The sequence below is a fragment of the Rhodovulum sp. FJ3 genome, from assembly GCF_032918305.1.
Classification (GTDB): domain Bacteria; phylum Pseudomonadota; class Alphaproteobacteria; order Rhodobacterales; family Rhodobacteraceae; genus SAT37.
The window spans coordinates 55899-161206 of record NZ_JAWJUU010000006.1; the positions used below are offsets into that span (position 1 = coordinate 55899).

General features: G+C 61.2%; 105 protein-coding genes, 1 other RNA gene and 1 riboswitch (1 of these 107 only partly in view). Of the genes, 43 read left to right on the forward strand and 63 right to left on the reverse strand.

All coding sequences use genetic code 11. From position 1 onward, the window contains the following. On the forward strand, window positions 1–40 hold the 3' portion of the coding sequence (locus R1W00_RS15230) for a universal stress protein (RefSeq protein WP_317263624.1). Its footprint begins 800 nt before the window's first position; 40 of the gene's 840 nt are visible here — the last part of the coding sequence; the start codon falls outside the window, past its left edge; it ends in the stop codon at window positions 38–40. A 43-nt stretch (window positions 41–83) separates the two neighbouring features. Here the strand turns inward: R1W00_RS15230 and fnrL are convergent, their stop codons facing one another. Then, window positions 84–830 carry a transcriptional regulator FnrL gene (fnrL, locus tag R1W00_RS15235; RefSeq protein WP_317263625.1) on the reverse strand — a complete coding sequence of 249 codons (747 nt, stop codon included), beginning with the start codon at window positions 828–830 and terminating at the stop codon, window positions 84–86. Between the two features lie 67 nt (window positions 831–897). Between fnrL and hemN the strand changes: the two genes are divergently transcribed. Beyond that, entirely contained in the window at window positions 898–2253 is a 1356-nt protein-coding gene (hemN, locus tag R1W00_RS15240; RefSeq protein WP_317263626.1) for an oxygen-independent coproporphyrinogen III oxidase, read from the forward strand. Here hemN and R1W00_RS15245 read toward each other — a convergent pair whose 3' ends face one another. The 6 genes from R1W00_RS15245 to R1W00_RS15270 all read right to left on the reverse strand — a co-directional run bounded on the left by R1W00_RS15245 (window position 2254) and on the right by R1W00_RS15270 (window position 9964). Then, complete coding sequence (locus R1W00_RS15245; protein WP_317263627.1) at window positions 2254–3465, reverse strand: glycosyltransferase; 1212 nt, start codon at window positions 3463–3465, stop codon at window positions 2254–2256. A gap of 3 nt (window positions 3466–3468) precedes the next feature. Beyond that, a complete protein-coding gene (locus R1W00_RS15250) occupies window positions 3469–5076 on the reverse strand; it encodes an ABC transporter ATP-binding protein (protein ID WP_317263628.1) in 1608 nt (535 codons plus the stop codon). After that, window positions 5073–6179, reverse strand: coding sequence for an ABC transporter permease (locus R1W00_RS15255; protein ID WP_317263725.1), 1107 nt, complete (start codon window positions 6177–6179; stop codon window positions 5073–5075). Before R1W00_RS15255 ends, R1W00_RS15250 begins: the two co-directional genes overlap by 4 nt. 6 nt (window positions 6180–6185) lie before the next feature. Then, a complete protein-coding gene (locus R1W00_RS15260; protein ID WP_317263629.1) occupies window positions 6186–7340 on the reverse strand; it encodes a microcin C ABC transporter permease YejB in 1155 nt (384 codons plus the stop codon). A 21-nt stretch (window positions 7341–7361) separates the two neighbouring features. Beyond that, window positions 7362–9173 carry an extracellular solute-binding protein gene (locus R1W00_RS15265; RefSeq protein WP_317263726.1) on the reverse strand — a complete coding sequence of 604 codons (1812 nt, stop codon included), beginning with the start codon at window positions 9171–9173 and terminating at the stop codon, window positions 7362–7364. A gap of 266 nt (window positions 9174–9439) precedes the next feature. Next, window positions 9440–9964, reverse strand: coding sequence for a cytochrome c family protein (locus R1W00_RS15270; RefSeq protein WP_317263630.1), 525 nt, complete (start codon window positions 9962–9964; stop codon window positions 9440–9442). 116 nt (window positions 9965–10080) lie between these two features. Between R1W00_RS15270 and R1W00_RS15275 the strand changes: the two genes are divergently transcribed. Further along, window positions 10081–10914, forward strand: a complete 834-nt coding sequence (locus R1W00_RS15275; protein ID WP_317263631.1) for a prephenate dehydratase — start codon at window positions 10081–10083, stop codon at window positions 10912–10914. A gap of 12 nt (window positions 10915–10926) precedes the next feature. Here R1W00_RS15275 and R1W00_RS15280 read toward each other — a convergent pair whose 3' ends face one another. Then, window positions 10927–11376 carry an SRPBCC family protein gene (locus R1W00_RS15280; RefSeq protein WP_317263632.1) on the reverse strand — a complete coding sequence of 150 codons (450 nt, stop codon included), beginning with the start codon at window positions 11374–11376 and terminating at the stop codon, window positions 10927–10929. Between the two features lie 35 nt (window positions 11377–11411). Beyond that, entirely contained in the window at window positions 11412–12380 is a 969-nt protein-coding gene (gene nudC, locus R1W00_RS15285) for an NAD(+) diphosphatase (RefSeq protein WP_317263633.1), read from the reverse strand. A 217-nt stretch (window positions 12381–12597) separates the two neighbouring features. Between nudC and R1W00_RS15290 the strand changes: the two genes are divergently transcribed. The 6 genes from R1W00_RS15290 to recR all read left to right on the forward strand — a co-directional run bounded on the left by R1W00_RS15290 (window position 12598) and on the right by recR (window position 18136). Then, window positions 12598–14496 (forward strand): bifunctional 2',3'-cyclic-nucleotide 2'-phosphodiesterase/3'-nucleotidase, encoded by a 1899-nt coding sequence (locus R1W00_RS15290; protein WP_317263634.1) that lies wholly within the window; start codon window positions 12598–12600, stop codon window positions 14494–14496. A gap of 33 nt (window positions 14497–14529) precedes the next feature. After that, window positions 14530–15168, forward strand: a complete 639-nt coding sequence (locus tag R1W00_RS15295) for an HAD family phosphatase (protein ID WP_317263635.1) — start codon at window positions 14530–14532, stop codon at window positions 15166–15168. Between the two features lie 39 nt (window positions 15169–15207). Then, an RNA gene (gene ffs, locus R1W00_RS15300) (signal recognition particle sRNA small type) lies at window positions 15208–15306 on the forward strand. Between the two features lie 106 nt (window positions 15307–15412). Then, the gene (locus tag R1W00_RS15305) at window positions 15413–17170 is read left to right on the forward strand and encodes a DNA polymerase III subunit gamma/tau (protein WP_410901565.1); all 1758 of its coding nucleotides are present in this window, start codon (window positions 15413–15415) and stop codon (window positions 17168–17170) included. A gap of 14 nt (window positions 17171–17184) precedes the next feature. Continuing rightward, complete coding sequence (locus tag R1W00_RS15310; RefSeq protein ID WP_317263637.1) at window positions 17185–17529, forward strand: YbaB/EbfC family nucleoid-associated protein; 345 nt, start codon at window positions 17185–17187, stop codon at window positions 17527–17529. A gap of 7 nt (window positions 17530–17536) precedes the next feature. Next, on the forward strand, window positions 17537–18136 hold the full coding sequence (recR, locus tag R1W00_RS15315; RefSeq protein WP_317263638.1) for a recombination mediator RecR: 600 nt from the start codon (window positions 17537–17539) through the stop codon (window positions 18134–18136). Window positions 18137–18193: 57 nt separating this feature from the next. Here recR and R1W00_RS15320 read toward each other — a convergent pair whose 3' ends face one another. Beyond that, complete coding sequence (locus R1W00_RS15320) at window positions 18194–18949, reverse strand: DUF1013 domain-containing protein (RefSeq protein WP_317263639.1); 756 nt, start codon at window positions 18947–18949, stop codon at window positions 18194–18196. A 124-nt stretch (window positions 18950–19073) separates the two neighbouring features. Between R1W00_RS15320 and R1W00_RS15325 the strand changes: the two genes are divergently transcribed. Together R1W00_RS15325 and R1W00_RS15330 are read left to right on the forward strand one after the other, a co-directional pair. Continuing rightward, window positions 19074–19706 (forward strand): ribonuclease T2, encoded by a 633-nt coding sequence (locus R1W00_RS15325; protein ID WP_317263640.1) that lies wholly within the window; start codon window positions 19074–19076, stop codon window positions 19704–19706. Window positions 19707–19787: 81 nt separating this feature from the next. Continuing rightward, window positions 19788–19977, forward strand: a riboswitch (cobalamin riboswitch). Window positions 19978–20029: 52 nt separating this feature from the next. Next, window positions 20030–20710 carry an energy-coupling factor ABC transporter permease gene (locus tag R1W00_RS15330; RefSeq protein ID WP_317263641.1) on the forward strand — a complete coding sequence of 227 codons (681 nt, stop codon included), beginning with the start codon at window positions 20030–20032 and terminating at the stop codon, window positions 20708–20710. A 96-nt stretch (window positions 20711–20806) separates the two neighbouring features. Here the strand turns inward: R1W00_RS15330 and R1W00_RS15335 are convergent, their stop codons facing one another. The 4 genes from R1W00_RS15335 to R1W00_RS15350 all read right to left on the reverse strand — a co-directional run bounded on the left by R1W00_RS15335 (window position 20807) and on the right by R1W00_RS15350 (window position 24788). Beyond that, entirely contained in the window at window positions 20807–21793 is a 987-nt protein-coding gene (locus R1W00_RS15335) for an NAD(P)H-quinone oxidoreductase (RefSeq protein WP_317263642.1), read from the reverse strand. Next, window positions 21790–22497: a COQ9 family protein gene (locus tag R1W00_RS15340; protein WP_317263643.1), complete on the reverse strand. Its 708-nt coding sequence runs from the start codon at window positions 22495–22497 to the stop codon at window positions 21790–21792. The genes R1W00_RS15335 and R1W00_RS15340 overlap by 4 nt, the downstream gene beginning before the upstream one ends. A 185-nt stretch (window positions 22498–22682) precedes the next feature. Continuing rightward, window positions 22683–24332, reverse strand: a complete 1650-nt coding sequence (locus R1W00_RS15345; RefSeq protein ID WP_317263644.1) for a BCCT family transporter — start codon at window positions 24330–24332, stop codon at window positions 22683–22685. Between the two features lie 39 nt (window positions 24333–24371). After that, on the reverse strand, window positions 24372–24788 hold the full coding sequence (locus R1W00_RS15350; protein WP_317263645.1) for a universal stress protein: 417 nt from the start codon (window positions 24786–24788) through the stop codon (window positions 24372–24374). Between the two features lie 272 nt (window positions 24789–25060). On the opposite strand from R1W00_RS15350, the gene rpsU reads away from it, so the two are divergent. Beyond that, window positions 25061–25267, forward strand: a complete 207-nt coding sequence (gene rpsU / locus R1W00_RS15355; protein WP_008885097.1) for a 30S ribosomal protein S21 — start codon at window positions 25061–25063, stop codon at window positions 25265–25267. 103 nt (window positions 25268–25370) lie between these two features. Here the strand turns inward: rpsU and R1W00_RS15360 are convergent, their stop codons facing one another. Then, the gene (locus tag R1W00_RS15360) at window positions 25371–25832 is read right to left on the reverse strand and encodes an Lrp/AsnC family transcriptional regulator (protein ID WP_317263646.1); all 462 of its coding nucleotides are present in this window, start codon (window positions 25830–25832) and stop codon (window positions 25371–25373) included. A gap of 129 nt (window positions 25833–25961) precedes the next feature. On the opposite strand from R1W00_RS15360, the gene ald reads away from it, so the two are divergent. Continuing rightward, complete coding sequence (gene ald, locus R1W00_RS15365) at window positions 25962–27080, forward strand: alanine dehydrogenase (protein WP_317263647.1); 1119 nt, start codon at window positions 25962–25964, stop codon at window positions 27078–27080. 65 nt (window positions 27081–27145) lie between these two features. Next, complete coding sequence (locus R1W00_RS15370) at window positions 27146–27751, forward strand: sulfite oxidase heme-binding subunit YedZ (RefSeq protein WP_317263648.1); 606 nt, start codon at window positions 27146–27148, stop codon at window positions 27749–27751. Between the two features lie 48 nt (window positions 27752–27799). On the opposite strand, the gene mscL is transcribed toward R1W00_RS15370, so the two are convergent. The 7 genes from mscL to pyk all read right to left on the reverse strand — a co-directional run bounded on the left by mscL (window position 27800) and on the right by pyk (window position 35397). Then, complete coding sequence (mscL, locus tag R1W00_RS15375; protein ID WP_317263649.1) at window positions 27800–28240, reverse strand: large conductance mechanosensitive channel protein MscL; 441 nt, start codon at window positions 28238–28240, stop codon at window positions 27800–27802. A 166-nt stretch (window positions 28241–28406) separates the two neighbouring features. Beyond that, complete coding sequence (pheT, locus tag R1W00_RS15380) at window positions 28407–30806, reverse strand: phenylalanine--tRNA ligase subunit beta (protein ID WP_317263650.1); 2400 nt, start codon at window positions 30804–30806, stop codon at window positions 28407–28409. Between the two features lie 71 nt (window positions 30807–30877). After that, window positions 30878–31684, reverse strand: a complete 807-nt coding sequence (locus tag R1W00_RS15385; protein ID WP_317263651.1) for a polyhydroxybutyrate depolymerase — start codon at window positions 31682–31684, stop codon at window positions 30878–30880. Between the two features lie 99 nt (window positions 31685–31783). Continuing rightward, window positions 31784–32857, reverse strand: a complete 1074-nt coding sequence (pheS, locus tag R1W00_RS15390; RefSeq protein ID WP_317263652.1) for a phenylalanine--tRNA ligase subunit alpha — start codon at window positions 32855–32857, stop codon at window positions 31784–31786. Window positions 32858–33002: 145 nt separating this feature from the next. After that, a complete protein-coding gene (rplT, locus tag R1W00_RS15395) occupies window positions 33003–33365 on the reverse strand; it encodes a 50S ribosomal protein L20 (protein WP_317263653.1) in 363 nt (120 codons plus the stop codon). A gap of 12 nt (window positions 33366–33377) precedes the next feature. Further along, on the reverse strand, window positions 33378–33578 hold the full coding sequence (gene rpmI / locus R1W00_RS15400) for a 50S ribosomal protein L35 (RefSeq protein WP_317263654.1): 201 nt from the start codon (window positions 33576–33578) through the stop codon (window positions 33378–33380). A gap of 367 nt (window positions 33579–33945) precedes the next feature. Then, the gene (pyk, locus tag R1W00_RS15405; protein ID WP_317263655.1) at window positions 33946–35397 is read right to left on the reverse strand and encodes a pyruvate kinase; all 1452 of its coding nucleotides are present in this window, start codon (window positions 35395–35397) and stop codon (window positions 33946–33948) included. Between the two features lie 143 nt (window positions 35398–35540). Here pyk and R1W00_RS15410 point away from each other — a divergent pair, with 143 nt between their 5' ends. The 3 genes from R1W00_RS15410 to R1W00_RS15420 all read left to right on the forward strand — a co-directional run bounded on the left by R1W00_RS15410 (window position 35541) and on the right by R1W00_RS15420 (window position 37789). Beyond that, window positions 35541–36281: an N-formylglutamate amidohydrolase gene (locus tag R1W00_RS15410; RefSeq protein ID WP_317263656.1), complete on the forward strand. Its 741-nt coding sequence runs from the start codon at window positions 35541–35543 to the stop codon at window positions 36279–36281. A gap of 69 nt (window positions 36282–36350) precedes the next feature. Then, window positions 36351–36665 (forward strand): DUF1244 domain-containing protein, encoded by a 315-nt coding sequence (locus R1W00_RS15415; protein WP_317263657.1) that lies wholly within the window; start codon window positions 36351–36353, stop codon window positions 36663–36665. Between the two features lie 242 nt (window positions 36666–36907). Next, window positions 36908–37789 carry a hypothetical protein gene (locus tag R1W00_RS15420; protein ID WP_317263658.1) on the forward strand — a complete coding sequence of 294 codons (882 nt, stop codon included), beginning with the start codon at window positions 36908–36910 and terminating at the stop codon, window positions 37787–37789. 68 nt (window positions 37790–37857) lie between these two features. On the opposite strand, the gene R1W00_RS15425 is transcribed toward R1W00_RS15420, so the two are convergent. The 4 genes from R1W00_RS15425 to R1W00_RS15440 all read right to left on the reverse strand — a co-directional run bounded on the left by R1W00_RS15425 (window position 37858) and on the right by R1W00_RS15440 (window position 41492). Next, complete coding sequence (locus tag R1W00_RS15425; RefSeq protein WP_317263659.1) at window positions 37858–38718, reverse strand: D-amino-acid transaminase; 861 nt, start codon at window positions 38716–38718, stop codon at window positions 37858–37860. Between the two features lie 10 nt (window positions 38719–38728). Further along, window positions 38729–39694 (reverse strand): N-acetyl-D-Glu racemase DgcA, encoded by a 966-nt coding sequence (gene dgcA / locus R1W00_RS15430; protein ID WP_317263660.1) that lies wholly within the window; start codon window positions 39692–39694, stop codon window positions 38729–38731. A 9-nt stretch (window positions 39695–39703) separates the two neighbouring features. Continuing rightward, window positions 39704–40705 carry an N-acetyltransferase DgcN gene (gene dgcN, locus R1W00_RS15435; RefSeq protein WP_317263661.1) on the reverse strand — a complete coding sequence of 334 codons (1002 nt, stop codon included), beginning with the start codon at window positions 40703–40705 and terminating at the stop codon, window positions 39704–39706. A 169-nt stretch (window positions 40706–40874) separates the two neighbouring features. After that, window positions 40875–41492, reverse strand: a complete 618-nt coding sequence (locus tag R1W00_RS15440; RefSeq protein ID WP_317263662.1) for an isoprenylcysteine carboxylmethyltransferase family protein — start codon at window positions 41490–41492, stop codon at window positions 40875–40877. A gap of 182 nt (window positions 41493–41674) precedes the next feature. On the opposite strand from R1W00_RS15440, the gene R1W00_RS15445 reads away from it, so the two are divergent. The 3 genes from R1W00_RS15445 (at window position 41675) to R1W00_RS15455 (ending at window position 44328) form a co-directional block, all read left to right on the forward strand. Beyond that, window positions 41675–42631, forward strand: coding sequence for an L-malyl-CoA/beta-methylmalyl-CoA lyase (locus R1W00_RS15445; RefSeq protein WP_317263663.1), 957 nt, complete (start codon window positions 41675–41677; stop codon window positions 42629–42631). A 69-nt stretch (window positions 42632–42700) separates the two neighbouring features. After that, window positions 42701–43309, forward strand: a complete 609-nt coding sequence (locus R1W00_RS15450) for a hypothetical protein (protein WP_317263664.1) — start codon at window positions 42701–42703, stop codon at window positions 43307–43309. Between the two features lie 62 nt (window positions 43310–43371). Continuing rightward, window positions 43372–44328: an acetyl-CoA carboxylase carboxyltransferase subunit alpha gene (locus R1W00_RS15455; RefSeq protein ID WP_317263665.1), complete on the forward strand. Its 957-nt coding sequence runs from the start codon at window positions 43372–43374 to the stop codon at window positions 44326–44328. A 20-nt stretch (window positions 44329–44348) separates the two neighbouring features. On the opposite strand, the gene R1W00_RS15460 is transcribed toward R1W00_RS15455, so the two are convergent. Genes R1W00_RS15460 through R1W00_RS15475 form a run of 4 tightly spaced genes read right to left on the reverse strand, consistent with a single transcriptional unit; the run spans window position 44349 to window position 47265 of the window. Then, entirely contained in the window at window positions 44349–44951 is a 603-nt protein-coding gene (locus tag R1W00_RS15460) for an MSMEG_1061 family FMN-dependent PPOX-type flavoprotein (RefSeq protein ID WP_317263666.1), read from the reverse strand. A gap of 12 nt (window positions 44952–44963) precedes the next feature. Continuing rightward, window positions 44964–45689 carry a lysophospholipid acyltransferase family protein gene (locus tag R1W00_RS15465; RefSeq protein ID WP_317263667.1) on the reverse strand — a complete coding sequence of 242 codons (726 nt, stop codon included), beginning with the start codon at window positions 45687–45689 and terminating at the stop codon, window positions 44964–44966. Further along, entirely contained in the window at window positions 45689–46591 is a 903-nt protein-coding gene (locus tag R1W00_RS15470) for a cell division protein FtsX (RefSeq protein ID WP_317263668.1), read from the reverse strand. The genes R1W00_RS15465 and R1W00_RS15470 overlap by 1 nt, the downstream gene beginning before the upstream one ends. Then, a complete protein-coding gene (locus R1W00_RS15475; protein ID WP_317263669.1) occupies window positions 46588–47265 on the reverse strand; it encodes a cell division ATP-binding protein FtsE in 678 nt (225 codons plus the stop codon). Before R1W00_RS15475 ends, R1W00_RS15470 begins: the two co-directional genes overlap by 4 nt. 159 nt (window positions 47266–47424) lie before the next feature. On the opposite strand from R1W00_RS15475, the gene R1W00_RS15480 reads away from it, so the two are divergent. Next, the gene (locus R1W00_RS15480) at window positions 47425–48327 is read left to right on the forward strand and encodes a zinc-ribbon domain-containing protein (protein WP_317263670.1); all 903 of its coding nucleotides are present in this window, start codon (window positions 47425–47427) and stop codon (window positions 48325–48327) included. 3 nt (window positions 48328–48330) lie between these two features. Here the strand turns inward: R1W00_RS15480 and R1W00_RS15485 are convergent, their stop codons facing one another. The 4 genes from R1W00_RS15485 to argH all read right to left on the reverse strand — a co-directional run bounded on the left by R1W00_RS15485 (window position 48331) and on the right by argH (window position 54122). Beyond that, window positions 48331–50862 (reverse strand): TIGR02302 family protein, encoded by a 2532-nt coding sequence (locus R1W00_RS15485; protein WP_317263671.1) that lies wholly within the window; start codon window positions 50860–50862, stop codon window positions 48331–48333. Between the two features lie 36 nt (window positions 50863–50898). Then, entirely contained in the window at window positions 50899–52164 is a 1266-nt protein-coding gene (gene lysA / locus R1W00_RS15490; RefSeq protein WP_317263672.1) for a diaminopimelate decarboxylase, read from the reverse strand. A 110-nt stretch (window positions 52165–52274) separates the two neighbouring features. Then, the gene (locus R1W00_RS15495) at window positions 52275–52586 is read right to left on the reverse strand and encodes a DUF2834 domain-containing protein (RefSeq protein ID WP_317263673.1); all 312 of its coding nucleotides are present in this window, start codon (window positions 52584–52586) and stop codon (window positions 52275–52277) included. A gap of 144 nt (window positions 52587–52730) precedes the next feature. Further along, window positions 52731–54122 (reverse strand): argininosuccinate lyase, encoded by a 1392-nt coding sequence (gene argH / locus R1W00_RS15500; protein WP_317263674.1) that lies wholly within the window; start codon window positions 54120–54122, stop codon window positions 52731–52733. A 22-nt stretch (window positions 54123–54144) separates the two neighbouring features. On the opposite strand from argH, the gene R1W00_RS15505 reads away from it, so the two are divergent. Beyond that, window positions 54145–54717: a TlpA disulfide reductase family protein gene (locus R1W00_RS15505; protein ID WP_317263675.1), complete on the forward strand. Its 573-nt coding sequence runs from the start codon at window positions 54145–54147 to the stop codon at window positions 54715–54717. Here R1W00_RS15505 and ade read toward each other — a convergent pair. Continuing rightward, complete coding sequence (ade, locus tag R1W00_RS15510; protein WP_317263676.1) at window positions 54710–56404, reverse strand: adenine deaminase; 1695 nt, start codon at window positions 56402–56404, stop codon at window positions 54710–54712. The two genes, R1W00_RS15505 and ade, sit on opposite strands and share 8 nt — an antisense overlap. A 164-nt stretch (window positions 56405–56568) precedes the next feature. Here ade and R1W00_RS15515 point away from each other — a divergent pair, with 164 nt between their 5' ends. The 5 genes from R1W00_RS15515 to R1W00_RS15535 all read left to right on the forward strand — a co-directional run bounded on the left by R1W00_RS15515 (window position 56569) and on the right by R1W00_RS15535 (window position 61708). Next, on the forward strand, window positions 56569–57396 hold the full coding sequence (locus tag R1W00_RS15515) for an EAL domain-containing protein (protein WP_317263727.1): 828 nt from the start codon (window positions 56569–56571) through the stop codon (window positions 57394–57396). Between the two features lie 137 nt (window positions 57397–57533). Continuing rightward, on the forward strand, window positions 57534–58709 hold the full coding sequence (locus tag R1W00_RS15520) for an acetyl-CoA C-acetyltransferase (RefSeq protein WP_317263677.1): 1176 nt from the start codon (window positions 57534–57536) through the stop codon (window positions 58707–58709). A 146-nt stretch (window positions 58710–58855) separates the two neighbouring features. Continuing rightward, window positions 58856–59578, forward strand: a complete 723-nt coding sequence (gene phbB, locus R1W00_RS15525; RefSeq protein WP_317263678.1) for an acetoacetyl-CoA reductase — start codon at window positions 58856–58858, stop codon at window positions 59576–59578. A gap of 307 nt (window positions 59579–59885) precedes the next feature. Then, window positions 59886–60833: a transcriptional regulator GcvA gene (locus tag R1W00_RS15530; RefSeq protein WP_317263679.1), complete on the forward strand. Its 948-nt coding sequence runs from the start codon at window positions 59886–59888 to the stop codon at window positions 60831–60833. After that, window positions 60830–61708, forward strand: a complete 879-nt coding sequence (locus R1W00_RS15535) for a DMT family transporter (RefSeq protein ID WP_317263680.1) — start codon at window positions 60830–60832, stop codon at window positions 61706–61708. Before R1W00_RS15530 ends, R1W00_RS15535 begins: the two co-directional genes overlap by 4 nt. Here the strand turns inward: R1W00_RS15535 and R1W00_RS15540 are convergent. The 3 genes from R1W00_RS15540 to R1W00_RS15550 form a co-directional block, all read right to left on the reverse strand. Next, complete coding sequence (locus R1W00_RS15540; protein ID WP_317263681.1) at window positions 61699–61866, reverse strand: YdcH family protein; 168 nt, start codon at window positions 61864–61866, stop codon at window positions 61699–61701. The genes R1W00_RS15535 and R1W00_RS15540 overlap by 10 nt on opposite strands. Before the next feature lie 126 nt (window positions 61867–61992). Continuing rightward, the gene (locus R1W00_RS15545; protein ID WP_317263682.1) at window positions 61993–62754 is read right to left on the reverse strand and encodes a tRNA1(Val) (adenine(37)-N6)-methyltransferase; all 762 of its coding nucleotides are present in this window, start codon (window positions 62752–62754) and stop codon (window positions 61993–61995) included. Next, window positions 62751–62975, reverse strand: coding sequence for a DUF2007 domain-containing protein (locus R1W00_RS15550; RefSeq protein ID WP_317263683.1), 225 nt, complete (start codon window positions 62973–62975; stop codon window positions 62751–62753). Before R1W00_RS15550 ends, R1W00_RS15545 begins: the two co-directional genes overlap by 4 nt. A gap of 118 nt (window positions 62976–63093) precedes the next feature. Between R1W00_RS15550 and R1W00_RS15555 the strand changes: the two genes are divergently transcribed. After that, window positions 63094–64029: a polyprenyl synthetase family protein gene (locus R1W00_RS15555; protein WP_317263728.1), complete on the forward strand. Its 936-nt coding sequence runs from the start codon at window positions 63094–63096 to the stop codon at window positions 64027–64029. Here the strand turns inward: R1W00_RS15555 and R1W00_RS15560 are convergent. The 3 genes from R1W00_RS15560 to R1W00_RS15570 form a co-directional block, all read right to left on the reverse strand. Beyond that, complete coding sequence (locus R1W00_RS15560) at window positions 64026–64883, reverse strand: 4-(cytidine 5'-diphospho)-2-C-methyl-D-erythritol kinase (protein WP_317263684.1); 858 nt, start codon at window positions 64881–64883, stop codon at window positions 64026–64028. The genes R1W00_RS15555 and R1W00_RS15560 overlap by 4 nt on opposite strands. Next, on the reverse strand, window positions 64873–66597 hold the full coding sequence (locus R1W00_RS15565) for a tetratricopeptide repeat protein (protein WP_317263685.1): 1725 nt from the start codon (window positions 66595–66597) through the stop codon (window positions 64873–64875). The genes R1W00_RS15560 and R1W00_RS15565 overlap by 11 nt, the downstream gene beginning before the upstream one ends. A 95-nt stretch (window positions 66598–66692) precedes the next feature. Beyond that, on the reverse strand, window positions 66693–68348 hold the full coding sequence (locus tag R1W00_RS15570; protein WP_317263686.1) for an electron transfer flavoprotein-ubiquinone oxidoreductase: 1656 nt from the start codon (window positions 68346–68348) through the stop codon (window positions 66693–66695). Window positions 68349–68596: 248 nt separating this feature from the next. Between R1W00_RS15570 and greA the strand changes: the two genes are divergently transcribed. Together greA and R1W00_RS15580 are read left to right on the forward strand one after the other, a co-directional pair. Further along, window positions 68597–69067, forward strand: a complete 471-nt coding sequence (gene greA, locus R1W00_RS15575) for a transcription elongation factor GreA (protein ID WP_317263687.1) — start codon at window positions 68597–68599, stop codon at window positions 69065–69067. 25 nt (window positions 69068–69092) lie between these two features. Then, on the forward strand, window positions 69093–70118 hold the full coding sequence (locus tag R1W00_RS15580) for a hypothetical protein (RefSeq protein ID WP_317263688.1): 1026 nt from the start codon (window positions 69093–69095) through the stop codon (window positions 70116–70118). On the opposite strand, the gene R1W00_RS15585 is transcribed toward R1W00_RS15580, so the two are convergent. The 5 genes from R1W00_RS15585 to R1W00_RS15605 all read right to left on the reverse strand — a co-directional run bounded on the left by R1W00_RS15585 (window position 70119) and on the right by R1W00_RS15605 (window position 74212). Then, window positions 70119–70727: a hypothetical protein gene (locus tag R1W00_RS15585; RefSeq protein ID WP_317263689.1), complete on the reverse strand. Its 609-nt coding sequence runs from the start codon at window positions 70725–70727 to the stop codon at window positions 70119–70121. A gap of 56 nt (window positions 70728–70783) precedes the next feature. Continuing rightward, complete coding sequence (locus R1W00_RS15590; RefSeq protein ID WP_317263690.1) at window positions 70784–70918, reverse strand: aa3-type cytochrome c oxidase subunit IV; 135 nt, start codon at window positions 70916–70918, stop codon at window positions 70784–70786. Between the two features lie 65 nt (window positions 70919–70983). Then, the gene (locus R1W00_RS15595; protein ID WP_317263691.1) at window positions 70984–71448 is read right to left on the reverse strand and encodes a DUF6173 family protein; all 465 of its coding nucleotides are present in this window, start codon (window positions 71446–71448) and stop codon (window positions 70984–70986) included. After that, window positions 71445–72494 carry an MBL fold metallo-hydrolase gene (locus R1W00_RS15600; RefSeq protein WP_317263692.1) on the reverse strand — a complete coding sequence of 350 codons (1050 nt, stop codon included), beginning with the start codon at window positions 72492–72494 and terminating at the stop codon, window positions 71445–71447. The genes R1W00_RS15595 and R1W00_RS15600 overlap by 4 nt, the downstream gene beginning before the upstream one ends. Continuing rightward, window positions 72494–74212: an acyl-CoA dehydrogenase gene (locus R1W00_RS15605; RefSeq protein ID WP_317263693.1), complete on the reverse strand. Its 1719-nt coding sequence runs from the start codon at window positions 74210–74212 to the stop codon at window positions 72494–72496. Before R1W00_RS15605 ends, R1W00_RS15600 begins: the two co-directional genes overlap by 1 nt. A 114-nt stretch (window positions 74213–74326) precedes the next feature. Between R1W00_RS15605 and R1W00_RS15610 the strand changes: the two genes are divergently transcribed. After that, window positions 74327–75301, forward strand: coding sequence for an L-threonylcarbamoyladenylate synthase (locus R1W00_RS15610; RefSeq protein WP_317263694.1), 975 nt, complete (start codon window positions 74327–74329; stop codon window positions 75299–75301). Here R1W00_RS15610 and R1W00_RS15615 read toward each other — a convergent pair. Beyond that, the gene (locus R1W00_RS15615; protein ID WP_317263729.1) at window positions 75292–75849 is read right to left on the reverse strand and encodes a YqgE/AlgH family protein; all 558 of its coding nucleotides are present in this window, start codon (window positions 75847–75849) and stop codon (window positions 75292–75294) included. The two genes, R1W00_RS15610 and R1W00_RS15615, sit on opposite strands and share 10 nt — an antisense overlap. 134 nt (window positions 75850–75983) lie before the next feature. Between R1W00_RS15615 and R1W00_RS15620 the strand changes: the two genes are divergently transcribed. Next, window positions 75984–76805, forward strand: coding sequence for a protein-disulfide reductase DsbD domain-containing protein (locus R1W00_RS15620; protein WP_317263695.1), 822 nt, complete (start codon window positions 75984–75986; stop codon window positions 76803–76805). Here the strand turns inward: R1W00_RS15620 and R1W00_RS15625 are convergent. The 4 genes from R1W00_RS15625 to R1W00_RS15640 form a co-directional block, all read right to left on the reverse strand. After that, window positions 76802–80185, reverse strand: a complete 3384-nt coding sequence (locus tag R1W00_RS15625) for an efflux RND transporter permease subunit (protein ID WP_317263696.1) — start codon at window positions 80183–80185, stop codon at window positions 76802–76804. The two genes, R1W00_RS15620 and R1W00_RS15625, sit on opposite strands and share 4 nt — an antisense overlap. Before the next feature lie 3 nt (window positions 80186–80188). Continuing rightward, on the reverse strand, window positions 80189–81646 hold the full coding sequence (locus R1W00_RS15630) for an efflux RND transporter periplasmic adaptor subunit (RefSeq protein WP_317263697.1): 1458 nt from the start codon (window positions 81644–81646) through the stop codon (window positions 80189–80191). A 104-nt stretch (window positions 81647–81750) separates the two neighbouring features. Then, window positions 81751–82293, reverse strand: coding sequence for a molybdenum cofactor biosynthesis protein B (moaB, locus tag R1W00_RS15635; RefSeq protein WP_317263698.1), 543 nt, complete (start codon window positions 82291–82293; stop codon window positions 81751–81753). Beyond that, window positions 82290–83075, reverse strand: a complete 786-nt coding sequence (locus R1W00_RS15640; protein ID WP_317263699.1) for a uracil-DNA glycosylase — start codon at window positions 83073–83075, stop codon at window positions 82290–82292. Before R1W00_RS15640 ends, moaB begins: the two co-directional genes overlap by 4 nt. A gap of 125 nt (window positions 83076–83200) precedes the next feature. On the opposite strand from R1W00_RS15640, the gene R1W00_RS15645 reads away from it, so the two are divergent. From R1W00_RS15645 to R1W00_RS15665, 5 genes are all read left to right on the forward strand, one after another. After that, the gene (locus tag R1W00_RS15645) at window positions 83201–84154 is read left to right on the forward strand and encodes an aspartate carbamoyltransferase catalytic subunit (RefSeq protein WP_317263700.1); all 954 of its coding nucleotides are present in this window, start codon (window positions 83201–83203) and stop codon (window positions 84152–84154) included. Further along, window positions 84151–85422 (forward strand): dihydroorotase, encoded by a 1272-nt coding sequence (pyrC, locus tag R1W00_RS15650; RefSeq protein ID WP_317263701.1) that lies wholly within the window; start codon window positions 84151–84153, stop codon window positions 85420–85422. Before R1W00_RS15645 ends, pyrC begins: the two co-directional genes overlap by 4 nt. A gap of 4 nt (window positions 85423–85426) precedes the next feature. Continuing rightward, entirely contained in the window at window positions 85427–86038 is a 612-nt protein-coding gene (plsY, locus tag R1W00_RS15655) for a glycerol-3-phosphate 1-O-acyltransferase PlsY (protein ID WP_317263702.1), read from the forward strand. 71 nt (window positions 86039–86109) lie between these two features. Beyond that, entirely contained in the window at window positions 86110–86574 is a 465-nt protein-coding gene (locus tag R1W00_RS15660) for a hypothetical protein (RefSeq protein ID WP_317263703.1), read from the forward strand. A gap of 8 nt (window positions 86575–86582) precedes the next feature. Then, window positions 86583–87071, forward strand: a complete 489-nt coding sequence (locus R1W00_RS15665; RefSeq protein WP_317263704.1) for a hypothetical protein — start codon at window positions 86583–86585, stop codon at window positions 87069–87071. Here the strand turns inward: R1W00_RS15665 and R1W00_RS15670 are convergent. From R1W00_RS15670 to R1W00_RS15680, 3 genes are read right to left on the reverse strand one after another with little or no spacing between them, the layout of a single operon-like run. Beyond that, complete coding sequence (locus tag R1W00_RS15670) at window positions 87068–88438, reverse strand: glutamate--cysteine ligase (protein ID WP_317263705.1); 1371 nt, start codon at window positions 88436–88438, stop codon at window positions 87068–87070. The genes R1W00_RS15665 and R1W00_RS15670 overlap by 4 nt on opposite strands. A gap of 56 nt (window positions 88439–88494) precedes the next feature. Then, entirely contained in the window at window positions 88495–89016 is a 522-nt protein-coding gene (locus R1W00_RS15675) for a hypothetical protein (RefSeq protein ID WP_317263706.1), read from the reverse strand. Next, complete coding sequence (locus R1W00_RS15680; protein ID WP_317263707.1) at window positions 89013–89750, reverse strand: 16S rRNA (uracil(1498)-N(3))-methyltransferase; 738 nt, start codon at window positions 89748–89750, stop codon at window positions 89013–89015. Before R1W00_RS15680 ends, R1W00_RS15675 begins: the two co-directional genes overlap by 4 nt. Before the next feature lie 12 nt (window positions 89751–89762). On the opposite strand from R1W00_RS15680, the gene ubiA reads away from it, so the two are divergent. The 3 genes from ubiA to R1W00_RS15695 all read left to right on the forward strand — a co-directional run bounded on the left by ubiA (window position 89763) and on the right by R1W00_RS15695 (window position 93066). After that, window positions 89763–90728 (forward strand): 4-hydroxybenzoate octaprenyltransferase, encoded by a 966-nt coding sequence (gene ubiA, locus R1W00_RS15685; RefSeq protein WP_317263708.1) that lies wholly within the window; start codon window positions 89763–89765, stop codon window positions 90726–90728. A gap of 62 nt (window positions 90729–90790) precedes the next feature. Further along, window positions 90791–92743, forward strand: coding sequence for an OmpA family protein (locus tag R1W00_RS15690; protein WP_317263709.1), 1953 nt, complete (start codon window positions 90791–90793; stop codon window positions 92741–92743). Then, window positions 92740–93066, forward strand: coding sequence for a hypothetical protein (locus R1W00_RS15695; RefSeq protein ID WP_317263710.1), 327 nt, complete (start codon window positions 92740–92742; stop codon window positions 93064–93066). Before R1W00_RS15690 ends, R1W00_RS15695 begins: the two co-directional genes overlap by 4 nt. A gap of 2 nt (window positions 93067–93068) precedes the next feature. On the opposite strand, the gene R1W00_RS15700 is transcribed toward R1W00_RS15695, so the two are convergent. The 7 genes from R1W00_RS15700 to R1W00_RS15730 form a co-directional block, all read right to left on the reverse strand. After that, window positions 93069–93512, reverse strand: coding sequence for a molybdenum cofactor biosynthesis protein MoaE (locus R1W00_RS15700; protein WP_317263711.1), 444 nt, complete (start codon window positions 93510–93512; stop codon window positions 93069–93071). Further along, a complete protein-coding gene (moaD, locus tag R1W00_RS15705; RefSeq protein WP_317263712.1) occupies window positions 93513–93761 on the reverse strand; it encodes a molybdopterin converting factor subunit 1 in 249 nt (82 codons plus the stop codon). After that, complete coding sequence (pgsA, locus tag R1W00_RS15710; protein WP_317263713.1) at window positions 93754–94428, reverse strand: CDP-diacylglycerol--glycerol-3-phosphate 3-phosphatidyltransferase; 675 nt, start codon at window positions 94426–94428, stop codon at window positions 93754–93756. Before pgsA ends, moaD begins: the two co-directional genes overlap by 8 nt. Window positions 94429–94446: 18 nt before the next feature. Further along, on the reverse strand, window positions 94447–96327 hold the full coding sequence (gene uvrC, locus R1W00_RS15715; RefSeq protein ID WP_317263714.1) for an excinuclease ABC subunit UvrC: 1881 nt from the start codon (window positions 96325–96327) through the stop codon (window positions 94447–94449). Window positions 96328–96625: 298 nt separating this feature from the next. Then, window positions 96626–97417 (reverse strand): SDR family oxidoreductase, encoded by a 792-nt coding sequence (locus R1W00_RS15720; protein ID WP_317263715.1) that lies wholly within the window; start codon window positions 97415–97417, stop codon window positions 96626–96628. Between the two features lie 10 nt (window positions 97418–97427). After that, window positions 97428–98420: a calcium/sodium antiporter gene (locus tag R1W00_RS15725; RefSeq protein ID WP_317263716.1), complete on the reverse strand. Its 993-nt coding sequence runs from the start codon at window positions 98418–98420 to the stop codon at window positions 97428–97430. A gap of 181 nt (window positions 98421–98601) precedes the next feature. Then, on the reverse strand, window positions 98602–99402 hold the full coding sequence (locus tag R1W00_RS15730) for a S49 family peptidase (protein ID WP_317263717.1): 801 nt from the start codon (window positions 99400–99402) through the stop codon (window positions 98602–98604). Window positions 99403–99613: 211 nt separating this feature from the next. Here R1W00_RS15730 and R1W00_RS15735 point away from each other — a divergent pair, with 211 nt between their 5' ends. After that, entirely contained in the window at window positions 99614–100210 is a 597-nt protein-coding gene (locus tag R1W00_RS15735) for a CGNR zinc finger domain-containing protein (RefSeq protein ID WP_317263718.1), read from the forward strand. Here the strand turns inward: R1W00_RS15735 and R1W00_RS15740 are convergent. Further along, on the reverse strand, window positions 100207–100698 hold the full coding sequence (locus R1W00_RS15740; RefSeq protein WP_317263719.1) for an acyloxyacyl hydrolase: 492 nt from the start codon (window positions 100696–100698) through the stop codon (window positions 100207–100209). The two genes, R1W00_RS15735 and R1W00_RS15740, sit on opposite strands and share 4 nt — an antisense overlap. A 180-nt stretch (window positions 100699–100878) precedes the next feature. Beyond that, window positions 100879–104187 (reverse strand): bifunctional proline dehydrogenase/L-glutamate gamma-semialdehyde dehydrogenase PutA, encoded by a 3309-nt coding sequence (gene putA, locus R1W00_RS15745; protein ID WP_317263720.1) that lies wholly within the window; start codon window positions 104185–104187, stop codon window positions 100879–100881. Between the two features lie 103 nt (window positions 104188–104290). Between putA and R1W00_RS15750 the strand changes: the two genes are divergently transcribed. Beyond that, window positions 104291–104746, forward strand: coding sequence for an Lrp/AsnC family transcriptional regulator (locus R1W00_RS15750; protein ID WP_317263721.1), 456 nt, complete (start codon window positions 104291–104293; stop codon window positions 104744–104746). A 122-nt stretch (window positions 104747–104868) separates the two neighbouring features. Further along, window positions 104869–105222 carry a hypothetical protein gene (locus tag R1W00_RS15755; protein WP_317263722.1) on the forward strand — a complete coding sequence of 118 codons (354 nt, stop codon included), beginning with the start codon at window positions 104869–104871 and terminating at the stop codon, window positions 105220–105222. The last annotated feature ends 86 nt before the right edge of the window (window positions 105223–105308 follow it).

The window sequence follows — 105308 nt, forward strand, 5'->3', positions numbered from 1 at the left end:
GTTGGAAAACACGACGGTTCCGATCTTGATGGCGCACTGACGGCAATCATGGGTGGGCGCGTCTTCGCGCCCGCCGACACCCCTTAGGCCAGCATACCGCCGTCGGTGTCATCGCCCGTTTCATCCAACAATTGTTGCATGTCGGGGATGGTGATATGGCGCTTGCCCTCAAGCTGAATAACGCCATCGCGTTTCAGGGCGGAAATCTGACGGCTGACGGTTTCAAGCGTCAGGCCAAGGTAATCCGCCATCGCCTCACGCGTCAGGGGCAGGTCAAACACCACGCGTCCCGTCACCGACGACAGTTTCAACGTCGCATCGCGCCGCGCGATAATCGCCAACAGCGACGCAATCTTTTCACGCGCGGTTTTACGCCCCAAAAGCAGCATCCATTCCCGCGCCGCATCCAGTTCGTCCAATGTCATTTCCAAAAGACGCTGACCAATATGCGGGGTGTCCTGCATCATCTGCTCAAACGGCTTTTTTCGGAAACAACAGACCGTCAGACGGGTCGTCGCGACCACGTCATAGGCCGCCGAATCTCGCCCCGGACGCCCGACAAAATCGGACGGCAACAACAGGCCAACCATCTGTGTGCGGCCATCTTCCATCGTTTGGGACAGGGTCGCGATGCCTTCGACCACCGAAGCGACGAAATCCATCTTGTCACCTGACCAGACGACGGTCTGACCCGCGTCATAGGTGCGATAGTATTTCATCTCTTCGAGCAAGCGCAGCTCATCCCCCTCACAGCGCGCACAGACCGCGCGGTGGCGGATCGGGCAGTTTCCGCAATCTACATGGGCAAGGGCTTGGTCGTTCGCGGCCATGGCTGTCTTCGTCCGAAATTGATTTCGATCAAGGCTGATCTGTTATGTCATCGGTAACGCTACGCCAATGAGCACTGAATCGCAACTTGCCAAGTTCGGCCTTTTTGACGCGCGGGTCCCTCGTTACACGAGTTACCCGACCGCACCGCATTTTTCGTCAAGTGTCGGAAATTCCCAGTTTTCCAGCTGGATTCGCGCAATCCCCGAGGGGGCGCAGATATCCCTGTATCTGCACGTGCCCTTCTGCCGCAGGTTGTGCTGGTTCTGTGCCTGCCGAACCCAAGGGACGCAAACGGATTCGCCCGTGCGCGCCTATATCGACACGTTGTTGACGGAAATCGCGATGCTGGGCCGCACCTTGCCCAAGGGCGTGAGCCTGTCGCGGCTGCATTGGGGGGGCGGGACGCCGACCCTGTTGTCGCCCGACATGATCCGTGAGGTCGCACAGGCCGTGTTTGACGTGGCCCCACTTGCCCCGAACGCCGAATTCTCGGTCGAGATCGACCCCAACGAGGTCGATCAGGCGCGTATGGATGCGCTGGCCGAAATGGGCATGACCCGGGCCTCGATCGGGGTGCAGGACTTCGACCCCGAAATCCAGACCGTCATCGGCCGTATCCAGAGCTTTGAGACCACCAAGCGCGCGGTCGATATGATCCGCGATCATGGCATCCAGAGCCTGAACACAGATATCCTGTTCGGCCTGCCCCACCAGACCAAGGAACGCATCACCGAAAGCGTTCAGAAACTGCTGGCCCTGTCGCCGGACCGCGTGGCCCTTTATGGATATGCGCATGTGCCGTGGATGGCCAAGCGCCAACAGATGATCCCGTCCGACGCCCTGCCCACCCCACAGGAACGTCTGCGCCTGTTTGAAACCGCGCGGCGTCTGTTCCTGTGGGATGATTACACGGAAATCGGCATCGACCATTTCGCGCGCAAGGGTGACGGGTTGGACATCGCGGCACGCACCGGTCGTTTGCGCCGGAATTTCCAAGGCTACACCGACGACACGTCGGAGGTTCTGATCGGTCTGGGCGCGTCCGCCATTTCGCGTTTCCCCCAAGGGTTCGCACAGAACAACGCCGCCACCTCGGCCTATACCGGTCACATCCAGAAGGGCGAATTCGCCACCCATCGCGGCCATGCCTTTGCGGGTGAGGACCTGTTGCGCTCGCGCATGATTGAGGCGCTGATGTGCGATTTCCGCATTTCGCGCGACGAGATGTGCGACAGCTTTGGCAGAACGCCCGAGCAGATCACCGCGATGTTCAAACAGGTTGCCGATGAATTCGCCGGATACGTCAGCCTAGACAGCGGTGATTTCGTTATCCGCCCCGAGGGTCAGGCCCTGACGCGCATGATGGCGCGGGGGTTCGATGCCTATGACCTTTCCAAAGCAGGCCACAGTTCCGCCATCTGATCACGCCCCTGCGGTTTCCACAAACTCGATCAGCTTGGGCAGGCACACGGTGCGCAGATCATAGTTCTCTTTGATCAGCGCCCGTGCACCTGTGCGCAGGTGATCGAAATCGCGCGGATTGGCAAGGCCGTTGACCAAGGCCTCGGACCACGCGGGCACGTCAAAGAAATCGACCAACTGCCCCGTCTGGCCATCGTGGATCACCTCGGCCACGGGCGGCGTGTCCGATCCGACGATGTGGCACCCCGCACTCATCGCCTCCATCAACGACCACGACAGGACGAACGGATAGCTGAGATAGGCGTGCACGCGGCTGATCTGAAGCAGGCTGATGAAATCCGGATAGGACAGTTTGCCGGTGAAATGAACACGGTTCATGTCGAGCCCCCCGCCCACCTCGTTCAGCATATGTTGCTTCCAACTGACCCCGTCTGTGCGGGCGCTGCCATAGCTGACCCCGTCGCCACCGACGATCACCGCATGGGCGTTGGGACGGCGCGCCAGAACCTCGGGCAGGGCACGCATGAACGTGTGGTAGCCACGATAGGGTTCCAGATTGCGCCCGACATAGGTCAACACCTCATCGCCCGCGTTGAACACCTGCCCCGTCTTCAGGGTCAGGCGCGCGGCGAACTTCGGGCGGGCCAGATCGGTGTCGATCCCGTCATGCACCACATGGATACGGTCGCGGTATTCTGGAGGAAAGGTGCTGGCCTGCCATTTGGTCGGGGACAGGGCGGCATCGGATTGCTGAAGCGCCTGTAACAGATGCGCCTGACGGCTGATCAAGCCCACGCGACTGCCCAAAGTGTCCTGGCTGAACTCGGGGTCGAACCCCCAATCGCGCCCTTCGGTGCCGTAATAAAACTCGGCATAGGTCAACAGGCGCGCGCTTGGCCAGACCTCGCGCAGGAACAGGGTCTCGCCCCACCCCGGATGGCCGAAAATCACGTCAGGACTAAACCCGTGTTTGTCGCGCAGGGCCTGTGCCGCCCGCGCCGCCGAACCGCCCCGCGCGGCGTGTTTCATATAGGACGCACCGGGACCGGTCGGATTGATATCCTCATGCTGGTACCGCATGTGACGCATGGAAATCTGGCGGGTGTTGTCACTGCGGGTCAGGGCCATCACCTCATGCCCGCGTTGCTCCAGCGCCGGAGCGATGCGCAGGAATTGCCCCGGATAGTTCTGATGGACCAGCAGAATGCGCATGCCCTAACCCGCCATATCCCGCGCCCGCAGGTCCAGCGCGGCGGCCAGCAATTCCTGCGTATAGGGGTGGCTGGGCGTGTCAAACACCTGATCCGCGCTGCCCGCCTCAACGATGTCGCCATTACGCATGACGACGATCTTGTGGCTCATGGCGCGCACGACCTTGAGGTCGTGACTGATGAACAGATAGGCCAGCTTGTATTTCTGTTGCAGGGTGCGCAGCAGGTCAACGATCTGCACCTGAACCGTCATATCCAGAGCCGAGGTCGGCTCATCCAGAACCACCAGACGCGGACGCAGGATCATGGCGCGCGCGATGGCGATCCTCTGACGCTGTCCCCCCGAAAATTCGTGCGGATAGCGGTGCATCATCGCAGGGTCCAACCCCACCTCTTGCATGATCTCGGCGACCTCTTCGCGCACGGGACGGCCCGATTGCACACCATGCACGCCCAGACCTTCGGCGATGATCTGCTCGATGCTCATCCTCGGGCTGAGACTGCCATAGGGGTCCTGAAACACGATCTGCATATCACGGCGCAGCGGACGCAATTGACGCGGGCCAAGGCCCTGAATATCGCCCCCCGCAAAGGTGATCCCGCCTTGCGAGCCGATCAGGCGCATGATCGCAAGGGCAAGGGTGGTTTTGCCCGATCCGCTCTCGCCGACGATGCCAAGGGTTTCGCCCTCACGCACGGTCAGGGTGGCCTCGTTCACGGCCTTGACGTGACCCACGGTTTTGCGCAGGAACCCGCGCTGGATCGGAAACCAGATGCGCAGCTTGTCCGTGCTGACCATTTCGGTGGCGTCTGCCGGAACGGGCGTCGGGTTGCCGACGGATTCCGCATTCAACAACATCTGCGTATAGGGATGGCGCGGGTTCGCGAAAATCTTGGCGGTTTCGCCGGTTTCCACGATCTCGCCGTCCTTCATCACAACAACCCGATCCGCGATGCGCCGCACCACACCCAGATCGTGGGTGATGAACAGCAGGCTCATGTCTTCGGTCTGTTTCAGCTCGGCCAGCAGCTCGAGGATCTGCGCCTGAATGGTGACGTCCAACGCGGTGGTCGGTTCATCGGCAATCAACAGGTCGGGCCCGTTGGCAAGGGCCATGGCGATCATCACGCGCTGACGCTGACCACCGGACAATTGGTGGGGATAGGCGTTCAGGCGGCTTTCGGCGTCGCGGATGCCGACCTTTTCCAGCAGTTCGATGATGCGCGCGCGCACCGCATCGCCGCGCAGACCTTGGTGCAACTCGATGGATTCGCGCAGCTGCTTTTCCAGCGTGTGCAGCGGGTTCAGGGACGTCATCGGTTCCTGAAAGATAAAGCTGATGTCGTTTCCGCGCACCTTGCGCAACCGCGTCTCATCCGCGCCGACCATTTCCTGTCCGTCATAGGTGATCGAACCGGCAATCGTCGCGTTATCGCCGAGGAGCGCGACCGACGACAGCGCGGTCACGGATTTGCCCGATCCGCTCTCGCCCACGAGGGCCACGGTTTCCCCGCGTTTGACCTCGAACGACACGCCCTTGACCGCCAGATGATCCTGACCGTCCTGACGGAAACTGACCTTGAGATCGCGAACCTCTAACAGCGTGCTCATTGAAAGGTCTTCCTCGGGTCGAATGCGTCGCGCACACCTTCAAAGATGAACACCAACAGCGACAGCATGGTCGCAAAGGTGAAAAACGCGGTAAAGGCCAGCCACGGCGCCTGAAGGTTCTGCTTCGCCTGCAGGGTCATTTCCCCAAGGCTGGGCGCCGAGGACGGCAGGCCAAAGCCCAGATAATCAAGGCTGGCCAGACTGGCGATGGTGCCGGTGATGATAAAGGGCAGCATGGTCAGGGTCGCAACCATCGCGTTGGGCAACATATGGCGGAACATGATCGTCGCGTTGCCGACGCCCAGCGCCCGCGCCGCGCGCACATATTCGAAATTCCGCGCCCGCAGGAATTCGGCCCGCACAACGCCCACCAAAGCAGGCCAGCCAAACAGGATGGTCAACCCGACCAGCAACCAGAAACTGCGCCCCAAAATCGCGAACAGGATGATGATGATGTAAAGCTGTGGCGTCGACGTCCAGATTTCCAAAACCCTCTGGAACAACAGATCGGTCCAGCCCCCGAAATAGCCCTGAATGGCCCCCGCGATGACCCCGATGATCGTGGCAGAGACGGTGACGATCAACGTGAACACAATCGACAACCGGAACCCGTAGATGACACGCGCCAGCACATCGCGCGCCGTATCATCCGTGCCCAGCCAGTGTTCGGCGTCCGGCGCGGACGGGGCCGCCCCGTCGATGTCGTTCACGGTTTGATAGCTATAGGGAATCAGGGGCCAGATCACGCGACCCTTTTCGATCTCTTCGCCCGCAACAACCCCGTCCTCGGCATCCGCGATTATGCCTTCGGGATCGTCCCAACAATCCAACAATCCACCCGTCACAATCAGGCATTCGATCTCAATATCGCGATACACAGCCTCGGTCCGCAGATCGCCGCCGAATTGGGTTTCGGGATAGAAATTGTAGATCGGGAAATAGCTTTCGCCGCGGTATTGGACATAGATCGGTTTGTCATTGGCAAGGAATTCAGCGCACAGAGACAGGCCGAACAGAACGCCAAAGATGATCAGCGACCAATAGGCCCGACCGTTGCGGCGAAAGTTGCGCCAACGGCGTTTCGCGAGAGGGGACAGGGTCATCATGGCTTAGGTCCTCCGGCTCTCGAAATCGATGCGGGGATCGACAAAGACATACATCAGGTCCGACAGGATGCCGACCAGCAGGCCCATCAGGCCGAACACGTACAGCGTGCCGAACACCACGGGATAGTCGCGATCAACCGCCGCCTCAAACCCGAGACGTCCCAGCCCATCCAGCGAGAAGATAGTCTCGATAATGATCGAGGCACCAAAGAACACGCTAAAGAACACGCCCGGGAACCCCGCAATCACGATCAGCATCGCGTTGCGGAACACATGGCCATATAGGACCCGCCCCTCGGACAGACCCTTGGCGCGGGCGGTGATCACGTACTGCTTTTTGATCTCGTCCAGAAAGCTGTTCTTGGTCAGCAGGGTCAGCGTCGCAAAGCTTGAGATCGTTGTCGCGGTGACCGGCAGGGCGATGTGCCAGAAATAGTCGGCGATTTTGCCAATCGCGCTCAGCTCATCCCAATTGTCCGAGGTTAGACCCCGCAGCGGGAACCATTGGAAATAGGACCCGCCCGCGAACAACACCAACAAAAGGATCGCAAACAGAAACCCCGGAATGGCATAGGCCACGATGATCGCGCCCGACGTCCACGTGTCAAAGGACGAGCCATCGCGCACCGCCTTGCGAATGCCCAGAGGGATCGAAATCAGATAGGCCAACAGGGTCGACCACAGGCCCAGCGTGATCGACACCGGCATCTTTTCCAGAACCAGATCAACGACGGAGATTGAGCGGAAATAGCTCTCTCCGAAATCAAAGGCGAGGTAGTTCCCCATCAGGTTCACGAACCGTTTCAGGATCGGAATGTCCTCTTTGACACAAGAGGGATCGTCCAGATTGGGTTCGCCGACGTGATCGGGGCCACAGACGATACGGGCAAAGCCCATCTCGATCTCAAGCTGATCCAGAAATTCAGGCGGCAGGCCGCGCGCGCCGATATAGCGTTGGTCCAGATCGGCCCCTTGGTCCGCGCCGGCATCCCCGCCCCCAGAAATCCCTTGCAGCGAGTCGCCCTCGCCCTGAACACGGGCAATCACCTGTTCAATCGGGCCACCCGGCACGAATTGGGTCAGGGTAAAGTTGATCACCATGATCCCGATCAGGGTCGGGATGACCAACAGCAACCGCCGGAGGATATAGGCACCCATAACGCTTGGCCTGCTTTCTTATTATAAGGCGCCTTCGGCCTTGAGTTTTTCTGCCTTTTCCGCGTTGTACCACCAGAAATCCAGTTGGCCCAGCGAATAGGGCGGCAGGGTCTCGGGATGCTCGTACATGTCGAAATAGGCGACCGTATAGACCGGCTTGAACCACTGGGGCACCCAGAACAGTTCCGCGCGCAGCACACGGTCCAGAGCGTGAACCGCAATGTTCAACTGTTCCTGCGTCTTTGCACCTTTGACATGATCGATCAGGGCGTCAACGGCGGCGCTTTTGAGGCCCATTTTGTTAAAGACCGAACTGTCGGCGGTCTCAGAACCGAAATATTGCGCCAGACCACTGCCTGGGACAAAGGACATCGGGAATTGCTCGGTGATCATGTCGAAATCATAGGCGCGTTCGCGGTTGACCTGCTGGGCGCTGTCGACCTTTTCCAAGGACGCGTCGATGCCCGCACGGCGCATGTTTTCGACAAACGGGTTGATCACACGTTCAAACGTCTGGCTGTCGTTCATGATCGCGACCCGCAACAGATCGCCATTGGCGTTGCGCCGCATCCCGTCATCGCCTACGGTCCAGCCCGCCTCATCCAACAAGGCCGAGGCCGCGCGCAGGTTTCGGCGATCCAACTGCCGATCCGAGGACACCGGCGGCACAACCGCCTCATCCGTCAGGATCGTTTCCGGCAACAGCCCCTGTTCGACCAGCGGGCGCAGCAGTGCCAGTTCATCCGCGCCGGGGACACCTTCGGCCTTAAGGTAACTGTTGTCCCAAAAGGACGTCGTGCGTTGATAGAGGCCATAGAACAGAGTGTCGTTCGACCATTCAAAGTTGAACAGCAGCCCGATCGCCTGACGCACGCGGGGATCCTGAAACTGTTCGCGGCGCAGGTTGAAGATAAAGCTCTGTCCGGTCGAAATATCCCCGTCGGGCAACTCGGCCTTGACCACATGCCCCTTTTCTAAGGCCGGAAAGTCATAGCCCGTCGCCCATTGTTTCGACGAGGCCTCATTGCGGAAGGTGTAATCGCCCGCCTTGAACCCCTCAAACGCGGCGTTGTAATCGCCATAGTATTCAAGACGAATTTTATCAAAGTTGTTGCGCCCGATGTTGATCGGCACGTCCGCGCCCCAATAATCCGGATCGCGCTGATAGACGATGCGTTTGCCCACATCCATGTTGTCCAGAACATAGGGACCCGAACCGACAAAGGTCTCTAGCGTCGATTCCTCAAGGTCCCAGCCGTTCGTTTCAAAATCTGCCTTCGAGAACACGGGCAAGCCCCCGACGGCCTGCGGCAGATCGCGGGTCGGCTCTCCCGCCTTGAAGGTGAACTTGATCTTCTGCGGTCCCAGAACCTCAACCGTGTCGACCTGTTTGGACAGGACCGCACGGAAGCTGGGCAGGCCCTTGGTCAGGAAAGTCTCATAGGAAAACGCGACATCCTCGGCGGTCAGGGGGGTGCCGTCGGAAAACTTGGCCTCGGGGCGCAGGTTGAAAATGACCCAGCTGCGGTCCTCGGGGTACTCCATCGTCTCACACAGCAGGCAATAGGCCGCCGTCGCATCATCGGCGGTACTGGTCAGGACGGATTCAAAGAACACCGTCGCCAGACCCGCCGCACGCCCCTTGGTCGTATAGGGGTTCATGGAATCAAACCCGCCAAACGCAGACAGCGATATCTCACCACCCTTGGGCGCGTCGGGATTGACGTAATCAAGATGCGGGAAATCCGCCGGATAGGACAATTCGTCAAAGGTCGAAATGCCGTGGGATGTGATGACCGTTTCCTGTGCTTTGGCCTGTCCGGCCGCCCACATCAGGGCCGCAGCGGTCAAACCAATGGCCAATGTCACGCGCTTGGTCGCGCTGTGGTTGGCCTGCTTTGCGATTGCGACTGCACGCGCCTCGCCGGTGTTTCGCATCCCGATCCTCCCGGTGTTTGTTTTCCTCTCTAAAGCTATGGGGCGGATGGGGCATTATTCAAGACGATATTCCGTGAGAACCCCGCCAAACCAAAGGAAAAGGGCCACCCCGCATGGGATGGCCCCTGAATTCATCAAGCGTTCGCTGTGCTGCGTTGGCGTTAGCCGCCGATCGAGTCCAGATAGGCGATGACGTTTGCACGGTCTTCGATTTTGCCCAGACCCGAGAAGCCCATCGAGGTGCCCGGTGCGTAACCTTTGGGGTTTTCCAGGAACTCGTTCAGGGTTTCAGGCGTCCAAACTTCGGCAACTTCGGACAGAGCGCCCGAGTAACCATAGCCAGCAGCCGTGCCAACCGGACGGTTCACAACACCAAACAGGTGCGGACCAGTGCCGTTCGCGCCATCTTCTACCTTGTGGCAGGCTTTACATTTGTTGAAGACGCGCTCGCCCTTGCCAGCGTCCGCAGCGGCGAACACTTCGCCGAACGAGATTTCTTCAACCACTTCGGCAGGACCTTCCGAGCCAGCCGTTTCAATCACGTAACCAGCCGTATGTTCGCCGTCGCCGTGACCTGCGGGACCGGTGTGGTACAGGATTTCACCCGCCCAGTTCCCAAGCAAATACACCAGCAATGCGCCGCAAAAACCGCCGACGATCTTGGTAAGGGTCATTGTGTCGAACATGTCGCGATCCTATCTACTCCCGATTTCGCGGTTATCTACCCGCTTCCATCATCATAATGCAAGGTGTACTTACCGCGACCAGACGCCACTGGGCCAAGAAAAGTGTGAGGGAAAAGATGACTGGAAGAATCGCATTCCAAGGAGAACTGGGCGCCTATTCCCATCAGGCCTGTCGTCAGGCCCGCCCCGAGCATGAGGCCCTCCCCTGCAAGACATTTGAAGACGTGATCGAGGCCGTGCGCAGCGGCACCGCCGATCTGGGTATGTTGCCGGTCGAAAACTCGACCTACGGGCGGGTTGCCGACATCCATCACCTGCTTCCGGAATCGGGGCTGCACATCATCGACGAGGCCTTTGTTCGCGTACATATCAACCTCTTAGCGGTTCCGGGCACGCCCCTGCGCGACGTCAAAACCGCGATGAGTCACACGGTTCTTCTGGGTCAGTGCCGGTCGTTCCTGCGCGAACACGGTATTGCGCCGGTGACGGGCGCGGATACGGCGGGTTCGGCCCAGATCGTGGCACAGGACGGCGAACCGACGCAGGCGGCCCTTGCCTCTGAACTGGCTGGTGAAATCTATGGTCTGGACGTTCTGGCCCGCCACATCGAGGACCATGACAAAAACACCACACGGTTCCTGATCATGTCGCGCGAGGCCGACCTAAGTCGTCGTGGCGAGGGCAAGATGATGACGACCTTTGTCTTTAGCGTGCGCAATATTCCCGCCGCCCTCTACAAGGCGATGGGGGGATTCGCGACCAATGGCGTCAACATGACCAAGCTTGAGAGCTATATGGTCGACGGATCGTTCACCGCGACCCAGTTCTACGCCGACATCGAAGGGCACCCCGACGATCACAACGTCAAACTGGCCTTGGATGAACTGGATTATTTCACGTCGAACGTCAAACTGCTGGGCGTATATCCGACCAATCGGGTGCGCATCTGACCTGCGGCGGTCTTATCCGACAGTGCTGTGCAAATACTTGTGAAAGCCCTTTTTGAACCGACGGTTCAGACCGGCTTTTGCAAGGCGCAGGGATTGCAGGAACAACCGCGAAGACAGCGATGTTGGCTTGATCTCAACGTCCAGCGACACTCGGGTCTGGCGCGGTGACAGGGCCAACAGGTCCAATGTGACAATCGCGTCCAACCCCGACACCTGCGACGTCAAAACGAACCGTTCCGGCCGATCCAGCGCGGTGACCTCACTGATCATGTTGCGGGGTTTGCCGCGGAATTTGAACTTGCTTTTCCACTGCATCCCGACGCCCGGCGCGCTGAGGTTGTCCACCCGCACAGCGTCCAGACCCCGCCGCAGAACGGCGCGTTCAAAAGCATCGAAATCGACCAGAGCGTCATAGACCTGTTCGATCGGTGCCGAGATATCTTCGCGTGTCGAAAACTTCATCTTGCCTAAAGATGTGCCCTGTTCCCGTTGAAACGTCAATCAAGCTGATCGGCTAGCCATTTCTGCATCAAAAAATGCGCAATCGACCCTTTGCGCGACGGTTTTATCGTCGGATGTTCACCGGCAAAGACGCGCATCATCTCTTCGCGCGAAATCCAGAGGGCATCCTCGATCTCTTCGGGGTCGATGGTGATGTCCTTGCTGGTTGCCTGCCCGCGACAGCCCATCATAAGACTGCTGGGAAACGGCCACGGTTGCGATGCCAGGTAATCCACCGCGCCGACCTGAACGCCCGCCTCTTCAAAAACCTCGCGCCGGACGGCCGCCTCAATCGTCTCGCCGGGCTCAATGAAACCCGCCAGCAGGGAATACATCCCCTCGGGCCACCCGTGCGAACGGCCAAGCAGGACCGAATTCCCATGCGTGATCAACATGATCACAACGGGATCGGTGCGCGGGAAATGATGCGTGCCGCAGGCGGGACAGGTGCTTTGCCAACCGGCCATGGACAGGGCGGATTTCGCCCCACAGCGCGCACAGAACCCGTGGCTCTGGTGCCAGCCCAGAATGCCACGCGCCGTTGCGGCCAGTTCCGCGTCGCGCGGCGACAGACGCCCCATCGCGCCACGCAGCTCCACCAGCGCGAAATCGGCGGGAAAGTCGGGATGGATCTGTTCGCTGTGGTCCACGAAGGCCCCAAGAGTTTCGGGCGTCTCGGGCGGCTCCCAGTCGGAAATGTCGATGGCGAAATAGCCGGTCTCGGCGTCCTTGCGGCCCAAAAACACCGCGCGCTCTAGACGATCCACCACGGAAATGTGTTCCGGCCCCACCATGCCCAGCGCATCGCGACCCGCCCCCATCAGCATCGGCTTGCCCCGCCAAAGGACCAGAATTTGCGCCCGTCCGTTGTGCATCAACCGGTTCAGCGCGTCCTGATCCCCGCGCAGTTCCGCCGCACGATCCAAGCCCGATCCGCCAAAGGTCACCGTTTCCGCGTCTCGCATCGCGCTCTCTCCTCACACACAGACCGCTCCCGATCCGTTAATTTTTATTAACGTTAACAATACCGTTGCCGAAAAATGACGACGATCACAGAACCGTGAAATTAACCTTTGAATGGTTTCCCTCAGCCCCGTGCGCGGTCATTAATCGTGTTACATTACAAATATATTTTTCGACGTTTTTTATCGCCCCATTTGCCCGAGAGATTTGTTGCCCCCTTTGCACCGATTTTCAAGTCGCCCACACAAAAATGAAGCCCACCTGCGCATTTTAGAAACAACCGACCTGCACATGCATGTGCGCGGGTACGACTATTATGCCGACAAGCCGTCCCAGACCGTGGGCCTATCCCGCGCGGCCAGCCTGATAGGCGATCTGCGGGCGGGGGCGCGCAATTCGGTGTTGCTGGACAACGGGGATTTTCTGCAGGGCAATCCGTTGGGCGATTATCTGGCGTTTGAGGCGGATCAGGCCCCGCCCCATCCAATGATCGCAGCAATGAATATGCTGGGGTATGACGGCGGGACGCTGGGCAATCACGAATTCAACTATGGCCTGCCGTTTCTTGAGCAGAGCTTAGAGAGCGCGACCTTTCCCTTTGTTCTGGCCAATCTGGTGCGCGATCTGGGCGACACGCCCCTGACCGATACGCCCTATTGCCCGCCCATTGCGATGCTGGATCGCCAGATCACCGATGGCGCAGGCGAGGTGCACCCGATCCGCATCGGCATCATCGGATTCATCCCGCCCCAGATCATGCAGTGGGAACGTCGCCACCTAGAGGGCCATCTGCACACCCGCGATATCCTTGAGACCGCCGCCGCCTATGTGCCGCATATGCGCGCAAACGGGGCCGATGTGGTAATCGCCCTGTGTCACTCTGGCCTGTCAGAAACGGCCCCGCATCCGATGATGGAAAACGCAGCAATCCCGCTGGCCGCAATTGATGGGATCGACGCGGTTCTCTGCGGGCATCAGCATCTGACCTTTCCAGGCAGCGATTTCGCCCCCTGTTCTGTCGTTGACCCTGTCCGTGGCACGCTGCACGGCACGCCCGCCGTGATGGCGGGTTTTTGGGGATCGCATGTGGGTGTCATTGACCTGTCCCTGCGCCGCGACGACGCGGGCTGGCATGTGGCCGAGTTCGAGACCGCCGTCCACCCGATTTCCAAGCGCGAAACCGGCGGGAACTCAGTCGCCAGCGTGCCAGAGCAACCCGCCATCCTGTCCCTGATCGAGACACCCCACACACAAACCATCGAGTTTGTCCGCCAACCGGTTGGACATACCCAAACCCCGCTGCACAGCTACTTCGCGACGATCACGCCGGACCGGTCCGTGCGTTTGGCCGCGCTGGCCCAGAAATGGTACGTGGAAACCGCACTGGCCGGTGGGCCATTGGCGGATCGACCGGTTCTGGCCGCCGCATCGCCGTTCAAATGCGGCGGACGCGGGGGGCCGGATTACTATACCGACGTGCCCGCAGGTCCCCTGTCGATCCGGCATGTGGCGGACCTGTACCTCTACCCCAACACGATCCGCGCGATTGACATCACCGGCGCGGACCTGCGCGATTGGCTAGAGCGCAGCGCCAGCCTGTTCAACACGATCACGCGGGGGGGAACGGATCAACGCCTTCTGAATCCCAATTTCCCCAGCTATAATTTCGACCTGATTGAGGGGCTGACCTATCAGGTCGACATCAGCCAACCCAACAAGTTCACAGCGTTCGAGGGCCATCTTGAGCACCCCGAGGCGCGGCGCATCGTGGACCTGCGCCACGACGGACGCCCCGTTCAGGACAGCGACCGGTTCATCATCGCGACCAACAGCTATCGCGCGAACGGGGGCGGGAATTTCGCGGGCGCAAATGGGCGCGGTATCGTGTTTGAAGGCCCCGATACCAACCGCGACATCCTGATCCGCTACATCACCGAACACCCTGACATCACCCTGCCCGCCCCGCCTCCGTGGTCCTTTGCCCCCCTGCCGAACACCAGCGTGTTGTTCCAATCGGGCCCCAAGGCCGCCGCGCATCTGGATGATCTGGACCACCTGCGCGTCGATCACACCGGCGCGGGTAAGGACGGTTTCCACTGGTTCCGCCTCTATTTGTGACGCTATAGATCGGCGGAACCGACGGGGGACGCGATGTATAAGGCCGTGATTTTCGATATGGACGGGCTGCTCTTGGATACCGAGAGGGTCGCGTTGATGGCGGGTGCCGAGGCCTGTGCGGAAATGGGCTATGACCTGCCGCATGAGTTTTTCCTGTCACTGGTCGGAATTGATCAGATCACGGGCGAGCAACGCCTGCGCGAACGCCTTGGCGATTTTGACCGCGCGGAACTCGATCGCCGCTGGCAGGCCTCGTGCGAGCGCGCCTTTGCCGGTGGGATTTCCCTGCGCCCGCGTGTTGAGGAATTGTTGGACCTGCTGGACGGGATGAACGTCGCGCGCGCCATCGCCACGTCCAGCCACACCAAACGTGCGTGGGCGAAATTGGACGGGGCGGGTATCCGGCACCGGTTCGACATTCTGGTCGGATTTGACGATGTGACCGCGCCGAAACCGGCACCCGAACCCTATTTGCGGGCGGCAAACCTGCTGAACGTGCCCCCCGCCGATTGTTTGGTGTTTGAGGACAGCGACACAGGCGTGCGCGCCGCCCATGCCGCCGGTATGCGCGTGGTACAGGTGCCCGACATGGCCGCGCCGCAAACCGATCTGGCCCATCACGTGGCCGAGGACATCATGACCGGCGCGCGTCTGGCAGGGCTGATTCCCTAGGGTCTTGCGAATCCGGCACGCGGGGCCTATATCGGCCCTCGAGAGGTTGGCGCGGGCAGGCACCTCGCCAACCCGGTCAGGTCCGGAAGGAAGCAGCCGTAACGAGCCCCGCTTGGGTCGTTGTCCAGCCTCTCACCTCACCCCCCCTACATCTGTGGCACCTTCTTGCACGCGCCCGATGATTGCGGTGGACGTCCGCATGGCATCGCTTTACCTTTGCGCCAAGCATAGTGAACAGGCCCCCATGACCGACACCAACGACCAAGGCTATCAGGTACTCGCCCGCAAATACCGTCCGGCGACCTTTGTCGATCTGATCGGCCAAGAGGCCATGGTGCGCACTCTGAAAAACGCCTTTGCCGCCGACCGGATTGCGCAGGCGTTCATCATGACCGGTATCCGCGGGACCGGCAAAACCACCACCGCGCGGATTATTTCCAAGGGCATGAACTGTATCGGGCCGGATGGAAACGGCGGACCGACCACGGATCCCTGCGGTGTCTGCGAACACTGCGTCGCCATCGCCGAGGGCCGCCATGTCGATGTGATGGAAATGGACGCCGCATCGCGCACCGGTGTGGGCGACATCCGCGAAATCATCGACAGCGTCCATTACCGCGCCGCCAGTGCCCGCTATAAAATCTACATCATCGATGAGGTTCACATGCTGTCGACCAGCGCGTTCAACGCGCTGCTGAAGACGCTCGAAGAACCGCCCGCCCACGTCAAATTCATCTTTGCCACCACCGAAATCCGCAAGGTGCCGGTGACGGTTCTGTCGCGGTGCCAACGGTTCGATTTGCGCCGGATTGAGCCTGAGGTGATGATCGCCCACCTGCGCAAGATCGCGGGCCTTGAGGGTGCCGAGATCGCCACGGATGCGCTTGCCCTGATCACCCGCGCGGCCGAGGGATCGGTGCGTGACGCGATGAGCCTGCTGGATCAGGCGATTTCGCACGGGGCCGGTGAAACCACCGCCGAACAGGTGCGCGCGATGCTGGGTCTGGCGGATCGCGGTCGTGTTCTGGACCTTTATGACATGATCATGGCCGGTGACGCGGCGGGCGCGCTGTCCGAACTGTCCGCACAATATGCCGATGGGGCCGACCCGATGGCGGTGCTGCGCGATCTGGCCGAGATCACCCATTGGATCAGCGTAATCAAGATCACCCCCGAGGCCGCCGAGGACCCAACCGTATCGCCAGATGAACGTGCGCGCGGGTTGTCGATGGCGGAAAAGCTGCCGATGCGGGCGATGACGCGGATGTGGCAGATGCTGCTCAAGGCGCTCGAAGAGGTCGCGATGGCCCCGAACGCCATGATGGCCGCCGAAATGGCGATCATCCGTTTGACGCATATCTCGACCCTGCCTTCGCCCGAGGATTTGGTGCGCAAGCTACAGGACACCCCGCCCCCGCCGATGCCAAGCGGTCCCGGTGGCGGCGCCGGTGCGCCCATGGGCGGTGGCAGCGGCGTGACCCATGCGCCCACCATGCACAGCGCGCCCAGCGGTGGCGGCGGTGGCGCACCGATGGCGGCACTGGCCCAAGAAACGGTGGCCAGCCTTGCCCATTATCCGACCTTCGATAAGGTGGTCGAACTGATCCGCGCGCACCGCGATGTGAAATTGCTTGTCGAGGTGGAAACGACCCTGCGTCTGGTCAGCTATTCGCCCGGTCGCATCGAATTCGAACCGACCGCCGATGCGCCCCGCGATCTGGCGGCGCGTCTTGCCCAATGCCTGCAGACATGGACCGGCACCCGTTGGGGTGTGTCCGTGACCGGCTCGGGCGGGGGCACCACAATCGCCGAGGACCGAGACGCCGAACGTCTGGCGATGGAGGCCAAGGCACAGGAACATCCGTTGGTTCAGGCCGTACTGCTGGCCTTTCCATCGGCGAAAATCACCGACATCCGCACCCCCGAGGAACTGGCCAAGGCCGCAGCCGCCGAAGCCCTGCCCGAGGTGGACGACGAATGGGATCCTTTCGAGGACAGCTAATTTAGGAGAGACCGATGTTCAAAGGTTTGGGCGGTCTTGGCGACATGGCCAAGATGATGAAAGCCGCGCAGGAAATGCAAAGCAAAATGGGCCAGCTGCAGGACGATCTGGCGTCCCTCACCGTGACCGGTGAATCGGGCGCGGGTCTGGTGACCGCAACCGCTACCGCCAAGGGCGAACTGGTCGGCCTCAGCATCGACGAGAGCATCTTTGTGCCCTCGGAAAAAGAGGTGGCCGAGGACCTGATCCTTGCGGCGATCAAGGACGCGCAACAAAAAGCGGCCGAGAAAAGCCAAGAGGAAATGCAGAAACTGACCGAAGGTCTGGGTCTGCCGGCGGATATGAAACTGCCGTTCTGATCCGCACGTGTCACAGGCCACCAAAGACATTGAGGCGCTGATCACACAGATGGCCAAACTGCCGGGGCTGGGTCCCCGGTCGGCGCGACGTGCGGTTCTGCACCTGATCAAAAAGCGCACGGGCCAGATGGCGCCGCTTGCCGATCTGATGCATCAGGTCGCCCAGTCCGCGCGCGAATGTCTGAACTGTGGCAACATCGGCACCGCCGATATCTGTGACATCTGCAATGACGACCGCCGCGCCACAGGCGAATTGTGCGTGGTCGAGGACGTTTCGGACCTCTGGGCGATGGAACGCGGTCAGGCGTTTTCGGGACGCTATCACGTGCTGGGCGGGACCTTGTCCGCGCTGGACAGTGTGGGGCCCGAGGATCTGCGCATCCCGCAACTGGTTGACCGTATTGCCGCCGAACAGATCACCGAGGTCATTCTGGCCTTGAACGCCACGGTCGACGGGCAAACCACGGCCCATTACATCGCCGATCAACTGCATGACACGGGCGTTGCGGTGACGTCATTGGCCCAAGGGGTGCCCATCGGGGGCGAGCTTGATTACCTCGATGACGGCACGATTGGCGCGGCTCTCAAGGCACGGCGCAGGTTCTGAACAAACAAAAAAACCCGGCCAGTGGCCGGGTTTTTCGTAAGATAGGTAATCAGGCGATTACTTGTCGTCGTCTTCGTCATCATCACCCGAAGGCAGGTTGAAGAAGCTGTCCGCATCTTGGAACTGCTCGTCCGATTTTTCCTCTTCCTCGTCGGTGTTGCCCGACAAAGAGAAGGTTTCCAGACCCGAGATCGCGGTCGGCATTTTCGGCTCTGCTTCCATCTCCAGCGACTGTTCGGTCGACAGCAGCTTGCGACGCTCGTCATCGGTCATCGCGGCACCTTCGGCAGCGCGTTTCGCGGCGGCCTTTTGCACAGCTTTGTCCAGCTCGGTCTGCTTACACAGGCCCAGAGCAACCGGATCAATCGGCTGCATGTTGGCGATGTTCCAGTGGGTCCGCTCACGGATCGACTGAATCGTCGGCTTGGTGGTGCCGACCAGTTTCGCAATCTGACCGTCCGACAGTTCGGGGTGGAATTTCACCAGCCACAGGATCGAGTTCGGGCGGTCCTGACGCTTGGACAGCGGCGTGTAACGCGGGCCACGGCGTTTTTCCTCGCCCACGGCGGCGGGGTTGAACTTCAGCTTCAGCTTGCGCAGCGGATCGGCCTCGGCGCGGTCGATCTCGTCTTGGGTCAGCTGGTTGTTGGCAACCGGATCGAACCCGCGCACACCGGCGGCGACGTCGCCATCGGCAATGCCCTGCACCTCAAGCTCATGCAGGCCGCAGAAGTCAGCGACCTGTTTGAACGTCAGCGTCGTGTTGTCGACCAGCCATACCGCGGTCGCTTTGGCCATGATCGGTTTTTCCATGACACGCACTCCTTTGAATACTTCTCTCCCGTGCCGAGAAAACGGCTGTCCATCTGGACCTTATCCTCGTTTTCGGGGAGTTTGCAGGGTATATAGTCCCGTTCCGTTCCAGAGGAAAGAGAAAATGCGATTTCTGATTGCGCTGCTGTTGTCGGCAACCATGGCCCATGCTGACGGCGAACAGGCGGGTGATTTCGACTATTACGTCCTGTCGCTCAGCTGGTCCCCGACGTGGTGCGCCCTCGAAGGGGACGCGCGCAATTCACCGCAATGTGACGCAGAGGCGGATTTCGGCTGGGTCATGCACGGGCTGTGGCCGCAATACGCCGACGGGGGCTGGCCCGCCTATTGCCGGACAATCGAACGCGACCCGCCCCGCTGGCTGACCGAGGATATGGCGGACATCATGGGGACCAGTGGCCTTGCGTGGTATCAATGGAAAAAGCACGGCCGTTGCGCGGGCCTAAGCGCCGAGGACTATTACGACACCGCGCGCAAGGCCTTTGACGCCGTCACCCGCCCCGAGGTCTTTCGCAAACTCGACCGCGCCGTAAAACTGCCCGCATCCGTGGTGGAACAGGCGTTTTTGCAGGACAACCCGGCCCTATCGCCCGACATGGTCACCATCACCTGCAAGGCCGACCGCATCCAAGAGACGCGCATCTGCCTGTCCAAGGATCTGGATCCCGTGACCTGCGGGGCGGATGTGGTGCGCGACTGTAGGCTGGATGATGCGTTGTTTGATCCGATCCGGTGATCCAAAGGGCACAATGGCGACGCGATGGCGCTATCAGACTATGGGATGACGTTTCGGTATTTGACCGGCTATGCGGTTTCGCCTATCGATGGTGGAAATGGTTTCGCCATCTCGGCGGATGAAACGGGAACACGGTGCAACACCGCGGCTGCCCCCGCAACTGTAAGCGGAGAGCAAACCCCATAAAGCCACTGATGCCATCAGGCATTGGAAAGGCGGGGGGCGCGACGACCCGCAAGCCAGGAGACCGACCATTATCACCGGCCTTTGGGCCATAAAAACAAATATTCCCAGCACGGTGGGTGCTGGCAGGAGAGATCGAAATGCATATCGAACCCGGCGTTGTCGACGGCGCCAAGATCGCCCTTTCTTACGGTACCGCAGCAGGCGCTGCGACCTACGCAACCAAAGCAACCGGCGACAGCATCCGTCGCGACGGTGGCCTCGCAGCGCTGATTCTGCGCAGCGCCATCGCAACCGTTCTGGTGTTCTGCTTCTTCCAGGTCCTGCCGCACGCGCCCGTCGGCGTGTCCGAGGTCCACTTCATCCTCGGCTCGACCCTGCTTCTGCTGTTCGGTGCTGGTCCGGCTGCAATCGCTCTGGCCTCGGGTCTGGCTCTGCAAGGCCTGTTCTTTGCACCCTTCGACCTGCCCCAGTACGGCATGAACGTCACCACCCTGCTGGTGCCGCTGTTCGGCATCAACATGCTGGCCAAACGTATCATCCCCGCAGGCACCGCCTACACCGACATCACCTACGCTCAGGCACTGGCCCTGTCGACCGCATACCAAGGCGGCATCGTCGCTTGGGTTGCCTTCTGGGCCTTCTACGGCCAAGGCGTCAACGCAACGACTCTCGCCAGCGTCAGCAGCTTCGGCGCGGCTTACATGGCTGTTGTCCTGATTGAGCCGGTTGTCGATCTGGCTGTTCTGGCGGCTGCCAAGGCAAAACGCGGCGCAACCTCGGGTGCGGCCTTCACCGCCCGCCTGCACAAAGCGGCCTAAGACAGACGCGCACGGGGATCGTCAGATCCCCGCCGATCAAAAACAACAAAGCCTGCCCATTTGGGCAGGCTTTTCCTTTTGCGAACCGACGCACGATCAGATCTTTAGAACGATCTTGCCAATGTGCTGGCTGCTCTCCATATGCGCGTGGGCCTTGGCCGCATCTTCCAGCGCGTATTCGCTGTCCATCACCGGCGCCACCGTCCCCGCCTCAATCAACGGCCAAACCTTCGCGCGCAGCTCTTCGGCAATCGCCGCCTTGGCCGCATCCGACTGCGGGCGCAGGGTCGATCCCGTGATCGTCAGACGTTTCGCCATGACCAATGCGAAATTGATCTCGGCCTTGGGACCGGACAGGAACGCGATATGAACCATCCGCCCGTCGGGGGCCAAGGTCTTGACGTTCTTGGCGATGTAATCGCCGCCGACCATGTCCAAAATCACGTCCGCCCCGCCCTGTTCGCGCATGACAGCGACGAAATCCTCGTCTCGGTAATTGATCGCCCGCTCGGCGCCCAGTTCGGAGCAAATCCGGCACTTTTCCTCGCTACCGGCGGTGGTGAACACCCGCGCGCCGAAGGCTTTGGCCAGTTGGATTGCCGTGGTCCCGATCCCCGACGATCCCCCGTGGACCAAGAACCGTTCGCCCGCCTTTAGGCCGCCCCGCATGAACACGTTGGACCAGACCGTGAAAAACGTCTCGGGCAGACAGGCCGCCATGCGCAGATCCATCCCCCTGGGGATCGGCAGAGCATGCGCGGCGGGCGTCGCCACGTATTCGGCATAGCCCCCACCGGGCAACAACGCGCAGACCTGATCGCCGACCGACAGACCGCTGACGCCCTCGCCCACTGCGACGACCTCGCCCGCGCCTTCCAGCCCCGGCAGATCGGATGCGGTCGGGGGCGGATCATAGGCCCCCGCGCGCTGCAACGCATCGGGGCGGTTCACACCGGCATAGGCCAGCTTTAACACAACCTCACCCGCGCGCGGGCTGGGCACGGGACGTTCGGTCAGGCACAGCACATCCGGCCCGCCCGGTTTGGTGATTTCAACCGCGCGCATCATTTGGGGGGTGTTCATTTGCTCTCCTGATTGGCGGGGGTGGTAAAATGGCCGGGCATATCGGCGCGCGGTGTGCGGCTGGGCGCTTTGATCCGGTCAAGGATCATCTTGGGGCCCGCCAGAAACGGCCTGAACAAAGGATTGTTATTCACCTTGGCCTTGACGGTTTCAAACCGCATCACGTCCTCAATCCGGCGATCCAGAAAGGCCCATGTATTCGCGTGATCGGGGCTATCGTCGCCCATCCAGTAAAGGACACAGGACCCATACACACCCGACAGGGTCATCCGTTTCGTGTACCAGTTCACATCGTCCGAACTGTCGCCCAGCGCGGTCCAGATCTTATCCGCCGTGCCCCAGATCGCCTTGGACCCTTCGGCGGCGTTTTGGGGCAGCGCGAACAGGGTCACGGCGCGGCGCACGGCCTCTTTGTCGGGGATCGCCTCTAGGCGCAGACGTACGCCGAGGGCCACACGATCCCGAAACCGCATCTCGGACATGTCGGTGGCCTGCATCGCGGCAACCATCGCCTGATCGCCCACCTGATGCATATAGAGCGCCAGATCAAGCGCCCCGCGCGGGAACAGCGCACGCGCCTGTGCCTCGGACATATCGCAATCGGCGGCGGCGGCGGCAAAGGTTTCCGGCCCCCAGCCATCGAACGGCACATGCATCAGCGCGGCCTCTAGCATCCGGTCCTGTGGGGAGATGTGATCGCTCATCGCTTTGATCCTTTCGTTGGCGCGATATTGCCCCGACATGGGCGGGGGCGCAATCGCTGGGCCGCACGCAATTGCGTGGGCGTCACCAGAAAATATAGGGGATCAACGGGATAAGACGAGCCGCACGTCGTCGCATGCGGGCCATATGGCAAACGGGCCGCCCAAAGGACGGCCCGTTGCATTGGTTATTTTGCCTTACGTTCGGACAACAGCCCGCGCAGGATCGCATAGCACATCAACAGCAGCACCACCGTGAACGGCAGGCCGGTCGAGATGACCATGGATTGCAGCGACGACAGACCGCCCGCACTCAGCAGCAGGACAATCGCCACCGCGCCCTCAAACAGACACCAGAAGGCACGCTGGGGGATCGGCGCATCGACCTTGCCGCCCGCCGTGATCGTGTCGATCACAAGCGAACCGGAGTCCGACGAGGTCACAAAGAACACGATGACCAGAACAATACCGATCAGCGACGTGATCCCCGCCAGCGGCAGAACATCCAGCATCTTGAACAGTTTCAGTTCCAGCGATGCGTCCTGAGCCGCGGTGTAGCCATCGCTGACCACCTGATGCAGGGCGGTTCCGCCAAACACCGACATCCACAGCACACAGACCAGCGACGGGATCAGCAGAACGCAGATCACGAATTCACGCACGCTGCGACCACGGCTGACGCGGGCGATGAACATGCCCACGAACGGTGACCAGGAAATCCACCACGCCCAGTAGAACGATGTCCAGCCTTGGCTAAAGTTCACGTCCTCACGTCCAATCGGGTTGGACAGCGCAGGCAGGTATTCGACATAGGCCACAAGGCTGTCCCAGAAGAGCGAGATCAGGAACAGCGTCGGACCCGCGATCAGCACGAACAGCAACAGGACAAAGGCAAGGCCCATGTTGACTTCAGACAGGATTTTCACCCCGCCATCCAGACCGCGCATAACCGAAATCAGCGCAATCGCGGTGATGGCCGAAATCAGGATCACCTCGGTGGTCGAGTTCACCGGCACGCCGAACAGTTCGTTCAGACCGGCATTCGCCTGTGTCGCGCCAAAGCCCAGCGAGGTCGCCAGACCAAACAGCGTCGCAAACACCGCCAACGTGTCGATGATGTGACCAACCCAGCCCCAGACCGCATCGCCAAAGATCGGGTGGAAGGCCGAACGGATCGTCAGGGGCAGGCCCTTGTTATAGCTGAACAACGCCAGTGCCAGAGCAACAACCGCATAGATCGCCCACGGGTGCAGACCCCAGTGGAAAATCGTCGCTGCCATGCCCAGACGCATCGCGGCAGCCTCGTCGCCCGCAGCCGCACCCAGCGGAGCCCAGTCGGTGCGCATGCCGTTTTCAGCCGCCGTACCGCCCAGCGAGGACGAAAAGTGGCTCATCGGTTCGGACACGCCATAGAACATCAAGCCGATGCCCATACCGGCCGCGAACAGCATCGCGAACCAGCCGACATAGCCGTAATCCGGCTTGGCCTCGGCCCCGCCCAGACGCACGTTACCCAGAGGCGTCACGATCAGCAGCAGGCAGAAGATCACAAAGATGTTCGCCGCCCCAAGGAAGAACCAGTCAAACCCCTTGGTCACCGCGCCAAACAGCCACGAGAACACCGCACCCGCCTGATCCGGCAGGACCAGAGTGTAGAACACAAATGCCACAACAGCCGCGCCCGACACGGGGAACACGGGGTTGTGGATGTCGAACCCAAGCGGACCAACGCTTCCCTCAACGTTGTCCTGACCCAGTTCGTATTCGGTATCGATCAGATTGGCAGCCCCGTCCGGACTGGGGATCCCATCTGCCATATTATTATTTTCGTCGGCCATTACGGCCTCCTTTCTCCCATCTATTTCTTTGCAGAGGCCTTAGTCACGCACCAAAAAGACCGAAGCCTTGCTATGTGCGGCGACATGCGCCCCGTGACCCGCCCAGATGTAATCGCTCACACCTGGCAGGTGCGTTGCCATCACCACCAGATCGGCACCGACACCGTCGATCGTCTTATCCAGCGCGTGGTTCAACTCGACCGCAGGGTCGTTGACGATGACCGCCTCACTAACGGCAGCGATGCCATAGGCGGCCCCCTTGTCTGCGGCAAAGGCCGACAGTTTCTGGGCGAATTCATCAGGGCTATGCGCCACCGACGTGGGGGCGTCGCTGCTCACTCCGACAAAGCACAGAGCAGCGCCGTAGGTCTGGGCGAGGCTGGATGCGACACGCACCGCCTTGTCCATTTTCTCGGCATGGGCCAGATCGACTGGCACCAGTATTTTTGTAAACATGTTCCCTCCTGTTGCTCGTACGGGTTACATCCCACACAAGTTTCCGGGTTTCCGGTTGGACATTGCGGCGCTCTGGCCTGCAATGGGCGTCAGAATGTCGCAATATCTAAAAAAACTAGCGATGCTGACGTGGGACTGAGGTAACACATGCGGCGCAATTTGGCCAATTTACGCCCTTTACCGCGCCTGTAGACAAGTTGCCGAGGCTTTGCTATACGGCGGCTTCCTGCACTTTTACTGCAACTCCAAACTAGAAAGGTGGTGAAAACCACATGCAGGTTAGCGTTCGCGATAACAACGTCGATCAGGCCCTCCGCGCCCTGAAGAAAAAACTTCAGCGTGAGGGTGTTTTCCGTGAGATGAAACTCCGTCAGCATTTTGAAAAGCCGTCGGAAAAGAAAGCTCGTGAGAAAGCAGAAGCTGTCCGCCGCGCCCGTAAACTGGCCCGTAAAAAGGCTCAGCGCGAAGGTCTTCTCTAAGATCTGACAGGCGAACCGGGGTCCTTGGGCCCCAGTGCGACGACCCCCGCGGCCCGGCCCCGGGGGTTTGTTGTTTTTAGGGCACCGATTCTGTCAGCGCCGGTTAAATCGGTAGGGCCGTGGTTTTAAACACGGTTTTCAGGGCGAAACTGGAATGCATCTGCGCCACCCCCGGCAATCGGGTCAGGTATTGGCGGTGGATGCGAGCGAAATCCTCGCTATCGCGCGCGACGATCTTCAACAGGTAATCGAAACTGCCCGCCATCAGGTGACATTCCAACACATCGGGAATGCGTGCAACGGCGGTTTCAAACGCCTCAAGCACCTCATCGGCCTGACCGGACAGGGTGATTTCAACGAACACCGTGGTGGAGCGCCCGACCTGTCGCGCGTTCAGCAGGGCGACGTAATCGCGGATATAGCCGTCGGCCTCTAACCGCTGGACCCGCCGATGACAGGCCGATTGGGACAGGTGCACGCGCTCGGCCAGTTCGGCGTTCGACATGCGCCCGCGCCGTTGGAGGTTGTTCAGGATACGGATATCCATGTCGTCGAGATCAGCCATGATCGAAGATCCTTCGAAGGTTTCCGCCAAATTTAACACGATCTTCGGCCATGCGCCAGTTGCACGCATCAGATCGCACAGAAATTTCCGGTGATCGGCGTAGACTTGAGGCAGCTAAGGGAGGAACGCATGAAAATTGGATGTCCCAAAGAGATCAAGCCGCAGGAATTCCGCGTCGGCCTGACCCCGACCGCCGTGGCCGAACTGGTCGCCCATGGCCATAGTGTTGTGATCGAAACCGGTGCCGGTGCGGGCGCGGGGTTCGGCGATCCCGAATACCACGCCGCCGGTGCGACCCTTGTCGATACGGCCAAGGACGTGTTCGAACAGGCCGATATGATCGTCAAGGTCAAGGAACCCCAAGCGGTCGAGCGCGCGATGCTGCGCCCCGGTCAGCTGTTGTTCACCTATCTGCACCTTGCGCCCGACCCCGAGCAGACCCGCGATTTGCTGGCCAGTGGCGCAACCGCCATCGCCTATGAAACCGTGACGGATCGCACCGGTGCCCTGCCCCTGTTGGCACCTATGTCCGAGGTGGCTGGTCGTCTGGCTCCGCAGATGGGCGCGTGGACGTTGCAAAAGGCCAATGGCGGGCGCGGTGTGTTGCTGGGCGGTGTGCCCGGTGTTGCGCCAGCCAAGGTCGTGGTGATCGGTGGCGGGGTCGTCGGCACCAACGCCGCGCGTGTCGCCGCCGGGATGCGGGCCGAGGTGCATATCCTTGACCGGTCGCTGCCGCGTCTGCGCTATCTGGACGATGTGTTTGCCGGCCAGATGCGCACGCATTATGCCTCAACCGCCGTGACGGCAGAATTGGTCGCGCAGGCGGATATGGTCATCGGCGCGGTCCTGATCCCCGGTGCCGCGGCCCCGAAACTGGTCACCCGCGCGCAACTGGGCGACATGAAGCCCGGCGCGGCCATTGTCGATGTGGCGATTGACCAAGGTGGCTGTTTCGAGACCTCGCGCGCTACAACGCATCAGGACCCGATTTATGAGGTCGACGGCATCATGCATTATTGCGTCGCCAATATGCCCGGTGCCGTGGCGCGGACCTCAACGCTTGCGCTTGGGAATGCAACGCTGCCCTATGTGGTCGCGCTGGCCGATCAGGGGTGGCAGGCCGCGTGCCGCGCCGATCCGGGTTTGATGGCCGGTCTGAACGTCCATGACGGACGGCTGACCAATCTGGCGGTGGGTCAGGCGCTTGGCCTCGACGCGCTGGCACCGGAAAACGCAATCGCCGCATAAAGGGGCGACGGAAAATCCACGCTGGCCCGTATAACGATAACCAACCCAGATTGTGGATGTCCGTTATGTTGAAAAAATTAGATCCCTATTGGCTGTGGGCGGTGCTTGCCCTGCCCGCAGTCGGCTTTGTTTATCAGGCCCTGACCTCGACCAACCCGCGCATTTTGCACATTCTGGTGCATCCGACCGGTGAATTCGCAGCACGGTTCCTGATTGTGGCGATGATCGCGACGCCGATTTGTATGCTGCTGAAGACGTGGCGCGGGCCGCGGTGGTTGCGTAAGAACCGGCGCTATTTCGGGGTGGCCGCGTTTTTCTATGCGGCGTTTCACACGGTTCTCTACCTGATCGACCGCGCCGATATTGCCCGCATTCTGGAACAGGCGACGCATTTTGACATGCTGACCGGCTGGATTGCCTTTGCGATCTTTATCCCGCTAGCGGTGACCTCGGCGGACTATTTCGTGCGCAAGATGGGCACGGGATGGAAGGCGCTCCAACGCTGGACCTATGCCGCCGCCGTTCTGACGTTCCTGCATTGGGCGGCCCTGCATGGCTGGCGTGAGCCGCTCCCCGCGATCGTGCAGTTCTCTCCGCTGATCCTGCTCAGCATCTGGCGTATTTGGCACAACTACTCACGGCGCCGCGCGCGGGCCCAGGCCCACGCATAAACGCAAACGGGGGCCCCATGGCCCCCGTTTTCATTTTAATTGACCGGCTCAGGCCTGTTTGGCCAGCAGATCGCGGATTTCGGCCAGCAGATCCTCTTGGCTGGGTCCCTTGGGGGCCTCGGGTGCCGGAGCGGCCTCTTCTTCCTTTTTGGTGGCCGCGTCTTTGACCTTGTTCACATAGCGCACCAGCATGAACACAACAAAGGCGATGATCAGGAAGTTGATCACGGCCATCACGAACGAGCCATAGGCGAACACCGCCGCGCCGGCCTCGCGTGCTTCGGTCAAAGAGGCGTAATCGCCCTCGCCCTTCAGAACCACAAACAGGTTCGAGAAATCGATACCGCCAATGATCAGACCGATGATCGGATTGATCAGGTCATCCACCATGGATTTCACAATGGCCGTAAAGGCCGCACCAACGATAATACCAACCGCCATATCCATGACGTTGCCCTTGGCGATGAACGCCTTGAATTCCTTGAGCATGGTTGTCCCCTATGTTCCCAAGTTCCCTAAACCGGCAGGGTCCCAGTCCCGCCGGATGGCCCAACCTATCATGGGTGACGTTTACGTAAGCGGGGAAAATTCAGGGACGCGCACCACGAAAAAGGGCGGCTCGAGGACCGCCCGTTTCCGAATATGTTGGCATGGCTTAGCCGCGCAGGGTGCCGCCCGTGGCCTTGGTGACCTTTTGGACGATCTTTTCGGCAACCGCCTCAATGTCCTTTTCGGTCAGGGTCTTGTCCGTGGGTTGCAGACGCACCGAAATCGCCAGCGATTTCTTACCTTCGCCAAGGCTACCGCCGATGAATTCGTCGAACACGCGAACCTCTTCGATCAGGGCCTTATCGGCACCGGCGGCGGCGTTCACCACCGTCAGGGCCTCAACATCGGCGTCCAGCACAAAGGCAAAGTCACGTTCGACCGCCTGCAGATCGCTGATGACCATCGACCCGCGCGAGGTGGTTTTGTTGCGCGGCAGCGGCGGCTCTTGAAGGTAGACCGCAAAAGTGACGGCGGGGCCTTTGACGTCCATCTCCGCCAGAACCTTGGGGTGCACCTCACCAAAGACGGCCATGACCTTTTTCGGGCCAAGGCACATTTTGCCCGAACGACCGGGGTGCAGGTAATCGGGCGTGTCGCGCAGGATTTGCACCTTGGCGGGGGCACCGATAGCGGCCAGAACGGCCTCGGCGTCGGCCTTGGCGTCATAGACATCGACCGCGCGGCGCGCGCCATGCACGTCCTTGGGCCCCGAATGACCGACCAACAGACCGGCGGCGACCAGATGCTGTTCCTCGGGCTCGGCCCCGTGGAAGGCCGGACCGACCTCGAACAATGCCAGATCGGCGAACCCGCGTGCTTGGTTGCGCGCGGCGGCCTGCAACAGACCCGGCAACAGCGAGGGGCGCATATGGCTCATCTCGCTGGAGATCGGGTTTTCCAGCATCGTCGCGGCATCGCCACCGCCAAAAAGGGCCGCAGAGGCCTGATCGACGAAGGAATAAGTCACGCATTCATTATAGCCCAGCGCGGCAATCGTGCGGCGCGCGGTGCGCTCGCGTTGCTGCATCGGGGTCAGGATCGCGCGCGGCACACCGTCCTGCGCCCGTTTCAGGGGCTTGCCCTCCAGCTTGGTCAGGGACGCGATGCGCGCGACCTCTTCGACCAGATCGGCCTCACCCAGAATATCGGGACGCCACGACGGCACATGCGCCATATCCCCATCAAGGGTAAAGCCCAGCGCGCTCAGCGTTGCGCGCTGTTGCTCGGCGGGAATGTCCATCCCGACCAGCGACTGAACACGGTCGGTGTCCAGCTTGTACGCGCGCGAGAAATCGGGAACCGCGCCGGCGACAACAACCTCGGACGCCTCACCACCGCAGAGATCAAGGATCATGCGGGTTGCATGGTGCAGGCCGGTTTCGGTCCACGCGGCGTCGATGCCCCGTTCAAAACGATACCGCGCGTCCGAGTTGATTTTCAGCGCACGACCGGTGGTCGCGGTACGGATCGGGTCAAAGAACGCGGCCTCAAGGAACACGTTCACGGTTTCCTCGGTACAGCCGCTCTCAAGCCCGCCCATGATACCGGCAAGGCTCTCGACGCCATTGTCGTCGGAGATCGCGGTCATACCGGGTTCAAGCGTGTATTCCTTTTCATCCAGCGCAAGGAAGGTCTCGCCGCCCTGGGCCGCATGGACACGCAGACCGCCCGCAACCTTGTCCGCGTCGAACACGTGCAGGGGGCGGTTGCTGTCATAGGTAAAGAAGTTCGTGATATCGACCAGCGTCGAAATCGGGCGCAGACCAATCGCGTTCAACGCATCCTGCAGCCACTTGGGGCTGGGCCCGTTTTTCACACCACGGATCACGCGGCCATAGAACACGGGCGCGGCGCGCTCTTGGGTGTCGGCATCAATCGTGACCGAGATCGGACAGGGGAAGGTGCCAGGGATCGGGTCGGCGTCGCGGGCCTTGAGCGTTCCCAGACCACGCGCCGCCAGATCACGCGCCACACCGCGCACGCCCAGCGCATCGGGACGGTTCGGGGTGATGGCAATTTCGATCACCGGATCGACCTTGGCCGGATCGTGCTGGGCCAGCCAATCGGCAAAGCTCTGGCCCACTTCGCCCTCGGGCAGTTCGATGATGCCGTTATGTTCGTCCGACAGCTCCAGCTCTTTTTCGGACGCCATCATGCCAAAGGATTCAACGCCGCGGATTTTGCCGACCGAGATGGTGATATCCAGACCCGGAATATAGGTGCCGGGTTTCGCCAGAACGACGGTGATACCAGCTCGGGCGTTGGGGGCGCCACAGACGATCTGGGTCTCACCTTCGGCGGTTTGCACCTTGCACACACGCAGCTTGTCCGCGTCGGGATGCTGTTCGGCCTCGGCGATTTTGGCGATCTGGAAATCGCGCAGCTTTTCGGCCGGGTTTTCGACGCCCTCAACCTCAAGCCCCAGATCGGTCAGAGCATAGAGGATCTCGTCAAGCGAGGCGTCGGTGTCCAGGTGATCTTTCAGCCACGACAGGGTGAATTTCATAACGATCGGCCTTTGGTCAGTACAAATAGGTTGCCGCAGGCAATGGCAAAGATTTGCGCTGGACGCAAGGCTTAGGGGTAACTGAACGGCCTATTGAGCAGCTCATCCAACTGCCGCGCCACCCATCCGTGCGGGATGAAATGCCCGCCGGGGTGGATGTCCAGCGTCACCTTGCCGGTTTGACAGCTCTGCCATTCGGTCCGTTGAAACGTCAGGAAATCGACCTGTTGCCAGTCGGGCACGCGGGTGCCGGTGGTGCATCGGTATTCATCGCGCCACAGGGCCACCGGATAGGTCGTGTCGCCACCGGGGCCGAAGGGGAAATCCATCACCGTATCGGCGGTGCCGTGCACATGGCGCACCTCGCGCGGGGCTTGGCGACAGTGGCTTTCGCCAAACAGGGTGCCAGAAATCCCCAACAACGCGTCCACGTCATTGCCCGCCTCGCAGGCAAACCGCCACGCCATGGCCGAACCGAACGAGTATCCACCCACAAACACCGCGCCGTCCTGAATGGGGTAATGCTTGGCCACGTCCTCCAGAACCGCGCGGGCGAATTGAACATCGCGCGTGTTTCCGTCGTCCCAGAAAGACCAGCTATTGCGCAGACCATTGGGCGCGACCAACAACACCCCACGCCGCCGCGTCGCCCCCGCCACACGTCCATTGCGCGTGACATGCAGACCCGTGCGACCCCAACCGTGGAAATGCATCAAAACCGGCAGGGGACTATGCCCGTCCCAATCATCGGGCGGCAAGACGTGATAGGACCGGTCACCAATGGTACAGGGCGTTTCACCGGTACAGGCGTTTTCTGCCATCACCGTCGGAGCAGATAGGCCAAGGGCCAGCGCAAAGGAAATCAGAATCCGTTTCATGCGCAAACCATACCGCGCGCAAATTCACCTGTGCGTCACAAGGGTGTTAGCTGTGGCGAAATGAAAAGGGCGACCCGAAGGCCGCCCGTTTTAACCTGATTAGCGCGACAGACCCGCGTGCAATGTGGGGACGTCCAGCGCGGAAAAACCGTAGTGGCGCAGCCAGCGCAGGTCGCTGTCAAAGAAGGCGCGCAGGTCGGGGATGCCGTATTTCAGCATGGCAATCCGGTCGATCCCGACGCCAAAGGCAAACCCCTGGTACTCGTTGGGATCGATCCCACCGGCGGCCAGAACCTTGGGATGCACCATGCCCGAGCCGAGGATTTCCAGCCAGTCATCGCCTTCGCCCAGTTTCAGCGTGCCATTGTCCCAGCTACAGCGGATATCGACCTCGGCCGAGGGTTCGGTAAAGGGGAAGTGGCTTGCGCGGAAACGCAGCTCAACCTCGTCAATTTCGAAAAACGCGCGGCAGAATTCCTCAAGCACCCATTTCAGGTTCGCCATCGAGATGTCTTTGTCGATGGCAAGGCCCTCGACCTGATGGAACATCGGCGTGTGCGTCTGGTCATAGTCACAGCGATACACACGACCGGGCGCGATCACGCGGATCGGCGCGCCTTGGGCCTGCATCGCGCGGATTTGCACGGGCGAGGTATGGGTGCGCAGAACATGCGGCGGACGGTCGTCGCCCTCGGCGCGGTGCATAAAGAACGTGTCGTGTTCTTGGCGCGCGGGATGCTCGGGCGGGATGTTCAGGGCGTCAAAGTTGTACCAGTCGCTCTCGATCTGGGGACCCTCGGCCACGGCAAAGCCCATATCGGCGAAAATCGCAGTGACCTCTTCGGTCACTTGGCTGACGGGGTGGATCGTGCCCTGACGGCGCGGACGGACGGGCAGCGTCACGTCCAGCCATTCGCCGCGCAGACGTTCCTCAAGCGCGGCATCGGCAAGAGCGGCCTTTTTACCGGCAAGCGCGCTGTTGATCTCGTCCTTGAGCGCGTTCAGGGCGGGACCGGCGACCTGACGTTCCTCAGGGGTCATCTTGCCCAGCTCGCGCATCTTCAGGCTGATCTCGCCCTTTTTGCCGACGGCCTGCAGGCGCAGCTGTTCCAGCGCGCCTTCGTCGGCGGCGTTGGCGATGGCGTCGATGTATTTCTGCCTCAGGTCATCCATTGGGCGAGCTCCAATTTATCGTGCTGTGCTCTCTGCTATCACAGGGCAATCAGGATTCAAGCCGCGCGCGGGGCCCAGACAAAGAAAAACCGCGACACCGGTAACGGCGCCGCGGTTTGATCTGTGTGCCTAACGCGGCAATCGCTTAGGCCAGAGCGGCCTTGGCTTTGCTGACGATAGCGCCGAATGCGTCGGGTTCGTTAACAGCCAGATCGGCCAGAACCTTACGGTCAACTTCGATGCCAGCCAGCGACAGACCGTTGATGAAACGGCTGTAGGTCAGGGCTTCGTCGTGCAGACGTACAGCAGCGTTGATACGCTGGATCCACAGAGCGCGGAAGTTGCGCTTGCGCTGTTTACGGTCACGCGTTGCGTACTGGTTGGCCTTATCGACGGCCTGCGTTGCAGTGCGGAAGTTCCGGCTGCGGGCACCGTAGTAACCTTTAGCAGCTTTCAAAACTTTCTTGTGACGGGCGTGGGTGGTGGTACCGCCTTTTACTCGCGACATGGTTCAGCCTCCTTAGCGGTCGTACGGCATGTAGGATTTCACGATCTTCGCGTCGGGGGCCGACAGGGTCGTCGTGCCGCGCGCGTTGCGGAGGAACTTGTTCGTCCGCTTGATCATGCCGTGACGCTTGCCTGCTTGGGCTGCAACGACTTTGCCGCTGCCGGTCACTTTAAAGCGCTTTTTGGCGCTCGATTTCGTCTTCATCTTGGGCATTTCCGGCTCCTTAATTGGACGGTTAGGGCGCGACTCGGCATGCCACTGTGGGCCGGTCGTGCCAGTAGAGCGCGCCGTATAGGGCCGTTTCCCAAGCAAAGCAAGGGTATTTAGTTCAGAAACTGACCGAAAACGCGGACAAAAGCGTTCGGAACGTCCTGCATCGTGTATCCGACCGGACTGGAGGTCACCGCGAACACAATACAGCACCCAGACACCAGAATCATAAGGGCCGCCGTCCGTGGAGAGCGACCCTCTGAATAAGCGTTCAGGATGCTAGGGATGGCAAGGGCGCCCATGATGACACCCGCCACAAGGAAAAAATCCGGACCCATAACCCATACCCTATACTACCCAACTGGGGGCATTATTCGGGTTCGGTGCGGAAAATCAATCGTTCTTCACAGGGCGCAACACGCAGGATGTTGGTGGTTCCAGCCACGTTGAACGGCACACCGGCGGTCACAACGATCTGGTCGTCACTGGTGGCGAAACCTGCTTCGCGGGCGATGCGGGCCGCGCTGACGACGGCCATCTTGAACCGCTCAACCTCGGAGGTGAACACACAATGCGTGCCCCACGTCAGGCACAGGCGACGCGCCACCGCATCAAACGGGGTCAGGGCGATGATCGGCACGCGCGGACGTTCGCGCGCGGTCAGGGCCGCCGTGGTGCCCGAATGGGTGAAACAGCAGATCGCCTTGATGTCAGCCGTTTCCGCGATTTCACGGGCGGCGGACACGATACCACCGGCCACACCGGGGATCGGGGTGCCGCGGCTGGCCTCGATGATCGAGCGATAGGTCTCGTCGCTCTCGACCTCGATGGCGACGTTGTTCATGGTCGTGACGGCCTCGATCGGGAAATCGCCGGCCGCAGATTCCGCCGACAGCATCACCGCATCCGCGCCTTCATAGATCGCGGTTGCAACGTCAGAGACCTCGGCGCGGGTGGGCACGGGGCTTTCGATCATGCTCTCCAGCATCTGGGTCGCGACGATCACCGGCTTGGACGCGGCACGGCAGGCACGGGTCAGACGTTTCTGGATCGGCGGAACGTTCTGCACGGGCAGTTCTACCCCCAGATCGCCACGGGCCACCATGATGCCGTCCGACACCTCAAGGATTTCGGCAAAGGCTTTGACCGCTGCGGGCTTTTCAATCTTCGACAGGATCGCGGCGCGCCCCTTGGCCAGTTCGCGGGCCTCGGCGACGTCCTCGGGGCGCTGCACAAACGACAGCGCCAGCCAGTCCACACCCAGATCACAGACGAATTCCAGATCCTTGCGGTCCTTTTCCGACAGCGCGGCCAGCGGCAGCACAACGTCGGGCACGTTCACGCCCTTGCGGTTGGAAATGGTGCCGCCGGTCACAACGGTACAGTTGGCGAAATCGGGGCCACATTCATCGACCGTCAGACGCAGCTTGCCGTCGTTGACCAACAGGGTCGAGCCGACCTCAAGCGCGGCAAAGATTTCCTTGTGCGGCAGGCAGACGCGGGTGCTATCGCCCTCGGCGCTGTCCAGATCGAACCGGAACTTTTCGCCAACGATCAGCTCTTCGCTGTCGCCTGCGAACACGCCACAGCGCAGTTTCGGCCCCTGAAGGTCGGCCAGGATCGCAATGGGACGGTCCACGTCCTTTTCGATCTGGCGAATGATGCGGTGACGTTCGGTGATTTCCTCGTGCGAGCCATGGCTCATGTTCAAACGAAACACGTCTGCCCCAGCCTCAAACAGGGCGCGGATCATTGTGTAATCGTTGGACGCAGGGCCCAGCGTGGCCACGATTTTGACGTTACGGTCTCGTTTCTGGAACATGTATGCTTCTCTATCTCACGGTTCGGCGGGGTCGTTCTGACCCTATTTTCGCTGCATTGTTATACGCTAACATTGCTTGATGCAACTGGCGCTTTGAGCACCAGTCGCGTAAATGGGCCTTAAGACCACGCAGTAACGAACAGATGACATTCAAACCGTATTTTATCCATGGCGCAGATCGTCCCAGTCGGTGGCTGGTGACCTGTGATCATGCCGCGAACACCGTGCCGCCTTCGGTCAATGGCGGGGACCTTGGCCTACCTGCGGCGGATATGGAACGCCACATCGCCTATGACCCCGGCGCGGCGGGCGTCAGTCGCCATCTGGCCGAGCTTTTGAACGGCCCCGAGATCGAAACGAACTTTTCCCGCCTTGTGATTGATCCCAATCGCGGGATGGACGACCCCACATTGCTTATGCGGCTTTATGATGGGTCGGTCATTCCTGCCAACGCCCGCGCGGATGCGGCGGAACGCGACCGGCGCATCGCCGAATGCTATGCGCCCTATCACAGCGCGCTGGCCGACCTCGCCGCGCGGCACGACGATACGGTGATCGTGTCGGTCCACAGCTTTACCCCGCAACTGCGCGGACGTCCGCCCCGCCCGTGGCATATCGGCATCCTCTATGCCCACGATACGCGGCTGGCCGATCCCCTGCTGAAACGCTTGCGCGCGGAACCGGACCTCTGTGTCGGGGAAAACGAACCCTATGGCGGCCACCTGCCCGGCGACAGCATCGACCGACATGCCGAGGCGATGGGCCGCCCCAGCGTTCTGATCGAACTGCGCAACGACCTGATCACAACGGACGCACAACACCGCGCGTGGGCCGAGCGACTTGCGCCGATGTTGCAGGGCGCGCTGGGTGACGCGGGGCTATGACCAAGGGCCCATTGCAATGGGCCCACCCCACCGCCATTTTGGACCCGAACACGAACACCGGAGCGCACCATGGACGATCAAACCCGCATTGAACTCGAAGCCGCAGCCTTTCGCCGCCTGCAGCTGCACCTGATGCAGGACCGCACCGATGTTCAGAACATCGACATGATGAACCTCGCGGGGTTCTGCCGGAACTGCCTGTCGCGCTGGTACCAAGAGGCCGCAAATGAACGCGGTATCGACATGACTAAGGACGAAGGCCGCGAGGCGTTCTATGGCATGCCCTATGACCAGTGGCGCGATCAATTCCAGACCGAGGCGAACGACACTCAAAAGGCCGAGTTCAAAAAGGCCTTTGCCGAAAACGTCGAGGCCAAGAAATAGGCCACCCAAGCCTCTAAATATTTCCGCGGCACATCCGTTCTCACGTGAAAGTGTATCGCAAACGGGACCGGTCCCGCCTTTTTTTGTGGCGCGGGATTTATCACAAAGGTTAAGACTTATTAACACTTTTGGTTGAGTCGCCTATACTTTAGGTCATAACGTGACTCTGGAACTGGTCTTTGTTTGTAGTGTTCCGCCGCGTTGGTCTGCTCAGCGCCCGGACATGTTTGAGGAGTTTTGAGATGCTTGCCTTGCTGCTGGGCGCGTCCATTCTGGGTGCGGGTTTGGTTATTGACATGGCGCTCGACGATGACGACGACGCCAACAATGATGCCGATCAGGGCACCGATACCGGAACCGGCAACGAAGATAACGGCGATCTGCTTGACGTTGCCCTGTCGGGTAACGGCGCAGAATTCTTCGGCTCAGACCTCAGCGAACGCATCATGGGCACCAACGGCGCGGACTCGGTCGACGGTGGTGCCGGAAACGACATCCTGAACGGTCTGGTGGGTGGTGACATCCTGTTGCCCGGCGCGGGCGATGACACCGTTTATGGCGGTGGCGGCAATGACCAGATCGGCACCAGCGAAGGCGACGACCGCCTGTTCGGCGAAGATGGCGATGACCTTATCGCTGACGAAGACGGCGTCGCAAATAGCGGCAATGACTTCATGCGCGGCGGCGACGGCAACGACATCCTGATCTCTGACGACGGCTTTGACGAACTCCGCGGCGATCTCGGCAACGACCTGCTCTTCGCGGTGGATGCGGACCTTGACGAGGCCTCGCCGGACCTCCTGGTCGGTGGCTTTGGCGATGACTTGCTGGCCGGGGATGAGGGCGACACCCTGACCGGTGGCGAAGGCACTGACACGTTTGCGGTGATCTACCCGTCGAACGACGCGGGCCCTGCGATCATCACGGACTTTGATCCCACCACCGAAACCCTAACGCTTGAGGCCGACAACCAGTTCGGCACCGACCCCGTCGTTGATATCACCGCAACGGACGATGGCACCGGATCGATCATCACCGTGGATGGCGTCGAGTTCGTGGTCTTGCAAAACACCACACCGGACCAACTGGTCCAAGGTCTGAACTTCGCGCTCAGCGGCGTCTGAGGCGGCCCACCAAAAACAGCAAAAGCCCGCCAATCGGCGGGCTTTTTCAATTTAATAACCGGCGCGCGTTAGACGGCGACTTTGCGGCTTTCTTCGATGTAGATCTCGCGCAGGCGCTTGGCCACCGGACCGGGCAGACCATCGCCCAGCGACACGCCATCCACCGACACAACCGGCATCACGAATGTCGAGGCCGAGGTGACAAATGCCTCATCCGCCTCTTTCGCCTCTTCCATGGTGAACGAGCGCTCTTCGACCACCATCTGCGCCTCACGTGCGAACCGCAGAACGGCGGCGCGGGTGATCCCGTGCAGGATCTCGTTGCCCAGATGGCGGGTGATGATCTTGCCGTCCTTGACGATATAGGCGTTGTTCGAGGTGCCTTCGGTGACAAACCCATCCTCAACCATCCATGCGTCATCCGCACCGGCGGCCTTGGCCATCATCTTGCCCATGGACGGGTACAACAGTTGAACCGTTTTGATGTCGCGACGGCCCCAACGGATGTCGTCGATGCTGATGATCTTCAGACCCTTTTCGGCGGCAGGCGTCTCGACCAGCGATTTGGCCTGCGTGAACAGAACCACGGTCGGCTTGGTCTCTTCGGGGTCGGGGAAGACGAAATCGCGATCCGACGGTGCGCCGCGCGTCACCTGCAGATAGATCATACCCTCAACCAGATCGTTGCGCGCAATCAATTCACGATGCACGGCCAGCAGATCGTCCATCGAGATCGCCTCGGGCATGTCCAGCTCTTTCATCGAGCGTTCCAGACGCACCGCGTGGCCCGCGAAATCAATCAGCTTGCCGTCGATCACCGACGTTACCTCATAGACCGCGTCCGCCATCAGGAACCCGCGATCAAAAACGGATACTTTGGCTTCTGTCTCGGGAACATAGTCGCCATTCACATAAACGATGCGGTCCATCTGGGTCTCCTTATCCCCAAAGCGCCGGTTTCGGCGGGTACACTTGGGATTTCACGTAATCAAGCGGTGTTCCGCGGTCTTCGGCCAGAAGAAGCGGCGCGTCAAGGTCTGTTACATCCGCGCCCTGCGCCAAAAGGACCGCAGGGGCCATCGCCAAGGACGACCCGATCATGCATCCGACCATGATCTTGAACCCCTGTTCGCGCGCGGCCTGACGCAGGGCAAGCGCCTCGGTCAACCCACCGGTCTTGTCCAGCTTGATGTTGATCGCGTCATATTTCCCGACCAGCGCGGACAGGCTGTCACGGTCATGACAGCTCTCATCGGCACAGACGGGCAGCGGGCGCTCAATCTCGGCCAGCATATCGTCCTGACCGGCGGGCAAGGGCTGCTCGACCAACTCGACCCCCAGCCGCACCAAATGCGGGGCCAGATCGGCGTAGACCTCGGCGCTCCAGCCCTCATTCGCGTCAACGATGATCCGCGCCTTGGGCGCGCCTTCGCGCACGGCCTCAAGACGGGGCATGTCATCGGGCGTGCCCAGCTTGATTTTCAGCAACGCGCGCGTCGCGTTTTTGCGCGCCTCGATCCGCATCCGGTCGGGCGTGTCCAGAGACAGGGTATAGGCCGTGGTTTCCGGTCCCGGCGCGGGCAGATTCAACAGATCCCAAACCCGCTTGCCCGCCTGTTTCGCCTCTAGGTCCCACAGGGCACAATCGACCGCGTTACGCGCGGCACCGGGCTCCATCAGGCGTTGCAGACGGATGCGGTTCACATCCTCGGGCAGGGCGGCGATCTGGTCCGTCACACTGTCCAGCGTTTCGCCATACCGCGCATAAGGCACGCATTCGCCCCAGCCCTGATGTTCGCCGTCGCGCACGGTGACGGTCAGGACCTGCGCCTCGGTCCGGCTACCGCGTGAGATGGTGAACGCTTGGGCAAGGCGAAAGCTGTCGGGAACTACACGAATATCCATGAAACCGGATTACACCTGTTCCAAGGCATCGACCAGACGTGCCGCGCCCTGACGGAACGGATCAACGGCGGGCAGGCCCATGTCCTCTTCGACCTCGGCCAGATAGGCGATCGCGGTTTCCTCATCCATGTGCTGGGTGTTGACCGAAATCCCGACGACCTGACAGGCCGGGTTGGCGACCTTGGCAAGGGCCAGCGCGGTGTCACGCAGCGTCTCGAGCGACGGCAGATCATAGCCCGGCAGGCCGCGCATGTGGTTACGCGTGGGTTCGTGACACAGGATCAGCGCGTCAGGCTGCCCCCCGTGGACCAATGCCATCGTGACGCCGGAATAGGACACGTGGAACAGGCTGCCCTGCCCCTCAATCAGGTCCCAGTGATCCGCGTCGTTGTCGGGCGTCAGCCATTCGATGGATCCCGCCATGAAATCGGCAATCACCGCGTCCAGAGGCACACCGTCGCCGGTGATCAGGATGCCGGTCTGACCCGTCGCGCGGAAGGTGGATTTCATGCCACGCGCCTGCATCTCCTTGTCCATCGCCAATGCGGTGTACATCTTGCCCACCGAACAATCGGTGCCCACGGCCAAACAGCGCTTGCCGGTCCGTTTCACCCCGTTTGCAATCGGATAGGCCACGTCGGGCACCCGCACATCGTGCAGGGTCCGGCCACAGGCCTCGGCAACGGCGACCAGATCGGGTTCGTCGCGCAACAGGTTGTGCAGGCCGGAGGCAAGGTCGAACCCCTCTTCCAGAGCGGCGACCAGAACCTTTTTCCACGCGGGCGAAATCACGCCCCCACGGTTCGCCACCCCGATGACAAGTGTTTCGGCCCCTGCAGCGCGTGCCTCGGCCAGCGTCATGTCGGTCAGACCCAGATCGGCCTGACAGCCCTCCATGCGGAATTGGCCAACAGCGTTCTCAGGACGCCAGTCCTTGATGCCTTGGGCGACCTTGGCGGCCAGAGGGTCGGGGGCATCCCCCAAAAACAGCAAATAAGGTGTCCGGATCATGCGCGTGTCCCCAGTTGGAATTCATTGGGTCAGAGAATGCGCCATATTCTGTGGGAGTGCTTTGCAAACACCATCGCCGCGGCGCAGCGGTGCGCAAGATTCTTCGACAAAATCATGAATTTCAGAAGAATCTCCCGGGGAAACACCATTGCCACGCAAAATCCCGCACTTAGAACAATGGGAACGTCGGCCAGAACGCGGCTTCTTTTAGGGATTCGGACAGTTCAGCCAGCGGGATCAACGACAGAAAAACCAGAGCATCGGCCAGATTGACCCGCAGGCTGGTCACGTTGAATTCCACGCGAGGCTCGGTCGCAAACAGGGACGGTTTAGGCAGGATACGCGGCACGCGCGCGGCATATTCGTCGTACTGCGCCCCGAATTCGGCCCGTAGGAACCGTTCCTCTTTGCTGGCCGTGATCGACAGGATCATAAAGATCACGCCACCCAGAATAGCGGTGACGATGAGACTGCCCAGCATCAGGCCAAAGCCAACCGTCGCAATGGTGGAAAACAGATACAATGGATGGCGGCACACCGAATAGGGACCGTCCTGCATCACCATGTTGTTCTTGCGCCCCCCGATATAGAGCACAGCCCAGAACCGCCCCAAAACCCCGGCGATGATGGCGAAGATGCCGATAACCTCAAATATGTCAAAGACCCACTCGGGATCCATCCATGCGGATCGAGAGAACAGGATCAGTGGAATCATGAACGCCATTGTCAGGCGCAGAACAAGAATGCGCCGGTACTGACGCACGGGTTTGACGGATTGGTTTTGCATGATGCCCTCCTGATCGGCCATCCCGAGCCACGGCAATTTGCAAGTCCAGCGTTACGCCATACCCGACCAATCGCCAATGCCTATTCTTGCTGCAGGTGCAAAAGAGGCTTGCGAGGCCTTCCGCAATATTCTAACGATCACGAAGCAAAATTCGAAATATCATTACCGAAAGGAATCGTCGCATGTCCTTCCGCCTGCAACCGACGCCCCCCGCCCGCCCGAACCGTTGCCAGCTGTTCGGCCCCGGCTCGCGTCCGGCAATCTTTGAAAAGATGGCCGCCAGCGCGGCGGATGTCATCAACCTTGACCTTGAGGACAGCGTCGCCCCCGACGACAAGCCCGAAGCGCGCAAGAACATCATCCAAGCCATCGGCGATGTCGATTGGGGCAACAAGTACCTGTCGGTGCGCATCAACAGCCTCGACACCCCGTTCTGGTACCGTGACGTTGTGGAACTCTTGGAACAGGCGGGTGACCGTCTGGACCAGATCATGATCCCCAAGGTCGGGTGCGCCGCCGATATCTATGCCGTGGACGCGCTGGTCACGGCCATCGAGAACGCCAAAGGCCGCACCAAGCGCATCAGCTTTGAGGTCATCATCGAGAGCGCAGCCGGCGTCGCCCATGTCGAAGAAATCGCCGCCTCCAGCCCGCGTTTGCAGGCGATGAGCCTTGGCGCAGCCGATTTCGCCGCCTCCATGGGCATGGCGACCACCGGCATCGGCGGGACGCAGGAAAACTATTACATGCTGCGCGACGGCGTAAAGCATTGGTCGGACCCGTGGCATTGGGCACAGGCCGCAATCGTCGCCGCCTGCCGCACGCACGGCGTTCTGCCCGTCGACGGTCCCTTTGGCGACTTTAGCGACGACGAAGGCTACCGCGCACAGGCGCGCCGCTCGGCGACCTTGGGCATGGTTGGCAAATGGGCGATCCACCCGAAACAGGTCGCATTGGCCAACGAGGTCTTCACCCCGTCCGAGGAAGCCGTGACCGAAGCGCGCGAAATCCTCGCCGCCATGGAAGAGGCCAAAGCCCGCGGCGAAGGGGCCACCGTCTACAAAGGCCGTCTGGTCGACATCGCGTCGATCAAGCAGGCTGAGGTAATTGTGCGTCAGTCGGAAATGATCACCGGTTAAATCTTTCCAATCGGTAAAAAATACCTACGTTAGCGGGGCCACTGTCGGCCCCGTTTTCGTTTGGATGTTATGACCACGCTGTTTCACACCTCGGCCACGCATATTTTGCGGTTTGACACGATCAGGGACCGGTTGGCCCCTGACGTCCAGTTGAACCATGTGGTGCGGACCGATTGGCTGGACCGTGCGCGCGGGGGGATCGACAAACGTCTGCGCACCGAGATTATGGATGCTGTGGGCACCGCACGTGGGCCGGTTCTGTGTTCGTGTTCGACCATCGGCGGGATCGCGGCCGAGGCAGGGGCCATTCGCATTGATCAACCGATGATGCAGGCGGCAGCCGATATCGGCGGGCGCATTCTGGTGGCTTATTGCCTGATGTCGACGGCAACACCGACGCTTGAACTACTCTACAAATGTCTGGACGGGCGCGCGGCGGATATCCATTCCCTGCCCCTACCCCATCTTTGGGCCCTGTTTGAATCCGGCGACACCGAGGCGTTCGAGCAATCCATCGCCGCCGAGGTCGATGTCTGGGCCGCGAAAAACGGCGCGCCTAATGTCGTTGTTCTGGCCCAAGCGTCAATGTCCGCCGCACAGGAATTCGCGACGGTGGACTGTCCGATCCTGACCTCGCCAGAAACCGCATTTCGCGCCTTGTTGGCCCAGCTCCGCTGACCGAGTTGCATTGCCCGCGCGTTAGCGCCATATACAGGGACGTTAGGGCACGGAGCGCATTGATGCAGTATCTTGAGTTTGAAAAACCGCTGGCAGAAATCGAGGGCAAGGCGAATGAGCTTCGCGCTATGGCCACGGCGAACCAGGAAATGGATGTCAAAGCCGAGGCTGCGGCGCTGGACAAAAAGGCGTCCGAGCTGCTGAACGATCTGTATAAGGATCTGTCGGCATGGCGCAAATGTCAGGTCGCCCGCCACCCCGACCGCCCCCATTGCAAAGATTATATCGACGCCCTGTTCACGGAATACACCCCTCTGGCCGGTGACCGGAACTTTGCCGACGATCACGCGGTGATGGGCGGGATCGCCCGTCTGGATGATCGCCCCGTTGTCGTGATCGGTCAGGAAAAGGGCTCGGACACGAAAACGCGGATTGAACGCAATTTCGGCATGGCCCGCCCCGAAGGCTATCGCAAGGCGATCCGCCTGATGGAACTGGCCGATAAATTCAACATGCCGGTTGTGACCCTTGTCGACACGCCCGGCGCCTATCCCGGCAAGGGCGCCGAGGAGCGCGGCCAATCCGAGGCCATCGCCCGTTCGACCCAGAAATGTCTGCAACTGGGTGTGCCCTTGGTCAGCGTGATCATCGGCGAAGGTGGCTCTGGCGGGGCCGTCGCATTTGCCACCGCGAACAAGCTGGCGATGCTGGAGCATTCGGTCTATTCGGTGATTTCGCCCGAGGGCTGTGCCTCGATCCTGTGGAAAGACGCCGAGAAAATGCGCGAGGCCGCCGAGGCGCTGCGCCTGACCGCGCAGGACCTGAAAAAGCTAGGCGTGATTGACCACATCATCAAAGAACCCCTTGGCGGCGCACAACGTGACCGCGAGGCGGCCATCGCGTCGGTCGGCAAAACGGTCTCGACCTTGTTGGGCGAAATGGACGGCATGGACCGCAGCGCGCTGATCCAACAGCGCCGCAAGAAATTCCTTGAGATGGGAAGCAAGTCGCTGGCCTAACGCGGCCAGCGACCCGTCGCTTAGTACATCGTCGCGGGACCGCGCACGTTCCAATCCGTATCATAGGTCACGGCGTCGATTTCGCCGTCGCTCTGCTCGGCCAGAAATTCACCAGCGGTGGCAAGACCCGTCGGATGCTCGGCGCCCCATAGATCCGAGCGCAACAGCGCGCGCGCACATTGGAACAGAACCTCGTCAACCGTGATCACCACCACGGTGATCGGCACCTTGCCCTTGAATTCGAACCGCTGGCGCAGGGCCATATCGTCGTCGATCACGGCGGTGCCGTTCACGCGCACGACGTTGTTGTTGCCCGGCGCCATGAACATCAGCGACGCCCGCCCGTCGGCCACAATATCGCGCAGGGCATCGATCCGTTTGTTCCCCGGCCAATCGGGCAACAGGATCGTGGTGCTGTCGGGCACCTGAACCACATTGGTGTCATCGCCGCGCGGGGTCGCGTGCACTCCATCCGGCCCAACAGTCGACAAAACGCAAAAGCGCGACTTCATGATCCAGTCGCGATAAAGCGGCGAAACGGTCTTGGATACTTTGGTCAGGCTTGCCGCAGCGGGCGAACCATAGATTTCAGATAAGGCGGTCAGCGACGTAATCTGTGCCATGCCTTAGTTCCCTCATTTGACGAAACCGGCCTCGGCCATCAGAGCATCGGAGGCGGTCTCTACCACGTTTTCCAGCTCTGCCATGAACGTGTTGACGTTTTGCCCGGGCTCAATCGCGGGCAGGAACTCGACAACGGCCAGACCGGGTTTGCGGTAAATCCCCTGACGCGGCCAAAATACACCGACGTTGGTGGCCGCAGGAACACAGGTCTGCTTCAGTTCACGGTACAAAACCCCCGTGCCGATTTTGTAGGGGCGATCAACACCCGGGGCAACACGGGTGCCTTGGGGGTAGATGATCAACTGTGCGTGATGGGGAAAGCTCTGGACGCCATCAACCATCTGCTGAATGGCCTGACCACGGCGTCCACGGTTCACGGGCACGCACCCGATCCGCGTGGCGTACCAGCCAAGGATCGGCGCGTATTTCAACGTGTGCTTCATGATAAAACGCGGACGCGGCACCACCGAACAAATCAGGATGATGTCGAAAAACGACTGGTGTTTCGAGGCGATGATGACCTCATCCGTGGGGATGGGACCGCGAATTTCGGACCGCAGGCCAACCAGAACACGCGCCGAAAACCGCACCCAGTTACAATAGGCATGCACGCCTTTATAGGCAAAATCGCGCGAGATCAGGGCCAAGGGCGTATAGAACACCGCCAGAACCGCCATCATCAGATACATCTGAATGATAAACACCAACGAACGCACCCAGCGCCACGCATATCCCATCACGTATATCCCCGTAGTACCCGCAGGGCCGCCGCCCGCGTCGCGCCATAGGCCACAAGGGCCGCCAAGACCGGAATGCCCAGCGGCCAGAGCCATGTCCACCCTTGAAACCCGAGACCGGTCAGAAAACCACCCGCCGATTGGTCGGAGGGTAGCAGCGCAACCGCCAAGACGCCCAAAGCCGTTCCAATCACCGCGCCCTGTATCGCGCGCCCCGTGAACCGGCGCACAAATGCCCGCGCGATATAGAGGTCGCGCGCTCCGACAAGGCGCAGGGTGCGGATCACGCGCTCATTCGCGGCGAGGGCGGCGTTGGCGGACAAGGTGATCATCGCCGCCGTGGTCGCCCCGATCAGGACGATGGAAATCCAGCCCAACAGGCGCAACCGCCCCGCCGCCGCGACCAAGGGACGGCGCCAACGGGTGTGATCGTCCAGAACCGCGCCCGGGGCCTCACCCGCCAGACGCAGGCGCAGGCTATCGCCATCAAAACCGGTGTCGTCTTCAATCAGTTCAATCAGTTGCGGCAGCGGCAGCTCCTCAACCGGCAGGTCCGGCCCGAACCACGGCAATAGCAACACGCGCTGTTCCTCAACGGTCAGAACGCGGGCATCCGCGATGCCGGGCGTGGTGACCAGAACCGCCATCACCGCGTCGGTCTGGGCCTGCATCTGACCCTCGGGCGCGGAAATGCGGATCGTCGCCGTGCGAGCAAGCGCATCCGACCACCGGTCCGCCAATCGCCCCGACGCCAAGGACAGCGCCAGCGCGAAGACCGCCAGAAATGCCATTGCACCGGCGGTGAATACGGTCAGACCAACGGTAAAGCCTGAGGGCGGCACAACACGGTCGGCCCGCGTGTCACCGGGCAAAATATCGGCAAGGCGCGAAATGAACTTCACAGATCCGCCCCCGCCAGTTGCACGCGACGATCCTTGATCCGCAGCACCCGCGCCGCGACTTGGGCCTTGGCCGTGCGGATCAAGTTCAGATCATGGGTCGCGATGACAATCGTTTTGCCCATGCGGTTCAGTTCAACCAGCAACTGCAGCAGACGCATCGACATCTCCCAATCGATGTTGCCCGTGGGCTCATCCGCCAAGATCACATCGGGGTCCATCATCACCGCACGGGCCAGCGCGGCGCGCTGACGTTCACCGCCCGACAATTGGGGCGGCAGGGCGTTTGCCTGCTTGGACAGGCCGACCCAGCTCATCAAATCCTTGAGATCGTCGCTGTGGCGCATGTCCTCAAATCCCGCCACCGTCATCGGCAGGGCGATGTTTTCGTCCAGCGGCAGGTGATCCAGAAACTGGCAATCCTGATGCACCACGCCAATCGTGCGCCGGATGCGCGCGATGCTGTCACGGTCCAGATCCCGCAGGGGCATCCCACCGACGCGCACCGAGCCCGATGACGCAAAAAGTTCGCCATAACAAAGCTTTAGAAAGGTCGTCTTGCCCGCGCCGGACGGGCCGGTCAGGAAATGGAACGACCCCTTGGTCAGACGCAGCGTGATATCGGACAGCAACTCGCCCCCGCCATAGCTGTGCGTTACCTTGTCGAATTCGATCACGGGCTTCTCCGTCCTAGACAAAAGTGTTTTGCCCGACACACCGCCCGGTTTCAATCGCGCATCCGTTCAAAAACTTTGAATTTACTGATTAAGTAAGACAACATACGGAATTAACTGAGGCAGAATAGCCGCCGGTCCACGGCGGAAGATGGGGGCAGCATGCGTTTGGTATGCCCGAATTGTGACGCACAATATGAGGTGGATGATGCAGTCATTCCCGCCTCTGGTCGTGATGTACAATGTTCAAACTGTGGCCATACGTGGTTTCAACCGGGGGCCTATGTGCCCGCCGAGGATACCGTAACCGCACCTGAAACACCCGATGTCGCCGATGCGGACGACGATTGGGAAGACACCCCCGCCGCCGCACCGACGCCCGCCCCGGAAATTGATGACGACGTCGAAGCGACGGTCGAGGATGATTGGGACGACGGGGATCAGGACTGGGACGATGTGGACGCCGATGACGCGCCCATCGACGTCATCCCGTCCGAGGATCAAGAGGCCCCCGCGCCGCAACGCCGTGGCCTTGACGAAAACATTGCCGATATCCTGCGCGAAGAGGCGGAATTCTCGACCCGCGCCCGTGAGGGTGAGAGCCTAGAGTCCCAACCCGATCTCGGGCTGGAGGAAGGTGCCGCCGCCGCGACCGGCGGTCTGCGCGAACGTGTGGCGCGTCTGCGCGGTGTCCCAAGCGAACCGCCCGCATCCAGCGAACCGGCCAAACGCCGTGACCTGCTGCCCGATATCGAGGAAATCAATTCCACCCTGCGCGCGACATCCGAACGCCCTGATGAGGCCCAGTTCGAAGATATCTACGACGAGGATGCCCCGAACCAGCGCGGCCGGTTCAGCATGGGCTTTGGCATTGTGATCCTGATGGGCGCGATCCTGTTCGCGCTCTATCTCTTTGCGCCCAGCATCCGCCTGATGGTCCCGGGCGCACAGCCCTATATCGACGGCTATGTGATGTTTGCCGATGGCCTGTTGGTCAAGGTGGACATGATCGTCGGCAACGCGATGGTCAAACTGACCGCCCTGATCCAGAACCTGACCAACTAGACCCTAGAACCGGTCGAGCAGCCGTTCCAGATAATCCCGTTCCTCTTGGGGGCGGGATTGCTCGCCCGAGCGGCGCTGAATTTCATCCAACAATTCCTGCGCGCGCCGTTGCGGGTCGCCATTGCCCAGAACGTCCTCTTGGCCGTCTGAACTGCCGATTGTGCCCTGACGACGGCCCAGCGGATCGGACGATCCATCCTGCTGGGCGCGGCCAATGGCCTCGCCCTGCTGGCCTTGGCCCTGCTGTTGTTGCTCGGCCAAGGCTTGGCCCATGTTGCGCATCCCGTCGCGCAGGGCCTCCATCGCCTCGGCCTGACTGTCCAACGCGCCTGCGATGTCGTCGTCCCGCAGGGCACCCTCGGCCTCTTCCATGGCGCGCCCCGCACGGTCCAGCGCCTCTTGGGTTGCTTCGCCGTTCTCACCGCCAAGTGCGGGCAGGTTTTCCTGTTGGCGGCGCAACTCATCGCGCAGCGCCTGTTGGCGTTCGGCAAGGGATTGTTCATCGCCATTCGGGCCCGTGCCCTGCTGTGCCTGATTGTCCTGATCCGACTGGCCCTGATCCCCGCCCTCTTCGCGACCTTGCCCGTCGCGGCCCGGATTGAACCGGTCCTGCAGATTGCGGAAGGATTCGTCGGACAATTCCTGTTGTTCGCGCAGCGTATCCGACAGGCCCTGCATCGCCTGTTCGCCGTCACCCTGTCCCGGTTGGCCTTGGGTGACCTGCATGTTCTGCATGAGTTCGGCCAGTTGCTGCATCAACTGTTGGGCTTCGGCCATGCGGCCCTCTTGCATCAGGCGCTCTAGCTCATCCAGCATCTCAGACAGCTGATCCTGCGTGATCTCTTGGCTCTGCTGGTTCTGGGCGGATTGCTGGTTTTGCTGTTGCTGCTGACCGTTCTCGGCCAGTTGGCGGATATAATCATCCGTGGCCTCACGCAGTTCGCGCATCAACTCGGCAATCTCATCTTGCGACGCACCGTTGCGCATCGCCTCACTCAGGCGTTCTTGGGCGCGTTCCAGACGTTCGCGGGCGTCCTCAAGGCTGCCCACTTCGAGGTCAAGCGCCATGTCCCACAGAACGGCGGCGATTTCGTCTTGTTGCTCGGCGGATAGGCCCGTGTCGCTGTCGGCGGCGGCCTCAATCTGGCGCACGACCTCGCGCAGACGAAGATAGACCGAACTATCGCGGAAAAGGTCGGCGGGTCGGTGGCTGATCGCGCGCAGGATTTGCGCAACACGCGGCGCGTTCGAGCGCGCCCACAACAGATCGCGGCGTTGTTCGATGATCGCGCCCGCAACGGGGTGGAAAAACCGCCGTCCGGGCAGGATGCGATTGGCCACATCGGGGGCGCTGGTCTGACCAAGGGAATCTTGCGCAGTCGCCTCAAACCGGACGGGCAAACCGACCCACGGATGTTCGGACAGGTTTTCGATCAGCAATTCACCGAAATCCGCGCGGTTGCCGGTGACGGGCATCGGCAGGTCCAGAACAATCGCGGTGCGCGGATCAGGATCGGCCAGCAACCCGTGACGACGGTCCAACGCGTCCATATCCAGCGTGATCTGCACCTGTCCGCGCGACACGCCGTAATCGTCCTGCGCGGTAAAGCCTTGGCGCATCTCGCCATCGGCCATCCATTCGATATCTCCGACAAAGGACACCACGGGCGGCTGATCGGGGATCAACAGAACCTCCCATGCGCGGCCCGTGGGACCACCGATTTCGATCTCGCCCGCATTGGCGATGTTGAACCCGATGCTATTTGCGCCCGAGGCGGCGGGGCTGTCGGTGCCGGATACCGTTTCGTTCAGACCAATCGCGGATTGATCGCCGTAAATGCGCAGGGTGACCTGACTGCCCTCGGGGACGGTGACGGTGTCGGCGGTAATTTCATTCAGGTAAAGACCGGGCTTGCCGGTATAAAGCGGCGGTTCGATCCAGCCCTCCCACGAGGGACCAAGGGCCAGAGCCGCACCATTCGGGGCGTCCGTGCCGTCGGGCGGGGTCAGTTGGTCGATCGTGCCAAACAGAATACCGGTGATCAGGACGATTACCGCCATCAGGCGCAGGCCCCAAGGGTCCTGTGGCGCGACGTTCATATCGGGGCCGACCGGCTTCACGCCACGCAGACGCGCAGCCATGCGCGACAGGTGCGCGCGCCAGACCGCTTGGGCCTGTGTGTCGTCGGCGCCAATTGCTTGGGTATCGCTGAGGGCCGCAATGGGGTGACCGGGCAAGGTATCGTCGATCCGCGCCAGCGCATGCGCCGCCGTCGGACGGGCAAACCGGCGTGCACCGCGCATCGCGAAGAAAAGGATCGCCAGCGCGCATAGGCCAAGGACAGACCAATAGACCGGCGCATCAAACGCCCGCGACAGCCCCAACAGGGATGCACCGATCAAGACAAACAGTACGGCAAAGGCGGGCCAGAACGCGCGCAAGATCGCCTCGGCCCAGAGACCGATCAGGGTCAGACCCGCCGCGCGCCGAAGCGCGGGGCGTACCGCTTCAGGAAGATCGGTCTTGACTGTCATCGCGGTCCCACTGCCCTAGGGCGCGGGATTGCGCGCCTAGATCCACGTAGGAATGGTATCGCGGTTTATGATTTCGTCAAAGCTTGGGCGCGAACGAATGACAGCGAATTGATCCTCATGCACCAAAACTTCGGGGATCAGGGGGCGGGTGTTGTATTCCGACGCCATAACCGCGCCATATGCACCGGCCGAGCGGAAGGCGACCAGATCACCGGCTGCGACTTTGGTCATATTCCGTTGCTTGGCAAAGGTATCGCCCGATTCGCAGACGGGACCGACGATGTCATAGGGTTGTTGCTCGGCCCCCGGTTCGGCCTCGACCACGGGGACGATATCGTGATGCGCGCCGTACATGGACGGGCGAACCAGATCGTTCATGGCCGCGTCAATGATCAGGAAATCGCGCCCTTCGCCGGATTTCACATAGATCACCTCGGACACCAGAATGCCCGAGTTGCCCGCGATCAGGCGGCCCGGTTCAATCTCGATCTCACAGCCTAGATGCGACAGTTCCTCTTTGACCATTGCACCGTATTCCACGGGCAGCGGCGGGGCCTCATTGCCGCGGGCATAGGGAATGCCCAGCCCGCCGCCGAGATCCAGACGGATGATGTCATGGCCATCGGCGCGCAGGGTCTCGGTCAGTTCGGCCACCTTGCGATAGGCCAGACGGAAGGGTTCGAGATCGGTCAGCTGGCTGCCGATATGGACGTCGATGCCGACAACGCGCAGCCCTGGCAGGGTCGCGATATGGGCATAGACCTCTCGCGCGCGGGCAATCGGGATGCCGAATTTGTTTTCCGATTTGCCGGTGGCGATTTTTTCATGGGTTTTTGCGTCGACGTCGGGGTTCACGCGCACGGTGACGGGGGCCACGGTGCCAAGTTCCAGCGCGACCTCATTCAGGACCAGCATTTCGGGTTCGGATTCGAGGTTGAACTGACGGATGCCGCCGGTCAGGGCGGCGCGCATTTCCTCGCGCGTTTTGCCAACGCCCGAGAACACGATTTTATCACCGTCAAACCCTGCGGCCTTGGCGCGCGCGTATTCCCCGCCCGAGACCACATCGACACCCGCGCCGAGGCTGGCCATCAGGGACAGGATCGCCTGGTTCGAGTTGGCCTTCATCGCGTAGCAGACAAGGTGATCCATCCCGTCCAGCGCCTCGTCAAACAGGCGGAAGTGGCGGGTGAAGGTGGCCGTGGAATAGCAATAGAACGGCGTGCCGACCTGTGCCGCGATATCGGTGAGTGCGACGTCTTCGGCATAGAGCGTGCCGTTGCGATAGAGAAAATGGTCCATGATCGTGTCCCCGTTGGCCTTGGCGCGTCTTAGCATATGTGCGGTGTGATGCAATGCGGCGCAGCCGGGGGCCAGCCCCCGGACCCCCGGACTATTTCATCCAGGTGAAATCAGGCGCGGGGGCGGGTGGAGAGGTAGAGAAACAGAGGTAGGCCGCAAGAGACGCCAATGCAGAAGGTGGCGGGGATCGCCCAAAGCAGCGTGCGGTCGGAGGCTTTGCGCGCGGTGGCGATGATCCAGACGGTCAGGGCGATGGCCGCGATGGTCAGATCCCACGTTAGGCCCGAGGTGGCATTATTGGTATGCCACGCCTCGATCAGGCCTGAGAGTGAGATACCGTGTTCCGCGAACCATGCGATGAAGTAGGCCATCGGGTGGATTGCCCCCCAGATGGCCAAGCCGAGAAAGGTTGCGCGCAGCATGTGTTATCCCCGTTTAGGACCCGATCCCCGCAGAGATAGTGCCCGAGAGGGTGACGCCCAGTTCCGTCCCCGGGCGTTGCGGCGCGCCATCGACCCCGCAGGCCGAGAGCGCGGCAAGTGCCCCGAGGAGGAGCGCCGCGCGGATCATGCCAGCGCCTCGCGCCAGCGTTTGATTTGCGCGCGGACCTGATCGGGGGCGGTTCCGCCATAGCTCTGACGGCTGGCGACGGAGTTCTGGACGCCGAGCACGGTGAACACGTCCTCGGTGATTTCGGCATGGACGCCCTGCATATCAGCCAGCGACAGGTCGGGCAGGTCACAGCCGCGACCCTCGGCCAAGGCCACCAGCGTACCGGTGACATGGTGGGCATCGCGAAACGGCATGTTCAGTGCCCGCACCAGCCAGTCGGCCAGATCGGTTGCGGTCGAGAAGCCAGAGGCGGCGGCCTTTTCCAGCGGCTCGATATTGGCCGACATATCCTTGACCATGCCGGTCATCGCGGCCAGCGCCAGCATCAGGTTGTCGGCGGCATCAAAAACCTGTTCCTTGTCCTCTTGCATGTCCTTGGAATAGGCCAGCGGCAGGCCCTTCATCACCGTCATCAGGGCGACATTCGCCCCAAAGATACGACCGATTTTGGCGCGGATCAGTTCGGCCGCATCGGGGTTTTTCTTTTGCGGCATGATGGAGGAGCCGGTGCTGAACCGGTCCGACAGGGTCACGAACCGGAACTGGGCCGAGGACCAGATCACCAGTTCTTCGGCAAAGCGGCTGAGGTGCATCGCGCAGATCGAGGCGCAGGACAGGAATTCCAGCGCAAAGTCACGATCCGACACCGCGTCCAGCGAGTTCGCCGCCGGACGGTCAAACCCGAGGTCCGTGGCCGTTTGGAACCGGTCGATCGGAAAGGACGTACCGGCAAGGGCGGCGGCGCCAAGGGGGCTTTCGTTCATGCGGGCGCGGGCGTCTTTGAGGCGGCTCTGGTCACGGCCCAGCATTTCGACATAGGCCATCATGTGGTGGCCCCATGTCACGGGCTGGGCGGTTTGCAGGTGGGTAAAGCCGGGCATGACCCAATCAGCACCGGCCTCGGCCTGCTCCAACAGCGCCTCAATCAATGCGCCAATCCCGTTGATGGCGGCGTCGATCTGATCGCGGACCCACAGTTTGAAATCGGTTGCGACCTGATCGTTGCGCGAACGCGCAGTGTGCAGACGACCCGCCGGTTCGCCGACGATTTCTTTCAGGCGCGCCTCGACGTTCATGTGGATGTCTTCCAAGGCGGTCGAAAAGGCGAATGTTCCGCCCTCAATCTCTGACAATACGGTGAGCAGGCCTTCACGGATGGCCTCGGCATCATTAGGACTGATGATACCGCAGTTCGCCAACATGGCGGCGTGCGCCCGCGACCCGCGGATGTCCTGAGAGGCGAGGCGTTGATCGAAACCGATCGAAGCGTTGATCGCCTCCATGATAGCGTCAGGTCCAGCGGCGAAGCGTCCGCCCCACATGGCGTTCGATTTATCTTGGGTCATGAGATCATCCGTGAGGGAAGTTATGCGCATTTTACGTTCTGTCGTCCTTTATACGGCCCTTGCGCTTGGTGCAAATGCCGCGCTTGCCGAAACGGCGGATATTGCCGCTTTGCGTGAAGGCGACATGCTGAAACTGAACGTCCACGCCGAACCGCAGCCGATCCCGATTATTGCGCCTCTGGAAACGCTGGATGGGGCGCCTGTGACGCTGGCCGAGTATCAGGGCAAATATGTGGTGGTGAATTTCTGGGCCACGTGGTGTGCACCCTGCCGCAAGGAAATGCCGGGGCTGGACCGGTTGCAGACCGAATTGGCCGGTGAGGATTTTGAGGTCGTCACCATCGCCGTTGGCCGTCTGTCGGTTCCGGGCATCCACCGGTTCTTTGAGGAAACCGGTGTCGAGAACGTCGTCGCCCTGCGCGATCCGTTTGCGATCCTGTCGCGTCAGATGTCCGTGCTGGGCCTGCCCGTCACCGTCATCATGGACCCCGAGGGACGTGAGGTTGCCCGCCTGATTGGTGAGGCCGAATGGGACGGCCCCAATGCGCGTGTGATTCTGGACGCGCTGCTGGATCGCGAAGAGATCCCTAGCTGATCAATTCGAACTTGATCACATCCACCATGCCACGGTCGGTGATTTTCAACGCGGGGATCACCGGCAGGGCCAGAAACGCCAGTTGCAGGAACGGCTCGTCCAGAGTGACGCCCAAATCCTTGGCGGCGGCGCGTAGATCGATCAGTTGATCGCGCACGACCTCGAACCGCTCAAGGCTCATCAATCCGGCGACGGGTAGCGCCAGTTCGGCCAAGATTTCGCCGTCCTTGGCCACGACAAACCCGCCCTCGATCCGGGACAGCCGGTTCGCGGCAAGGGCCATGTCGTCATAGCTTGCCCCCACCACCGCGATATTGTGGTGATCGTGACAGACGGTTGAGGCAATCGCGCCGCATTGCATGTTGAACCCGCGCACAAAACCCGTCGCGATATTCCCGTTCTTTCCGTGGCGCTCGACAACCGCAATCCGCATCAGATCGCGCGCTGGATCGGGGCGTTGATCGCCATCCACAAACGCAACGTCCTCACGGAGGTGTTCGGTGATGATCTTGCCGTCCAGAATGCCGATCACATCGACGGTTTCGTGGTTGCCTCGGGTGCGGAAATTATCCGCCGTGACCTGCGGGGCGATGACGGAATTGCGCCCGACAGGTTCGATCACATCCCGCGCGGCGAATGCGGCGTCGGTCAGCTCGACCCCACCGGCAAACACGGTATGCACGGCGCAGGTGTCCAGATCGTTCAGGACCACAATATCCGCCCGTTTCCCCGGCGCGATCAGGCCCCGATCCTTTAGCCCGAAGGCCTCGGCCGCAGACAGGCTTGCCGCGCGATAGGTCGCAAGGGGCGAGGCCCCTTTGGCAATCAGGCTGCGGATCATGAAATCCAGATGGCCATATTCCGCGATATCCAGCGGGTTCCGGTCATCCGTGCACAGACACATATAGGGCGCGGTCGTGTCGGTCAGAACGGGGGCCAGCGCATTCATATCCTTGCTGACCGAGCCCTCACGGATCAGAACGCGCATCCCTTTTTGCAGCTTTTCAATGGCCTCGGCGGCGGTGGTCGCCTCATGCTCGGTGCGGATGCCAGCGGCGATATAGGCGTTCAGGTCCTTCCCGGACAGCTGCGGGCAATGCCCGTCGATATGACCGCCCTCAAACAGGCGCAGCTTGGCCATAGCGCGGGGGTCGCGGTAGATCACACCTGGATAGTTCATGAACTCGGCCAGCCCGATGCCAGACGGATGGCCCATGACCTCGGCCAGATCATCGGCCAAAATCTCGGCCCCCGCCGTTTCCATATCGGTGGACGGCACGCAGGACGATAGCTGCACCCGGATATCCATCAGGGTCCGCTCCGCGCAGGCCTGAAAATACCGGATACCGTCCAACCCAATGACATTGGCGATCTCATGCGGGTCGCAAATCGCCGTCGTCACCCCGCGCGGCCCGACACAGCGGTCAAATTCGAACGGCGTGATGAGAGAGCTTTCGATATGCAGATGCGTGTCGATGAAGCCAGGCACCAAGATGCGCCCGCCCATATCGATAACCTGCGCGCCCTCATACACCGCACCGATCCCGACGATCATATCGCCACAAATCGCGACATCGCCCTCGATCATCGTACCGGTGATCAGGTCAAACACCCGCCCGCCCCGCAGGACGATATCCGCCGCCTCATCACCGCGCCCTTGGGCAATTCGGGTTTCCAGATCGCGCATGACCCACCTCATCCGTTGTTCAGGATCAGCCTAGCGCGGCAACGCAGCGGGGGCCAGCACCCGCACCGATTGTTCAAATTCGACGCAAATCCGACCATTCATTCCCCGTTAAGACCCGTGGTGACAGGCTGCAGCCGTCTGCCAAGGAGTCTGCCATGAAACCGATGGATCAATCGGGTGAACCCCCAACTATGGATGTGGATGATTCTCCGCTGTCTGCGGCCGTGACCGCACGGGACCGCGATATCCTGTCGATGGTGCGAAACGCGCTGTCCAACGGGCAAACCTTGCTGGCGTTTCAGCCGGTGCAGATGTGCGCGGGTTCCCAACGCATCGCGTTTTACGAGGGTCTGATCCGTATCGGCGATCCGACCGGCCGCGTCATCCCCGCGCGGGAATTCATGTCCACAGTCGAGGCGCATCCGCTGGGTCGTGATATCGACGTGCGCGCGCTGGAACTGGGGCTTGCGGCCTTGCGCGAAACCAAGGACACGCGCATTGCCATCAACCTATCGGCGCGCTCCATCGGCTATCCGGCGTGGATCGAAACCCTAAATCGCGGACTGCGTTCAGATCCGACAATCGCCGAACGGTTGATTCTCGAAATCACCGAAAGTTCAGCCATGGTCATGCCCGACCTCGTGGCGGTTTTTATGGAACAGATGCAACGACGCGGGATCGCCTTTGCTCTGGATGACTTTGGCGCGGGGTATACGTCGTTCAGATACTTGCGCGAATTCTTCTTTGACATCCTGAAAATCGACGGTCAGTTCATCCGCGGCATTTCCAACGACCCCGACAATCAGGTTCTGGCTAAGGCGTTGATTTCCATCGGACAACACTTTGACATGTTCACCGTCGCCGAAAGCGTTGAGCGCGCAGAGGATGCCCAGTTCCTTGCCCAGTCCGGTGTCGATTGCCTGCAGGGGTATTTCATCGGCGCCCCAACCATTTCCCCCCCATGGCACATTGGTCGCAAACGGTCCGCTTAGCCGAGACAGATAATGCAATTGCAGCATATATGATTGCCCTTACACCTACTTACGCGTAGGAATTTCACATAGGGTTGGGTCACGCTCCCGCTTGGGGCGCTTGAACCCGGCAATCATGAAGGGAAGAGGACTGACCTATGACCAATGTTGTAATCGTTTCGGCCGCCCGTACCGCAGTCGGCAGCTTTAACGGTTCGTTCGCGAACACCCCCGCACACGATATGGGTGCTGCTGTGCTTGAGGCTATCGTCGAACGCGCCGGCATCGACAAAGGAGAGGTCAGCGAAACCATCCTTGGTCAGGTTCTGACCGCCGGTCAGGGTCAAAACCCCGCCCGCCAGGCCCACATCAACGCCGGTCTGCCGATTGAATCGGCTGCTTGGTCGCTGAACCAGGTGTGCGGCTCGGGTCTGCGCGCTGTTGCTCTGGCCGCTCAGCACATCCAACTGGGTGATGCATCGATCGTTGCCGCCGGTGGCCAAGAGAACATGAGCCTCAGCCCCCACGTCGCCCACCTGCGTGCCGGTCACAAAATGGGCGACATGAAATTCATCGACTCGATGATCCGCGACGGTCTGTGGGATGCTTTCAACGGCTATCACATGGGTCAAACTGCCGAGAACGTCGCCGAGCAATGGCAAATCAGCCGCGACCAGCAGGACGAATTCGCCCTCGCCTCGCAGAACAAGGCCGAAGCCGCCCAAAAGGCAGGTAAGTTCGACGACGAAGTCATCCCCTTCACCATCAAGACGCGCAAGGGCGACATCATCGTCGACAAAGACGAATACATCCGTCACGGCGCCAGCATCGAAGCCATGCAGAAAATGCGCCCCGCCTTCACCAAAGACGGCAGCGTAACCGCCGCAAACGCTTCGGGTCTGAACGACGGTGCTGCCGCTGTTCTGTTGATGAGCGCAGAAGAGGCTGAAAAGCGTGGTCTGGAACCGCTGGCCCGTATCGCATCCTACGCCACCGCCGGTCTGGACCCCAGCGTCATGGGCGTCGGTCCGATCTATGCAAGCCGCAAGGCCCTGGACAAGGCAGGTTGGAGCGCCGGTGATCTGGATCTGGTCGAAGCCAACGAAGCCTTTGCCGCACAGGCCTGCGCCGTGAACAAAGACATGGGTTGGAACACCGACATCGTGAACGTGAACGGCGGCGCCATCGCCATCGGTCACCCGATCGGCGCTTCGGGCTGTCGTATCCTGAACACGCTGTTGTTCGAAATGAAACGCCGCGACGCGAAAAAGGGTCTGGCGACCCTGTGCATCGGCGGCGGTATGGGCGTGGCCATGTGCCTGGAGCGTCCGTAACGGCAGCGCAGCAATCAAAAGGGTGCTTCGGCACCCTTTTTTTATTTGACTTTAGTAGACAATGTGAACTTTCCGCGCGCAATAATGTTGCGCCTGCAGAATGTAAAATGTAACAAGGTTATCGAACCGCTAAATTGGAGGAATTCATGGGACGAGTCGCACTGGTCACCGGGGGCACCCGCGGCATTGGCGCAGCAATCTGCAAAGCATTGAAAGATGCGGGCTATACGGTTGCAGCAAACTTTGCAGGTAACGAAGAAGCTGCCGCCAAGTTTACCGAGGAAACCGGTATCAGCACCTACAAATGGAACGTCGGCAGCTATGAAGAGTCGCAGGCCGGTATCGCCAAGATCGAAGAAGAGCTGGGCCCGATCGACGTCGTTGTCGCCAACGCTGGCATCACCCGCGACGCGCCGTTCCACAAGATGACCCCCGAACAGTGGCATCAGGTGATCGACACCAACCTGACCGGCGTGTTCAACACCGTTCACCCCGTTTGGCCCGGTATGCGTGAGCGCAAGTTCGGCCGTATCGTCGTCATCTCGTCGATCAACGGTCAGAAAGGCCAGTTCGCTCAGGTGAACTATGCTGCGACCAAGGCGGGCGATCTGGGCATCGTCAAATCGCTGGCCCAAGAAGGCGCGCGCGCCAACATCACCGCCAACGCGATCTGCCCCGGCTATATCGCGACGGAAATGGTTATGGCTGTACCGGAAAAAGTGCGGGATTCGATCGTTGCACAAATCCCGACCGGCCGTCTGGGCGAGCCCGAAGAGATCGCACGTTGCGTCGTCTTCTTGGCCGCTGATGATGCGCAGTTCGTGAACGGTTCGACCATCTCGGCGAACGGCGGTCAGTTCTTCGTCTAATCCCGACGGACAGACAGAAATGCGATGGGGCCACCTGCAACGGTGGCCCCTTTTTTACGCCGCAGCCTTACCGTAGCCGCGCCGATGGGCAACGCGGTTCGGACGGGTTCGGCGAAACAGGGACCAAAAGGCACCTGAGCGTTCTGCGCGGGCGCGTTCCACGGCGCGGTGGACCTGGGGATCAGCAGAAATAACGAACATGTCGCACCTTTCGGTTAAGTTTGATTTCACCCCCTGAACATGGCAACGTTTCTTCACGCCGACAAACGAGACTTTTTCGCACCTCAGTTCAAAATAACTTAACCGAATGCCTGATCGCCTACCGCCCCTCACCGCCCTGCGTGCCTTTGGCGCGGCCGCGCGCCACCTGTCCTTTGCCAAGGCGGCCGAGGAATTGAACGTCACGCCAGCCGCCCTGTCCTATCAGATCAAGTCGCTGGAAGAGCATTTGGGGCAGCCCCTGTTCGTGCGCTTGAACCGCGCGGTCAAACTGACCGAGGCGGGACGCACCTTGGCCCCCGGCGTGACGGCGGGGTTCAACACCTTGACCGACGCGTGGCGCACCACCAAACGGTTGCAAGACGCCACGACCCTGAACGTCACCGCGGGGCCCGCGTTCACCGCCAAATGGCTTGCCCCGCGTCTGTATGATTTCGCGCAGACCTATCCGCAGATCGATTTGCGGTTTCTCGCCAGCCTCAGGTTCATGGATTTCGACACGGACGAAATCGATGTCGCGATCCGCTTTGGCTATGACGGCGATCCCAGCCTGTGGGAAATGCCGCTGGGGCGGGAATGGGTCACGCCGGTTATGGTGCCCGAACTGGCCGAGAAATACCCGACGCCACAGGACCTGACCCATGCGCCGTTGATGTTCGATCATTCGATTGATTTCCTGACCCCGCCCTGCAACTGGGACACGTGGTTCCGGGCCGTGGGGATCGATTTTTCGCCCTCGCATGGCCCCCAGTTTTCACAGGCCGACCACGCGGTCGATGCGGCCCTGTCGGGGGCGGGCGTGATCCTTGGGCGGCGCGCGATGACGATCAAGGAACTGTCCGACGGGCGATTGGTGGCGCCCTATGGAATCGCGGTTGAAACAAGCGCCCAATTCCGGTTTCTTTGCCGCAAAGGGGCCGAGGACCGCCCCCATGTCGTCGCCTTTCGGGACTGGATGCTGGAAGAGATCGCCAAAACCGTATGGGTCCACGAACAGATGACCATCATTCCCGTTGAGGACGCCCTGAAACAATGACCCAAGCCCGCGCAACCGGCATCGGTTTCATCGCCGTTCTTTTGTGGGCGCTCTTGGCGCTGTTCACGGTCGGGTCTGCCCCCGTGCCACCGTTGCAGTTGAACATGCTCAGCTTTGGCATCGGCACGTTATTGGGTCTTGGATGGCTGTGGCGAACGGGGGAATGGGCGGCGCTGCGCCGCGTTCCGATGATGGCCTATGTGGCGGGGACGGTTGGGCTGTTTGGCTATCACGCGCTCTATTTCACCGCGCTGCGCCTTGCGCCGCCCGCGCAGGCGGGACTGGTGGCCTACCTCTGGCCGTTGCTGATTGTGCTGACGTCGGGAATGTTACCCGGTGAACGGCTGCGCCCACTGCATCTGGTTGGGGGCCTCATGGGGTTCACGGGCGCGGCCGTGATCATCCTGCGCGGTGACGGAACACCGTTCAGCACGGGCGCGATGGCGGGATATGGCGTGGCGTTTCTCTGCGCGCTGACATGGACCGCCTATTCCGTTGGCTCGCGGATGATGGGCAATGTACCGACCGCAGCTGTCGTCGTGTTTTGCGGCGCGACAACGGTCCTGTCGGGTATCTTGCACATTGCGGTAGAAACACCGGTCTGGCCCACCGCGCCGTTGACATGGGCGTCGATCATCGGCCTTGGCCTAGGTCCCGTGGGCCTTGCGTTTTATACGTGGGATGTGGGGGTCAAACGGGGCGATCTGCAACTGCTTGGCGTGGCCAGCTATGCCGCGCCCCTGTTGTCGACGATCGTTTTGGTCGTCACCGGATTTGCCGCGCCAACATGGTCATTGGCCCTTGCAACGGTGTTGATCACTGGGGGGGCGACGCTTGCCGCAAAAGCAAGCGCCGCGAAAGATGTTCAGATCTGAGACAATCGCTCAATCTGTTCCTTGAGACGCAGCTTTTCTTTTTTCAGCTGGGAAATATCGAGATCGCTAATACCTGGGGATCGCTGGGCCTGTTCCACGCGGTCCGAGAGAGATTGGTGTTTCTTGCGGAGTTCCTGAATATGCGAACTCATGCTCATGGCCGTCCTCCTCTCATGATGACATATGGCCATCACAGTGCAGCACAGAAACCATTACATGTCACGCGGCAGAGCAGCACGATTTACCGAAATTTTGTTTCAAGCAGAAACTGGCCTACTTTTCGATTATTTCGTCCATACCAAAGGCGACCCATGCCGCATCACAGCATCAATCGCAGGCGGATAGTCGTTCGAATCACCCTCATGGCGCACACCGGTGTGCATCTGGATCGGCTCCAGCAGGCGGAATGCGGCGCGACTGCCCTTGATCGCGCTCATCAGGACCAGTTTCGCAGGCCGCCCCGGTCGCCCGCCAAGGGGCTGAACGGTGATAGACCCCACGCGACTGTCCAGCGACGACAGCATCTCGGGCAGACGTTCCATACGTTGAATGACGGTCAATTGGCCCTTGCTGTTTAGCCGCCGGATAGCCGCATCGAACCACAGGGTCAGGGGCGTTTCCCCCGCAAGGGCAATTTCCCGCCCCTCATCCTGTGCCGCACTGCGCGCCGATTGCAGAAAATAGGGCGGATTGGCGATAACGTGGTCAAAACTCTGCTGACGCAGGACATCGGGCATCTGCGCCAGATCGCCCGTGACCACATCCATCTTGATCCCGTTGTGATCCGCGTTTTTGCGCGCCAGATCGGCATAGTCGGCTTGCAGCTCCAGCCCCGACAGACGCAAACCGGCCACGCGCCAGCCCAAACATAGGCTTGCCGTGCCAACGCCACAGCCCAGTTCCAGAACCGATTGCCCCGCCCGCGCGGGCACGGATGCGGCCAACAAAACAGGGTCCACCCCCGCGCGATAGCCATCTCGCGGTTGCCAGATCGACAGACGCCCGCCAAGGAAATCGTCGCAGGTCAGATCACACAGCGCGCTCATCCCCGCACCTCGGGCAAGTCAAATCCGTTGTCCGTCAAAACCGCCCGCGCCATGAATAAATCACGGTCCGCGATCAACAACCGGCGCGGCAATACGCCCACGCCGCCCTCTAGCACGCTCATGTGGACATCGACCGGAAAAACTTCTATCCCCTCACCCTTAAGTAGGGCGGTTGCAAAGGCGATCTCGGTCGGGTCTGTGGTGCGAAGCAATTCCTTCATAGGCCGAGACTTAGTTCCTTATCCCCCCGTTTGTCGAGACAACTGACAGGAGCGTGAAGAGTTGGACGTGGCAGTTACGAAACCCCATGAACGGCTAAGCGCCCATTTGTCCACCGAGATGGACGCGGTGAACGCCCTGATCCGTGAGCGGATGGCGTCCAAACACGCGCCCCGTATCCCCGAGGTCACCGCGCATCTGATTGAGGCGGGCGGCAAACGTCTGCGCCCAATGCTGACCTTGGCGGCCGCGCGTCTGTGTGGCTATGACGGGCCCTATCACGTGCATCTGGCAGCGACCGTGGAATTCATCCACACCGCGACCCTGTTGCATGATGACGTGGTGGACGAAAGCGGCCAGCGCCGTGGCCGTCCCACCGCCAACCTACTCTGGGACAACAAGAGCAGCGTTCTGGTCGGCGATTACCTGTTCTCGCGGTCGTTCCAGTTGATGGTCGAAACCGGCTCTCTGCGGGTGCTGGACATTCTGGCGAACGCCTCGGCCACGATTGCCGAGGGCGAGGTTCTGCAACTGACCGCCGCGCAGGATCTGCGCACGGATGAATCGATCTACCTACAGGTCGTGCGCGGGAAAACCGCCGCACTGTTCTCCGCCGCGACCGAGGTTGGCGGCGTGATCGCGGGTGCGGGTGATGCGGCCATTCAGGCGCTGTTCACCTATGGCGATGCCTTGGGGATCAGTTTCCAGATCGTCGATGACCTGCTGGATTACTGGGGCTCGGACGCGACGGGTAAAAACGTCGGTGACGATTTCCGCGAACGCAAACTGACCCTGCCGGTGATCAAGGCCGTCGCCAAAGCAGATGAGCAAGAGCGCGCGTTCTGGACCCGCACCATCGAAAAGGGTGATCAGCGCGACGGCGATCTGGAGCATGCTCTGGAATTGCTGAACAAGCATAACGCGCTGGAAGATACTCGCGCCGAGGCCCTGAAATGGGCGCAGATGGCCAAGGACGCGATCCTGACCCTGCCTGCGGATCCGATCCGCGACATGCTGCACGACATCGCCGATTACGTGGTGGCGCGGGTCAACTAGGCGACCTGCGGCACCGCCATTTCCGACACATCCCCCAGCCACGTCGCGCGCACCCACCAATCGGGATGCGCGGCGGCAATGGCCGCGCCCGCTTCACGCGCGGCGGCGTCAGTTGGATAGAGGCCAAAGCACGTCGCCCCCGACCCCGACATCCGCGACAGGGCCGCGCCCGTATCGCCCAGCGCGTCCAGAACCGTCGCGACCATGGGGTCGATCGCGATGGCGGCGGGTTGCATATCGTTGCGTTGATCCGCCAACCACGCGATGGCGTCGGGAACACCGGCGAAGGCGGGGATATCCGGCATGGGCGGGTTATCGCGGCGGGTCAGGGTGCGAAACACCGACGGCGTGGACACGGGCACGCGCGGATTAACCAGAACGGCGGGCAAACGCGGCAGGGCGACGCGTTCCAAATCCCCGCCAATCCCCATGGCCCGCGCGGGCACGGGCGTCATGCACATCGGCACATCCGCGCCGAGGGACAGGATCACCCCCTCATCCGGCATCGGCGCGTCAAACAGGGCACAGGCCCCGCGAATAGCCGCCGCCGCATCCGACGATCCGCCCCCGATACCGGCGGCGGCAGGTAGGTCCTTGGTCAATGCGATATGTACACCGTTTTCCGACACCAACCGCGCGCCCCGCAGGGCGAGGTTGCTGTCATTCACGGGCACGCCCGTGCCCTCGGGCCCGTCAACGGACATGGTGACCCCCTGCCCCGCAGACAGAACCAACCGGTCCCCCACAGGGGCAAAGGCCACAAGGCTATCCAACAGGTGATACCCATCCGCCCGCTGCCCCGTGATGTGCAGCGACAGGTTCACCTTGGCAGGTGCGAAAACGTTAATTGCCATCAGCGACCGAAATGGGGTCCGCGCCCTCTTCGGACCGGACAACGTCCAGACCGACGTCCAGCTTGCGGCGCACGCGGTCGGGGTCCAGATCGGTCGGCACATCGTCGGGATCGACAAAGGACAGGGCGCGCTTCCACTGGAATTCTGCCTCAACCTTGCGCCCGACGGCCCACAGAACATCGCCAAGGTGGTCGTTCACCACCGGATCGACCGGCATCAGTTCGACGGCGCGCTCCATATGCGGCACGGCCTCTTGGTACCGGCCCAGACGATAGAGAACCCAGCCAAGGCTATCGACGATATAGCCGCTGTCGGGACGGGCCGCGACGGCGCGTTCGATCATGTCCAGCGCGGTGTCCAGCTTTTCCTGCTTTTCGACATAGGAATAGCCCAGATAGTTCAGGACACGCGGCTGATCCGGTTCTAGGTCCAGCGCATGCAGGAAATCAGGCTCGGCCTTGTCCCAATTGCCCAGACGTTCATGCGCGATGGCACGGGCGTAATAAACGACCCACTGGCCCCGCTCTTCGACTGTGAACAGGTCCACGGCCTTGTCATAGGCGGCGATGGCGTTTTGCCAGTCCTCTTGGCGGCTATAGTGATCGCCAAGGGTCACGTGCACGACTGGAACTTCGGGGTGGGCTTTGGCCAGTTGGGTCAGAACCTCGGTCGCGGCATCGGGACGACCGGCCGCGTTCAGCGACCCCGCACGCCCGATTTCGGCGACATAGAATGCGGGATCATCTGCAGGCACCTTGAGGTACACCTCGGTCGCCAGCGCGTGTTGACCCAGTTGTTCCAGCAGTGCCGCCGACAGCAACAGGGAATCCACATGATCGGGGCGCAGGAATTCCGCCGTGCGCGAATAGACGAGGGTAAAGGCATCGCTGGCCTCACCGTTCAGGGCACCCGCGACGGTATAAAACACCTCGGCAATGCCATCGCGCCCGCTGGTGATGACCGTAAACGGCAGGGTATCGCCCGCCTCCAGCCGCGCGCGCAGAACCGCCGTACCGGGGTCAAGCTCGGTGCCGAACACCTCATCAATCAGGGCGACTGCATCGGCGTTGCGCTCCAGTTGGCTGAGGATCTGGACATTGGCCAGAACCCCGCGACGCGAGGCCAACAGAACACGGTTTTCGGGATCGGCGAACAGGGCCTCGGCCCCCTCAAAATCCCCGACCGAGGCCAGCGCCAGCGCCTTGTGATAGACCGCGAACCCGCGCATGCCAGGCATCTCGGCGGTCTCGTCAAACATGGTCAGGGCATCCGACATCTGCCCCTGATAGAAATAGGCCCACGCGCGCAACAGATTGTCGACCAGTGGCCCGATGCTCAGGCCAGCGTCCATATCGGCAATCACCCGATCCACCGCGTCGCGTTCCACCAAGGCAGCGACGTTGATGATGCGGGCCAGTTGGCTATCGACGCTCAGCTGCTCCAGACGCGTGGCAAGCGCCCCCGCACGGGTGAAATCCCCCAATCCGGCAAGCGCCAGCGTCGCGTTCTCAAGGATCAGAACATTCGACGGGTCCGAGATCAGCGCCTCAAGATAGTAATCCGCAGCCGCCCTGTAATCGCCGTTAAAGCTGGCGATGCGGGCCGCAAGATAGGCCCCCGACGGCGTTTCAGCATGGGTCGTGGCCGGTGCCAGAATGGTCGAGGTCGCCAAGGCGGCGGCCAGCCCCACTGCGCGGAATGAAAATACTGTCACGGACGTGCTCCTTTCCGGTTCAGGGAAAGCGTACCCAGTGCCCGCGCCCAACGCAATGCGGGGCGACCATTTGGCCGCCCCGTTGCACGTGTTGTTTACATATTAGGATAATTCGGACCGTCGCCGCCCTGTGGCGTGACCCAGTTGATGTTCTGGCTGGGGTCCTTGATGTCGCAGGTTTTGCAGTGAACGCAGTTTTGGAAGTTCACGACAAAGCGCGGCTCGGCGCCCTCTTCGCGCACGACCTCATACACACCTGCGGGGCAGTACCGCTGTGCCGGCTCATCGAATTTCGGCAGGTTGACCGAAATCGGGATCGACGGATCCTTAAGCTGCAGGTGGCAGGGCTGGCTCTCTTCGTGATTGGTCGCCGCAAAGGACACGTTGGTCAGACGATCGAACGACAGAACCCCATCGGGTTTCGGGTAATCGATCGGCTTGTGCTTGCTGGCCTCTTCGGTGGCTTGGGCATCGGTTTTGCCGTGCTTGACCGTGCCGAAGGGCGAGAATTTGAAGATGCTCTGGCACCACATGTCCAGACCACCCAGCATCAGGCCGCCGATGACCGGGCCGTATTTCGCGTTCAGCGGGGCCACGTTGCGGACCTTTTTCAGGTCTTTACCAACGGGACCGGTACGCAGTTCGGCATCGTAGTCTTCCAACACGTCACCCGAACGACCGGCGCTCAGTGCCTTATAGGCGGCTTCGGCGGCGGCAATGCCCGAATGCATCGCGTTGTGGTTACCCTTGATGCGTGGCAGGTTCACCAGACCCGACGAACAGCCCAGCAGCGCGCCACCCGGGAAGGCCGATTGCGGGATCGACTGGAAACCGCCCTTGGTCACGGCACGGGCGCCATAGGCCACGCGTTTGCCACCCTCCAGAACCTTTGCGATTCGGGGGTGATGCTTGAACCGCTGGAATTCCATGTAGGGATACAGGTGCGGGTTCTTGTAGTTCAGGTCGATGATATAGCCGATGTACACTTGGTTGTTTTCCAGATGGTACATGAACGAACCGCCCGACTGTTTGAACCCAAGCGGCCAACCCATCGAGTGGGTGACCTCACCCTCATTGTGGTTCTCGGGTTTGACTTCCCAGATCTCTTTCATGCCGATGCCGAATTTCGGCACGTCGCTGTTTGCGGCCAGATCGTATTTCGCGATCACCTCTTTGGACAGGGACCCGCGCACACCCTCGGACAGGAAGACATATTTGCCCAGCAGTTCCATACCGGGTTCATAGGCATCACCGGGGGTGCCATCGGGGTTCTTGCCGAACTCACCGGCAACGACGCCTTTGACCTCGCCATTGTCACCAAAGACCAGCTCCGAGCACGCCATGCCCGGGAAAATCTCGACGCCCATTTCCTCGGCCTGTTCGGCCATCCAGCGACAGACGTTGCCCATCGACACGATATAGTTACCGTGGTTGTTCATCAGCGGCGGCATCAGCTTGTTGGGCACGCGAAGTTGGCCGCCCTCACCCATCAGGTAAAAGTTATCGACCTTGACCTTGGTGTTCAGGGGGGCGCCTTTGGCCTTCCAGTCGGGGATCAGACGATCCAGACCCGCCGGATCCAGAACGGCACCCGACAGGATGTGCGCGCCAATCTCGGACCCTTTTTCCAACACGACCACGTTCAGGTCGCTGTCCAACTGTTTGAGGCGGATCGCGGCGGACAGACCAGCCGGCCCCGCCCCTACGATCACCACATCGCATTCCATAGACTCGCGTTCGATATCGCTCATGTCGTTTCCCCTACATGGACGTTTGGTGCACCGCGCCCCGTGCACACGAAACAAAATTTCGCACAGGGTTATAGATGTGTTTCGCGCCGGTCAATTCTTACCCCACATCATTTCGTCGCAGTGCAGCATGTTCCTATGGCCGCAGTCGTCTTAGTCTTGCAATCGGTCGCTTTCTGGGGTCAGGTATCTGAAACGTCCGCGGCGCACCGAAAAGTTGCGCCGCTTTTTAACAACGTCAGAATGGTGCGATGGAAAAGATACCAATGACTCGCGCGGGGCACACCGCGCTTGATTCTGAATTGAAGGTTCTCAAAAGCGAAGAACGCCCTGCCGTGATCCGCGCGATCGCAGAGGCGCGTGAGCATGGCGATCTGTCCGAGAACGCCGAATATCACGCCGCCCGCGAAAAGCAGAGCTTTATCGAGGGGCGCATCAAAGAGCTTGAGGCGCTGTTGTCGCTGGCCGAGGTGATTGACCCTGCGAAACTGTCGGGCTCGATCAAATTCGGTGCGACCGTTCAACTGGTCGACGAAGACACCGACGAAGAGCGCACCTATCAGATCGTCGGTGAGGCAGAGGCCAACATCGACAAGGGTCTGCTGAACATCAAATCGCCTCTGGCCCGTGCCCTGATCGGCAAGGACGAAGGCGATAGCGTCGAGGTGAAAACCCCCGGCGGTGAAAAGGCCTATGAGGTCCTAAGTATCAAGTACGTGTAACGGTACGACCGGGGAACGGTCCGTCATGAGCGAACAGAAAAAATCGGACGCGATCGAGCTGGGCGTTTACGCACAGGACAATCGCGCGTCCGGTTTGGAACCCGCCGATATTGTCGCCCTCGCGCTCAGCCTCGTTTGGCTGGCGGCTACGGGGGCGTTTTTCTATTTCGCAGGTGGCGATGGTGAGGGCGTGGATTTCGATCCGCTGACCTTCCTGATGACCTTTTTGGCGGTAGCGATGCCGGTGGCCCTGTTCTGGGTCGGGGCGTCTGCGGCCAAAAGTGCGCGCATCATGCGTGAGGAATCCACGCGCCTGCAATCGGCCATCGATGCGATGCGCCACAGTTATATCGAACAGCAACAGAACCACGGCCTGACCGTGCGCCCCGCGATGGAGCGCAAGCTGGACCAGATCGCCGCGTCCCAAAAACAGGCCGAACACGCCATTGCGACCTTTGCCACGACCCGCACCGCCGCGTCCGAGGCCGCGCCGACGGCCCTACCCGCGCCTGCCGCAGCGCAAGGGGGCGATGATCAGCCCGCTCTGGCCCTTGGGACACCAGCCGAGGATCTGGAACCGCCTTTGGCGACAGCCGATTTCATCCGCGCGCTGAACTTTCCCGAAACGCCCGAGGATCGCGACGGGTTCCGCGCCCTGCGTCTGGCGCTGCAACACCGCAGTTCGGCCAAGCTGATCCGCGCGTCCCAAGACGTTCTGACCCTGCTCAGCCAAGACGGCATCTATATGGATGATCTGTCGCCCGACCGTGCCCGCACCGAAATCTGGCGCAAATTCGCCGCCGGTGAACGGGGTCCCACGATTTCGGCGCTGGGTGGTGTTCGGGATCGGTCGTGCCTTGCCCTGACCGCCGGACGGATGCGTCAGGATCCGGTGTTTCGCGACGCCGCGCACCATTTCCTGCGCCAGTTCGACCGCAGCCTAAGCGCCTTTGCCGAAACCGCCACGGATGAGGACCTGAGCAAACTGTCCGACACCCGCACAGCGCGGGCGTTCATGTTGCTGGGGCGTGTTTCGGGAACGTTCGACTGATCAGATTTTGGCGGCGTCTTGGGCCGCGAGAACGCCGCGATTGTCGTCGAAATCATCGTCGTAATAGATCGTTTCGACCACACCCGGCAGTTTCGCAAACGACTTTTTCAGACGTCCGGGAAAGAACCCGCCACCGATTTTCTCAAATCCGGGCACTTGGCGCAGAACCTGACCGGTGTGGTTGGCGCAAAACGCCTTGGGTGCGGCGCCTTGGGCCTCGGCGGCGCGCAGGGCGGCCTCGGCCTGTTCGGCGGTCACTTTGATCTCGTGCACCTCAACGCGATAGGTTTCGCGCGCGTGGTAATCGACAAAGAATTCCAGCATCAGCGGCGTCATCCCATAAAGGACATCGCTCCGCTCGGGCACGGTTTTGTGCCACCACGATCCGGCGGGATCGTACAACACGCGCTGGCTGCCGTTGATCAGGATGGCGCTATGCGCCCCCTCGTTCGAGCGGTTGTTTACCGCCGTGATCAGGGTGATCGAGGGGCTCTGGTCACTGCGATAGGCGGCGGCGCGAACGGCCTCGTCCGGTGCCCAGACCTCTTCGGCGCCACAGGCTGCCAAAACGGCAGGCAGGGCGATCGCCAATACCAAACGGCGCATCATGTCGTGCTCTCAGTCCCCAAACAAAAAAGGCAGGCCCATCGCCCGCCTTTTCCTTATCAGCCGTTTACGAGGCCAATGAAAATCACAACGCCGATAGCAATGCCTGCGACCCATGTTGCGAACTTGATGAACCCGTCAAAGGTCTTTTCCTGTTCGCTGATATCCATCGAACCCATTTTGTGTTCAGCCATTGGGGTGCTCCCTTCCCTAAACTTCGCCGCATCGGATAGCGGATTTTCACGGGGCTGTCACGACCTCAGTTTGTCGCGTCCGTTGTCTCTTGGTCGGTGTTTTCCAGATCCTGCACCAGTTGAAAGCCGATCCGCCGCGCCTTGGGGGCCTCAACCGCCTTGGGCAGGGCGCGCAGCATGACGTTCAACTGGCTGACGTGCTGAATCAACTGGGTGCGTCCGCCCGATCCATCCGTGCCGTAAAACGTCAGGATATCCGGCGCAAAGAACCCGACGCCCTCGATTCGCAGAACACCGGCGTCCCCTCCGGCAAACCCCATCGCGACCTCATGCTCAGGGTCCAACTGGTCCTCGAAATTCTTGATGTAAAGGACCAGCCGCTCATAGGCCCATTGGGCGGGGCTTTTCTTGTCGACGGGCACGGCGGCCATCGCGTCAGGGATCGGCTTTTGCTCGGGCGACTTGGGCGCATCGGGGTCGGAATGGACCGCGCGGGCAGGGGGACAATCGAACGGTTTGCGGGTACTCATGTCGGGTCCTTTCGGCAATAGACCCACGCGCCATCGTCGCGACGGCTGCGGGTTGCCTGACCTGACTGGAACAAATGGTTCACATGTGCAACCGCCTCAGCCAAGGCGAGCCCGAAAGACGCCCCCGTGATGTCGCGTTTGAACAGGGGTACAAAGCATTCCACTGCCGCGCGCGGTGTGTCGAGCGCGCTGAGCAACCGGTCTAGCGCATGGTGGTGACTGTCGATCATTTGCGTCAGGCGCGCCGGCAGCCCCTGATAGGGCAACTTATGCCCCGGCAGAACCAGATGATCCTCACGCGCGAAGGGCTGGAACCGCAGACAGGACGCCATCCATTCACCCACCGGATCGGCGTCGGGTTCGGTCGGATAGACCCCCAAATTCGGTGAAATCGACGGCAAGAGCTGATCCCCGCCAAGGATCAGGTGGTCATCCAGCGACCAGAACGTGGCGTGTTCGGGCGCGTGCCCGTCGCCCATCCGCACCTGCCAACGCCGCCCGCCCATGGTCAGGACCTGATCCTCTTGCAGACGCGTGAACCCGAGGGGCAGCGCGGTGATCACATCGGCAAAGTTGAAAGGACGCTCTTTCAGGCGCTGCTCCATCTGGTCGGGGCGCAGACCCGCGTCGCGCCAGAACCGGATCATCTCGGGCGTCGGGCGCGCCTGTTCGTCTAGATACAACATCCGCGCCAACAACCACGCGGTGCGCGGCATCAACAACTCGGCCCCTGTCTGCTCCATCAACCAACCGGCGTTGCCGACGTGATCGGGATGATGGTGCGTGACGACAATGCGCCGGATCGGACGCCCACCCAGCGGCCCGTCGATCAGGGCGCGCCACATGTCCTGTGAGTGCTTGGACCCGACGCCGGTATCAATGACCGTCCACCCGTCCCCATCGTCCAGCGCATAGACATTCACATGGTCCAGCGCCAAGGGCAGCGGCAGGCGGATCCACAGAACCCCCGCCGCAATTTCAACCGCCGTCCCGTTTTCCGGCGGGCTGTCCCATGGATAGGTGATCGGGCTGGCCCCGCCGTCCATCAGGACGCGGCCAGATCGTCAACCCCGAGGGCATAGAGGTTCTCGGCCCCCTGTCCCGCATGGGCCAGCAACGCGGCGTGCTCGGGCAACAGACGTTTGATAAAGAACGTCGCCGTCGCGGTGCGCGGACCCTCGCCCCCCTCGGCCATCGCGGCGCGCAGGTGGTAATAGCCGCCCAGCACACGGGCAAAGGCGCGCAGGAACGGCACCGCACCGGCAAACCGGTCGTTCATCTCTTGACCGACCAGACGCTCGGTCGCCTCACGCAGGGTTTCGGCCGCCGCCCAAACGTCCTCGGCCAGTTCCGGCAGTTTACAGCGCGCGGTCTCGGCGCATTTTTCGACCTCTTCCAACAGACGATAGGCGGCTTCGCCCCCGTCCATCATCTTGCGCGCGACAAGGTCCATCGCCTGAATGCCGTTCGTGCCCTCATAAATCGCGGTCACACGAACGTCGCGGGCATATTGGGCCGCGCCGGTTTCCTCAATGAACCCCATGCCGCCGTGCACCTGAACGCCCAGATTGGCGACCTCGATCCCCGTGTCCGTGCCATAGGCCTTGGTGATCGGGGTCAGCAGGGCCGCACGCGCCTGCCATTCCGCGTCACCCGTCGCATTGCCCATGTCGATCGCGACCGCGTTGGCCAACGCGATAGAACGCGCCGCAAAGGTCTCGGCCTTCATCGTCATCAGCATCCGGCGCACATCGGCGTGGTCCAGAATGGTGCCGGTGCCGCCCTCAACGGGGCTGCGCCCTTGGGTCCGGTCCAACGCATAGGCCAGCGCCTGTTGATACGCGCCCTCGGCCACCGCGATGCCCTGACCGCCAACGCCCAGGCGCGCGTTGTTCATCATGGTGAACATAGCGGCCATGCCTTTGTTCGGCTCGCCGATGATCCAACCCTTGGCGCCGTCATATTGCATCACCGCGGTCGGCGATCCGTGCAGGCCCAGCTTGTGCTCAAGGCTGACCACCTTCAGCGTGTTGGCCACGCCGGGTTCACCGTTCTCGTTCGGGATCAGTTTGGGCACCATAAACAGGCTGATGCCTTTGGTGCCTTTGGGCGCGTCGGGCAGACGGGCAAGGACCAGATGGCACACATTGCCCGAGAAATCGTTGTCGCCCCACGTGATGTAAATCTTTTGGCCCGTAATCGCATAAGTGCCATCGCCGTTGGGTTCTGCCTTGGTCGTCAGCGCACCCACGTCCGAGCCCGCCCCCGCCTCGGTCAGGTTCATCGTGCCGCACCATTCGCCCGAAATCAGCTTGGGCAGGTACAGTTCCTTGATCTCGTCGCTGGCGTGATGTTCCAGCGCCTCAATCTGGCCCTGTGTCATCAGCGGGTTCAGTTGCAGCGACAAACAGGCCGAGCCCATCATTTCATTCACCGCATGCGTCACCGTCATCGGCAGGCCCATGCCGCCGTGCTCGGGGCTTGCCGCGATTCCGACCCAACCGCCCTCGGCGATCTGTTGGTATCCTTCGGCAAAACCGGGGGACGTGCGCACCTTGCCGTTCTCCAGAACCGCCGGACCCAGATCGCCCGCGCGCTGAAGCGGGGCCATGACCTCTTCGCTCAGCTTGCCCGCCTCGGTCAGGATCGCCTCAACCAGATCGGGGGTCGCCTCGGCGAAACGGTCGGTTGCCTGAACCGTGCCGAAATCCACGATGTGATCGAAAATGAACTGATAGTCTTTAACCGGCGCGCTGTACGGCATGATCCTCTCCCTTGATGATGCCTTGTCTCAAGACAAGCGCAGATGTATTCGGGGGCCTAATTGCGGGCAAGCCTACCTTCTGGCAACACCCTATCAAGCCAAACGCAGCGTCACATGAGCGACCCGATCCACACCCGATATCTGACCGACACCGCAGACGGCATTGCCGCCGCGGCGGATGTTTTGGCGTCGGGTGGTTTGTTGGCGCTACCGACGGAAACGGTTTACGGCCTTGGGGCGGATGCGCGGGTGGATCGCGCCTGTGCGCGCATTTTCGCGGCCAAGGGTCGGCCACAGTTCAACCCGTTGATCGTGCATCTGGCGGGCGTGGATCAGGCGGAACAGATCGGGATGTTTGACGCCACCGCGCGCAAGCTGGCCGATGCGTTCTGGCCCGGCCCCCTGACATTGGTGGTGCCCCTGCGCGAAACGGCGGGGATTTCGCCCCTTGTGACGGCGGGCAATCCGACGATTGGCCTGCGCGTTCCGAACCACCCCTTGGCCCGCGCGGTTCTGACGGCCTTTGGCGGTCCCGTCGCCGCCCCGTCGGCCAACCCGTCGGGCAAGATCAGCCCGACCATGGCCAAGCACGTCCAACAGGGTCTGGATGGGTTGATTGAGGCGGTGATCGACGGCGGTGCCTGCACCGTCGGGGTCGAGAGCACGATTGTCGGATGCGTGGACGGGCGCGCGACCCTGTTGCGTCCCGGTGGTGTGTCGGTTGAGGATATCGCGGACGTCATCGGCTATACGCCCGAGGCACGCGGCGATGCCGATCCGATTTCCGCACCAGGGCAGCTGAGCAGCCATTACGCCCCCGATGCCGCCGTGTCCCTGAACATCACCACGCCTGCGCCGGATCAGGTCTGGGTCGGGTTCGGGCCGGATTGCACGGACGCGGAATTGAACCTGTCGCCCACCGGTGATCTGACCGAGGCGGCGGCGAACCTGTTTCAAATGCTGCGCCGTGCGGATGAAATTGCAAATGGTACGCGTCGGATCGCCTTTGCCCCCGTGCCGGACACCGGTCTGGGTCTGGCGATCAACGACCGTCTGCGCCGCGCCGCCGCGCCGCGCGATCAGGCGTGACCAGCACTGCCTGACAACAGGCTGGGTTCGATCCCCAGACTATGCAGGGCCATTTCCCATTTCGCGTCATTGTCGCGGGCAAAAACGGTTTCCGGACTGGCCTCAGCCGTGAGCCATCCGTTGTCGCTGATCTCATCCTCTAACTGCCCAGGCCCCCAACCGGAATAGCCCAGCGCCAGCAAGGCCGAATGCGGTCCCCCGCCGTGCGCCATGTCCTCAAGGATGTCCAAGGTCGCGGTCAGGCCAAACCGGCCATCCACATCCATGGTGGATTCTGTTTCGGATGCGTAATCCGAACTGTGCAACACAAACCCCCGTCCGTTTTCGACCGGCCCGCCGAAATGGACACGAATATCCCGTCCGGCGCGGCCTTGGGGGATTTTCAGTTGTTTCAGCAGGTCCTCGAAACTCAACTGTGTGGCAGGCTTGTTCACGATCAGGCCCATGGCCCCATCCGACGAATGCGCACACAGGAAAACGACACTGCGCTCAAATCGCGGATCTCCCATGCCCGGCATGGCGATCAGCAACTTGCCACTGAGATTCAGTTCAGGTTCAGCAGGTTCCATACTAAATTAAGTGTCCCTTTCTGCCTCAGATGCAAGAGCCGCGCCGAAAATCTTAAGTCTAGCCTAGCCGAAAAGTGATTTAACGCCGGTCTTGGAATGCCTATGTTCATTATATGACCAGATTCACCGCCTTTATGACGACTGTGGCCCTGTGTGGGGCCGGATTGACTGCTGTGCCCGCATCGGCACAGGCTGTAAAAGACAACGTCATTTCTTTGGATCTGTTGAATGGCTGGGCGACAGAGGACGGCACGGTGATGGCCGCGCTGCGCTTTGATCTGGCGCCCGGTTGGAAAACCTATTGGCGCGCCCCGGGCGAAAGTGGCATCCCGCCCCAGTTCGACTGGACCGGATCCGACAATATCGCGGGTGCCGAAATCCATTGGCCGACCCCCAGCGTGTTTGAGGAAAACGGCCTGCGCACGATCGGGTATAAAAACCAACTGGTCCTACCCGTGGAATTCACCCCCGTGGACCGCAGCAAACCCATGTCGGTTGGCGCGGATGTGGCGCTGGGTGTGTGTCAGGACATCTGCCTGCCGGTCACGATCAGCGTGCACAGCGATCTGGATCAGGCCCCGACCCAAAGCGGCGCAATCAAATCCGCACTGGCCGATATGCCTGTGTCGGCAACGGCCGGTCGCCTCAGCAACCTATCCTGCGCGGTTGAACCGATCTCGGACGGTTTGCGCGTCACCGCCACCATGTCCGCACCGAATTTCGGGACGGACGGAATTGCGGTGCTGGAATTGCCTGACCCCGACATCTGGGTGTCCGAGGCGATGGTCAAACGCGACGGCACTACGATGACGGCAACGGTCGATATGGTACCGCCGACGGCTGCGCCCTTTGCGCTTGACCGATCCGACATCCGCATCACCCTGTTGTCCTCGGCGCAGGCGATTGATGTTCTGGGCTGTCCCGCGGCGGGTTAGGCGCGTTTTGCCCCACGGCTAAGGCCAAAGGCCGCCGCGCCATAGGCCACCACCGCAACACCCGCGCAGCCCGCCAAGAACAGACCGAACGCCGCGCCCATACCCGTTCCGGTGGGCAACAGACCCGCCAACGGGCCGATCCCCGCGCCGGTCACCGCCACCCCGCCAAGGGTCAGGGCAAACCATCCCGCCATCAAAACCGCCGCACCGCCGACCCAAACCTTGACCCGCGACGGGCCACGCAGCGCACGTTTGGCCGACGCAATGTGCCGCCCAGCATCCTGCTGGATGCCCAACAACGCGGGCACCACCAACAGAACCAACACCATCCCGAACCCAAGCCCGTAGACCAGAGTGATCACCGTGGGTTTCAGGAACTGCGCCTGTTGCGAGGTCTCATAGAGCAGCGGCGCAAGGCCCAGAACCGTCGTCGCCGTGGTCAGGAACACAGGCCGCAACCGGTCGGCCACCGCATCGACAATCGCGGGCCCCAAACCACGGGTTTGCGCGTAATCATCCACCGTGCCGACCAGAACGATTGAGTCGTTGATGATAATCCCCGTCATCCCGATCAGACCCACCACCGTGAACATCGACAACGGCACATCCCACAGGGCATGGCCATAAATCGTCCCGACCAACCCGAACGGAATAATCGCCATCACCACCACGGGCCGCGTCCAACTGGCAAAAATCCACGCCAGCGTCAGGTAAATCCCGAGTAGCGCCAGAGAGAAGCCCATAAACGCGTCCGTCAGGAATTCGTCCTCTTGTTCGGCCAGACCGGCCAAACGCCACGAGACGCCGTATTGGCTCTCGATATCGGGGAGGATTTTGTCCTCAAGCGCGGTCATGATCGCCTGTGCGCGGGCCGGATCGTCCTCGGACACATCGCCCGTCACCGACACGACGCGCAGACCGTTTTCGCGGCGCACGGTGCTGAACCCGTTGCGTTGACCCACCGTCACGATATCGGCCAGCGGCAGGTAAATGCCTTGATCGCTGCGCAACAACATCCGGTCAAGGAAATCGGCGCTTAGTTCCTCTTCGGGCAGTTCAACGCGGATTTCGGCGGACCGGCGTCCGTCGGGATAGGTCGCGGCCTCAATCCCATTCAGGCGGTTACGCAACACCCGCGCCAACCCGTCCGTGGTAAAGCCAAGGGCGTTGCCCTGCGGCGTCAGATCAAGGATCAGTTCCTGTTTGTCATAGGCCAGACTGTCCTCAACCGCCGAGACCTCGGGGAACTCGGCCACTTGGGTCTTCAGCTCTTCTGCTGCGGCCTTGAGGGTCGTCGCATCCGCGCCATAGAACTGAACGTCCAGCGCGTCCCCACCCGGACCCGAGCGCCATCCGCGAAAGCTTACGGTTTCGGCCATCGGATGTTGCTGCACCTCGTTTTGCAGATCGGCAAGGAACTGGAACGAACTATAGGGGCGCATATCCGCGTCGATCAGTTCGATCGCGATCGAGCCCAGCAAATCCGCGTCCTTGTCATCCGCTCCGGCCAGACCACGCCCCGTGTTCCCGCCGATTTCGGCGATGACATAGTCGAGGGGGGAACGTCCGTGCTCTTCGGCGTAACGCTCGGCGACCGCATTCGTCGCGCGCTGCAACTCGCGCATCTGTTCAAACGAATCCGCCCGCGTCGCGCCCTCCAGCATGGCAAAGTTGCCGGAAATCGAACCCTGTTCAGGTGAGTTAAAGAACCGCCACTGCACATCGCCACGAATCCACAACGCCGCCTGTGAGGCCAGCGCCAAAAGGGCCAGCGCCATCACCAAATACCGCGCGCGCAACACGCCCACGATCAACGGACGAAACAGGGTGTCACGCACCCACGAAAAGCCACGGTTCACAAACCGCGACGGTGCGTCATACCAATGCGCCTTATCCCGATGGGCCAGCGCGTGGGACATGTGGTTGGGCAGGATCAGGAAACATTCCACCAGCGAGGCCAACAAGACCACAATCACCGTGAACGGGATGTCGGAAATCAGATCGCCAAACCGACCACTGATCGCGGTCAGACCAAAGAATGCCAAAACGGTCGTCACCGTCGCCGAAAACACCGGCGCGGCCATGCGTCGGGCGGAATTTTCCGCCGCCGTCACAGGGTCCTCGCCCAAGCGGCGCACGCGGAAATCGGAATGTTCGCCCACCACAATCGCGTCATCCACTACAATACCCAGCGTGATGATCAGCGCGAACAGGGAAATCATGTTCAACGTCAAACCGGCGGCATACATCAGGGCAACCGCGCTCAGCATCGCAACCGGAATACCGGCCGCCACCCACAGCGCCGTGCGCGCGTTCAGGAACAAGAACAACAGAACCAGAACAAGGCCCAGCCCCTGTAGCCCGTTGTCCAAAAGGATGTTCAAACGGCCCGTGATGGCCTCGGCCCGTGTACGGATCAGGTCGATACTGACCCCTTGGGGCAGGGTCAGTTCCATTTCGTCCGCGACCTCTTGGACAGCGGCCTGAATGTCGATGGCATCCCCGCGGTCCGACCGGTCCACCCGCACGGACATGGCGGGGTTTTCACCGACGAAATAGGCGCGGCTGCGATCCGCGCCCAGAACCGTCACCCGCGCCACATCCCCAATGGTCAGGGTCGTGCCGTCCTGTTCCGCGCGCAGCTCAATCGCCTCAATCTCGGGGGCGCTGCGTTTTTCGACGCCGGTGCGGATGCGCGAACTGCTGCCCGTCAGATCACCGGCGGGCGATGTGTCGGCATGTGTGGAAATCGCCGACGCGATCTCGGCCAGCGTCAGGTCATATTGCACCAGAGAGATCGTCGGCACCTCGACCAGCGTTTCGGGCGCGGCAAGGCCACGGATGGTCGTGCGCGTGATCCCCGCCGCAAACAGGCGGGACACGAATTCATCGGCAAAGCGCCCGATCTGATCGACACCCACGGGGCCGGTGATCACCACATCGGTCACACGGTCGCGCCATGCACCGCGCGTCACCTCAGGGTCATCGGCGCTATCGGGTAGGGTCGTGATACTGTCGACGGCCTGTTGCACATCATTGGCCGCGCGCGCCATATCCCAGCCGGGTTCGAATTCCAGATTGATGAACGCCCGCCCCTCGGATGAGCGCGACGTGGCGGTTTCCACGCCCTCGACCGCCAACAAGGACGGCTCGAGCACCTGAACGATGGCGGTATCGACGTCCTCGGCCCCTGCGCCGTCCCATGTCACGACGACATCGACGTCATCCACGACCACATCGGGAAAGAACTGGGCCCGCATACGCGGCGCGGCGGCAAGGCCAAGAACGATCAGAACCACCAGCAACAGGTTCGCCGCCGTTCGGTGGCGCGTGAAATAGGACAACAGGCCCCCGGCACTGTCCGGCAGTTGGCGTACCATTCCCTAGCCCCCCATGCGGCTTTCGATGCGTTCGACCATGTCGCTGGGGACGCGATCCTGATTGAGTTGGGCCAGCACGCGGTCCTTGGCGGCCTGTGGCATGGCGCTGCTGCCTTCGACAAAGGCGATCAGGGCCGCGCGACGTTCGGCGGTCAGTTCCATCATGTCGGGTTTCGCGGCGGCCTGTTCCTGTCCCTGTTGCAGAGGATTGATCTTGATCCCCGCGCCCAGTTGCGGCGCGCGTTCCGCGACGACCAAACGTCCCGACAGGTCACCCACGCGGATGATGACATCATTGCCCTGACGGCGCAGCAACGTGACCGGCGCAAGTTCCAGACGGTCATCATCGGCAACAACAAGAACCGTGTTGTCCCCCCCAAGGGCCGAGGCGGGCAGACGCGCCACATCGGCCAGTTCGGGTTCCTGCACGCGGACGGTCACAAAATCACCGGGACGGAACCCGGGCGCGGCGTCCAGTTGCGCATAGAGGATACGACCCACCTGACCATCCGCGACCGAAGCGCTTTCGCGGGTCACGCGGCCCGTGGTCGACAGGGCAATCCCGAATGTTTCCAGTTGCACCGACACCTGCCCGTCGATCAACGTGCCGCGATCATCAAGCAGGTTCGCGTATTGCGCGGTCGAGACGCGGAACTCGACCTCAAGCGCGTCTGGGTCGATCAGTTGTGCGATTTGTTCGTTGTTCGACACCAATCCCCCCTCAACCAGTGACACGTCGCGCAGTGCACCAGTGAATGCGGCGCGGATTTCTGTGTCGGCCAGATCGCGGGTGGCTTCTTGGACGGCGATTTCGGCGCGGGCGAGGCTGGTCTTGGCGGTGTCGATGCGGCTGGTCGCGGTGGCAAGGGCCTGACGGCGCGACACCACCGATTGGCGGGCCGAGGCAGCGGTCAGCTCGGCCTCTTCTACCGCCGCGTCCGACCCATAGCCGCGTTCACGAATGTCGATTTGACGTTGCAGGGCCTGTTCGCGCAGACGTGCCTGTTCCTCGGCGCTGGCGACATCCTGCTCTGCCAAATCAAGGGCGCGTTCGGCGTCACGCTGTTCGGCCTCGGCCTCGGCCAGATCGGTTTGCGCGACCTGTAGCGCGGCCTCGGCGTCGGCGGGATCAATCCGCACCAGCATCTGGCCCGCGCTGACCTCACCGCCCTCAACGAAATCATCGGACAGCTCGATCACACGACCAGACGCGCTTGCCCGCAGGTCCAGAACGCGGCGGCTGCGGATTTCGCCGAACACGGTCAGTTCGGGCGCGATATCGGTCACCGTGATGGGCAGGACGTTCACCGAAAACACCCGTTCTCGCGCGGGACGCGACAGGCCCTCATCCGCCAGACGGGTCTGAACCGCATTATAAACCGTCGTGCCGGCAATCGTCAGAACGCCCACCGTCGCAGCGATCAGAAACAAACCAATAAGAGAGCGACGCAAGAAGCGCATGAATTCAATTCCTTGCCACACAAGACAGGGCGCGTTTGGCCCTCTTTCTAACTTAGAGAGCAAACCGACAATTGCCACAGATTGAGGTTTAACGCGCGGGGACGTTACTTCCGTCGCTTATGCTCATCCAATCGTGGAAAAATTTCCACAAAATTGCAGGGCATGTGCCGATAATCCAGCTGATAGGCCAGAATTTCATCCCACGCGTCTTTGCAGGCCCCCGTGCTGCCCGGCAGGGCGAACAGATAGGTGCCATTGGCCACACCACCGGTGGCGCGCGATTGCACCGCGCTTGTCCCGATTTTCTTCATCGAGACGATGGTGAACACGGTGCCAAAGGCGTCGATTTCCTTTTCATAGACGTCGCGATGCGCCTCAACCGTCACATCGCGCCCCGTCAGGCCCGTGCCGCCCGTGGAAATCACCACGTCGATCTCGGGATCCGCGCACCATTCCCGCAGCTTGGCGGCGATCTGGTCGCGTTCATCGCGGATGATTTCGCGCGCGGCCAGCAAATGTCCCGCGCCGGTGATCCGGTCGACAAGGGTCTGGCCCGACCGGTCCTCATCCATCCCGCGCGTGTCGGACACGGTCAGAACGGCGATGCGGACGGAGATGAATTCGCGGGTGTCGTCGATACGGCTCATGCGGTGTCTCGTAGTTTGGCCTGTAGCATCAACAGGTCGTGCCATGCGTCCCGTTTCGCGACGGGGTTGCGCAACAGATACGCGGGGTGGAACATCGGCAACACGGGGCGCGCGCCATCGGCGGCCCATTTGCCGCGCAGGCGGGTGATCCCTTTGCGCCCCAGCATTGCCTGACAGCTGTGATTGCCCATCAGGACCAGAACATCGGGATCGACCAGTTCCACATGCTTGCGCACAAAGGGCAGCATCATGGCGATCTCATCGGGGCTGGGGTCGCGGTTCTGGGGCGGACGCCACGGCAGGACGTTAGTTATATAGATCGCGCGTTCAGCATCAGGCGCGGTGCGCGACATCCCGATGGCCGCGAACATCTTGTCCAACAGCTGCCCCGCGCGGCCCACGAACGGTTTGCCCTGCATGTCCTCATCGCGACCCGGCGCCTCACCGATGATCATCACGCGGGCATCGGGGCGACCGTCGGAAAACACCAGATGTCGCGCGCCCTTTTTCAGGTCACAGAATTCGAACGCCTCTAGCGCGCTGTGCAGATCGTCCAGCGTTTTGAGCGCCTGCGCCGCCTTGGTCGCGACCTCAACCGGATCGACCTCGGGCTGTTTGACGGGCGGGGGCGGGGCAGCACCGGGCATCGGGATTTTGGCGGGTTCGGGCGCGGGGGCCTCAAACCGGTTAATCGGCGCATCAGAAATCGCCTCGGTCACGCCGAGTTCCACCTGCCATTCCAGCAGGGCCCTTGCCGTATGCCAATCCAGCGCAGAATCCATAGACGCAAGCTAGGGCGCGGGGCCGCCAAGGTAAATGCCCAGAATGGTCCGACGCGCGCGGCCATTCCCCTTGCCCGGTTCGGCCTGCCCCCCTATAACCGGCGAAAATCGCGGGTGAACGACGCATGACCTTTCGTCAAAAGCATTTGCTGGGGATTGAGCCCCTGCATCCCGAAGAAATTCGGACCATTCTTGATCTAGCCGATACCTATGTTGATCTGAACCGCAGCCCGACCAAGCATTCCGATGCCTTGGCGGGGATGACGCAGATCAACATGTTTTTCGAGAACTCGACGCGCACTCAGGCCAGCTTTGAGTTGGCGGGCAAACGGTTGGGCGCGGATGTGATGAACATGGCGATGCAGGCCAGTTCGATCAAAAAGGGCGAGACCCTGATCGACACCGCGCTGACGCTGAACGCGATGCACCCCGACCTGTTGGTCGTGCGCCACCCGCATTCGGGCGCGGTGGACCTGTTGTCGCAAAAGGTGAACTGCGCGGTTCTGAACGCGGGCGACGGGCGACACGAACACCCGACACAGGCCTTGCTGGACGCGCTGACGATCCGGCGCGCCAAGGGCCGGTTGCACCGCCTGAACATCGCGATTTGCGGCGACATCGCCCACAGCCGCGTGGCGCGCTCCAACATCCTGCTGCTGCACAAGATGGAAAACCGCATCCGTCTGGTGGGTCCGCCGACCCTGATGCCGTCGGGGATTTCGCACTTTGGCGTCGAGGTCTACGACGACATGCGCGAGGGTCTGAAAGACGTCGATGTGGTGATGATGCTGCGCCTTCAACGGGAACGCATGGACGGCGGATTCATTCCGTCGGAACGCGAATATTACCACCGGTATGGCTTGGACGCGGAAAAGCTGGCCTATGCCAAGGACGACGCGATTGTCATGCATCCGGGGCCGATGAACCGTGGGGTCGAGATCGACGGCGAAATCGCCGATGACATCAACCGCAGCGTCATTCAGGAACAGGTGGAAATGGGTGTGGCCGTGCGTATGGCCGCGATGGACCTGCTGGCGCGCAACCTGCGCGACGCGGGCGACAAGGGGGTTTGGGTATGAGCATCCTGTTCAAAAACGCCCGTCTGATTGATCCCGAGGCACGGACCGAAACCACCGGCGACCTGTTCGCGCAGGACGGTGTGATCGCCGCCGTGGGGGACACCCCCGACACGGCCGATCAGGTCGTGGATTGCCGTGGCAAACACCTTGCCCCCGGGATCGTCGATATCGGCGTCAAAATCTGTGAACCGGGTGAGCGTCACAAAGAGAGCTTTCGCACCGCGGGCCTTGCCGCCGCCGCCGGTGGGGTGACGACGATTGTCACCCGCCCCGACACCCTGCCCGCGATTGACACCCCCGAGACGCTGGAATTCGTGACGCGCCGCGCGCGCGATGCCAGCCCCGTCAACATCCGCCCCATGGCGACCCTGACCAAGGGGCGCGAGGGCCGCGAGATGGTCGAGATCGGGTTCCTGCTGGACGCCGGTGCGGTTGCCTTTACCGATGGCGACCGCGTCACCACCGACACCAAGGTTCTGTCGCGTGCGATGACCTATGCCCGCAGCCTTGGCGCGGTGATCATTGCCCACCCGCAGGACCCCGGCCTGTCGCGCGGTGCCGCCGTGACCAGTGGCAAGTTCGCCTCGCTGCGCGGCCTGCCTGCCGTCTCGGCGATGGCCGAGCGCATGGCGCTGGACCGTGACATCGCGCTGGTTGAAATGACGGGCGTGGCCTATCACGCCGATCAGATCACCACCGCCCGCGCCCTGCCCGCGTTGGAACGTGCCAAAAACAACGGCCATGACGTCACCGCCGGTGTGTCGATCCACCACCTGACCCTGAATGAGTTGGACGTGGGCGATTACCGCACCTTCTTTAAGGTCAAGCCGCCTCTGCGCAGCGAGGACGACCGCATCGCCTGTGTCGAGGCCGTCAAAACCGGTCTGATCGACATCATCTGTTCGATGCATACCCCGCAGGACGAGGAATCCAAACGCCTGCCGTTTGAAGAGGCCGCATCGGGCGCGGTGGGTCTGGAAACCTTCCTGCCTGCGGTTCTGCGTCTGGTGCACGCGGGCGATATCGCCCTGCCCGATCTGTGGCGCGCGATGTCGTTCAACCCCGCCGCGCGCTTTGGCCTGCCCGGGGGTCGTTTGGCCGTCGGCGCGCCTGCCGATCTGGTTCTGTTCGACGCGGATGCGCCGTTCGTCCTGGACCGGACCAAGCTGCACAGCAAATCCAAGAACACGCCCTTTGACGGGGCCCGTTTGCAAGGTCGCGTCCTGTCGACCTATGTTGGCGGCGACTGCGTCTACACAAAGGACTGATGCGATGCCCGACCTGATCACGCCGCAAACGACCTTGGCGATCGTTGCCGTTCTGGCCTATCTGCTAGGCTCGGTTCCGTTCGGGATCGTGATGGCGCGGCTGTTCGGGCTGGGCGATCTGCGCGCAATCGGGTCAGGCAATATCGGCGCGACGAACGTGTTGCGCACGGGCAATAAGCTGGCGGCGTTTCTGACCCTGATTTTGGACGCGGGCAAAGGCGCGATTGCCGTTGTTGCCGCGCGTCTGATCATCCAAAACGATGACGCCGTTCAAATCGCGGGTCTGGCGGCGTTTCTGGGGCATGTGTTCCCGATCTATCTGAAATTTCGCGGCGGCAAGGGCGTGGCGACGTTCCTTGGCACGGTTCTGGCGCTGTCCTTTCCCCTTGGTCTGGCGGCCTGTGGGACGTGGTTGGCGGTGGCGGTGATCACCCGCTATTCGTCCCTGTCGGCGCTGGTGTCGGTGGCAAGCCTGCCTGTCTGGATCCTGACCCTGAACAGCGGTCCCTACCTGATCCTGTCCTTTGCCCTGATGCTGTTGATCTACATCCGCCACTGGCCCAACATCCGCCGTCTCAAAGCAGGGACCGAAACCAAGATCGGCAAAAAGGGCTAGAATCTCGCGGCATTGTTCCTGTCCTTGGTGCGTCCTATGGTGTTTTATGAATGCCACAACATAGGGCAGACATGAGCGAACCGATCCCCCATCCCTATAGGGTCCGCAAGGGCGTCCTGTGGTCCGCCGTTGTTCTGGCGCCGCTGGTTTGGGGCGTGCCCGGCGCGATACTCTTTTACGTGGGCCTGTGGGTGCATGACGATTTCGGGCCACTGGCCGTTATCGGGTTTCTGCCCGCCGTTACGATGATTGCGGGCAGCGTGCCCTACCTCATCCTCGGCGCGCCGATCATCTGGCACCACGCCAAACGCACCTATCCGAACAAACGAACCTTGGCCAAGGCCGGTGCGGTGACCAATCTGTGCCTGACGATTGTGATCGGGGTTGGGGCGTTGATCCTTGCGCTCGAGGACATTGGCGGCGCGATTGCCCTATTCCTGTTTGTCGGAACGCCCTTTGCCGCGCTCTGGGGCGCGACGGTTGCGGTCGTTTACAAACGGCTGGATGGATGCTTTCCTGCGAACAACCAAGGGTAGTTTTTCGCATGACCGACACCACCAAGCCAGAGCACAAGCTGCGCATCGGCCTATTCTGGCCCGCGTTCATCCTCGCGCCGCTGATCTGGACGGCGGTCGCATGGGGGATCACTTATATCGGACCCGAAGCTTCTCTCGGCGTGCTTGGGTTGCCCGTCGCCGCTTTGCTCATTGCACCGGCCTTTGGGGGCATACCTTATGTCCTCTTCGGTGGACCGATCATGTGGTATTGGGCCGCACGGGCCTATCCGACCCTGAAACACATGTCACCTGCGGCGGTTATTGCCGTGGTGGTTTCCGTACCATTCGCTTTGGCGTTCAACGTGATCAAGCTCATGATTTTCGAAGCCGGTTTTGGCAATGCCGTATCCGGATCGGTAAGCTTTATCGTTGTGTACACCGGATTTGGTGTTCCTGTCGCCGCCCTGTGGGGGGCGACGGTGTCCGTGATTTACCAACGGCTGGACCGGCGGTTTCCGGTCCGCGCCGCAGATTAATAGCTAAACTCGGCGTAGATGCGGTTGAGGTCGCCGTTCCAGTCGCCGTGATAGTGCTCTAGCAACTCATCGGCGGGGGTTTTGCCGCTTTCGACGCTGTCCTCCAGCGCATGGAGGAAGTGACGCTCATCCGGGATCATCCCGCCCGCACCGGGCATGGCGCGGCGTTTCAGACCCTCGCGCGAGATTTCCAGAACCTGCGCTGCCAGATCGCGCATCGACGTGCCACCCACCGACGCCTGAAGCGCATCGACCGGCGCGGCGTCGCGCCATGCCTGACGGGTTTCGGTGTCCCAGCCCTTGACCAGATCCCATGCCGCATCCAGCGACGTTTGATCATACATCAGACCGGTCCAGAACGCGGGCAGCGCGCACAGACGACGCCACGGACCACCATCGGCCCCGCGCATTTCCATAAACTTCTTGATCCGCGCCTCGGGGAAGATCGTCGTCAGGTGATCGGCCCAATCCGACAGGGTCGGCACCTCACCCGGCAGAGCGGGCAGTTTGCCGTTCAGGAAATCGCGGAACGACTGGCCCAGCGCGTTGATGTATTTGCCGTCGCGATAGACGAAATACATCGGCACATCCAAGGCGTAATCGACATAGCGTTCGAACCCCATGCCGTCCTCGAACACGAACGGCAACATGCCTGTGCGCGCGTCATCCAGATGTTTCCAGACGTTGCTGCGCCAGCTTTTCATACCATTGGGTTTGCCATCCAGAAACGGCGAATTCGCGAACAGCGCGGTCGCCACGGGTTGCAGGGCCAATGCCACGCGGAATTTCTGAACCATGTCTGCTTCGGACGCGAAATCGAGGTTCACCTGCACGGTACAGGTCCGGTACATCATGGTTTTGCCCATGGTGCCGACGCTGTCCATGTAATCGGTCATCAGCTTATACCGACCCTTGGGCATAACCGGCATTTGCTCATGGCTCCACTGCGGGGCGGCGCCCAGACCGATGAACCCGACGCCGACCTTAGACGCGATATCCTTGACGTCGCGCAGGTGGGTGTTCACCTCATCACAGGTTTCGTGGATCGTGCGCAGGGGCGCTCCGGACAGTTCCAACTGTCCGCCCGGTTCCAGACTGACGTTCGCGCCGTCCTTTTCCAGCCCGATCAGCTTGTCCGCCTCAAGGACTGGGGCCCATCCGTGCAGGTCACGCAGACCTTCCATCACGGCCAGAACCGAACGCTCACCCTCATACGGGAGGGGCATTAGGGAATCTTTGCAGTAGCCGAATTTTTCGTGCTCGGTCCCGATGCGCCAATCCTCAGTGGGTTTGCATCCGGATTCCAGATATTCGGCCAGTTGATCAAAGCTCTCGATGGGGCCGCCGCCCGACTGAGGAATTGACATCGTTTTCGCTCCGATCTGTGTCTCGTACTTGGGCTAGACCTGCGACGCTCCGCGCCTCAAGTCAAGGCCAGCGCCGCGTCCCGTCGCCAAACCGTGATCTGGCCATCCACAGGCGCGCGGTCAAGCACCGAAAGGAACATTTTCGGCCGCGCCCCCGGCAAAGCGACAAAGGCATCGAACAAATCATCGCTGCCCTGTGCGCCCAAGGGGATCGCAATCGGCGGGAACTGGGTCTGGAAAATCCGCCACCACGCGCGCCCCGAGACGGTGAAAAACAGGTCGATCTGGGTGATTTCACTGCGTGCGGCGACGCCCCCGCCGGTCGCGGACATATAGGTGATCTGGCCCTCTGTGACCTCAATCAGACCAGGCGTATCGCCTTGGGCATCAAAGCGCAGACGCCGCGCCGCAATCACGCCACTGCCAATCGCGACACCGCAGATCAACAGGCCCAGCGCGCCAAAGAAATAGCCGCCCAGAAAGAACACCCAAACGCCGAACGCCGCTACAGCCAGCGACACCAGCACCTCGCGCCAGCGGAAGATCCGCGCGCGCAGTTCGGGGCGGATCAGGCTCACCCCCAATCCCCCAACCGGTCCTGCCACAGGGTCATGGCGGCCACGGCGGCGGTATCGGCGCGCAGGATGCGGGGGCCAAGGCTAATCGCGGTGGCATTGGGCATGGCGGTGATGCGGGCGCGCTCGGCCTCGGAAAACCCGCCCTCGGGGCCGATCAGGATCGCCCATTTGCCACCCCGTTCATGCGCGCCCAGAACGGTTTGCGCATCCGACAGGGTTTCATCACAAAACAGCAACTGCCGATCCTCGGGCCACGCCGACAGAACGTCGTTCAGTTTCTGCAAATCCGCGACCTCGGGGACATAGGTGCCGCCGCATTGCTCGGCTGCCTCAACCGCGTGGGCCTGTAGACGATCGCGTCGGATACGTTCGGAATTCGTGAAATCGGTCTGCACGGGGCAAATCCGCGCCGCGCCCATTTCGGCGGCCTTTTCCACGATGAAATCCGTGCGCGCCTTTTTGATCGGCGCGAACATCAGCCACAGATCAGGCGGCAGGCGCAGCGGTCGCGTCTGTTCCTGACAGGTCAGGGTGCCGCCGCGTTTGCCCGCATCGGTCACGGTCGCACGCCATTCGCCGTTATCCCCGTCAAAGACCAGAATATCGGCCCCCTCGGACAGGCGCATGACGCCAAAAAGGTAATGCGCCTGATCCCGCGACAAAGGAACGGTTTGCCCCTGACCAATAGGGTGCTCTACAAACAGCCTGACTTTGATATTCGAACGTGTGCTCATGGGGGCGACGATATGACCGCAAATGGCAAAACGCCAGAGGCCGACGGACAGGTTTACGACGCAGTCGCGGGAAATTGGGTGGACCATCTGGCCCCGCCTTGGTCGCGGCCCCTGTTGCGGCTGTCGCGCGCGGATCGGGCGATTGGGACGTGGTTGCTTTTGCTGCCGTGCTGGTGGGGCGTGTTGCTGGCCGCCGCATCGACCGGTTGGCGGTGGTTTGATCTGTGGATCATGGCGGGATGCGCCATCGGGTCGTGGGTCATGCGCGGCGCGGGTTGTACATGGAACGACATTACCGACCGCGACTTTGACGCGCAGGTCGCCCGCACCAAATCCCGCCCGATCCCCTCGGGCCAGATCAGCGTCAAGGGCGCGGCGATCTGGATGGGTGTGCAGGCGCTGATCGGGCTGGCCGTTCTGGTGACGTTCAACGGCGCGGCGATCCTGATGGGGGTTTTGTCTATCCTGCCGGTTCTGGTCTATCCGTTCGCGAAACGGTTCACCTATTGGCCGCAGGTGTTCCTTGGGTTGGCGTTCAACTGGGGCGCGTTGCTGGCATGGGTAGCGCATACAGGCACCTTGGGCGCGCCGGCGGTGTTTTTGTACCTGTCGGGCATCGCATGGACGATCTTTTACGACACGATCTACGCCCATCAGGACAAAGAGGACGACGCCCTGATCGGGGTGAAATCCACCGCCCTGTTGTTTGGCGCGCGCACGCACCAGATTTTGCAGCTTTTCATGATCCTCGCCGTGGTTCTGATGGGGCTGGCCGTGGTCGCCGCGTTGATCCCGGGTGCGGGCATGGTCAAACTGGCGCTGGCCTTTGCGGGGGTCGTCGCGTTTGGCGCGCATATGCGGTGGCAACTGGGGCGATTGGACACCGGTGACAACGACCTGTGCCTGCGCCTGTTCTGGGCGAACCGGACGACGGGTCTGTTGCCTGCGCTGTTTTTTGCCGCTGCGGTCTTCGTTTAATTGCGAAACGGGGTTCAGCCCGCTAGTTAGTTGGCACCCTCACACGCGGAGCACCAAAAAGAATGCGAAAAGCACCCCCGTTGCTTGTGTTATTTGCAGCCCTCTTCGCCGCCGTCCTGTCGGTGTTTGCGGCCTATGTAGCGACCTTGGCGATTGAGGCACGCACCAGTGCCGCCATCCGTCGCGTTCTGGCCAATGAAGCGATCACATGGGCCGACGTGTCGGCCGACGGGTTGCTAATTTCGATGACCGGCACCGCCCCGTCCGAGGCGATGCGCTTTCGTGCGCTGTCGCTTGCGGGGACGGTTACGGATGCGTCGCGCGTCATCGACAATATGGACGTGACCCCGCCGGTACCGATTGATGATCCGGAATTCGCGCTTGAACTGCTGCGCAACGACGCGGGCGTCACGATGATCGGCCTGATCCCGACCCAAGGCGAATTCGTCGCCCAAATCATGGATGCCGTGGGTGAGGCCGCGCCGAACCTGCCGGTGACCAATATGCTGGATTCCGCCGACTTTCCGGCGCCTGAGCAGTGGGATCAGGCGTTGGCCTTTGGCCTAGAGGCGCTGAACCTGTTGCCGCGGTCCAAAATCTCGGTGGCCGAGGGTGAGGTGACAATCACCGCCATCGCCGACAGCGCCGCGACCAAGCGCCGGTATGAGGACACGTTGCTGCGCGATCTGCCGAGCGGGGTGGAAATGGCGCTGGATATTTCGGCCCCGCGCCCCGTGATCACGCCGTTTACCCTGCGGTTCGTCAAAGATGCGGCGGGCGCGCGGTTTGATGCCTGTTCCGCCGAGACGGACGCCGCCCATGACCGCATTCTGACCGCCGCCCGCGCCGCCGGTGCGCCGGATAGCGCGACATGCCGGATCGGCCTTGGCGTGCCGACGCCCGATTGGGCCGCTGCCGTCGAAACCGCGATCAACACCGTCGACCAACTGGGCGGCGGCACCGTGACCTTTAGCGACGCGGATGTGTCCCTTGTCGGGCTGGCGGGCACCGACGCCGCCCTGTTTGACCGCGCTGTTGGCGAACTTGAATCCGCCCTGCCCGACCTGTTCTCGCTGCACGCCGACCTGCCCGAACCCGTTTCCGTCGATGGCACTGACGCGGAAACCGGTCCGCCCGAATTCATCGCCACCAAAAGCCCCGAGGGTCTGGTGCAACTGCGCGGACGCGTGACCGACGATCTGGTCGCCACCGCCGCCGAAAGCTATGCCCGCGCGCGGTTCGGTTTGGATAAGGTCTATGTCGCGATGCGCATGGATGACACCCTGCCCGATGGATGGTCGATGCGGGTTCTGGCCGCGCTGGAGGGTCTGTCGGAACTGGCCAATGGCGTTGTTGTTGTGCAACCCGAGTTCGTTGAACTGCGCGGCACCACAAACGATCCCGAGGCGCGCGACCGCATCGCACAGAGCTTTGCCGCCAAGCTGGGCGAGAACGAGAATTACGCGATCAACGTCGAGTTCGTTGAGCTTGAGGAAATCCACGAAGATGAGAGCCTGACGCCCGAACAATGCGTGGCGCGGATCAACGACGTTCAGTCGATCACCAAGATCACCTTTGGCCCCGGCGTGACCAGTGTCGAGGGCGACTCGTTGAACGTGGTGGACAAGATCGCCGAGATCCTGCGCGAATGCCCCGACGCCCAGATTGAGGTCGGCGGCCACACCGACAACCAAGGCAGCGAGGGCGGCAACCAGAGCCTGAGCCAACAGCGCGCGAATGCGGTCGTCAACGCCTTGGCCGCGCGCCGCATTCTGGTGTCCAACCTGACCGCCGTGGGCTATGGCGAGACCACCCCGATCGCCGACAACAGCACCGAAGAGGGCCGCGAGGCGAACCGCCGGATCGAATTCCGCCTGATGGAAACGGTTGAGGCCGAACCGGATATTCCCGAAAACACCGAAGGCGCAGAGCCCTCCGACGCCCCCGCCGATGAACAGGGTTCAGGCGACGCCGAACCGACCACCGACGACACCGAAACGGACGCAGCAGAATGAACAGAACCGAATTGATTATTGTCACCGCGATCGTCTTGTTCGTCGCATTTTTGCTGGGCTGGTTTACGTCGTGGTTGATCAACCGTTTGTCGCGGGTAACACAGGCCGATATGGGCGAATTGGACCGTATGTCGCGGGAATTGCACGAGGCCGAAGAGGCCCGCGATCACGCCCTCACCGATCTGGAACAGCGTGAATCGCACCTGACCACCCAGTTGAACCAGACCGAAGCAGAGCTGCGCGCGGCGATGGATGGTCTGCGCGAAGCGCGCCAAGAGGCCGAAGAGCTGCGCGCCGTGATCGAACGTCAGAACAACGCCTGATCTCACCAGCGGCTGAGGGCGTCCTCGTCCTCGGCCTTGCTGGCGACCCATTCCTCGCCGGATTGGGTGATCTCTTTTTTCCAGAACGGCGCGCGGGATTTCAGGAAATCCATCAGAAACTCGGCGGCCTCAAAGGCATCCACACGGTGGGGCGATGCGGTCGCGACCATCATGATCATATCGCCCGGTCCCATCGCGCCATAGCGGTGGATGATCAAAACATCGCGCAAATCCCAACGGGCCCGTGCGTCGGCCTCGATCTTTTCCAGCGCGCGTTCGGTCATGCCGGGGTAATGTTCGATCACCATCCGGTCCAGATCGCCCCGCGCCAGATCGCGCACGATACCGGTGAACGTCACCACCGCGCCCGCATCGGTGCGCCCCGTGGCAAAGGCGTTGGCCTCGGCCCCGAAATCGAACGGTTCTTCCTGAACGCGGACGGTCATTTAGCCCCCCGTCATCGGCGGAAAGAACGCAACCTCACGGACGCCGGCCAAGGGCGCGTCGAAATCCGTCAGGTCCTGATCCAGAGCCACGCGCAGCGAGTCGAGATCGGCAAAGGCCGCAGCATAGCGCTCTTCGCGCGCACAGAGTTCGGCCACCAGATCACGGACGGTCGCGGCGGATGTCTCTACCTGCTCTTTCGGCAGGCCAATCCGTTCGCGGACCCATGCAAAATAAAGAACATCAACCATTTTCCCCCCCATCGCGCAGAAACGGCACCGACTTTGAAAAGTAGTCCCATCCTGTAATGAAGGTCAGAATAGCAGCAACCCACAACAGCGCGATACCACCATAAAGGCTTATAAAATTGCCGTAGTATTTCCAGATCAGTCCCAGTTCGTCCGCCACATTTCCCGCCAGAACCTCACGCACGATCTCGGGATCCATGCCAAGGCTGTGCATGGTCAGGTAATGTTCGAACAACCCGTTCACCAGCAGAACCGAAATCGCCACCATCTGCACGGTGGTCTTCCATTTCGCCAGCTTGGTCACCTTGAGCAAGCCCGCCTGCGCCCCGAGGAATTCGCGCAGACCCGCGACGAACACCTCACGAAACAGGATGATCACGGCGGGCACCACCACAAAGGGCGTCGCGCCAAACAGGTTCGACACGGTGAACAGGGCGATGATCACCATCGCCTTATCCGCAATCGGGTCCAGCATCGCGCCAAAGCGGCTGGTCTGGTTCCATTTGCGCGCCAGATACCCGTCCAGCCAATCGGTCACAGACGCGCCGATGAACAGGATCAATGCCGCCCAATCCGCATAGGGACGCGCCAACAGCATGAACACAAGCGCCACCGCAGGCGCCGCAAGCAGACGGATGACCGTCAAAATATTGGGTAGGTTCCAAGTCATGCGACCGTCTTTATCCTGTCAGCCCTTCTCATGGAAGAAGCCATAGATCGTTTCGGCCAGACTATCGGAAATTCCGTCCACGGCCTTGAGATCGGCCAGATCGGCGCGGGACACGGCCTTGGCACTGCCGAAATGGGTCAACAGGGCGCGTTTGCGGGTTGCGCCGACGCCCGGCACCTCATCCAGCGGGTTTGCCATATTGGATTTCGCGCGCTTCTGACGATGCGCCCCGATGGCAAAACGGTGCGCCTCATCGCGCAGACGCTGCACGAAATAAAGAACCGGATCATTGCGGCGCAGAGCAAAGGGGCGTTCGCCCTTGCGGTGGAATTCCTCTTTGCCGTGGTCGCGGTCCACGCCCTTGGCCACCCCGATCATCGGCACGTCCTCAACCCCCAGTTCGGCCATGATTTCGGCGACCGCACTGACCTGACCGGCGCCCCCGTCGATCAGCAATAGATCGGGCCAGCTTTCGGTTTGGCGATCGGGGTCCTCTTTCAACAAACGCGAAAATCGCCGCGTCAGGACCTCTTTCATCATGCCAAAGTCATCGCCGGGGGTCAGGTCGGTGTTCTTGATGTTGAACTTGCGATACTGGCTTTTGAGGAACCCCTCGGGGCCTGCAACGATCATCCCGCCCACGGCGTTGGTGCCTTGGATGTGCGAGTTATCGTAAACCTCAACCCGCTTGGGTGCGGCGTCCAGACCGAATGCCTCGGCCACCCCTTGCAACAGCTTTGCCTGCGCCGCCGTTTCGGACATGCGTCGGCCAAGGCTTTCGCGGGCGTTGCGCGCGGCACCGGCGACCAGATCGGCCTTTTCGCCGCGCTGGGGCACCTGAATATCGACCTTACGGCCCAGCTTTTCCGACAAAGCCTCGGCCAGCAGTTCGCGGTCCTCAATGTCGTGGGACAACAGCAACAGGCGCGGCGGTTCCTTGTTGTCGTAGAACTGACCGATGAAGGCCTGCAATACCTCTTCGGGCCCTGCCCCCGAACCGGTGCGCGGATAGAAATCGCGGTTGCCCCAGTTCTGGTTCGCGCGGATGAAAAACACCTGCACACAGGCCTGACCGCCCTCTAGGTGCAGGGCGATCACATCGGCCTCGGCCACGCCGCGCGGGTTGATGCCCTGAACCGACTGGACCTGAGTCAGGGCGCGAATACGGTCGCGCAGGGCGGCGGCGCGCTCAAACTCCATCGCGTCCGAGGCGGCCTGCATCTCAACAGCCAGTTGTTCCTGCATCTGGGTGCTTTTGCCCTGTAGGAACCGTTCGGCGTCATTCACCAACTGGCCGTAATCGTCCTCGGAAATCCGACCGACGCAGGGCGCGCTGCATCGTTTGATCTGATAGAGCAGGCAGGGGCGCGAGCGGCTCTCGAACGTGGAATCCGTACAATTGCGCAACAGGAACACGCGCTGAAGCTGGTTCAGGGTCCGGTTCACCGCGCCCGCACTGGCAAACGGTCCGTAATAGCCGCCCTTTTCCTTTTTCGCCCCGCGATGCTTTTTGATCTGGGGATAGGCGTGTTCCTTGGACACCAGAATATTCGGGAACGATTTGTCGTCCCGCAGCAGCACGTTATAGCGCGGCTTGAGCTGCTTGATCAGGTTCTGTTCCAGCAACAAGGCCTCGGTTTCCGTCCGCGTCGTCAGGAACATCATCGACGCGGTTTCGGAAATCATTCGCGCAATACGTGGGCTGTGCCCCGTTGGTTTCGCATAGTTCGACACCCGCCGTTTCAGGTTGCGCGCCTTGCCGACGTAGAGAACGCGGCTCTCGGCATCCAGCATCCGATAGACCCCTGGCGAGCCGTCAAGCGTCGCCAAATAGGACCGCACACAGTCATGTCCGCGCGGGCGCGGCGGGGTCTCTGGGGTGTCGATACTTTCGGTCATCTTTTATGGGTGTGATTCTGTCTGCTGCTGCAATGTTATGCGTCAGGGGGCAAGGTAAAACAAATCCACTATTTCTGTGGATAACTCTGAGGGTAACTCTGAGCCGGTCGGGATTTTCCTTTGTTTTATTACCATTTCGTTGATCTGCCTGTTTTTTAGGCGCACATGCAAGGCTTTGTTTTTATTGTATAAAAAATTGCACCCCCTGCAAATGATTGAAAACACTACAGAATCGTAACGGTTCCGTGACAAGAATCCGACAGGTGGACAAGTCAAGTGGTGGAATGCCGGAAATGGGTTATTCGACCCCGATAACGTCCGGCGTTTTCCAACCCAGATGCTGACCGCCATCCACGCAAATCAACTGCCCCGTGACCGCAGGCGCATCCAAGAAATAACCCAGCGCGGCGGTGATGTCGGCCTCATCCGCGCCGCGCTCTAGAATCGTTGCGGCGCGCTGTGCGGCAAAGTGCGATGCGGACTGACGACCGCCCTGAATGGTGGGTCCCGGCCCGATCGCATTGACGCGAATATGCGGCGCCAGACCTTGGGCGGCGGTTTGGGTCAGGGCCCACAGACCGGCCTTGGCAATCGTATAGGTGGTAAATTCTGGCGTCAGTTTGCGAACACGTTGATCGATCATGTTGATGATCAGGGATTGCTCAACCAACTCGCCCGCGTCATTCGGGCGACCTCCGGGGGCCTGTTCGGCAAAGGCTTGGGTCAACACGAACGGCGCGCGCAGGTTCGACCCGATATGCCGGTCCCAACTGGTGCGTGTGGCGGTCTGAAAGTTGTCGTATTCAAAGATCGAGGCGTTGTTGATCAACACGTCCAGAGGTGCACCCCCCAAACCCGCGCGGGCCTGATCGACCAAGCCCTGCGTCTGATCCTCATCCAATAGATCGGCGCCGACGGCCACGGCGCGGCGCCCCATCGCGGTGATCTCATTCACCACGGACGCCGCATCATCCGCCGAGCCGTTATAATGCACCGCAACATCATAGCCCCGTCCGGCCAGATATAGCGCCATTGCACGCCCCAAACGGCGGCCTGCGCCGGTTACCAATGCATTCTTTGTCTGCGTCATGGGCCCTACCCTAGGTCAAAAGCACCTTAAGTACATAGGCCGCATATAGCGCGGTAAAGACCGCACCCCAAATTCGATTGATGTTCATGCGGAAAAACACGAAGGGCACAAGGACCAAGGCAGACGCCAGCATCACCCACAGGTCAAACCGCAACAATTCGGGCGGCACACTCATGTCGCCCACAAGGCTGGCCACGCCGATAATGGCAAGCAGGTTGAACATGTTCGACCCGATGACGTTCCCAAGGGCCACGTCGGCCTGTTTGCGGATGGCGGCGACCACGGTGGTGGCCAATTCCGGCAGGGACGTCCCGATCGCCACAAGGGTCAGGCCGATCACCGTTTCACTGACCCCGATATCACGCGCGATGTTGACCGACGCATCCACGAAGATATCCGCGCCAAGGGGCAGACCAATCAGGCCCAGAACCATGAAGACCGCGATCTTCCATCCGGGCAGGGACGGATCGACGCCCTCGAGGTCATCTTCGAAATTATGGGGTTCTTCGTCTTCAACCGGCTCAACCTCAACCGGCTTGCAACAGCTGCGGCGATGATCGCGCGCCGCCATGGCCGAGTCCCACAGCATAAAGCCCAGAACCGCCAACAGGATCAGACCCTTGATCCACGTGAACGGCCCCAGCAGGGCCAAACCAATGAACAAAACCGTCGCGAACAACATGGTGACATAGCTGCGGTGGGTTTGGCAGTGCTCGGTGTGCAGGACAGAGATCATCGCGGGAATGCCCAGAACCAACAGGACGTTCGCGATGTTCGACCCCACCACATTGCCCAAGGCAATGCCCGACGCATCGTGCAGCACCGCCTTGATCGAGATAAGCAGCTCTGGCGCGGAGGTCCCAAAGGCCACGATCGTCAAACTGACGATCAGCGCGGGCACACCCAACCGCAGGCTTAGGTTCACGGCCCCTTTGACCAATGAATCCCCCGCCAAAAGCAGGATCACCAAGCCAAGCCCGGCCATCAACAGATCAAGCGCCATGCAGTTCTATCCTTTTTGACACGGGCATTTGCCCGCGCCGATCTTGTACCGCCCGCACGAGGGGCATTTCTTCGGCGTTGCGCGCTCAATCGTTTTGCCGCCGGGAAGCCAGCGCAGGCGCCCGAACATGGCCAGCACGACCATCACAACCAGAAACAGGGAGACGATTTTAATGATCACGTTACAATCCGTAGCGGGCCCATTGGGCGCGTTCCTCAACCTCGTGCATCATCGCGCCGAACATCGACCCGCTCAGGCGTTGAAACAGGCTGCGCTGAACACCATAGCGGCGCAGGCGCACGTCATCGCCAAACAGCTCTTTCATCTTGGGTTCCAGATGGGCAATCCCGTCGACCAGCCCCTGTTCGACCGCATGTGCGCCGATCCAGATTTCGCCGGTGAACAGGTCGGGATCATCCGACAACTTGTTCCCACGCCGCGATTTGACCTGTTCGATAAAGGTCTGGTGCAACTGGTCCTGCCATTTGGCAAGGCTGACCAGATCTTCGGGTTTTTCCGGCTGAAACGGGTCCAGTTTGCTTTTGGAGGTGCCCGAGGTGTGCACGCGGCGCTCAATCCCATGACGCGCGATCAGGTCCTGAAACCCGAAGCCCGCCGAAATCACACCGATGGATCCGACAATAGATGTCGCATCGACGTAAATCTCGTCCGCCGCCGTCGCCAGCCAGTATCCACCCGACGCGGCCACATCTTCGACAAAGGCATAGACGGGGATGTCCTTTTCCTCGGCCAACCGCCGGATGCGCGACGCGATCAGGGAACTCTGCGCGGGCGAACCACCCGGCGAATTCAGGATCAGGGCCACAGCGCGCGGTTTGCCCTTGCGAAAGGCACGTTCGATCATACCGCCAAGTGCCGCATCATTCAGCATCCCGCGCCGTGACGACGCGGCAATCGTTCCCTGCAGACGCAGAACCGACACCGTGGGGTGCTTTTTGAAAGGCGGCAGAAATCGTTTCATGGGGTCGATGTAGAGTTTGAAAGAGGCTGCAACAAGGTGACAAAGCGAAAGTTCCGCAGCGATGTGGCACCGCCGCATCCTAAATACGGGGTTTAGGGCGCTCTCACGTCATTGTCATGGGCCGCGACCCGATGTGCGCAGGCGGGCACCGGATGGGACTTGGCATAAGGCACCGTTTATTCTAGCTTTAGGTAGTTACGGGAAAGCACACATGACGGATATGCCTTTTTTCATCGCGGACAACCCCGCGTTGGACTTTCTGAACAGCATCGCCCAGCCCAGCGATGAGGTGATCGATTGGCTGAGTGACCCTCACCGGTTTGTCGAATGGCTGCGCCTAAGTGCGATGATCCCCGACGATCAGGCCGACCGCTTTCAGTCAATGCCGCAAGAGGCGCTAGAGGACGTTACCGAACAGGCGCGTGTGCTGCGCGAATGGCTGCGCGGTGTTGTGGCGCGCAACGCGGGCCGCGATCAGGTGACCCTGACCGAGGGCGAGGCGCGGTATCTGAACGGTCTTCTGGCACAGGATCACCGGTATTTTCAGGTCCACGCGGATCCCGTCCATCTGCACGAAACCCGCGATTGGTCCGATCCCATGTCCCTATTGATGCCGGTGGCCGCTGCGGCCGCACATCTGCTGGCCGAGGCCGATATCTGGCATGTCAAAAACTGTGAGGGACCGACCTGCACCATGTGGTTTGAGGACAAGACCAAGAACCGCAAGCGCCGCTGGTGCACCATGTCGATCTGCGGCAACCGTGCCAAGGCCGCCGCATTCCGTGCCCGCAAAAAGGCCCAAGCCTAGAACCGACGCCCATAGCGCAGACTAACCGTTTCGACACCCGGGTTCGGGCCGTCACTCAGGTTGCCGTGGGATTTATGCTCAATCGCGATCGAGATCTGCGAGGCCTCGCCGACATAGGCCCCGACGCCGATCAGGCTGCGGAACTGAAAGTCGCTGCCCAATTCGGTGCCGTTGCTGCCCGCATCATAGTATCCCGGACCGAACGCCCCCTCGACGAACCAGCGCTCGCCAAGGTCATAACGCCCCTGAATATTAACGCCGACAAAGACGTCATTGTCCCCGTCGAACTGGGCCACCGTGCCCCAGCCGGCGGTCCAATTGCGGCCTTCCCATGCGGGATCCAGATGGTATTCAAAGGTGAACGCGCCAGCGGACGAATTGGTCCGCGACAAGGCGTCATCCACCCCAACCCCAAAGATGATTTCGCCCGCGAATGCCGGTGTCATGGCAACAGACAACCCGGCCGCAAGCACGAGTGCTTTCGACATATTGGCCCCCAAAGACCTGATTTCATTGAATGTTCGGCCGCGAGTGTGGGCCGGTTATGGGGGCTAGATATGATTTACAGATCAGTTCACCATAGGGGCGCGCGTCACGTCTGATCCCAAACGCGTGAGGCCCGCGAAAACACCTGTTTCGCGGGCCTCGGCACAAGGTTTTGTGATCTATTAACCGGCCAACAGGGCCGCGTTTCCGCCTGCGGCGGTGGTGTCCACACAGAGGTGGCGTTCATGCAGGACATGCGCCGCATCGGGTCGTCCGGTGATCAGGGGGATGATCGCCCCGTCTTGCGCCGCGAGTTGTCTGGCGATGGTTCGGGCCGTGTCGGCATCCCCCCACCACAGAACGGCGGCGGCATCGCGGGGCTCTCCGGTCGTGACAGCCACCCCGCCCAGATCGCGCACCAGTCGCGCCTGTTCTGCGGCCTGTTCCTCGGTCGGCCCAAGGCACAAGATCGGCCCCCGCGGATGCAGGGTCAAGCGGTTCATCTCGCCTGTCGGTCCCGGCATCAACTGTTCCATCACCGGCGCGGGGCCGGTCGCATCCACCATAAAGCGCGGCAGGTAATAGGGGCCGCCGGCCTTGGGCCCTGTGCCCGACAGCCCCTCACCGCCGAACGGCTGACTGCCAACGACCGCACCGATCTGGTTGCGGTTCACATAGGTATTTCCGACGTAGATGCGCGACGAAATCCGCTGAACCCGCTCATCAATCCGCGTGTGCAACCCAAACGTCAGGCCAAAACCCCGCGCGTTTATGTCGTCAATCACGCGGTCCAGATCGCGCGCCCTGAACGTTGCCACATGCAGGACGGGGCCGAACACCTCATGCGTCAGATCGGCAATCCCGTCCACGGCGATCAGGGTCGGGGGCACAAACGTCCCCCGCACCGGCGCAGACAATTGGTGGAGCACCCGCGCACGGTGGTGTTCGATATAGGTGGCGATGCTGTCACGGGCGGCTCCGTCAATCACCGGTCCCACGTCGGTCGACAAATCCCAAGGATCGCCAAGGGTCAGTTGATCCATCGCGCCCTTAATCATCTCGATCACCTGATCGGCGGTGTCCTCTTGGACATAGAGACACCGCAGGGCGCTGCAACGTTGCCCCGCCGATTGAAACGCGGAGGCCACGATATCGCGCACCGCCTGTTCCGGTAGGGCGGTTGAATCGACCACCATCGCGTTCAAACCACCGGTTTCCGCGATCAAAGGCGTACCTGGCGCGACGTGGTCGGCCATTGTGCGGTTAATGCGTTGCGCCGTGGCCGTCGATCCGGTGAACACCACGCCGTTTATGCGCGGATCCGAGGTGATCGCCGCGCCGACCTCGGCCCCTACGCCCGGCAGGAATTGCAGTGCACTAATCGGCACGCCCGCCTGGTGCAGCAGTTGAACCGCCATGAACGCGGTGATCGGGGTCTGTTCGGCCGGTTTGGCCAGAACCGCGTTCCCCGCCATCAAGGCCGCTGCGATCTGTCCTGTGAAAATCGCCAAGGGAAAATTCCACGGCGAAATCGCGGATACGATCCCGCGCGCAGTGCCCGCGACCTCTTCGCCTTGATCCGCGTAATAGCGCAGGAAATCCACGGCCTCACGCAACTCGCCCACGGCGTCCAACTGGGTCTTGCCGGCCTCACGCGCGAGAACCGCAAAGAACGGTCCGAACTGTGCCTCATACAGGTCCGCCGCACGGCGCAGCGTTTCGGCGCGGGTGGCGGCGTCGGCGGCCCACGGGGTGGCGGCATCCATCGCCGCGCGAACGGTGTTTACATCCGCATGGGTGACCTGCGCGATGACCTCACCCGTTGCGGGGTTTGTGACCGGATGGGCCGCACCTGTCGCCGTGCCCGCCACAATGGGGTGCGCATCGGGGATCGCAACATCACGCGCGGCGTCAATCTGGGCCAGGGCCGCACGGCTATTCAAATCGAACCCGCGCGCGTTTTTCCGTCCCGCCCCGAACAGATCCGCCGGGGCAACCAGACCCGCAGGGGCCATCGCCCTGTCCATCGCGGCAAAGGGGTCGGCGGCGATTTCGGATGCGGGCACGGCCTCATCAACGATCTGATGCACAAAGGACGAATTCGCCCCGTTTTCCAACAGCCGCCGCACCAGATAGGCCAGCAAATCGCGGTGTTGCCCCACCGGTGCATAGATGCGGCAGCGGTTCCCGTGTTCCCGCAGCACCATGTCATGCAGTGCCTCGCCCATGCCATGCAGGCGCTGGAATTCAAACGGGCGTCCGTCGGCAAGGTTCAGGATCGCCGCAACCGTATGCGCATTATGCGTCGCGAATTGGGGGAACAGGCGGTCGCCCATCCGGAACAGACGTTCGGCAAGGCAAATATAGGCGACGTCCGTGCCCGCCTTGGTCTGGTAAAGCGTGAACCCGGACAGGCCCGCGACCTGTGCCAGCTTCATTTCCGTGTCCCAATAGGCGCCTTTGACCAGACGGATGTTCATACGGCGATCATAGGTCGTCGCCATCTGATAAAGCGCATCAATCGCCTCGGGCGCACGCTTGCCATAGGCCTGCACCACAACGCCGAAGCCGTCCCAACCGGCCAGATAGCTATCGGCCAGAACGCGGTCGATCACGCGCAACGACAGGCCCAGACGATCCTGCTCCTCGGCATCAATATGGAACCCGATGCCCGCATCCCGCGCCTGACAGGCAAGACGCGTCACGACGGGGACCAATTCGTCCATCACACGGGCCTCTTGCGCGACCTCATATCGGGGGTGCAGCGCAGAGAGTTTCACCGAAACCCCGGGACGATCCGCAATCCCACCCGTCTGCGGACCTGAACCGATTTGGGTGATCGCGGCGGCATATTCGGCGGCATAACGCGCGGCATCCTCGGCGGTGCGCGCGGCCTCACCCAGCATGTCGTAGGAATAGGTATAACCGCGTGCCTCCATCCCGGCGGCACGCTTCATCGCACCCTGAATGGTTTCGCCAAGGACGAACTGGCGCCCCATTTCTTTCATCGCGCGGGACACGGCGGTGCGGATAACGGGTTCGCCCAGACGTTTGATCGCCCCACGCAATGTCCCCGCCAAACCAGGCTGGTCGTCGTCCAATATGCGGCCGGTCAGCATCAACGCCCATGTCGATGCATTGACCAATGTCGAAGACGCTTGACCCAGATGTGCCCCCCATTCGGACGGCGCAATTTTATCGTCGATCAGCGCGTCCATTGTGTAGGTATCCGGCACGCGCAACATCGCCTCGGCCAGACACATCAGGGCAACGCCCTCTTGGGTCGAGAGACCATATTCGCCAAGGAACTGCTCCATCAGGCTAGGCCGCGTTTCACGCCGAAGACGTGTGATCAGCGTGATCGCCGCATCCGTGATCTCCGCACGCTGTGGTGGCGTGATACCCGCGTCGGCGATAAGATGGTCCAGAACGCTCTGGTCCGAGGCGAATTTGTTGCGATCGTCAAAACCGTAGAATCGAATGTGGTTCATGTGCGGCCCCTTTCGAATTGACTCTAGACCGCCGGAATTAGACCATGGGACCAATCATGTGCGCCGATATGGTCTAAAGCACCATTTTTCAGGGTTAATTTAGATGTCACCTAAGCTCGATCAAATCGACCACCGTATCATCGAGGCATTAACCGCGAACGCGCGAATGCCTCTGACCGACCTTGCAAAAAATGTGGGACTGTCAAAAACACCGGTCGCCGCGCGGATCAAACGGTTGGAAGCCGAAGGCATCATCAAAGGCTATCGCGCGGTTTTGTCCGCGGTCAGTCTTGGCCTAACCCATGTCACTTATGTCGAGGCAAAACTGACAGACACCCGAGAAAAAGCCCTGTCGGCGTTCAACGACGCAGTTCGTCTGATCCCCGAGGTCGAAGAATGCTACATGATTTCTGGTGGATTCGATTATCTGCTGAAAATCCGGACCCAAGGCATGCCTGAATTCCGCGCCTTGATGGCCGAGCGGATCTCGACACTACCTTATCTGGCCTCAACATCGAGCTATGTGTCGATGGAAGCGATCGTAGAGGTTGGTTTTTAGGGCAACGTCTGGTGAGGGAACCGATGGCATAGGCATGTCAGCCACAGAAACCATAACGCCCGGCAATGGGGATTGCTAATGCACGGGTCCATGACCATACCGCCACCAAGTAGGGGACGCACATGATCAACACGATGCTGGGTCTGCTCCTCTTGGGACTGTCTTGGGGCCTCTATGTGACGCTACCCGTCCTGATCGGTTATGCCGCGTGGCAGGGGTATCGCCACCGTATCCGTCCCGCGATAACTTCGATCGGCATGTACATTTTGGCGACGGTGCTGATGCCGTTGCTCTGTCTGTTCCTTGAAAATACCGCCGCCACCAGACGGATTTTAGGCTCGGAGTACTTTGAAGGCCTGTCCATCGCCTCTTATACAGGTGCCCCGTTTCTCTCTGGCCTCGCTATCTTTTCGGGCCTGATATTCTTTGCTGTGGGGTGGGTTCTTGGGGCACGTCGGCGTTTGCCGAGGGACTAGTCCCAGAACGTTTAAAGCCCCATGCGATTTGCTGGGGCTTTAGGTATAATTTGGTTGCGGGGAGAGGATTTGAACCTCTGACCTTC

Bases quoted from the DNA above. Each gene is read 5' to 3' on its own strand.
- R1W00_RS15600 (WP_317263692.1), bottom strand. From the start codon at position 72,494: ATGGACGGCGGGGCCAGCCCGATCACCTATCCATGGGACAGCCCGCCG.
- R1W00_RS15720 (WP_317263715.1), bottom strand. From the start codon at position 97,417: ATGACGCAGACAAAGAATGCATTGGTAACCGGCGCAGGCCGCCGTTTG.
- R1W00_RS15345 (WP_317263644.1), bottom strand. From the start codon at position 24,332: ATGGCCGACGAAAATAATAATATGGCAGATGGGATCCCCAGTCCGGAC.
- R1W00_RS15725 (WP_317263716.1), bottom strand. From the start codon at position 98,420: ATGGCGCTTGATCTGTTGATGGCCGGGCTTGGCTTGGTGATCCTGCTT.
- R1W00_RS15660 (WP_317263703.1), top strand. From the start codon at position 86,110: ATGAGCGAACCGATCCCCCATCCCTATAGGGTCCGCAAGGGCGTCCTG.
- R1W00_RS15270 (WP_317263630.1), bottom strand. From the start codon at position 9,964: ATGTTCGACACAATGACCCTTACCAAGATCGTCGGCGGTTTTTGCGGC.
- R1W00_RS15625 (WP_317263696.1), bottom strand. From the start codon at position 80,185: ATGGTACGCCAACTGCCGGACAGTGCCGGGGGCCTGTTGTCCTATTTC.
- R1W00_RS15690 (WP_317263709.1), top strand. From the start codon at position 90,791: ATGCGAAAAGCACCCCCGTTGCTTGTGTTATTTGCAGCCCTCTTCGCC.
- rpmI (WP_317263654.1), bottom strand. From the start codon at position 33,578: ATGCCCAAGATGAAGACGAAATCGAGCGCCAAAAAGCGCTTTAAAGTG.
- pgsA (WP_317263713.1), bottom strand. From the start codon at position 94,428: ATGACTTGGAACCTACCCAATATTTTGACGGTCATCCGTCTGCTTGCG.
- R1W00_RS15245 (WP_317263627.1), bottom strand. From the start codon at position 3,465: ATGCGCATTCTGCTGGTCCATCAGAACTATCCGGGGCAATTCCTGCGC.
- R1W00_RS15260 (WP_317263629.1), bottom strand. From the start codon at position 7,340: ATGGGTGCCTATATCCTCCGGCGGTTGCTGTTGGTCATCCCGACCCTG.
- uvrC (WP_317263714.1), bottom strand. From the start codon at position 96,327: ATGACCGAAAGTATCGACACCCCAGAGACCCCGCCGCGCCCGCGCGGA.
- R1W00_RS15460 (WP_317263666.1), bottom strand. From the start codon at position 44,951: ATGGCACAGATTACGTCGCTGACCGCCTTATCTGAAATCTATGGTTCG.
- plsY (WP_317263702.1), top strand. From the start codon at position 85,427: ATGCCCGACCTGATCACGCCGCAAACGACCTTGGCGATCGTTGCCGTT.
- R1W00_RS15645 (WP_317263700.1), top strand. From the start codon at position 83,201: ATGACCTTTCGTCAAAAGCATTTGCTGGGGATTGAGCCCCTGCATCCC.
- R1W00_RS15415 (WP_317263657.1), top strand. From the start codon at position 36,351: ATGGACGATCAAACCCGCATTGAACTCGAAGCCGCAGCCTTTCGCCGC.
- R1W00_RS15545 (WP_317263682.1), bottom strand. From the start codon at position 62,754: ATGAGCGCGCTGTGTGATCTGACCTGCGACGATTTCCTTGGCGGGCGT.
- R1W00_RS15330 (WP_317263641.1), top strand. From the start codon at position 20,030: ATGCATATCGAACCCGGCGTTGTCGACGGCGCCAAGATCGCCCTTTCT.
- R1W00_RS15585 (WP_317263689.1), bottom strand. From the start codon at position 70,727: ATGATGCGCCGTTTGGTATTGGCGATCGCCCTGCCTGCCGTTTTGGCA.
- R1W00_RS15590 (WP_317263690.1), bottom strand. From the start codon at position 70,918: ATGGCTGAACACAAAATGGGTTCGATGGATATCAGCGAACAGGAAAAG.
- dgcN (WP_317263661.1), bottom strand. From the start codon at position 40,705: ATGATCCGGACACCTTATTTGCTGTTTTTGGGGGATGCCCCCGACCCT.
- rplT (WP_317263653.1), bottom strand. From the start codon at position 33,365: ATGTCGCGAGTAAAAGGCGGTACCACCACCCACGCCCGTCACAAGAAA.
- R1W00_RS15670 (WP_317263705.1), bottom strand. From the start codon at position 88,438: ATGTCAATTCCTCAGTCGGGCGGCGGCCCCATCGAGAGCTTTGATCAA.
- R1W00_RS15530 (WP_317263679.1), top strand. From the start codon at position 59,886: ATGCCTGATCGCCTACCGCCCCTCACCGCCCTGCGTGCCTTTGGCGCG.
- nudC (WP_317263633.1), bottom strand. From the start codon at position 12,380: ATGCGAGACGCGGAAACGGTGACCTTTGGCGGATCGGGCTTGGATCGT.
- R1W00_RS15740 (WP_317263719.1), bottom strand. From the start codon at position 100,698: ATGTCGAAAGCACTCGTGCTTGCGGCCGGGTTGTCTGTTGCCATGACA.
- fnrL (WP_317263625.1), bottom strand. From the start codon at position 830: ATGGCCGCGAACGACCAAGCCCTTGCCCATGTAGATTGCGGAAACTGC.
- R1W00_RS15620 (WP_317263695.1), top strand. From the start codon at position 75,984: ATGACCAGATTCACCGCCTTTATGACGACTGTGGCCCTGTGTGGGGCC.
- R1W00_RS15465 (WP_317263667.1), bottom strand. From the start codon at position 45,689: ATGGGATATGCGTGGCGCTGGGTGCGTTCGTTGGTGTTTATCATTCAG.
- R1W00_RS15295 (WP_317263635.1), top strand. From the start codon at position 14,530: ATGTATAAGGCCGTGATTTTCGATATGGACGGGCTGCTCTTGGATACC.
- pheT (WP_317263650.1), bottom strand. From the start codon at position 30,806: ATGAAATTCACCCTGTCGTGGCTGAAAGATCACCTGGACACCGACGCC.
- R1W00_RS15320 (WP_317263639.1), bottom strand. From the start codon at position 18,949: ATGGAAAAACCGATCATGGCCAAAGCGACCGCGGTATGGCTGGTCGAC.
- R1W00_RS15440 (WP_317263662.1), bottom strand. From the start codon at position 41,492: ATGCAAAACCAATCCGTCAAACCCGTGCGTCAGTACCGGCGCATTCTT.
- R1W00_RS15755 (WP_317263722.1), top strand. From the start codon at position 104,869: ATGATCAACACGATGCTGGGTCTGCTCCTCTTGGGACTGTCTTGGGGC.
- R1W00_RS15370 (WP_317263648.1), top strand. From the start codon at position 27,146: ATGTTGAAAAAATTAGATCCCTATTGGCTGTGGGCGGTGCTTGCCCTG.
- moaD (WP_317263712.1), bottom strand. From the start codon at position 93,761: ATGGTTGATGTTCTTTATTTTGCATGGGTCCGCGAACGGATTGGCCTG.
- ald (WP_317263647.1), top strand. From the start codon at position 25,962: ATGAAAATTGGATGTCCCAAAGAGATCAAGCCGCAGGAATTCCGCGTC.
- R1W00_RS15335 (WP_317263642.1), bottom strand. From the start codon at position 21,793: ATGAACACCCCCCAAATGATGCGCGCGGTTGAAATCACCAAACCGGGC.
- greA (WP_317263687.1), top strand. From the start codon at position 68,597: ATGGAAAAGATACCAATGACTCGCGCGGGGCACACCGCGCTTGATTCT.
- R1W00_RS15420 (WP_317263658.1), top strand. From the start codon at position 36,908: ATGCTTGCCTTGCTGCTGGGCGCGTCCATTCTGGGTGCGGGTTTGGTT.
- R1W00_RS15425 (WP_317263659.1), bottom strand. From the start codon at position 38,718: ATGGACCGCATCGTTTATGTGAATGGCGACTATGTTCCCGAGACAGAA.
- R1W00_RS15505 (WP_317263675.1), top strand. From the start codon at position 54,145: ATGCGCATTTTACGTTCTGTCGTCCTTTATACGGCCCTTGCGCTTGGT.
- R1W00_RS15550 (WP_317263683.1), bottom strand. From the start codon at position 62,975: ATGAAGGAATTGCTTCGCACCACAGACCCGACCGAGATCGCCTTTGCA.
- ubiA (WP_317263708.1), top strand. From the start codon at position 89,763: ATGACCGCAAATGGCAAAACGCCAGAGGCCGACGGACAGGTTTACGAC.
- pyk (WP_317263655.1), bottom strand. From the start codon at position 35,397: ATGTTCCAGAAACGAGACCGTAACGTCAAAATCGTGGCCACGCTGGGC.
- argH (WP_317263674.1), bottom strand. From the start codon at position 54,122: ATGACCCAAGATAAATCGAACGCCATGTGGGGCGGACGCTTCGCCGCT.
- pyrC (WP_317263701.1), top strand. From the start codon at position 84,151: ATGAGCATCCTGTTCAAAAACGCCCGTCTGATTGATCCCGAGGCACGG.
- R1W00_RS15480 (WP_317263670.1), top strand. From the start codon at position 47,425: ATGCGTTTGGTATGCCCGAATTGTGACGCACAATATGAGGTGGATGAT.
- R1W00_RS15255 (WP_317263725.1), bottom strand. From the start codon at position 6,179: ATGACCCTGTCCCCTCTCGCGAAACGCCGTTGGCGCAACTTTCGCCGC.
- R1W00_RS15560 (WP_317263684.1), bottom strand. From the start codon at position 64,883: ATGGCAATTAACGTTTTCGCACCTGCCAAGGTGAACCTGTCGCTGCAC.
- R1W00_RS15750 (WP_317263721.1), top strand. From the start codon at position 104,291: ATGTCACCTAAGCTCGATCAAATCGACCACCGTATCATCGAGGCATTA.
- R1W00_RS15610 (WP_317263694.1), top strand. From the start codon at position 74,327: ATGAGCGACCCGATCCACACCCGATATCTGACCGACACCGCAGACGGC.
- R1W00_RS15665 (WP_317263704.1), top strand. From the start codon at position 86,583: ATGACCGACACCACCAAGCCAGAGCACAAGCTGCGCATCGGCCTATTC.
- R1W00_RS15250 (WP_317263628.1), bottom strand. From the start codon at position 5,076: ATGAGCACGCTGTTAGAGGTTCGCGATCTCAAGGTCAGTTTCCGTCAG.
- R1W00_RS15535 (WP_317263680.1), top strand. From the start codon at position 60,830: ATGACCCAAGCCCGCGCAACCGGCATCGGTTTCATCGCCGTTCTTTTG.
- phbB (WP_317263678.1), top strand. From the start codon at position 58,856: ATGGGACGAGTCGCACTGGTCACCGGGGGCACCCGCGGCATTGGCGCA.
- mscL (WP_317263649.1), bottom strand. From the start codon at position 28,240: ATGCTCAAGGAATTCAAGGCGTTCATCGCCAAGGGCAACGTCATGGAT.
- R1W00_RS15520 (WP_317263677.1), top strand. From the start codon at position 57,534: ATGACCAATGTTGTAATCGTTTCGGCCGCCCGTACCGCAGTCGGCAGC.
- rpsU (WP_008885097.1), top strand. From the start codon at position 25,061: ATGCAGGTTAGCGTTCGCGATAACAACGTCGATCAGGCCCTCCGCGCC.
- R1W00_RS15580 (WP_317263688.1), top strand. From the start codon at position 69,093: ATGAGCGAACAGAAAAAATCGGACGCGATCGAGCTGGGCGTTTACGCA.
- R1W00_RS15280 (WP_317263632.1), bottom strand. From the start codon at position 11,376: ATGAAGTTTTCGACACGCGAAGATATCTCGGCACCGATCGAACAGGTC.
- pheS (WP_317263652.1), bottom strand. From the start codon at position 32,857: ATGGATGACCTGAGGCAGAAATACATCGACGCCATCGCCAACGCCGCC.
- R1W00_RS15340 (WP_317263643.1), bottom strand. From the start codon at position 22,497: ATGAGCGATCACATCTCCCCACAGGACCGGATGCTAGAGGCCGCGCTG.
- R1W00_RS15495 (WP_317263673.1), bottom strand. From the start codon at position 52,586: ATGCTGCGCGCAACCTTTCTCGGCTTGGCCATCTGGGGGGCAATCCAC.
- dgcA (WP_317263660.1), bottom strand. From the start codon at position 39,694: ATGGATATTCGTGTAGTTCCCGACAGCTTTCGCCTTGCCCAAGCGTTC.
- R1W00_RS15450 (WP_317263664.1), top strand. From the start codon at position 42,701: ATGACCACGCTGTTTCACACCTCGGCCACGCATATTTTGCGGTTTGAC.
- putA (WP_317263720.1), bottom strand. From the start codon at position 104,187: ATGAACCACATTCGATTCTACGGTTTTGACGATCGCAACAAATTCGCC.
- R1W00_RS15275 (WP_317263631.1), top strand. From the start codon at position 10,081: ATGACTGGAAGAATCGCATTCCAAGGAGAACTGGGCGCCTATTCCCAT.
- R1W00_RS15700 (WP_317263711.1), bottom strand. From the start codon at position 93,512: ATGACCGTCCGCGTTCAGGAAGAACCGTTCGATTTCGGGGCCGAGGCC.
- R1W00_RS15310 (WP_317263637.1), top strand. From the start codon at position 17,185: ATGTTCAAAGGTTTGGGCGGTCTTGGCGACATGGCCAAGATGATGAAA.
- R1W00_RS15570 (WP_317263686.1), bottom strand. From the start codon at position 68,348: ATGAGCGATATCGAACGCGAGTCTATGGAATGCGATGTGGTGATCGTA.
- R1W00_RS15555 (WP_317263728.1), top strand. From the start codon at position 63,094: ATGGACGCGGTGAACGCCCTGATCCGTGAGCGGATGGCGTCCAAACAC.
- R1W00_RS15730 (WP_317263717.1), bottom strand. From the start codon at position 99,402: ATGAAACGATTTCTGCCGCCTTTCAAAAAGCACCCCACGGTGTCGGTT.
- hemN (WP_317263626.1), top strand. From the start codon at position 898: ATGAGCACTGAATCGCAACTTGCCAAGTTCGGCCTTTTTGACGCGCGG.
- ade (WP_317263676.1), bottom strand. From the start codon at position 56,404: ATGCGCGATCTGGAAACCCGAATTGCCCAAGGGCGCGGTGATGAGGCG.
- R1W00_RS15265 (WP_317263726.1), bottom strand. From the start codon at position 9,173: ATGTGGGCGGCCGGACAGGCCAAAGCACAGGAAACGGTCATCACATCC.
- R1W00_RS15350 (WP_317263645.1), bottom strand. From the start codon at position 24,788: ATGTTTACAAAAATACTGGTGCCAGTCGATCTGGCCCATGCCGAGAAA.
- moaB (WP_317263698.1), bottom strand. From the start codon at position 82,293: ATGAGCCGTATCGACGACACCCGCGAATTCATCTCCGTCCGCATCGCC.
- R1W00_RS15445 (WP_317263663.1), top strand. From the start codon at position 41,675: ATGTCCTTCCGCCTGCAACCGACGCCCCCCGCCCGCCCGAACCGTTGC.
- R1W00_RS15385 (WP_317263651.1), bottom strand. From the start codon at position 31,684: ATGAAACGGATTCTGATTTCCTTTGCGCTGGCCCTTGGCCTATCTGCT.
- R1W00_RS15695 (WP_317263710.1), top strand. From the start codon at position 92,740: ATGAACAGAACCGAATTGATTATTGTCACCGCGATCGTCTTGTTCGTC.
- R1W00_RS15735 (WP_317263718.1), top strand. From the start codon at position 99,614: ATGACGGATATGCCTTTTTTCATCGCGGACAACCCCGCGTTGGACTTT.
- R1W00_RS15325 (WP_317263640.1), top strand. From the start codon at position 19,074: ATGCGATTTCTGATTGCGCTGCTGTTGTCGGCAACCATGGCCCATGCT.
- R1W00_RS15595 (WP_317263691.1), bottom strand. From the start codon at position 71,448: ATGAGTACCCGCAAACCGTTCGATTGTCCCCCTGCCCGCGCGGTCCAT.
- lysA (WP_317263672.1), bottom strand. From the start codon at position 52,164: ATGGACCATTTTCTCTATCGCAACGGCACGCTCTATGCCGAAGACGTC.
- R1W00_RS15360 (WP_317263646.1), bottom strand. From the start codon at position 25,832: ATGGCTGATCTCGACGACATGGATATCCGTATCCTGAACAACCTCCAA.
- R1W00_RS15640 (WP_317263699.1), bottom strand. From the start codon at position 83,075: ATGGATTCTGCGCTGGATTGGCATACGGCAAGGGCCCTGCTGGAATGG.
- R1W00_RS15455 (WP_317263665.1), top strand. From the start codon at position 43,372: ATGCAGTATCTTGAGTTTGAAAAACCGCTGGCAGAAATCGAGGGCAAG.
- R1W00_RS15605 (WP_317263693.1), bottom strand. From the start codon at position 74,212: ATGCCGTACAGCGCGCCGGTTAAAGACTATCAGTTCATTTTCGATCAC.
- R1W00_RS15680 (WP_317263707.1), bottom strand. From the start codon at position 89,750: ATGAGCACACGTTCGAATATCAAAGTCAGGCTGTTTGTAGAGCACCCT.
- R1W00_RS15540 (WP_317263681.1), bottom strand. From the start codon at position 61,866: ATGAGCATGAGTTCGCATATTCAGGAACTCCGCAAGAAACACCAATCT.
- R1W00_RS15305 (WP_410901565.1), top strand. From the start codon at position 15,413: ATGACCGACACCAACGACCAAGGCTATCAGGTACTCGCCCGCAAATAC.
- R1W00_RS15485 (WP_317263671.1), bottom strand. From the start codon at position 50,862: ATGACAGTCAAGACCGATCTTCCTGAAGCGGTACGCCCCGCGCTTCGG.
- R1W00_RS15410 (WP_317263656.1), top strand. From the start codon at position 35,541: ATGACATTCAAACCGTATTTTATCCATGGCGCAGATCGTCCCAGTCGG.
- R1W00_RS15515 (WP_317263727.1), top strand. From the start codon at position 56,569: ATGGATCAATCGGGTGAACCCCCAACTATGGATGTGGATGATTCTCCG.
- R1W00_RS15630 (WP_317263697.1), bottom strand. From the start codon at position 81,646: ATGCGCTTCTTGCGTCGCTCTCTTATTGGTTTGTTTCTGATCGCTGCG.